Genomic DNA, 115,343 nt, shown 5'->3' with positions numbered 1-115,343 from the left:
CCGTCTGCGCGCCCAGGCGTTTGGCCTGCACGGCGATGTCGATGGCGGTGTTGCCGGCGCCGATCACTACCGCGTGTCTGGGCACCGCCAGGGCGTTCAGTTCGCCACTCTGACGCAGCACCTTGATGAAGTCGGTGGCTGCCATCAGTCCGCTGGCATCCTCGCCGGTCAGGCCGAGGGCATGGCTGGTGCCAAGGCCGAGGCCCAGGAAGACGCTGTCGAATTCGCGTGTCAGAGAGGCCAGTGTCAGGTTGTCGCCGAGGCGCTGACCATGGCGGATCTCGATGCCGCCGATCTCGAGCAGGAATTCGACTTCGCGGGCGGCGAAGTCATCGGTCAGCTTGTAGCGGGCGATGCCGTATTCGTTGAGGCCGCCAGCCTTTTCCTCGGCCTCGAAGATCACCACGTCGTGGCCGAAACGCGCCAGGCGATGGGCGCAGGAAAGCCCGGCTGGCCCGGCGCCGACCACCGCGATACGCCGGCCGGTGCTGGCGCCACGCGTGAACGGATGGGCCTCGAACTGGGCGTTGTCCAGTGCATGGCGCTGCAGCAGGCCGATCAGCACCGGCTGGCACTCATCGCCCTGATTGCGCACGCAGGACTGCTCACAGAGGATCTCGGTGGGGCAGACGCGGGCGCAGCTGCCACCGAGGATGTTGGCATCGAGAATCTCGCTGGCGGCGCCTTCGAGATTGTCGTCGTGGATACGGCGAATGAAGGTCGGGATATCGATGCTGGTCGGACAGGCCTTGATGCAGGGCGCGTCAAAGCAATACAGACAGCGAGAGCTCTCGATGAAGGCCTGGCGCTTGGTGAGCGCCGGATGCAGATCAGTGAAGCGCGCAATCAGCGCCTCTTCCGCGAGCCCGCTCGGGGCCCAGTGGGAAGGTGTGGAGGATGTGGTCACGGTGTGGCTCCTGCCCGCGCTCAGGCGCGGGATCGTTGTTGTTGGTCTTGCAGGCGAGTCAGATCGTCATGCGCTAGCAGCGGCCTGGTTTGCAGTGCCAAGGGACCGGCAGCGCGTCAGGTGCGCCGCCAGGCCGTCGGTCAGTCGTGTCGTTCAGTCGTGTCGGTCTTGTCTTGTTCGAGTCGTTCGTCTGCCGTCAGCTGCGATCCACGGCGCTGACGACATTGCTCTCGGCGCGGGCCTTGAGCTGGTCGAAGACACTGGGGTAGGGCGGGCGCTCGACGTACTGGCCGTGGCCGCGCCTGGCATGCAGTTCGCCATCGCGCCATGCCCAGTCGCCGCGGCTGATGGTGTGGCGCGGGATACCCTTGACGGTGCGGCCTTCGAAGATGTTGAAGTCGATGTTCTGGTGGTGGGTCCTGGCCGAGATGGTGCGCTCGGCGTTGGGGTCCCAGACCACGATGTCGGCGTCGCTGCCGACGCGGATCGCGCCCTTGCGCGGATAGAGATTGAAGATCTTTGCCGCATTGGTGGAGGTCAGGCCGACGAAGTCCTCGGCGGAGAAGCGTCCGGTGTTGACGCCCTCGTGCCACAGCATCGCCATGCGATCCTCGACCCCGGCGGTGCCGTTGGGAATCTTCGAGAAGTCGTCCTTGCCCATCTCCTTCTGCTCGGCGCAGAAGCAGCAGTGGTCGGTAGCGGTGGTCTGCAGGTCTCCGGACTGGATGCCACCCCACAGTGCCTGGCGGTGCTCCAGCGAGCGGAACGGCGGGCTCATCACGTGGCCGGCCGCGAATTCCCAGCTCTTGTTCTGATAGACCTCTTCATCGATCAGCAGATGGCCTGCCAGCACCTCGCCGTAGACCGGCTGACCGTGCTCGCGGGCGTAGCGGATCTCCTCCAGCGCATCGGCGGTGGAGACATGGACCAGATACACCGGCGTGCCCAGGGTGCCGGCGATGCGGATGGCACGGCTGGCGGCTTCGCCCTCGACCTGCGGCGGGCGCGACAGCGGGTGCGCCTCCGGCCCGGTGATGCCGTCGGCCAGCAGCTTCTGCTGCAGGTGGTAGACCAGCTCGCCGTTCTCGGCATGCACGGTGGGAATCGCGCCCAGCTCCAGACAGCGCGCGAAGCTCGAGACGAGGGTGTCGTCCGGCGCCATGATGGCGTTCTTGTAGGCCATGAAGTGCTTGAAGCTGTTGACGCCGTAGTCGGAAACCAGCGTCTGCATGTCCTGGCTGACGCTCTCGTCCCACCAGGTGACCGCCACGTGGAAGCTGTAATCACAGCAGGACTTCTCGGCCCATTCGCGCCAGGTGTGATAGGCCTCCATCAGCGGTTGCTGCGGGGAGGGGATCACGAAATCGATGATCATGGTGGTGCCACCGGCCAGCGCCGCGGCGGTGCCGGTCTGGAAGTCTTCGCTGGCCACGGTGCCCATGAAGGGCAGCTGCATGTGGGTGTGCGGGTCGATGCCGCCGGGCATCACCAGACAGCCGCTGGCGTCGATCACCTCGCAGTCGTCCGGCACGTCCAGGTCGGTGCCGATGGCGGTGATGGTCTCGCCGTCACACAGCACATCGGCGGTGTAGCGCTCTTCGTGGGTCTGGATGCTGCCGCCCTTGATCAGGATTGCCATGAATCTCTCCCGGCCGCATCGCGCGGCCTTGTCCGGCATTGAGTGTCAGGTCGTCTTGTTGTCGTCGTGCGGGTCGTCTTGTTGTTGTCGTACGGGTCGTCAGTCCGTCACTCGCCATCGGTGAGACGGGTATAGGCGTCCGGGCGACGGTCGCGGAAGAACTGCCAGTTGTTGCGCACCTCGCGCACCATCGACATGTCGAGGTCGTGGATCAGCAGCTCATCCTCGGTGGCGCTGGCCTGGGCTTCGATCTGACCGCGTGGATTCACGAAGTAGGAGGAGCCGTAGAACTCGCCGATATCCCACGGCTGTTCATGGCCGACGCGGTTGATGGCGGCGATGTAGCAGCCATTGGCGGCGGCGGAGGCGGGTTGTTCCAGCTCCCACAGATATTGGGAAAGGCCCGCGACGGTGGCGGAGGGATTGAAGATGATCTCGGCGCCGTTGAGCGCCAATGCTCGCCAGCCTTCCGGGAAGTGGCGGTCGTAGCAGATGTAGACGCCGATGCGCCCGTAGGCGGTGTCGAAGACCGGCCAGTCAGACTTGCCCGGCTTGAAGAAGAACTTCTCCCAGAAGCCCGCCACCTGCGGGATGTGGGTCTTGTGATACTTGCCCAGATAGCTGCCGTCGGCATCTATGACGGCGGCGGTGTTGTAGTACACCCCCGGCTGCACTTCCTCGTAGAGGGGCACGATGATCACCATCTGATGCTTCTTCGCATACTGCTGCATCAGGGTGACGGTGGGGCCGTCGGGCACGCGCTCGGCGGCGGCATACCACTTGGCATCCTGGCTCGGGCAGAAATAGGGCTGATTGAAGACTTCCTGGAAGCACAGGATCTTGACGCCTGCCTCACCGGCCTGGTCGATCAGCGGCAGGTGGGCCTCGTTCATGGCATCGCGGATCTGCGCGGGATCGAGCTCGGTGGAGACGTTGAGTCCCATCTGGATGACGGCACAACGCAGCTTGCCGGCATCCTCGGTATAGGAGATGCGGGAATCGTTCGACATGTCTTCCTCATCGGGCGCCTGGCGCCGGTTGTTGTTGTCTTCAATGAGTGCTGGTGGGCTGAGCGGGTGAGCAGGGATAGCGCGAAATGGCCCCAGGAAAAAAACGCTGCCTGCCTGGCTAATCTGGATGCCGATGGCAGGTGTCGTGGGTCAGGAAAGGCCCGATTTAAATCCTGTCTCATCAGTCAGCTTAATGAACATTAGACAGTGTTCCCGCGTTCGGCAAGATGAAGTGTCAAATAAAGTCTTGTGGATTCATCTTGTTGTTATCAAAGAGTTTTTATCCCGAAAAAGACCCTATTTCACCATCGTGGTGCCTGGAGAATCAGCGTGGTTCACGCGAGTTTCAAGGGAAAACTCGATGCACAACAGTGGCTTGTGATCGTTTGCAGGGGCATTGCGCAAGACCGCCTTGCACCAGCTTGGAACCTGACCATACTGACAGTTGGCGCGAACACGGCTTGTCGCCACCTGTCAGGCGTAATGCGGGAAAATACGCCCCATTGAATCTCAAGTTGTCTTGCGAGACAGGTTTGATTTGTCGGCAATAATCCGACCGGCGGCATGTGGTTTGCCACAGGGTTTTGCACATGAACTACGCAAGGTATCTCTACACGACCTGCCATAGAACTTTCTGCATCAGAATCTTCTGTATACAGTGCCGAATGAAGTGTGCCTGGTGAAGTATGCCGAACGGGGAGGAGCGAGGAGGAGTCAGGAAAGAGAAGACGAGAAAGGCAAGAAACGACAAGTGACACAAGGCAAGCGCAGTGCATCACCCTCAACAATAACAACAGCTGAACAGGTGAGGACTCATGGCCCCGACACAGACGCGCTCGCACATGGTGCGCAGCAATGAGGAAATGATCGAGCTGGTGGTGGCACAGGATGTCGCCCGCAGCCCGCGTTACAACGAGGATATCGCGCCGACCAAGAGTGCCGAACGCACCTGGTCGCGCTGGAATATCGCCGCACTGTGGGTCGGCATGTCGATCTGCGTGCCGACCTACACCCTGGGTGGCGTCCTGACCGCCTACTTCGGCCTGAGCGTCGGCGAGGCGCTGTTCACGATTCTGGTCGCCAACCTGGTGGTGCTGATTCCGCTGACCCTCAACGCCTTCCCCGGCACGCGCTTCGGGGTCCCCTTCCCGGTGGTGCTGCGTTCCTCCTTCGGCATCATCGGCTCCAACGTGCCATGCATGATTCGCGCGGTGGTGGCCTGTGGCTGGTTCGGTATCCAGACGATGTTCGGCGGGCTGGCGATCCATCTGCTGCTGTCGAGCCTCTCGGCCGACTGGAAGGCGCTGGGCGGGGTAGGCGAGGTCATCGGCTTCTTCGTGTTCTGGGCGCTCAACCTGTTCGTGGTGATTCGCGGCGCGGAATCCATCAAATGGCTGGAGACGCTCTCCGCGCCCTTGCTGCTGGCGGTGGGTGTCGGCCTGATGGTGTGGGCGCTGCCGCATACCTCGATCAGCGAGCTGCTGGCCCAGCCGCCGAATCGTCCCGAGGGCGATGGCGTGGCCAGCTACTTCATGGCGGGTCTGACCGCGATGGTCGGCTTCTGGGCGACGCTGTCCCTGAACATTCCTGACTTCAGCCGTTACGCGAAGAGCCAGAAGGACCAGATCGTCGGTCAGATCATCGGCCTGCCGCTGACGATGTTCTTCTTCGCGGCGCTCGGCGTTGTGCTGACGGCCGCTTCCAGCTCGCTGGTGGGCGAGACCATCTCCGATCCGGTCAACCTGATCGGGCGCATCGACAGCCCCGGCTGGGTCGCCATCGCCATGGTGCTGATCATCATCGCGACCCTCTCCACCAATACCGCGGCCAACATCGTCTCGCCGACCAATGACTTCCAGAACATCGCACCGAAGTTGATCAACCAGACGCGCGGCGTATTGCTGACCGGGCTGGTCGGGGTGCTGCTGATGGGCTTCGAGCTGATCAAGAAGATGGGCTGGATCGTCTCGGACGTCAGTCTCGAGAGCCTCTATTCCAACTGGCTGCTGGGCTATTCGAGTCTGCTGGGGCCGATCGCGGGGATCATGATCGTCGACTACTTCGTGATCCGTCGTCAGTCCTTCGATCTACCGGCACTCTATCTGGATGGCAGCACCTATCCGGCCTTCAATCCGGCGGGCTTCATCGCCTTCTTCGTGCCGGTGGGACTGACGGTGATCAGCTTCTCGCAACCCGGGCTTTCCTGGTTCTACGACTACGGCTGGTTCACCGGCTCGCTGCTCGGGGCGCTGGTCTACTTCGTGGCCAGCAAGCTGCTGGTCAAGGCACCGCCGGTGCATCTGCCCGAGGCAGTACCGGGCAGCGGGGCGCAGCGCGCCTGACGCCATTGGCGGCCAGGCGGCTGATGAACATGGTGAGTGCAACGACAGACGGGCTGCCGATCGGCAGCCCGTCTGTCATTCGTCGGCTTCTCCATTCATCCGCCCATCGACTCATCCGCTCATCAACTTGTCCGCTCATCAATTTGGCAGCTCATCCGCAGCGGCGCGTCATTCGCCAAGGCTGGGGATGCCATCTTCGAAGCGTTCGACCATGAAGTCGACGAACTGGCGCACCTTGGGTGAGAGATGGCGGTGGCGGGGGTAGACGATCCATACCCCGGTATCGCGCACCTGGTACTCGTCCAGCACCGAGATCAGCTTGCCGCTGGCCAGGTGGGGCGCGACGTAATAGTCGGGAATCTGGGCAAGGCCAAGGCCCTTGAGCGTGGCGTCCAACAGCGCCGGGCCGGAGTTGGCCTGCCAGCTGCCGGTGATGCGCACCTCGCGGCGCTGACCCTCGACCTCGAACAGCCACTCGCGCTTGGAACCGGCCAGACAGCGGTGGCTGGAGAGCTCGGCCAGCGTGTGCGGGCGCGGCGCCTGTTGGAAGTAGTCATGCGAGGCGACGACGAATTCGCGGCGGTCCACCAGTCGCCTTGCGATCAGCGAGGAGTCCTTGAGTACGCCCATGCGGATGGCGACGTCGAAGCCCTCGTCGATCAGTTCCACCGGACGGTTGGTGAAGTGCATCTGCACTTCCAGTTGCGGGTGCAGTAGCTGGAAGTCGTTGACCAGCGGCGCGACATAGCGCTCACCGAAGGTGGTGGCGCTGGTCAGCTTGAGCACGCCGCTGGGGCGAGCGTGGAAATCACCGATGGCCTGTTCGGCGGCGCGGAAGCCATCGAAGAGGTGATGGCAGTGCTCGAAATACACCTGTCCGGCATCGGTGAGACGCGTCTGACGGGTGGTGCGATAAAGCAATTGGGTATCGAGCTGGGCTTCCAGCTGACTGATCAGACGGCTGACATGTGAGCTGGACACCCCGAGATGACGGGCGGCACCGGAAAATGAGCCGATTCTGACGACTTCCACGAAGGCTTCGATACGGTCCCAGCGCTGCATGCTGGCTCCTCTTTCATTGTTGTTGAGTGGCAATAATCATCTGAGTGTCGACGGCTTAATCCCACCCGCATGACTGCGTAGACTGTGCCACATGCCAAGCCCGCAAGGATGAACCGCCAGGTCGGGCCCAGTGCCTGTCGCGTGGGTAGCCCCTCGGGCAACTCATCCCTGCGTCATGTCAGGTGCTGCTACCTTTCAGGGTGGCCTCCGTGGTGACCGTTACCACGCCAGGGGGCATGAGATTGGCAGCCAGTTTACCGCTATTGATGCTCACTAGGAGAGATTCATGAAATCACGTGCTGCGATTGCGCTGGAAGCCGGCAAGCCGCTGGAACTGGTCGAGATCGATGTCGAAGGGCCGAAGGCCGGTGAGGTGCTGGTACGTATCGTCAATACCGCCGTCTGTCACACCGATGCGTACACACTGTCCGGCGCAGACCCGGAAGGCCTGTTCCCGTCCGTGCTGGGCCACGAAGGCGCCGGTATCGTCGAGGAAGTGGGCGAAGGCGTGACTGGCCTGGTGCCGGGCGACCACGTCATTCCGCTCTACACCGCGGAATGTGGCAAGTGCAAGTTCTGCCTCTCCGGCAAGACCAACCTGTGCAGCGCCGTGCGTGCCACCCAGGGCCGCGGCCTGATGCCGGACGGCACCTCGCGCTTCTCCCTCGATGGCAAGATGCTGCACCACTACATGGGTACCTCCACCTTCTCCGAGTACACCGTGGTGCCGGAAGTCTCGCTGGCCAAGGTGTCCAAGGAGGCCCCGCTGGACAAGATCTGCCTGCTGGGCTGTGGCGTCACCACCGGTATCGGCGCGGTGATGAACACCGCCAAGGTCGAGCCGGGGGCTACCGTCGCCATCTTCGGCCTCGGTGCCATCGGTCTGGCCGCCATCCAGGGTGCGGTGATGGCCAAGGCGTCGCGCATCATCGCCATCGACATCAATGAGGACAAGTTCGACCTGGCCCGCAAGTTCGGCGCCACCGACTTCGTCAACCCGAGCAAGCTGTCCGTGCCGGTCCAGGAAGCCATCGTCGACATGACCGACGGCGGCGTCGACTACTCCTTCGAGTGCATCGGCAACGTTAATGTCATGCGTGCGGCGCTTGAGTGCGCGCACAAGGGCTGGGGTGAATCCATCATCATCGGCGTCGCCGGCGCCGGTGAAGAGATCTCCACCCGTCCGTTCCAGCTGGTGACCGGGCGCGTCTGGAAAGGCTCCGCCTTCGGTGGCGTCAAGGGTCGTACCGAACTGCCGGGCTACGTCGAACGTTACATGGACGGCGCGATCAATCTGGACGACTTCATCACTCACCAGATGCCGTTCGAGAAGATCAACGAATCCTTCGATCTGCTGCACGAAGGAAAGTCGATCCGTACCGTGCTGAGCTTCTGATCCAGGGCTGAGCTGCCGCCGGGCAACACGAAAAAGCGTGTTGCCCGGTGATGCCAGGCGCGCGAAACGGCGTCGGCTTGCCGACGCCGTTTTCATGGGCGATATCACAAGGGAGAGCATGATGACCGCGACCGAACAACTCGAGCTGGTCAGCGCCAACAAGGTGCATGGCGGCTGGCTCAAGCGTTACCGTCACCGCAGCGGCAGCCTGGATTGCGACATGGTGTTCGCCATCTATCTGCCGCCACAGGCCGAACAGGGCCCGGTGCCGATGCTGTGGTGGCTGTCGGGGCTGACCTGCACCGACGAGAACTTCATGCAGAAGGCCGGCGCGCAGAAGAAGGCGGCGGAACTGGGCATCGCCCTGATCTGCCCGGACACCAGTCCGCGCGGCGTCAATCTGGACGGCGAAGACGACAGCTACGACTTCGGCAGTGGCGCAGGCTTCTATCTCAATGCCACCCGCGAGCCGTGGGCGCGTCATTACCGCATGTATGACTACGTCACCGAGGAGCTGCCGGCGCTCGTCAAGCGTCACTTCCCGGTGGACGGCGAGCGCGAGTCCATCTCCGGTCACTCCATGGGCGGCCATGGCGCCCTGATCTGCGCGCTGAAGAATCCGGGCCGCTATCGTTCGGTCTCGGCCTTCGCGCCGATCGTCAATCCGATGTCCTGCCCGTGGGGCGAGAAAGCCTTCAGCGGCTATCTCGGCGATGACCGCGCCCAGTGGGCGCAGTGGGACGCCTGTGAGCTGGTCAAGCAGGTTGGAGAGAACGGCGCCGCGCGTCAGGAGCTGTTCGTCGAGCAGGGCGAGAGTGATCAGTTCCTCGAGGAGCAGCTCAAGCCGGAGCGTCTGGAGGCAGTCTGCGCCGAGCTGGATCACCCGCTTGTCCTGCGTCGTCAGCCCGGCTACGACCATAGCTACTTCTTCATGGCCAGTTTCATCGATGAGCATTTGACCTACCACGCGAAACACCTTTTTTGAGGTGTGAGTGTGGTAGCCAGTAGAAATGAAAAGGCACGCGAAACACCTGCTTTAAGGTGTGAGTGTGGTAGCTGGTAGAAATGAAAAGGCACGCGAAACACCTGCTTTGAGGTGTGAGTGTGGTAGCCGGTAGACATGAAAAGGCACGCGAAACACCTGTTCTGAGGTGTGAAGGTGCCAATCGCAGGTGATCGCTCGCCGAGCAGAGATACTGCGTGAAAGATAGAAACGACAGTCCCGCTATCGATTGATGGATAGCGGGACTGGCGTTTTTTCGTCATGAGAAGCGGGGTCTTTCAGAACCTCAAGGCATGAAAGCCTGTTCTGGTGATGTTTGCTTATGCTGCGTCGGTGGCAGCCAACTCAGGCGTTATTCTGTGTCGTATGGCAACGATGATTTGCTGCACAGCGGCGATAAAGTCACTGCGCCAGGCAGGCGCGATGGTTTACTGTCGAGACGTGGACAACGCACGACGTCCAGGCAGTGAATCACGACATCCCTGACGCTATCGGAATTGCAGAGGTCGCTTGTTGGCCTCCCCCCTGATGGGGCCGATCGCCGATGTCGTCGCTGCTGGAGCCGGCCCCTCAAGGTTCGCTCCCTGCTGAGACCCAATAACGATAATACTGCGGACCCCCGCCAGCCTCATCAGGCTACGGGAGAGGGCACCACGAGGCCCCGGTCTGCCACTCAAGCAGATATGAAGAAGGACTTCTCTCATGGCATTGACCAGTGGCCGTTTCGCCCGCCCGTACGAAGCTCACTCATCCGCTGCAGGTATGGCCGGCGAAACGCGTCAGCCGCAGACCATCGGCTTCCTGCTGCTCGACAGCTTCACGCTCATCTCGCTGGCCTCGGCAGTGGAACCGTTGCGCATGGCCAATCAGCTGGCCGGACGCGAGCTGTACCGCTGGTATACCGTGACGCTTGAAGGCACCCCCGTGCGTGCCAGCGATGGCCTGCAGGTCACGCCCGATACCTCCGCCGAGGCGTGCCCGCCACTGGATATCGTCATCGTGTGTGGCGGCGTCGGCATCCAGCGCTCCGTGCATCGTCCGCATGTCAGCTGGCTGCAGGCGCAGGCACGTGCCGGTCGCAAGCTGGGTGCCGTCTGTACTGGCAGCTGGGCGCTGGCCCAGGCGGGGTTGCTCGAAGGCCACGAGACCAGCATCCACTGGGAGTGTCTGGCCGCGATGCAGGAGGCCTTCCCGCGCGTACCGCTGACCACACGACTGTTTTCCATCGATCAGGACCGCGCCACGGCCTCCGGCGGTACCGCGCCGATGGACATGATGCTGACCATGATCGGTCGCGAGCATGGCCGCGAGCTGGCGGCGGGCATCTCCGAGATGTTCATCTGCGATCGCGTGCGTGGCGAGCAGGACCAGCAGCGCGTGCCGCTCAAGCATGTGCTGGGCACCACCCAGCCGAAGCTGCTGGAAATCGTCGCGCTGATGGAGGCCAATCTGGAAGAGCCCATCGGCCTGGACGAGCTGGCGCACTATGTCGATGTCTCGCGCCGTCAGCTGGAGCGGCTGTTCCAGCGCTATCTGCACTGCTCGCCGTCACGCTACTACCTCAAGCTGCGCCTGACCCGCGCACGTCAGCTACTCAAGCAGACGGCGCTGTCGATCATCGAGGTGGCCTCGGCCTGTGGCTTCGTCTCCACGCCGCACTTCTCCAAGTGCTACCGCGAGTACTTCGGCATACCGCCACGTGACGAGCGCATCGGTGGCGAGCGCAGTGTCAGCGTGCTCGAGGTACCATGTCGCGCCGATGGCGATCACCAGCTGACCGGTGTCGCCAGCCTGGAAGGGCTGCTGCACCAGTCGATCGGCCAGAGCATGGTCGGCAATGCGCCCCTGCAACCGGCCAGCGAGTCCCCCGTTTCCTCGGCGATTCTGGCACTGGCCAATGCGCGCGGTGAGCCGACCTACGCCAGCGTGCGTCTGCAGGGCTGACACCTGCCGACTGGCCAGCTTCCCGCAACGTCCAGCGCCTCTGTCTCTGTGGCAGGGGCGTTGTCGTTTTCACCGGAGCCACCGGCACGCTCTGGTACACTCGAAGGCGCTATGCAGCAGTAGCTGACAAAACAATGGCTCGGCGGCAGGATTGACGCGCCACGACAAGCACGACAGGGGACAGCAAGGGATGGCACGAGGACAGCAACGCAGGCAGGAAGGCACGGAGCGTGTGGCGGGTGTGCGGCGCGGGGCGACACGCCGCCCGGCGCCGCGTGCCGGCATGCGCCCGATGGAGCGTCTGCGCTGGCTGGCGGTGTTGGCATTCAAGGTCGTTGCCTGCTGGATGGTGGCCTGTGTCGGCCTGGTGGTGTTGCTGCGCTTCGTGCCGCTGCCGGTGTCGATGGTGATGCTGGAGAAGTGGGGCCATGGCCTGATCACCGGCGATCCGATGGCGCTGCAGCATGACTGGGTGCCGATGGAGCAGATTTCCAACAATGCCCGTCTGGCGGTGATCGCCTCGGAAGACCAGAAATTCCCCGATCACTACGGCTTCGATGTCGACCAGATCGTCAAGGCCATCGATGCACGGCTGGCCGGTGAACGCCTGCGCGGCGCCAGTACCATCAGCCAGCAGACCGCCAAGAATGTCTTCCTGTGGAACGGGCGCAGCTGGGTGCGCAAGGGGCTGGAGGTCTGGTTCACCATCCTGATCGAGATGATCTGGCCCAAGGAGCGCATTCTCGAGGTCTACCTGAACGTCGCCGAATGGGGGCCGGGCATCTTCGGTGTCGAGGCCGCGGCCGAACATCACTTCAATACCGATGCCGCCAGCCTTTCCGCCTATCAGGCCAGTCTGCTGGCGGCGGTACTGCCCAACCCGATCCGCTTCAATGCCGGCAAGCCCTCGGCCTATATCCAGCGCCGCGCCAGCTGGACACGTCGCCAGATGAACAACCTCGGCATGGGCTACCTGAAGCGTCTGGAACAACCCCGTGGCTGGCTGAGCTGGGACCTGCTGCCTTCGCTGAAGGAGCTGTCCCCCGCGCATTGAGCGGCGTGACGCTACACCCTCGGCTGTCCCACGACGCCCCGGCTTTCTCGAGTCGGGGCGTCGTCGTTTCAGAAACGACAGCCCTGACGCGATTCGATAGCCACGGGTCGCATCTGGCGTCAGAGGGGCAAGAGGGCAGGACTATGCTGGCACAGCCTGCTGGAGATCGTGCTCCGACAGGCCCTGTCCGCCGGGTACGGGCAGTGACCTGACTTCCAGAGCCGCCTGCCCAGCGCCGGAGCGACATGATGTCCGAATTCTCCTCCTCCTTCGGTGGGTCCGATGCGGCCCGCGCCCTGCACGATGACAGCATCGTCATCGATGGTCTGGTGATCGCCAAGTGGCAGCGCGAGCTGTTCGAGGACATGCGCAAGGGCGGTCTGACCGCCGCCAACTGCACTGTCTCGGTGTGGGAAGGCTTCCAGGCGACCGTCAACAACATCGTCAAGAGCAACCAGCTGATCGCCGAGAGCAGTGACCTGGTCTGCGTGGCGCGCACGGCCGCCGACATCCGCGCCGCCAAGGCCGCCGGCAAGACCGGCATCATCTACGGCTTCCAGAATGCCAACGCCTATGAAGACCAGATCGGCTATGTCGATGTCTTCAAGCAGCTCGGCGTGGGCATCGTGCAGATGTGCTACAACACCCAGAATCTGGTCGGCACCGGCTGCTACGAGCGCGATGGCGGCCTGTCCGGCTTCGGCCGCGAGATGGTCGCCGAGATGAACCGCGTCGGCGTGATGTGTGATCTCTCCCACGTCGGTTCGAAGACCTCCGAGGAAGTCATCCTCGAATCGAAGGTGCCTGTCTGCTATTCCCACTGCGCGCCGGCCGGTCTCAAGGACCACCCGCGTAACAAGTCCGATGCCGAGCTGCGCTTCATCGCCGAACACGGCGGCTTCGTCGGCGTCACCATGTTCACTCCCTTCCTCAAGGCCGGCGTCAACGCCACCGTCGATGACTACGTCGAGGCCATCGAATACGTGATGAACCTGGTCGGCGAGGATGCCATCGGCATCGGTACCGACTTCACCCAGGGCCACGGTCAGGACTTCTTCGAGTGGCTGACCCACGACAAGGGCTACGCCCGTCGTCTCACCAACTTCGGCAAGATCGTCAATCCGGAAGGCATCCGCACCATCGGCGAGTTCCCCAATCTGACCGAGGCGCTGCTGCGTCGCGGCATGAGCGAGCATCAGGTGCGCAAGATCATGGGCGAGAACTGGTTGCGCACGCTGGAAAACGTCTGGGGCGGCTGAGTCTGTCTGCCCAGGCCTTTTCTGGTTCGCCCTTTCTTGATCGCACTTTCCTGATCTCTTTTGCATTGCCCTTTCAGCCCCCCTTTGGAGGACACCGACATGAGCAAGCTGGCCCCTGAACTGCCGATCGAAGTGGATAGCGAGACCGGCGTCTGGACGTCCGATGCGCTGCCGATGCTGTACGTGCCGCGTCATTTCTTCATCAACAACCATGTCGCGGTGGAAGAGGCGCTGGGCGTGGAGAAATACGCCGAGATTCTCTATCACGCCGGCTACAAGAGCGCCTGGCACTGGTGTGAGAAGGAAGCCGAGCTGCATGGCCTGGTCGGCGTGGAAGTCTTCGAGCACTACATGAAGCGTCTGTCGCAGCGCGGCTGGGGCCTGTTCATCACCGAGGAGATCGATCTGGAGCGCGGTACCTGCAAGGTGCGTCTGGAACACTCCTGCTTCGTCTATCAGCAGGGCAAGACCGGCACCAAGCTCGAGTACATGTTCACCGGCTGGTTCGCCGGCGCGATGGACCAGATTCTGGCCGCGCGTGGCAGCGAGCTGCGCACCGTCGCCGTCCAGACCCAGAGCGGCGGTGAGGAAGGCTGTGACGTGGGGTATTTCGAGGTCGCTCCCGGAACAGTGTGACGTTTTCGGATCCGCCACTCTCTATTCCATGGTTCGGGCCCAGATCCGGCCCAGGCAATAGGCAACAGCACACGCTGGCCGCTCGATCATCTCTCTGTCACGACACTCATCACCCACAACAACGACAACGCAACGCCTGAGCGCCGCCTTTCCTGACATGCAAGACGCCTGACGCCAACCCCGCCGCCATCAGCCACGACTCGTGGCGGCGGGCAGGCCAGGCCAGCGTGACGAGGCGGCGCTCTCCCCGGCGAGGAGCTCTCACCATGGCATTCGACGCACTCTTCCAGCCGATCGAGATCGGCAAGCTGACCATCCGCAACCGCGTCGTCAGTACCGCCCACGCCGAGGTGTATGCCACCGATGGCGGCATGACCACCGAGCGCTACGTGCGCTACTACGAAGAGAAGGCCAAGGGCGGGTGTGGCCTGTGCATCTGTGGTGGCTCCTCGGTGGTCTCCATCGACAGCCCGCAGGGCTGGTGGAGCTCCGTCAATCTGTCGACCGACCGCATCATTCCGCATTTCCAGAATCTGGCCGATGCCGTGCACAAGCATGGCGGCAAGATCATGATCCAGATTACCCACATGGGCCGTCGCTCGCGCTGGGACGGCTTCGACTGGACCTCGCTGATGTCGCCGTCCGGCATCCGCGAGCCGGTGCACCGCTCCACCTGCAAGACCATCGAGGTGGAAGAGATCCAGCGTATCATCGCCGATTTCGCCCAGGCGGCGCGGCGTGCCAAGGAAGGCGGCCTGGACGGCGTCGAGCTGTCCGCCGTGCACCAGCATCTGATCGACCAGTTCTGGAGCCCGCGCGTCAACAAGCGCACCGACGAATGGGGTGGCAGCTTCGAAGGCCGCATGAAGTTCGGTCTCGAGGTGCTCAAGGCAGTGCGCGCCGAGGTCGGTGACGACTTCGTGGTCGGCATGCGCATCTGTGGCGATGAATTCCATCCCGATGGCCTGTCGCATGACGACATGAAGCAGATCGCGGCCTATTACGACGCCACCGGCCTGCTCGACTTCTTCGGCGTGATCGGCTCGGGCTGTGATACCCACAACAGCCTCGCCAACGTCATTCCCAACATGTCCTACCCGCCGGAACCCTTCCTGCATCTGGCCTCCGGCATCAAGGAAGTCGTCTCGATTCCGGTGATCCACGCCCAGAACATCAAGGACCCCAACCAGGCCGAGCGCATTCTGGAAGGCGGCTATGTCGACATGGTCGGCATGACCCGCGCCCACATCGCCGACCCGCACATCATCGCCAAGATCAAGATGGGCCAGCTCGACCAGATCAAGCAGTGCGTCGGTGCCAACTACTGCATCGACCGTCAGTATCAGGGCCTCGACGTGCTGTGCATCCAGAATGCCGCCACATCGCGCGAATACATGGGGCTGCCGCATCAGATCGAGAAGACCAGCGGCCCGGTGCGCAAGGTCGTCATCGTCGGCGGTGGTCCGGCCGGCATGGAGGCAGCCCGCGTGTGCGCCGAACGCGGCCACGACGTGACGCTGTTCGAGGCCCGTGACGAGCTTGGCGGCCAGATCACCATCGCCGCCAAGGCACCGCAGCGCGATCAGATCGCCGGCATCACGCGCTGGTATCAGCTGGAACTGGCGCGCCTGAAGGTCGACCTGCGCCTGGGCACGCGGGCCGATGAGGCCACCATCCGTGACCTGCGTGGCGATGTGGTGATCCTCGCGGTGGGTGGCCGTCCGTTCATGGAGCAGTTCGAATCCTGGGGCTACGACGAAGACCCGGCCAGGAGCCTGATCGTCTCTTCCTGGGACGTGCTGGACGGGCGCGTCGCACCGGGCAGCAACGTGCTGATCTACGACAGCATCTGCGAGTTCTCCGGGGTCTCGGTGGCCGACTATCTGGCCGACAAGGGCGCCCGGGTCGAGATCGTCACCGATGACATCAAGCCCGGCGCGGCGGTCGGTGGCACCACCTTCCCGACCTATTACCGCAGCCTGTATGCCAAGGAAGTCGTGATGACCTCCGACATGGTGCTGCATGAGGTCTACCGCGAAGGCGAAGGCCTGGTGGCGGTGCTCGAGAACGAGTACACCGGCACGCTGGAAGAGCGCGTCGTCGATCAGATCGTGGTCGAGAACGGCGTACGCCCGGATGAGGCGCTCTACTACGCCTTAAAGGACGGCTCGCTCAACAGGGGCCAGATCGACGTCGAGTCGCTCTACGCCATCAAGCCGCAGCTGTGCCTGAGTCAGGCCACCGACGGGGATGATTACCTGCTGTTCCGCCTCGGTGACTGCAACGCACCGCGCAACACCCACGCCGCCATCTATGACGCCCTGCGCCTGTGCAAGGATTTCTGATCGCGCCTGACACATAGGTGGGAGGTTTGGCTATGAACGAAACAGTGTTGTCGGTATTGATCTTCGCCGCGCTGGCGCTGGCCGCCATCGGTGCAGTCAAGCGCATCGGCCTTTGGCGCCAGGGGCGGGCGGACGCCACGTCCATGAGCATGGGAGAGCTGATCGCGAGCCTTGCCAAGGTACCGCGCCGCTACGGGGTGGACCTGCACCACGTGGTCGCGCGGGACCGCTACATGGCCAACACCCACGTCGCCACCGGCGGTGGCTTCGTGGCCGCGGCGCTGCTGATGGTGGTGGTCTACGGCTTCGGCTTCGACTCCGCCTGGCTGGGCGTCTTGCTGCTGCTGGCCAGTGGCGCGATGTTCGGTGGCGCGCTGTTCGTGCGTCGTCGTCGCCTCGACCCGCCGGCGTGCCTGTCGCGTGGTCCGTGGATGCGTCTGCCCAGGAGCCTGCTGGTGTTCTCCGCCAGCCTGTTCGTGATGAGTCTGTCACTGGTGCTGCCGGAAGGCGTCGGCGGCATGATCTCCGGCGGTATTCTCGGGTTGGTGCTGGTGGCGGGCATCGCCTGGGGGCTGCTCGAGATGATTGTCGGCATGACCGGCGGCGGCTCGCGCATCACCGGGCCGATGAAGCATGCCTTCGCCGGCGCGCTGCATCTGGCCTTCCATCGACGTCCGGAACGTTTCAGCACTCGTGACAGTGCCGGCATCCGCGACAGCGCATTGCTGCCGCTGGACCTGACCAACCCCGAAGCACCGCTGGGCGTCGGCAAGCCTGCCGACTTCAATTGGCGTCAGCTGCTGGGCTTCGATGCCTGCGTGCAGTGCGGGCGCTGTGAAGCGGTGTGCCCGGCGTTCGCGGCCGGTCAGCCGCTCAATCCCAAGAAGCTGATCCAGGACATGGTGGTGGGCATGGCGGGGGGCAGTGATGCCGCCTATGCCGGTTCACCCTATCCGGGCGATGAGCCCGGGCGCGCGCCCGGCCAGCATGGCGGCGGCCCGCAGCAGGCCATCGTCGGGGCTTCTCCGCATGCTCGCCCGGCAGCTCAGGCCGTTGACTCTGATAGCCAGACCGTTGCCTCTGGACCGATCCAGATCAAGGCGGCACCGAGCGCTGCGGGTGAAGCGACAGATGGCGACAAGCTGATCCACGAATTCAAGGTACTGGTCGAGCCGGAAACCCTGTGGGCCTGCACCACCTGTCGCGCCTGCGTCGAGGAATGCCCGATGATGATCGAGCACGTCGATGCCATCGTCGACATGCGCCGTCACATGACGCTGGAGCAGGGCGCGACGCCGGGCAAGGGCGTCGAGGTGCTCGACAACCTGATCGCCACCGACAATCCGGGCGGCTTCGCGCTCGAGGCGCGACTGCATTGGGCGGCGGACCTCGACCTGCCATGCATCGCCGAGCTGCAGGCCGCCCGCGAGGCAGCGCGTGATCCGCGTCCGGTGGAAGCGCTGCTGTGGCTGGGCGATGGCGCCTTCGACATGCGCAACCAGCGCACGCTGCGCGCCTTCGTGCAGGTGCTGCGCGCCGCCAGGGTCGATTTCGCCATCCTCGGTGCGGAAGAGCGTGACAGTGGCGACGTGGCGCGTCGTCTGGGGGATGAGGCGACCTTCCAGTCGCTGGCCACCCGCAATATCGCCACCCTGTCGAAGTATCGCTTCGCGCGCATCATCACCTGCGATCCGCACAGCTTCCATGTGCTGGGGCGCGAATATGCCGCCTTCGGTGGCGACTACCTCGTCAACCACCACACCAGCTACATGAACGAGCTGCTGGCGGCCGGTCGTCTGAGCCTCGATACCACCCGACTGGCGACGCTCGGTTCGGTCACCTGGCATGACCCCTGCTATCTGGGGCGCTACAACGGGGAATTCGAGGCACCGCGTACCCTGCTGGCGACGCTGGGACTGGAAGTGCGCGAGATGCAGCGCTCCGGTTTCCGCTCGCGCTGTTGCGGCGGCGGCGGCGGCGCGCCGGTGACGGACATCCCCGGCAAGCAGCGTATCCCCGACATGCGCATGGGCGATGTGCGCGAGACCGGCGCCGAGGTAGTGGCGGTCGGCTGCCCGCAGTGCACCGCGATGCTGGAAGGCGTGGTGGCACCGGCCGGGGAAGCCGAACCCCAGGTGCTGGATCTGGCGGAACTGATGGCGCGGGCGCTGGTAACGGATGCGTCCACGCAGGGCTTGTCCACGCAAGGCTTGGCGACGTCGACCACGCAGCCTACTGACGCGGAGGTGGCGGCATGACGATTTCCGGCGATCCAAAAGCAACCGAGCATCCACACCCATCAGGGCATCCACAAGCATCCGAGCGCGAGCCGCTGCCACGCCGTGACCCGCGCCTGGAGCAGCAGGCACGCAATCGGCTGCACCCTGAGCATCTCATCGCGCTGCAGGCGCTGGGCCGTAGCGCGGCAGCCCCTCAGGAACGCTGGATGGGCCCGAAGGGTGTGATGCGTCGCGATCCGCATGTCGGGCACTTCATCGCCGCCAATGGCCGCAAACGCATCGATCGCAGTGGCCGCTCCGGGCCTGCCGCGGCGGGTGCTGGCCAGCCCGCTGTCACGGCCAAGGCGCGCGTGCTGCCGCTGGTCGAGATCGCATCACCCGCCTTCCTGATCGCGGTGGTGCCGGACATGACCGGCGGGCGACTCTCGAGTCATGACCGCGATGTGCTGGGGCTGGCGCGTCAGATCGCCGATGCCGACCCCGCCCATCAGGGTGCGGTACTGGCCGTCACCTTCGGTACCTTGCGTGAGGATGGTGACGCTGCCGACAGCGCCGGGCTCGGTGCGGCGGGTGCCGATCGCTGGCTGCACTTTGCCGATACCCTTCACGATGGCTATGCGCCGCTGGCCCAGCTGGCGGAGCTCGAGGCCATCGATGGCAAGCTGGCACCACGGCTGTGGTTGCTGCCGGAATCCCGCACTGGCGGTGGTGAACGCGGCCGACGTCTCGGTGCGCGTCTGCTGTGCCAGGGCGATGCGCTGGCGCGGCCCAGCGGCAATGCCTATCAGCTCGACGGTGAGCTTGCCGCCATCGGGCGTGGTGAGCTTGCCGAGGTGAACGTCACCGGGCGCAGCGGCAATGGTCAGCAGGACCTGACCCGCCCGCTGACCCGTATCGTGCTGTGCGAGGCGGAGTGCGCCGAGCCGGTGGAAGATGTGCGCCACGCCGCGCTGCCGCTCGAGTGGGAGACGGCCAGTACCGTGCGCGCCGTGCCAGACGTGATCGAAGATCTTGGCCCGGTGGCCGTCGATCCCTCCGCGATCGCGCTGGGCGAGGCGGAATTCATTCTCTCGGCGGGCAATGGTATCCGCGATTGGGATGGCTTCCACCGCGCCGCCAGCCTGCTGGGGGCTACCGAAGGCGCCTCGCGGGTGGCGGTGGATGACGGCTTCATGCCGCGTGCCCGTCAGGTCGGCGCCACCGGTACCTGGGTGACGGCGCGGGTCTATGTCGCGGTGGGCATCTCGGGGGCCATCCAGCATCTGCAGGGCATCCAACGCTGCGACAAGGTGGTGGCCATCAACACCGATGGTGGCTGTGACATGGTCAAGCGTGCCGATCTTGCGGTGATCGGTGACGCCGGGGCGATTCTCGCCAGTCTCTGTCAGCAGCTCGAGGCCGAACGCAGTGTCGGCGGTGATGCCTCGGCGGTGGGACAGTCGCCTGCCGCGCCCTCGACATCATCCAGCACGTCATCCGCCACGCTTGCCGCCGACGCGGCCTGAGCTCGCGCCTGCGACAGGGGAAAGGAGAAGGACATGAAGGCAGATCGTTCATCCGTTGCACGGCAGGCCATGGCACCGCTTGAGGTGGTGAGTCTGGTGTCGCTGGGGCAGCACCCGGTTTCGGGGCGTCTGCGGCGCGCCGAGCAGGACGCCCGCGCCCTGGAGCTGTGTCTGGCGCTGGAGCGCCAGTCCGCGCCCGGTGCCGTCAGCCTCAGCGCCTGGCACGCCAGTGACAGCGAGATCGCGCCCGGTAGCGAGCAGGATCAGGCGCTGCGCGGTTATCTGGGCATGGGGCTGGAGTTATTGACACTGGTGACGCCGGATTCTCTTCAAGCTGAACCGCTCAAGGCTGCTGATTCGCTCAAGGCTGCTGATCCGCAGGCGGCTGCTATTGATCAACCGGTCATCGATGTCTGGCCGCTGCTGGTCACGCGCCTCAAGCAGGCGGCACCGCAGCTGGTGGTGTGTGGCGGCCAGGGCGAGACCGGTGAGGGCAGTGGCCTGCTGCCGCATCTGCTGGCGGAGAGTCTCGGCTGGCCGTTGGTGGAGGGTATCGTCGCGATCGAGAGTTGCGATGGCGTGCATCTCACCGCCTTGCAGGCGCTGCCGCGTGGCCAGCGGCGACGACTGCGCGTAAAACTGCCGGCACTTGTCAGCGTCGATTCCGCGGCGCCGGCGGCGCGTCAGTCGGCCTTCGCGCAGGCGCGGCGCGGTGAGCTTTCCTCACTGCCCAGCGGCGAGCTTGTGCATGATGCGCAGGCCGGGGCCTTCGGCGTGGCCCCGGCTCGCAAGCGTCCCAAGCGCTTGAAGCGAATCAAGGCGACCAGCGCGCGGGACCGTTTCAAGGCCGCGGCCGCCAAGGCGGAAGGGGGGGGGGGCAAGCGGCTGGAAGGCGTGAGCGCCGAGGAGGGCGCGGCGGAAATCCTCAAGCTGCTGCGTGAGGAAGGCGTGCTGCGCTGAAGTCATGCAGAGAGAGGTAAAAAGCCCCTGTCAGCAGAGCTGACAGGGGCTTTTTCATGCATCACAGAAGGCCGCTCCTTACAGAAAGATCACTCCTCCCACTGCCAGTCCTCATCGCTCAAGGGGTCGGGCGAGGTGTGCTCGTCGGTGCCCTGGGGGGCCTTGCGCGCTGCCTGACTGGCTTCGCGCTGGCGCATCGGCATGTTGTCGATCACCTGATAGATCTGGTCGGGGGAGACGAAGCCTTCCTGCTGCATCTTCTTGCCGCCGTCCTTGCCCATCAGGATGACGGTGAAGGGCGCGCCCTCGCGCAATTGCATGGCATCGCGCAGGGCACGCACCTCCTCGAAGCTCATCGGCACGCCATCGTGGATGCCGCGCGTGCCCATCAATGTATAGAGCGTCATGTCGCGCTGTTGCATCTCGCCACGCGTGGCGCGCAGTTCCTCGCGCTGACGCTCGAGGTCCCGGTCCTGCTCATCCGGCGCGATCAGCACCAGCGAGCGTCGGTTCCAGGTCTCGCCCAGCAGCGGGTTGGCGGCGGGGTCGACATTGGCGGCGGTCATGGTGGTCTCCGCGGTGTCCGGTGAGGTCGGGGGTGGCGGCGCGCCCGAGGATGTCTCGGAGGGCGCGTTCAGGTTGGCATCCGAATCCAGCAGGCTGATGGCATGCACCGGCGAGCTCAACAGCAGTGCCAGCAGAATGAGGCTCATCAGGCTCGACGCCAGCCTGTGATGCGAGAACAGTCGAGGCGGCGCGGACAGTACCTGTGTGGACAGTACCTGTGTGGAAAGTCTCTGCGCGGACGGTATGTACGTGGACATGGCAGTCCTCCGGCGGCAATGATATGAGCTGGGCCAGCCAGCCTGGGCTGTAGAAACAGGTTGCACGGAAGAATGGCACACCCCGGATGACAGCCTCTCCTTCAAGATTAAGACAGTCACCGAGAGTTTGCTGCCCGTTGGCGCGCGATTTATGTGGTACTTCATGACATGCCACCCTCATTCAGCCTGTGGAAAGACCCATGGCGACATGCCGCTAGCGGTGGCAACAGGTGGCGTGACCTCCTTGTGTAAAGCGCATGCCGCGTAGTGGTGGGCAGACTTCACGCGGCGTGCTGCAGATATTTTCACAATCGTGGCGCAAGCTGTATGCGCGTCCAGCCGTCATGACGCCCGCCATGCGCGGCCCCGAGGTTTTCACGTTGCTGATCTGCGACTCATGTAACTGTGTCGATACACAATGTTTTCAAAGAGTTGCATGAAAAAATGAACATCCTGTCGTCAGGCTCGTCTGAGTTAGGGCAAACACTTATTGATCACTGCTGGAGGCTGCAATGAAACGGATGACTGCATACATGACGGCTGCCCTGATTTCCGCGGGCATGATGTCGGCGCCGGCGTTCGCTGCTGATGCACCGGCCCAGGGTCAGTCTACTGCCCAGGCGGCACAGGCTCAGGCTGGCGATTTCACCGACGCTCAGCTGGAACAGTTCGCTGCGGCCTCTCAGGACATCGCACGCATCTCACAGGAATTCGCCGGCAAGCTGCAGAAGGCCGACGACGAGACTGCCAAGCAGAGCGTGCGTCAGGAAGCCAATGACGAGATGGTCAGCGCTGTCGAGGACTCCGGTCTGGAAGTCGCGACCTTCAACTCCATCGGTCAAGCGGTCCAGAACGACCCGGACCTGATGAAGAAGGTGCAGAAGCTGGCTCAGGAAAACTCCTGATCTCGCCTGGATGACGTTCGTGTCATCCAATGACAACGCCGCCCCCGGTTGCCGGGGGCGGCGTTTTTTTGTGCCCATGTCCTGCGACCTGTCAGTCAGCGCAGCATTGGGCAGTAAAGCTCTGGTCAGCGCGGCATGTCAGGCACCGGCAGCCGGACGAATGAGCATGTCCTGTGCCTTCTTTTCCTGCATCAAGCCACGGAACAGGGAATAGCACATCACCAGCAGCACCAGCGTGAACGGCAGTCCCGTGGCGATGGCGCCCGCCTGCAGCGAGCCCAGTGCAGCGCTACCCCCGCCATAGAGCAGGGCGCCGGCGATCAGACCTTCCATCGCTGCCCAGAACATGCGCTGGCTGACCGGGGCGTCGATCTTGCCACCGGCAGTGATCGAGTCGATCACCAGCGAGCCCGAGTCGGACGAGGTCACGAAGAACACCAGCACCAGCACGATGGCGATGAAGGATGCCACGCCGGACAGCGGCAGGTTGTCGAGCATCTGGAACATGGCCAGTGACACGGAATCGATGCCATTGGCCAGCGCGCCCACGCCATTGATGGCCTGTTCCAGGGCGGTGCCGCCGAAGACGGACATCCACACGATGGTGACCAGGGTCGGCACCAACAGCACGGCGGTGACGAATTCGCGTACGGTGCGGCCGCGCGAGACACGCGCGATGAACATGCCGACGAACGGTGACCAGGAAATCCACCACGCCCAGTAGAAGACGGTCCAGCCGTGGAACCAGCTTTCATCGGGGCGGCCGATCCAGTTGGACAGCGGCAGCAGATATTCCACATAGCTGAGGGTAGTGGTGCCCAGGCCCATGAGAATGGCGAGAGTCGGCCCGAAGATGAGGATGAAGATGATCAGGACGGCGGCGATGATCATGTTGATGTTGGAAAGCAGCTTCACGCCGCCATCCAGACCACGACTGACCGAGTAGATGGCCACCAACGTCACCAGGATGATGATCGCGATCTGGGTCGGCAAGCCATCGCCGACGCCGAACAGGTAGTCCAGACCCGATGCTGCCTGAGCGGAACCCAGCCCCAGCGAAGTCGCCAGGCCGAAGATGGTCGCCAGCACGGCGAGGATGTCGACGATATGCCCCATCCAGCCCCAGGTGCGCTCACCGAGTATCGGGTAGAACGCCGAGCGGATGGTCAGCGGCAGGCCCTTGTTGTAGGTGAAGAACGCCAGCGACAGCCCGACCACGGCGTAGATGGCCCAGGGATGCAGGCCCCAGTGATACATGGTGGCGCCCAGCGCGGCGCGTGCCCCTTCCAGCGTTCCGGCAGGCGCGTTCAGTGGCGTGCCGTACCAGTCGGTGTAATAGGCCACCGGCTCGGCGACGCTCCAGAACATCAGGCCGATGCCCATGCCGGCGGCGAACAGCATCGCGAACCAGGAGCGTGTCGAGAACTCCGGCTTCGCCTTCTGGCCGCCCAGGCGCAGCTTGCCCACCGGATGCACGATCAGCAGCAGGCAGAACAGCACGAAGAGGTTGCCGGCCAGCATGAACAGCCAATCGCCATGTGCGATGGACCAGGCCTTGGCGCCGCCCAGGGCACTTTCCGCGCCCGCAGGGAAGACGATGGCAAACAGGATGAAGCTGACGATCAGCACGGCGCTGATCGCGAAGACGGGGTTGTGAACATCGAGACCCATGACCTGGACATTGTCCTGGCCGATCTCGTAGTCCGTGTCATACGGATTCGATGACATGTGATGACCTCATGTTGTTATTGGTGTCGCCAGCCGGACAGGGCGGCTGGCGCGAAGCGAGGTGTTGTCGTGGTTGTCTCCCGGGGCTGCGATGTGGGAAGGGGGTGGAATGGCGATCCAGAGCGCGGTGGCGGGTCTGACTGCGGGGCAGGCCGCCGCCGGACCTTGGTGATTGTGTGAGGGCGGGACGAGGGCGAGTTAGCTGGATACGACGCCGACATGTGCGTGGCTGACACGCGAGTCGATTCGGTGGGGGAGGCGGTTGTCGCGGCTCTGCCCGCTTTGTAGATTGCGATCTACAGTGAAGGAACCTGCCTGGCTTGTCGGGCTTGCCTGACTTCGGACACCTATACATGGCCGCGTCCACGGCCCAGCCAGGCCGTTGACTCGACAGAACGATCCGCCAGTTCATAACGATAACAATGTGGTGCCGCCATGACGCCTGAGACCCTGACCGAGCCGACACCTGTCGCTCGCCGCCGTTCGCGCAGCCAGTTGCGCGGTCGTCCGCTGGATGCCGAGGCCTGGGCCGAGGTACAGCGCCTGCTGGGCGATGCCCCGGCGCAGCGCGACCTTCTGCTCGAATATCTGCATGTGCTCAATGATGAGGTCGGCTACCTGACGCTGGCTCATCTGCGCGCGCTGGCCGAGTGGATGCGCCTGCCGATGGCCGAGGTCTACGAGACGGCCACCTTCTATGCCCACTTCACCGTGGTTCGCGATGGCGAGACACCGCCCGCGGCGCTGACCGTGCGCGTCTGTGATTCGCTGTCCTGCCAGCTGGCCGGCTCCGAGGCCTTGCGCGCCGGCCTCGCCTCGGGGCTGGACCCCGAACAGGTGCGCGTGCTGCGTGCGCCTTGCATGGGGCGCTGCGACAGTGCGCCGGTGGCGGAGGTCGGACATTGCCATCTGGGCCACGCCAGCGTGGAAGGCGTCACGGCGGCGATTGCCGAAGGCCAGGTGCATGCCGCGCCGGCTGCGAGTCTTGCCTATCCGCGGCTGACGCAATATCGCGCCAGTGGCGGCTATGGGCTGCTTGCCGCGCTGGATGGCGGTGAGGTCAGCATCGAGGACCTGGCGCAGATGATCGAGCAGGCCGGTCTGCGTGGCCTGGGCGGGGCGGGCTTCCCGACGTTTCGCAAATGGGGCTTCGTGCGTGCCGAGGCCGGGCCGCGCTATTGCGTGATCAACGCCGATGAAGGTGAACCTGGCACCTTCAAGGACCGCTGCTATCTGGAGCGTGAGCCGCACACCTTCCTCGAGGGCGCGCTGGCCAGTGCGCATGCCATCGAGGCCGAGGCGCTCTATATTTATCTGCGCGACGAATACCCGACCCTGAATGAGGTGCTGCGTGAGTGCATCGCGGAGCTGGAAGCCGCAGGCCTCGTCGCGCCAGGCTATATCCAGCTGCGGCGTGGCGCCGGCGCCTATATCTGTGGCGAGGAATCGGCGCTGATCGAGTCGCTGGAAGGCAAGCCCGGCAAGCCGCGTCAGCGTCCGCCCTTCGTGGCCCAGTGCGGTCTGTTCGGTCGCCCGACCCTGGTCAACAACGTCGAGACGGTCTACTGGATCGCGCGGCTCCATCGCGAAGGCCATGACCACTACGTCGCGGCCGGGCGTCAGGGGCGGCAGGGGCTGCGCAGCTTCTCGCTTTCCGGGCGCGTCAGACGCCCGGGCATGTATCTGGCACCGGCCGGCATCACGCTCAGCGAACTGGTCGAGGAATATGGCGGCGGCATGGCCGACGGCCATCGTCTGCGTGCCTATCTGCCCGGCGGGGCCTCCGGCGGCATCCTGCCGGCCAGCAAGGCGGACCTGCCGCTGGATTTTGACACCCTGCAGGCCCACGGCTGCTTCATCGGCTCGGCCGCGGTGGTGGTGCTGTCGGATAAGGACGATCTGGCGGCGGTGGCGCGCAATCTGATGAGCTTCTTCATGGACGAGTCCTGCGGCCAGTGCACGCCGTGTCGTGTCGGCACGCGCCAGATGCTGGCGGCGCTCAGCAGCGATGAGTGGGATGAGACGCTGCTGACGCGCTTGTCGCAGGTGATGATGGACGCCTCGATCTGCGGGCTTGGTCAGGCCGCGCCCAATCCGGTGCTCGGCCTGCTCAAGGACTTTCGGGAGACCCTCGCCAGCAGCGGGGTGCGCTTGATCGCCACAAGCCATGCGGCTGACGCCACGGGAGGTGAGGCATGAATGCGCTGACAGGGTTGGGCAGCTCGTCCTCGGATGATCAGCCGCTGCACGAGGATGGTTTCACCATCACGCTGGATGGCGCCGAGGTGACGGCCTATCCCGGCGAGACGCTATGGAAGATCGCCAAGCGTGCCGGCGAGACGATTCCTCATCTCTGCTACAGCGAAACGCCGGATTATCGTGGCGATGGCAACTGTCGCGCCTGCATGGTCGAGATCGATGGCGAGCGCACCCTCGCCGCCAGCTGCATCCGCGAGGCGCGGGCGGGCATGGTGGTACGCAGTGCCAGTTCACGGCGTGCCGGCGAGGCGCGCGCGATGGTGGTGGAACTGCTCGCCGCCGACATGCCCGCCGAGGCGCACAACCCCGATGTCAGCAGCCACTTCATGGCGATGGCCGAGCTGCTGGCGGTGGATGTCGGGCGTGCTCGCGAGACCCTGGGCGGTGCCCGCGAGACGGTCCGCGAGTGGCTGGGGGAGACCGTGGAGGAGTGGTTGCCTACGCAGGCCAGCGCTCTCGATCACTCCCACACCGCGATGGCGGTCAATCATGATGCCTGCATCAGCTGTGGCCTGTGCGTGCGCGCCTGTCGCGAAGTGCAGGTCAATGACGTGATCGGGTTGGCGGGGCGCGGCAGCAATACGCGCATCGTGTTCGATCTCGAGGACCCGATGGGCGACAGCACCTGCGTCGCCTGTGGCGAGTGTGTGCAGGCCTGCCCGACCGGCGCCTTGATGCCCGCCGCCCAGGTGGATGAGCAGGGCTTCGGCGACAGCGCCGCCGTCGATGAGCGCGTCGCCTCCATCTGCCCGTACTGCGGCGTGGGCTGTCAGCTGGAGTATCAGGTCAGCCGTGGCAGCGGCGAGGCGTTGAGTGTCGAGGGTCAGCCGGTCGCGACCCTGGCGGATGCCCAGCAGGGCATGGCGGGCGCTAGCTCCCATAAGGCTGACAAGCGTCGGCAGCGCGTCGTGGATACACGGCTGGACAACATCATCGCGGTCAGTGGGCGCGATGGGCCGTCCAACCATGGCCGGCTGTGCGTGAAAGGGCGCTTCGGCTTCGATTATCCGCGTCATCCGGAGCGTCTGATCCGCCCTCTGATCCGCCGTGACGGCGTGGCCAAGGGGCTGGATGTGAACTTTGACCCCGCCCATCCGCTGACCCACTTCCGCGAGGCTAGCTGGGACGAGGCCCTCGAGGTCGCGGCCCAGGGGCTCATGCGCCTCAAGCGCGCGCATGGCTCCGACAGCCTGGCGGGCTTCGGCAGCGCCAAATGCACCAACGAGGAGGCGTGGCTGTTCCAGAAGCTGGTGCGCACCGGCTTCGGCTCCAACCATGTCGATCATTGCACGCGCCTGTGTCATGCAAGCTCGGTGGCGGCGCTGATGGAGGGCGTGGGCTCGGGCGGCGTGAGCGCCTCCTTCATGCAGGCCGAGCAGTCTGATCTGATCGTGCTGACCGGCTGCAACCCGGGCGTCAATCATCCGGTGGCGGCGACCTTCTTCAAGCGCGCCGCCAAGCGTGGCACACGCATCGTCGTGATCGACCCGCGTGCGCTGGCGCTGCGTCGTCAGGCACATCGCTCGATCCAGTTCACGCCGGGGGCGGACGTGGCGCTGTTCAATGCCATGCTCAATGTCATCATTACCGAGGGGCTGGCCAATCAGGCCTATATCGCGTCGCATACCGAGGACTTCGCCGCGCTGGCAGAGCATGTCGCGGCGTTGACGCCGGAGGCGATGTCGCCGCTGTGTGGCGTGGCGGCAGAAGAGATTCGCGCCGTGGCCCGTGAGTACGCGACCGCCAGGCGCGCGATGATCTTCTGGGGCATGGGCATCTCGCAGCACACCCACGGCACCGACAACGCGCGCTGTCTGATCGCGCTGGCGCTGGTGTGTGGTCACGTCGGGCGTGAAGGCACCGGCCTGCACCCGCTGCGCGGCCAGAACAACGTCCAGGGCGCCTCGGATGCCGGGATGATTCCGATGGTGTTCCCCGACTACCAGCCGGTGGGGGACACGGCGGCGCGCGAGCGACTGGAAGCGCTGTGGCAGACCCCGCTCTCGGCGACGCCGGGCCTGACGGTGGTGGAGATCATGCACGCCATCCACGCCGATCAGATCCGCGGCATGTACATTCTCGGCGAGAATCCGGCGATGTCGGACCCGGATCTCGAGCATGCGCGCAGCGCGCTGGCGCATCTGGAGCACCTGGTGGTGCAGGACATCTTCGTCACCGAGACGGCACAGTTCGCCGATGTGGTGCTGCCCTCGTACGCCTGGCCGGAGAAGGACGGCAGCGTCACCAATACCAACCGGCAGGTGCAGCGCGGGCGAGCGGCACTGCGCGCCCCGGGCGAGGCGAAGCCGGACTGGTGGATCACCCAGCAGCTGGCGCGGCGCATGGGGCTTGGCTGGGATTACGCCGGTCCGGAGGACATCTACGCCGAGATGCAACAGGGCATGGATTCCCTCGACAACATCGACTGGGCGCGGCTGTCCGAGGAGAACTCGGTGACCTATCCGTGCCTGACGCCGGGAGGCGAGGGTGAGGATGTGGTGTTCGGCGAGGGCTTTCCGCGCGCCAGCGGCCGTGCCCGCTTCGTGCCGACCTGGCCCACGCCGCCGGATGAGACGCTGGATGACGACTACCCGACGGTGTTGACCACCGGTCGTCAGCTGGAGCACTGGCATACCGGCTCGATGACGCGCCGCGCGGAGGTGCTCGACAATCTCGAACCGGCCGCCGTGGCCACGCTCAATCCGGTGGAGCTGGAGCGCCTGGGCATCACGCCGGGCGAGCCGCTCTCGATCACCACGCGGCGTGGCCAGATCACTCTTGCCACCCGCGCCGATCCGCTGACGCCGGCCGGCATGGTCTTCGTGCCATTCTGCTACGCCGAGGCTGCCGCCAACCTGTTGACCAATCCGGCGCTCGATCCGGTGGGCAAGATTCCCGAGTTCAAGTACGCCGCCTGCCGTCTGGCCAGAGCCGAACCCGCCGAGGTGGGTGTGGAGAGTTGAAGCGGACACGTGAGGCGGACATGTGAGGCGGACGTGGACAGCAGGCTTGAGGGGCGAGCTCTCGAGTGGATAGCCCGACGCAATAGCTCGCAGCCTGGCGCAGATGCGCCTGACGCAAATGCCTACGCCAGTGGCGTGGGCAGGCACGCAGAGGGCGCCCCGGTCTGACCAGAATGTCGGAGACAGCCCGTCGTGCATTTCGGCTATCCTCACAAGGGCGATGCTCAGAACAGAGTGGGTCAATACCAATGACAATGCCCGCCGTCAGCGAGCAAGGAGAATGACGATGATGATCGTGGAGCTGATTGATCACGAAGACTTTCGTGAGCGGCTGGTGGCGCTGGGCGTGCAGATTTCCGAGCATGCCTGCGCGGACACCTGCGCGCGCATGGCACTCAGAAAGCATGCCGAGGTGGGCGTGCCGGGCCTGCAGGAACTGGTGCGCGAACTGGTGATGCACTCTGATATCCTGCTGCCCTCGGTGCGCCAGGCATTGGACAAGTATCTGCTGCCGGGACTGCGCTAGACGCGTACTTCATAGAGATTGCGCGCCGCGCACTGACACCGTCTGCCAGATGAACAAAAGGGCCTGTCGACTGACAGGCCCTTTTGCGTGAGTGCTCTTCGCGCTCTTTTCACTGCCCGCAGTGGCTCAGGTCGCTGTGTTGGCGCGGTCGTACTCGCGCTTCTCCCAGCGCAGACCGCGGAACAGCGAGAAACACATCACCAGCAGTACCACCGTGAAGGGCAGTCCCGTGGAGATGGCGCCCGCCTGCAGTGCACTCAGTGCGGTGCTGCCGCCGCCATACAGCAGGGCACAGGCGATCAGGCCGCCGGCCGCTGCCCAGAAGATGCGCTGGCGCGTCGGAGCATCCTGCTTGCCACCGGCGGTGATGGAATCGATCACCAGCGAGCCGGAGTCGGAGGAGGTCACGAAGAACACCAGCACCAGCACGATGGCGACGCAGGAGGTGATGGAGGACAGCGGCAGGCTGTCGAACATCTGGAACATGGCCATCGAGGGAGTATCGATGCCCTGGGCCAGCTCGCTGCCGGCGGCTCGCGCCTCTTCCAGTGCGGTGCCACCGAAGACGGTCATCCACACGATGGTGACCAGGGTCGGTACCACCAGCACGGCGGTGACGAATTCGCGCACGCTGCGTCCGCGGGAGATACGCGCGATGAACATGCCGACGAACGGTGACCAGGAAATCCACCAGGCCCAGTAGAAGATGGTCCAGCTATGGAACCAGCCTTCGTCGGGGCGATCGATCCAGTTGGAGAGCGGCAGCAGATATTCCAGATAGCTGACGCTGGTGGTGCCGAGCCCCGTGATGATGTCCCTGGTCGGGCCGACGATGAACAGGAAGACCACCAGCAGCGCGGCCAGCATCATGTTGAGGTTGGAGAGGCGCTTGACGCCGCCATCCAGGCCGCGACTCACCGAGTAGATGGCCGCGAGCGTGACCGCCACGATCACGGCGACCTGGCTGACCAGCCCATCGCCGATGCCGAACAGATGATCAAGCCCCGAGGCTGCCTGTGCCGCGCCCAGCCCCAGAGAGGTGGCAAGGCCGAACAGGGTGGCCAGCACCGCGACGATATCGATGATATGGCCGCTCCAGCCCCATACACGCTCACCCAGCAAGGGGTAGAACACCGAGCGCAGCGTCAGCGGCAGGCCCTTGTTGTAGGCGAAGAAGGCCAGCGACAGGCCGATCACGGCATACATGGCCCACGGGTGAAGCCCGTAGTGGAAGACGGTGGCCGAGAGTGCCGCTGTTGCGCCTTCCGGCGTACGCGGTGGTGCGTTCAGTGGTGTGCCTGACCAGTCGGTGTAGTACGCCACTGGCTCGGCGACCCCCCAGAACATCAGGCCGGTGCCCATGCCGGCAGCGAACAGCATCGCGAACCAGGCCATCCGGCTGAATTCCGGCTTGGCGTCGCGCCCGCCCAGACGCAGGCGGCTGACCGGGTGCAGGACCAGCAGCAGGCAGAACAGGATGAAGAAGTTGCTGGAGAGCATGAACAGCCAATCACCATGGGTGATGGACCATGCCTTGGCGCCGCCCAGCGCCGACTCTGCCGACTCGGGCATCAGCAGCGTGAACAGGATGAAGCCTACGATCAGCAGCGCACTGATGGTGAAGACCGGTTTGTGGACATCCAGCCCGAGTCGCTGAACATTGTCCTGACCGATCCGGTAATCCGTCACGTACGGATTCGATGACATGAAGTTACCTCGTATATTTTCTTTCGATAGCCGCTCCTGTGGGCATCTCGAGTCAGAATGTGGGACCTTGTCCCGCTCGGTGGAAGCGTTCAGACCTTGGTCTGATGCCTCGTGCAACATGCGTCTTTCTGCCAGTTGCAGATGGCGGCGTCAAACCTTGGGCAATCCATGTTGTACGCTGAAAGGCATTGATTGTATTGAAGTTTATGAGTTTCTTGCCTGTGCCGGAACGTCATTCGGGACGCTCCAGGCTGAACAGGCTATCCGTGCGTGCATAGTCACTGCCGGCCATGCGGCCGATGGCACGCAGTACCGCATTGTCGACATGCCGCCCATCCCAGACCGCTTCATCGGCATGCACCACCACTACCTCGGCCAGCACCAGTGAACCGGCCAGCGGTTGATCACCGAACGAGATGATGTCGCGCAGTCGGCAGCCGAAGGCGAACGGGGCGCCCTCCACGCGCGGAACCGCAAGCGGCGGCATGGCCACCTTGTTCAGGCCGGCATGGGTGAACTCATCCTCGTCGGCCGCGAGGCTGGCGCTGGTGAGGTTGAGCGCTTCGCTCATCGCCTCGCCACCGATGTGAATGACGCACTCCGCGACCTGCCCGAGGTTGTTGAGGGTGTCCTTGGTCTTGCCTTCGCCATTGCGCAGCGGGCTGAAGGCGAGCACCGGCGGATTGATGCTGGCGATGTTGAAGAACGAGAAGGGCGCGAGATTGGTGTTGCCTGCCGCATCGATGGTCGATACCCAGGCGATCGGTCGAGGCGCGATGCTGCCCGAGAACAGGCGATAGAGGGTACCCGCGGGAAGCTGGTCGGCGGCGATGAGGGGATGCGTGGTCGAGGAGGCAGTCATGGTGAGGGTCTCGTTGCAGGGCTCTGGTGGTAGAGCCGATGTCATAGAGCTGTCATTGCAGGGCTGTTGTTATAGAACTGTCATGGCAGAGCCTGCGTCGCAGGGCATGGCACTCGACCCGCTCAGGCAGCATCTCGCACGGCGCCTGACATTCGAGAGAGTGAGAGCCTGGCAGGCCAGGCGCCCGGCAAGCCAGGTGCCCGCTGGACCAAGAGCTCGCGAGTCTGGCCGTCTCGGCTAGCGGGGGCCGCGAATCATCGCTGATGCGGCACGCGAGTCGTCCCTGGCCACAGGCCGGTGGTGCTGGTGAAGAGTGGCCTGTCTGGCCGCCGGGCGTGGAAAAGGTCTCGGGAAATTCTCCCAGATCATCGTCAGTATTTTTGGTGTGGTCAATTGTCGCAGGTCTTGACCTTTTTCGAGGATGTTGTTCCTGACGCCTCGGTCGAGTTCATTCCTTGTCTGACTCAAGTCACACAATGGGGGCGAGAAACCGGATTTTTGTGCACTATTGGTAACCAGAAGGTTTCTGAAGTGTGTTTATTTGTATATTTTTTATGATGTCGAGCCGGGCGTCATCTGGCAGAAAGGTGGTGAGTAAGCGTAAATGGATGACGGAAAATGACAGCCATCAAGCCATTTGGTTCGGCATTGATCATGAGAATGGCATGCCAAGGTTGCGAAAAAGCGTCCCCTGTTGATCGAGGGTGTCAGCATCATGCGAGACGTATCATGGTGTATTTAGCTGTCAGGTCATGATCGATAATGATGCATGTTTCTCATCAATGAATGCCGACGTCACGCGAGTATCATGTCGGGAAAATGCCTCTCGCGCCCGGGTTGGGAGAGTACTTAAGACACTTTTGGAAGGCTAAAGGGCAGTTTTTTTGGTATTTAATGTCGGTATTCGGCTTTTTTCTGGTTTTTAATTGCGCAACATCGTGTGGCAGCAGTGATTGCTTCGATATCGCGTAATGCGCCGATGTTCAGGACATCTGCGGTGATGCACTGAATTGTGGCGCGACAAGGTCGTGATTCTCTCGGGCATCACCAGGCAGGGCAGGGGGGGTGGCATGGTGGAGAAGGCTGGCGATTGACAAGCTGTCTGGCCCTGCAAGGCATGCACTGTCGCCTCATCATCGTCGTGAGTGTCCGCTTTGCTACCTGATCCAGCTGCCTTAACCTTCCCTGAGCGTGAGAGAACTCATGCCGCCCAAGGCATGATTGGCACGCATCGGATGAGCGAAGTCATCCGCATGTGGCCCCTGGTGCGTCATCCTGCCCCGTAGTCAGCCCCCCTGTCTTTTCTCTATCCTGTGCCCGCCTGCGGGAAATCTTCTGATTTCGTTCGAAAGATCGACGGCTTCCTGTTGGTCATTTCTTCGAACGCTGTGTTCCACATGTGGGCTCGTCATGACGCCATGGCGTGTTCCAACGAGGTCGTGAGATGAGAAAAAGCCTAATGCGGGGGGCTCTGCGGGGACTCCCTATCCTCGCGGGATTATTGATGCTGTCCGGCTGTGACGCCGTACTCTTCGATCCCAAGGGGCCTATCGGTGAATCCGAAAAGTCGCTGATCCTGACTGCTACCTATCTGATGCTCGTGGTTGTTATCCCGGTCATCTTCATGACGCTGTGGTTCGCCTGGCGCTATCGCGATACCAAGCAGAGCAAGGCGACCTACACGCCCAACTGGGCGCATTCCACCAAGATCGAGATCGTGGTCTGGGGCATTCCGTGCCTGATCATCCTCGCTCTGGGCATCCTGACCTGGAAGAGCACGCATGAGCTGGACCCGCGTGTCGAGATCGTCGACGGCGGTGAGCCGATCGAGGTGCAGGTCGTGTCCATGGACTGGAAGTGGTTGTTCATCTATCCGGAGCAGGGCATCGCGACGATCAATGAACTGGCCATGCCGGTGGATCGTCAGGTGCGCTTCCACATCACATCCGACACGGTGATGAACTCGTTCTTCGTCCCGCAGCTCGGTAGCCAGATCTATGCAATGGCGGGGATGGAAAACCGTCTGCACCTGATCGGCAATGAAGTGGGCACCTACGACGGTATCTCTGCCAGCTACAGCGGCGCCGGCTTCGCGGACATGCACTTCAAGGCGCATGTGATGAGCGAAGGCGACTTCGATGCCTGGATCGAGAAGGCTCGCGGCAGCAGCAAGGTGCTGGATGATGCTGGCTTCGCTGCTCTCCAGGAGCCGAGCGAGGATGTTGCTCCGACCTTCTATGGTCAGGTCAAACCGCACCTGTATCAGCAGATCATGGCGCCCTACATGGATGGCATGGAGCTGGGCATGAGCGATGAGCAGATGGAGCACATGAAGATGGGCAGCAAGCACAACGGTGCCGCTCACGACATGTCTGGCCACCAGGCTTCCGGTCACGCTGAACCTGCGATGGCAACCGAGGAATAAGCAATGCTTGGAAAACTCACGTTAGAGGCGATTCCGTATCACGACCCGATCATTCTGGTCGTGCTCGTGGCGGTAATCCTCGGTGGTGCAGGCCTCGTTGGTCTCATCACCTATATGGGCAAGTGGAAATATCTGTGGACCGAATGGTTCACCACCGTCGATCACAAGAAGATCGGCATGATGTACATCATCGTCGCGCTGGTGATGCTGATCCGTGGTTTCTCCGATGCGATCATGATGCGTTCCCAGCAGATGCTGGCTTCCACCGGCGGGCACGGCTATCTGCCGCCTGAGCACTACGACCAGATCTTCACCGCCCACGGCGTGATCATGATCTTCTTCGTGGCGATGCCGCTGGTCATCGGCCTGATTAACGTCGTCGTGCCGCTGCAGATCGGTGCGCGTGACGTGGCCTTCCCGTTCCTGAACTCCTTCAGTTTCTGGATGACGGGTGTCGGCGTGATCCTGGTCAACATCTCTCTGGGTCTGGGCGAGTTCGCCAAGACCGGTTGGCTGGCCTACCCGCCATTGTCCGGACTGCAGTACAGTCCCGGGGTCGGTGTGGACTACTGGATCTGGGCATTGCAGCTCTCCGGTATCGGTACCCTGCTGACAGGTGTCAACTTCGTCGCCACCATCCTCAAGATGCGTGCGCCGGGCATGACCCTGATGAAGATGCCGGTCTTCACCTGGACCGCACTGTGCGCCAACGTGCTGATCATCGCGGCCTTCCCGATCCTGACCGTCACCATTGCCATGCTGACGCTCGATCGCTACCTCGACTTCCACTTCTTCACCAATGAACTTGGTGGAAACATGATGATGTACGTCAACCTCATCTGGGCCTGGGGCCATCCTGAGGTGTACATCCTGGTGCTGCCGGTCTTCGGTGTGTTCTCCGAAGTCATCTCCACCTTCTCCAAGAAGAAGCTGTTCGGTTACACCTCGCTGGTGTGGGCGACCGTCGTCATCACGATCCTGTCGTTCATCGTCTGGCTGCACCACTTCTTCACCATGGGTGCCGGCGCTGACGTGAACGCCTTCTTCGGTATCGCGACGATGATCATCTCGATCCCGACAGGTGTGAAGATCTTCAACTGGCTGTTCACCATGTACCGCGGTCGTGTCGAGATGACCTCTCCGGTGCTGTGGACCCTGGGCTTCATCGTCACCTTCACCATCGGTGGCATGACCGGCGTTCTGCTGGCCGTTCCGGGCGCCAACTACGTACTGCATAACTCGCTGTTCCTGATCGCTCACTTCCACAACGTCATCATCGGCGGCGTGGTCTTCGGTGCGATGGCCGGTATCACCTACTGGTTCCCGAAAGCGACCGGCTTCATGCTGGACGAGAAGTGGGGCAAGCGTTCCTTCTGGTTCTGGATCGTCGGCTTCTACCTCGCCTTCATGCCGCTGTACATCCTCGGCTTCATGGGCATGACCCGTCGTCTGCAGCACGTCGACAACCCGCTGTGGGTGCCGTACCTGGTCGTTGCCTTCGTCGGCGCCTGCCTGATCATGATCGGTATCGCGTGCACCGTGATCCAGATCTACGTCAGCATCAAGAACCGCAAGCAGCTTCAGGACACCACCGGCGACATCTGGGGCGGTCGTACCCTGGAGTGGAGCACCACTTCACCGGCTCCGTTCTACAACTTTGCCCACACCCCGCACGTTTCCGAGCTCGATGAGTTCTGGGAAATGAAGGAGCGTGGCATCGAGCAGGAAGCCAAGAAGCCTTATGCGCCGATCCACATGCCGCGCAATGCAGCGGCGGGCGTATTCATCTCCACCTTTGCTGCTATCTTCGGCTTCGCGATGATCTGGCACATCTGGTGGCTGGCCATCATTGGCTTCGTCGGCTCGATCGTCAGCTTCATCGTGCGTTCCTTCAACTACGACATCGACTACTACGTGTCCGTCGAGGAAGTCGAGCGCGTTGAGCGTGAGGGCCGCGAGCGTCGTGCCCTGCCCAGCGCCCGTACACCTAACGACACAGTGGTTCAGGGGTAATCATGGCGAATAATGCAATGACATCTCATGATGGGGCGCAGCACGATGCCCATGACGATCACGAGCATCACGATGCCAATGACATCAAGGTCTTCGGTTTCTGGCTCTACCTGCTGAGTGACTGCATCCTGTTCGCGATGCTGTTCGCGGGCTACGTGGTACTGAGTCAGGCGTATGCCGGTGGTCCGACGGGCGCCGAGATCTTCGAGCTGGACTTCGTGCTGGTCGAGACCGCGCTGCTGCTGGCGTCGAGCTTCACCTACGGCCTGGCGATGCTGGGCATGAACCGCGGAGACAGCTCCGCGGTGAACAAGTGGCTGATGATCACCTTCGCCTTCGGTGCAGGCTTCATCGCGATGGAAATCTATGAGTTCCATCACTTGATCGCGAACGGCCATGGTCCGGACAAGTCCGCGTTCCTGTCAGCCTTCTTCACCCTGGTCGGCACCCACGGTCTGCACGTGACCTTCGGTCTGATCTGGATGGCGGTACTGATCATCCAGATCAAGCAGAAAGGCCTGACGGAAGTCCATCGTGGTCGTCTGATGATGCTCAGCCTGTTCTGGCACTTCCTGGACGTCATCTGGATCTGTGTCTTTACCGTTGTCTACCTCACGGGAGTGATGCTATGAGCCATTCCAACAACGATCACAACGACAATCACGGCAGCCACGGCAGTATCAAGCAGTACGTGACCGGCCTGATTCTCTCCATCATCCTGACCATCATCCCGTTCGGGATGGTGATGATGATGGACGATCCGGGTGTCGGGGTGATCTGGGCCATCTTCGGTTTCGCCATTGCTCAGGTCTTCGTGCAGCTGTACTTCTTCCTGCACCTGGACGGCTCCAAGGAGCAGAGCTGGAATGTCATGGCCCTGCTGTTCACCCTGGTGATCGTGGCTATCGTCGTCGGTGGTTCCATGTGGATCATGGTCGAGCTGAATCAGAACATGATGCCCATCTGATAGCGTGAGCCTGATGATCAAGGACTACCTGCGTACCACCAAGCCGGGCATTATCTTCGGCAACCTGATCACCGTCAGCGGCGGCTTCTTTCTCGCTTCCGGTGGTGAGGTGGATTGGGCGCTGTTCATCGCCACCCTGGTCGGGGTGGCGTTGATCGTGGCCTCAGGCTGTGTGTTCAACAACTGCATCGATCGCGATATCGACCGCCACATGGCGCGTACCCAGGGCCGTGCTCTGGTGCAGGGCGATATCTCGCTGAAGGGGGCTTTCGTCTTCGGCAGCGTGCTGGGCCTTGCAGGCTTCTGGCTTCTGGCCATGATGACCAACCTCATGGCGATGATCGCCGTGGGACTGGGCTTCGTGATCTACGTCGGGGCCTACAGCATGTGGCTCAAGCGTGGCTCGGTGTATGGCACCCTCATCGGCTCACTGTCCGGCGCTGCGCCGCCAGTGGTCGGCTACCTGGCCGTTACCGGCCAGGCGGACATGGGGGCGCTGCTGCTGTTGATCATCTTCAGCATGTGGCAGATGCCGCATTCCTATGCGATTGCCATGTTTCGTGTCGATGACTATCGGGCCGCCAATATTCCGGTACTCCCGGTAGCGCGAGGCATGGAGCATGCCAAGCGTGTAGTGACGGGGTACATTGCCGGTTTCATCCCGGTGTCGCTGTTGCTGACACTGTGGGGGTATACCGGCATCTGGTATCTGGTAGTCGCGACCGTCACGGGCGGCTGGTGGCTGTATCTGGCCGCCTGGCGCCTCAAGGATCAGCCTGATGCCTCCTGGGCACGCAAGCTGTTCGGCTTCTCCATCATCATCGTCATGGCGCTCAGCCTGATGATGAGCATGGACACGCAGCTGTAATCCAGCCGTAGTACCTCTCGGGTGACCCGCCTTCGGCGTGTTGCCCGGATGAAAGCCAAAAAACCCGCCACCGGCTTGCCGGTGGCGGGTTTTTTCTTGTCTGTCTTTCAGGAGAAGCTCACACGCCCTCAGGCCAGCTGCAGGTGCGGCTCCCGCTGTTCCTTGAGCGCTTCCTGCATGCGCTCGGCATACCAGTCGACGAAATCGACGACGCCGAACTCGAAGGTCGCCGAGTAGGGGCCGGGCTGATAGGCGCTGGAGTTGACGCCGCGCTGGTTCTCTTCCACCAGCTGACGGTCCTGATCATTGGTGGCGTCCCACACCTTGCGCAGCTTCGCCAGGTCATAGTCGACACCTTCCACCGCGTCCTTGTGCACCAGCCATTTGGTGGTCACGCGGGTCTTGAGGGGGCCGATCGGGTCGACCTGGAAGACCACGGCGTGATCGCCCATGAAGTGGTTCCAGGAGTTGGGCAGGTTGAGAATGCGCAGCGAGCCCATGTCGGGGCTTTGCAGGCGACCCAACAGCTTCTGGCACGCCGGAGTGCCGTCCGCGGTCATCGAGACGGTGCCTTCCAGCAGCGGCGTGCGCGTCATGCGATTGCGGCGACCGAAGCGCACCAGCTGATAGGGCACCTTCTCGGCATCCCAGTCGGCCTGCTTTTTGGCGACCAGCGCCTTGTAGGCCTCGGTGGCACGCGGGTCATCGGTGTCATCGAATTCCTGCAGGGTATTGAGCAGCTCCGGGTGGGAGCCATCGCAGTGATAGCACTCGCGATTGTTCTCGATCACCAGCTTCCAGTTGCCTTCCTCGATGATGGAAGAGCTGGCCGCGACCTTGACGTTCTCCATGTCGTAGGGCTTGAGGTAGAACTCCAGCGTCTTGAAGAACGGCTCGCAGTTCTCGGGTTGCTCGGCGAGGTTGATGAACAGCATGCCGCCGGCTGAGCGCACGTGGACGGGGTGCAGGCCGTATTCACTGGTGTCGAAGGTGGTGCCCATGTCGGAACCGGCGAACAGCAGACGGCCATCTAGCTCGTAGGTCCACTTGTGATAGCCACACACCAGCTTGGCGACCTTGCCGCGCTCGGTGCTGCACAGGCGGGACCCGCGATGACGACAGACATTATGGAAGGCATGGATGGCCCCGTTGTCACCGCGCACGATGATGATCGGGCTGTTGCCCACGTCCATGGTCATGAAGTTGCCCTTGAGCGGGATCTCGCTGCTGAGACCGGCAAACAGCCACTCGCGCTCGAAGATCTCCTTCATGTCGAGATCGAACAGGCGCTGATCATTGTAGAAGGGCTGGGGCAGGGTGTAGCCGGGACTGCGGGCCTGTAGAAGCCGCGCGGCGGCCTCGCGTACCGCCTGACGCTGCTGATCCTGAGCGTGTTCCAGTAAGTCGCTCATCGCGGTGTCCTCGCACGGTCGGTAGGCGCCGGGAGCAGGGTCGCCTTGGGTTGAGTGAGTGTGCTGTTCATTGTTGTTGTGAAGCCGGGACAGAGAGAACGAGTGAACAGACCATTGCCGGGCAGCACTGCAGACGACATCAGCGCACCTATGAGTCAGCGCACACATGAGTGAGCGCACCTATGAGTGAGTGCCGATGCATCGCGCGGTGCGTCGTCCCGTCCTGGTCGGTTCGGGTGTCGCGGGCGGCGCATGCCAGGAGGCCGCTCGTTCAACAGGATGGTCAGCGTGGAAGTTCAGGCGGCCCGCATGAGGCCTGAATGGCATTGCCACGCATGGAGCGCAGTGTGGCTGAGCTCAAGTCGCGACCTATGTCTGATGGCGACGCTCAATGATGTATTTCCGACGCCGGTTGGCTGCGCAGGACCTTCGAGGCACAGGCAGGCGCAGCGGCGAGGCGTGGGCAGGGGACTGCGGGGCGTGATTGGAGGGATCGGGCATGTTTCTGTCGTGCACGGATAAATGCCTGCCGAGCGCTGACTCGACAATCCTGAGCATGTCCCACCGTTGGCCGCGCACGCAGCGCAGGGTGGTCTGACACTGTCTCTTCACGAACATGTCTCCAAGAACAACATGCCCAGCGAGGCCTTCATGAGCACCACTCTCAGCAACTTCAATCCGGTTACGACGCAGACCTGGACCAACGGTCGACATAGCGTGCGCTGCGTGAAGGTCATTCAGGAAACCTGGGACGTGCGCACCTTCTGTTTCATGGCCGAACAGCCGGTGATGTTCTTCTTCAAGCCGGGGCAGTTCGTGACCCTGGAGCTCGAGATCGATGCCAAGCAGATCATGCGTTCCTACACCATCTCCAGCTCACCGTCGGTGCCCTACAGCTTCTCGATCACCGTCAAGCGCGTGCCGGGCGGGCTGGTATCCAACTGGCTGCACGACAACCTCAACGAAGGCGACGTGCTGGCGGTGCATGGCCCGGTCGGCAACTTCAACTGCATCGACTACCCGGCCGAGCGCATTCTGATGCTGTCCGGTGGCGTGGGCATCACGCCCTTGATGTCGATGGCGCGCTGGTATTTCGATACCAACGCCAATGTGGACATCTCGTTTGTGCACAGTGCGCGCAGCCCGCGCGACATCATCTTCTGGCGTCAGCTCGAGTTCATGGATTCCCGCGTGCCGGAGTTCAACATGCACGTCATCTGCGAGCGCTTCGAGACCGGCCAGACCTGGTCCGGCTATCGCGGCTACCTCACCGACGCGATGCTCGAGATGATCGCGCCGGACTTCATGGAACGCGAGATCTTCTGCTGTGGGCCCACGCCCTACATGAATGCGATCAAGCACCTGCTGCGCAGCCACGGCTTCGACATGAGCCGCTACCACGAGGAATCCTTCGGTGCCACGCCGGTCGATGTCGAGGAAGAAGCCATCGAGCAGGCCGAACAGGCCGAGGTGCTGGCCGATGAACTGGACCGCTCCGATCTCACGCGGGTCGAGTTCTCCGCCACCGGCAAGTCGGTGCAGATCGCCCCGGGCGAGACCGTCCACGCTGCTGCCGCCAAGCTGGGTCTGCATATTCCCAAGGCCTGCGGCATGGGCATCTGCGGCACCTGCCGAGTGCAGAAGGTCTCGGGCGAGGTCGCGATGGAGCACAACGGCGGCATTACCGACGAAGACGTCGCCGAAGGCTTCATCCTGTCCTGCTGCAGCGTACCCAACGGCGATGTGGTGATCGATTACTGATCCACAGCCTGATCTCTCGCCCTGCTGGCCTTCGCGAGCGATATTCACGGGCGGGAGCATACGCTGGATAAATGCGCTGGATAAATGAGAGGACATGTCGCATTCGCGCGGTTGGATGACGCAGTCAGTCAGCCGCGGCTCCCCGGGTCCCATTAGCGTTGGGGGTACAAAAAGTACAACTAACCAATGGAGCAAGACATGACTCGGGACGTGAAGACCCCACTCCGGCCATCGCTCAAGATGGCCTGCCTGCCTATCGTGGCCACCCTGGCCGTTCTTGCGTTGCAACTGTTCGTGTTCGGCGAATTCACCCCGCATGTGCCGCTGGTATGCGGTGTCGCCATCACGGCGCTGATCGGCTGGAAGCTGGGCCACGGCTGGTCGGCGATGGAAGAGGGCATGATGCGCATCGTGCGTGTCGGCCTGCCCTCCATCGCGATCCTGATTCTGGTCGGCATGACGGTCGGGGTGTGGATCGCCTCCGGCAGCGTGCCGATGATCATCTACTACGGACTCAAGCTGGTCTCGCCGGAATACTTCCTGGCAGCGGCCATGCTGCTGTGCGCGGTGGTCTCGGTGGCGCTGGGTACCAGCTGGGGCACCGTGGGCACGGTGGGGCTTGCGCTGATGGGTATCGGGGCCGGCTTCGGCATTCCGCCGTGGTGGACCGCCGGTGCGGTGGTATCCGGCGCCTTCTTCGGTGACAAGGTCTCGCCGCTGTCGGATACCACCAATCTGGCGCCGGCGGTGACGGGCGTGAATCTGTTCGCGCATATCCGCAACATGATGCCGACCACCATTCCCGCCATGCTGATCGCGCTGATGGTCTACCTGATCGCCGGCAACCTGCTCGCCGCCGGTCAGGTGCTGGATCTCGAGCGCATCACTGCCATCACAGAAGGGCTGGCCGGGCACTTCACCTTCAATCTGTGGGTACTGATGCCGCCGCTGCTGGTGATGACGCTGGCCGTTGCGCGCATGCCGGCACTGCCGGCGCTGTTCGTCGGGGTACTGGCCGGGGCGGTCGTGGCATTCGGCGTACAGGGCGAGGCGGTCAAGGCGCTGTTCGGTTACATGCAGGGTGGCTACGTCTTGAGCACCGGTGTGAGCGAGATCGACAGCCTGCTCAATCGTGGCGGCATCATGTCGATGGCCTGGGTCATCCTGCTGGTGATGATCGCACTGGCCTTCGGGGGCTTGCTGGAAATCATCGGCTGTCTGGAGACGCTGTGTGCCGCGGTGCTGGTCAAGGTACGCGGTATCTTCGGTCTGCAGGTCGCGGCCAGTTCCACGGCGGCGCTGACCAATGTCATCGCGGGCGATCCCTACCTTTCCATCGCCCTGCCGGGGCGCATGTACGCGCCGGTATTCCGCGGAGAAGGCTACTCGACGCTCAACCTGTCACGCTCACTGGAAGAGGGCGGCACGCTGATCTCGCCGCTGATACCCTGGAATGCCGGCGGTGCGGTGGTCGTCAGTTCACTGGGGCTGATGGCCGGTGGCGTGGGCATGGAGGGGCTGCTTTACATACCGCTGGCCTTCGCCTGCTGGTTGTCACCGTTGCTGGGACTGCTCTACACCCTGCTTGGACGCTTCATCATCCGGGCCGACGATGCCGATCGCGCCGAATGGCAAGCCAGGGGGCACGCCGTGACAACGCTGGCCCAGCTGCGTCAGCAGCAGGCCGAGGGCCTGGCGGGATTGCAAGCCGCCACGCCCGAGGTGCGCTGACAGTCTGCTCAGTATGAGTACTCTACGACTTCATGCTCAGGTTCATGAGCAAGTCGACTCGCGCAGGAAGACGGCACAAACCATCTGGAGGTGCAGACGACTTCGGGACTACCCTTCAATTGTTGCCACGTGAATGAGCGCATGCAGTGCAGGGAGCTCTGCGGGAAGTCCCGCCAGGCCATGCCAGGTATCGCCCTGGTGCCCTAAGCACAAGGCCCCGTTGGACTGCATGCCATCTTCAGCTGCGGGTCGAGAGCGGAGAACGTTCACGTCAGGTCCACGACTGCCACTCCAGTCACGGGTTTGGTCAAAAGGGCAATGATGACACAGGGGAACGGTGCGCCATCTCCAGGCCGGGAGCGGGTGCCAGCAGGACTACAAGGCTGATCGTCGCAACAGGAAGCGCCGTGCTGCTCAATATCGGGATGGTGCAATACCGTCTTCTTCACGGCACGGCAGTTTCCGCAGGAAGGTGTCACACGACCACGCAAGCCTCAGGCTCGCGTGGTTTTTTTGTGTCTGTCATTCAAAGCGAGGGCTAAAGCAGTTTCGGTCGTATCAGCCCAGTGTCGCCCCCATCGCCGCCAGCAGCATGGGCAGGTAGAGGAAGGCGGCGAGCGTCGAGCAGAACACCAGTGTGGCCACGTACTCCGGCTCGCGCCCTGCCTTCTGGGCGAACATGTAGTTGTAGACTGCCACCGGCATGGCCATCTGCATGGTCAACACATGTAGCGCCAACGGGGGCAGGTCCAGCAGGGTGCCGATGCCCCAGGCACACAGGGCGGCAAAGGGAATGCGCAGGACACTGAAGCCCACGCCTGCCGCCAGATTCTTGACGCGGATGCTGGCCAGCGACACCCCCAGGGTGATCAGCATCAGCGGTACGGTGAAGCCGGAAATCAGCTCCAGGCTATTGGCGACGAAGCGCGGCATGTGTACATCGCAGAGCAGCATGAGGGTGGCGACGATGCTGGCCCAGATGGTCGGCGAGCGCATCACGCTGCGTAGCGGGTTGCCGCTGGTGCTGGCAAGCCAGGCACCGAGGGTGAACTGCAGCAGTGACATGGTGACCATGATGGTGATGGCGTAGGCGAAGCCGGCCTGGCCGAAGGCGTAGAGCGAGACGGGCAGGCCCATGTTGCCGACGTTGGAGAACAGCAATGGCGCCACCGCCACCTTCCAGGGCTTGCCGATCAGGCGCGCGAAGGGCCAGCTCAGCGCCAGCAGCAGAGCCATCACGGAGAGCGTCGCCAGGCCCGTACGCAAAAAGCTCGAGTTGTCGATCTCGGCGCTGCCCAGCGCATTGAGGATCAGCGCCGGTGTGCCGATGTAGAGCACCAGTCGGGTGACGAAGGCCATCGGGTAGTCATTGCCAAGCCTGATCCAGAAGAAGCCGATGGCGGCGCCACACAGTACCGGTGCCATCACCGCCAGCAATTCCATCAGCATATTCTCAACTCCCTTCCCCAGGCGCGCACTTGCATGGATCAGTCGTCATCCGGCGCCTGATCGCATGATATCGGTGTCTAGCATACCTGCCCGATGGGGCGTCGGTGTAGCGCCAGTGGCGGGCAGCCACCATTCGCAGTACCTCTGTGCGGGCCGACGGGATGTCGCTTTTGCCTGCCGATGTCGCATTCGCGCTGCGGTGTGACGCTGACAAGCAGTTTGCCGCAGGGGGGCAGGGCTAGTATCGGGTCAAGACAGCCACCCAAGGCCTTGGCGCCGGGCTGAATCGACAGGACCTGAGCAAACAGACGATCACTGATCATCTTTCATCGACCCACTCCAACAACAACGATCCGCTTACCGGAGGCGCGCAATGTCTCAGCAACATGGCTACACCCGTGATGACCGACTGGCCAGACTCGACCCTGCACTGGCCGAGGCCATCCTCGAAGAGACAGCGCGTCAGGAAGCGCATATCGAGCTGATCGCCTCCGAGAACTATGCAAGCCCGCTGGTGATGGAAGCCCAGGGCAGCCAGCTGACCAACAAGTACGCCGAAGGCTATCCGGGCAAGCGCTACTACGGCGGCTGCGAATTCGTCGACAAGGTCGAGACGCTGGCCATCGAGCGCGCCTGTGCGCTGTTCGGCTGTGACTACGCCAACGTGCAGCCGCATTCCGGCGCCCAGGCCAATGCGGCCGTGTTCATGGCGCTCGTCTCGCCGGGCGACACCATCCTCGGCATGAGTCTGGCGCATGGCGGTCACCTGACCCACGGCGCGGCCCCCAATTTCTCCGGCAAGCACTACAACGCCATCCAATACGGTCTGACCGAAAGCGGCGAGCTGGACTACGAGGAAATGGAGCGTCTGGCGCGCGAGCACAAGCCGAAGATGATCATCGCCGGCTTCTCCGCCTACTCGCGCGTGGTCAACTGGCGTCGCTTCCGCGATATCGCCGATGAGATCGGTGCCTGGCTGATGGTCGACATGGCCCATGTGGCCGGTCTGGTCGCGGCGGGTCACTACCCGAGCCCGCTGCCTTACGCCCATGTCGTCACCACTACCACCCACAAGACGCTGCGCGGCCCGCGCGGTGGCCTGATTCTCTCCGCCACCGGTGATGAAGCGCTGCACAAGAAGCTCAATGGCGCCGTCTTCCCCGGCCAGCAGGGCGGCCCGCTGATGCACGTCATCGCCGCCAAGGCCGCGGCTTTCAAGGAGGCGATGAGCCAGGACTTCGTCAGCTATCAGGCCCGCGTGATCGCCAATGCCCGCGTGATGGCCGAGGTCTTCATGGCGCGCGGCTATGACGTGGTCTCCGGCGGCACCGATGACCATCTGTTCCTCGTCTCGCTGATCCGCCAGGGCGTGACCGGCAAGGACGCGGATGCCTCACTGGGCCGCGCCCACATCACCGTCAACAAGAACAGCGTACCGAATGACCCGCAGAGCCCCTTCGTGACATCCGGGCTGCGCATCGGCACTCCGGCCGCCACCACGCGCGGCTTCGGCGAGGCGGAATGCGAGGCACTGGCCGGCTGGATCTGTGATCTGCTCGACGCGCTGTCCACCGGCGAGAGCGCCAAGGTGGAAGCCGAGGTGCGCGGCAAGGTCGAGGAAGTCTGCGCACGCTTCCCGGTCTATGCATCCAACAGCGTGACCGACCCCGCCGCGCTTGCCTGAACAAGGCGCTGGCGAGAGACAACGATAACAACGACACATGCCGCAAGCGCCGAGCAGTGCTCGGGGGAGAGCACCGGGCAGCGCTTGCGGTGGCAAAGATGTGAGGAGGGTGGCAAATGCAGCGTTACTCGGGATTCGGGCTGGTCAAGCATGCGCTCAGCCACCATGAGAACTGGCAGAAGGTCTGGCGTAGCCCAGAACCCAAGAAGGAATACGACGTCATCATCGTCGGTGGCGGCGGGCATGGTCTGGCCACGGCCTACTACCTGGCCAAGGAGCACGGCATCACCAATGTCGCGGTGATCGAGAAGGGCTGGCTGGGCGGCGGCAACACCGCGCGCAACACCACCCTGGTGCGCTCCAACTATCTGTGGGATGAGGCGGCGGCGCTCTACGAGCACTCCATGAAGCTGTGGGAAGGCCTGTCCCAGGACCTGAACTACAACGTGATGTTCTCCCAGCGTGGCGTGCTCAACCTGGGCCACACCCTGCAGGACATGCGTGACATCCAGCGCCGCGTGAATGCCAATCGGCTACAAGGTATCGATGGCGAGGTGCTGGACGCCCAGCAGGTGCAGGAATTGGTACCTGCACTGGACTGCTCGAGCCGGGCACGCTATCCGGTCCTCGGTGCCTCCTGGCAGCCGCGCGGCGGCGTGGCGCGTCACGACGCCGTGGCATGGGGCTTCGCGCGCGGTGCTGACAGCCTGGGTGTCGATCTGATCCAGCAGACCGAGGTCACCGGCTTCCGCAAGCAGGATGGCGCCATCGTCGGGGTGGAGACCTCGCGCGGCTTCATCGGTGCCAAGCGTGTCGGCGTGGTCACCGCCGGCAACTCCGGGGTGATGGCCGAGAAGGCTGGTTTCCGCCTGCCGCTGGAATCCCATCCGTTGCAGGCACTGGTGTCCGAGCCGCTCAAGCCGATTCTCGACACCGTGGTGATGTCCAATCACGTCCACGGCTATATCAGCCAATCCGACAAGGGGGATCTGGTCATCGGAGCCGGCATTGATGGCTATGTGGGCTATGGCCAGCGTGGTAGTTACCCCACCGTTGAGCACACCCTGCAGGCCATCGTCGAGATGTTCCCGATATTCTCGCGGGTACGCATGAATCGTCAGTGGGGCGGCATCGTCGATACCTGTCCGGACGCCTGCCCGATCATTTCCAAGACGCCCGTGAAGGGGCTCTATTTCAACTGCGGCTGGGGCACCGGTGGCTTCAAGGCCACGCCGGGGTCCGGCAACGTCTTTGCCTGGACACTGGCCAAGGGGCGCACCCATCCGCTGGCGGAGCCCTTCTCCTATGACCGTTTCAATACGGGCAAGCTGATCGACGAACACGGCGCCGCTGGCGTCGCGCACTGAACCTGCCGTCAGGAGACGACCGACCATGATGCATATCTTCTGTCCCTACTGCGGCGAGCTGCGCGAGGAAGAGGAATTCCACGTCAAGGGCCAGGCGCATATCGAGCGCCCGAAGGACCCCGAAGCCTGCTCCGATGCCGAGTGGGGGGATTATCTGTTCTTCCGCAACAACCCGCGTGGCGTCCATCACGAGCTGTGGATTCACGCCGTGGGCTGTCGCAAGTATTTCAACATCACCCGCCATACCGTGACCTACGAGATTCTCGAGACCTATCGCATGGGCGAGCAGCCCAGCATCACCGGTGAGACGAAAGCCGATCCGACCACGCAAGCCAAGGGGGTGAGCGCATGAGCCAGCAAGACCACCAGACCGCCGCTGCCCCGCGCCGTCTTGCCTCGGGTGGACGCATCGACCGCGCCACGCCGCTGACCTTCACCTTCAATGGCAAGCGCTATCAGGGCCTGGCAGGCGATACCCTCGCCTCGGCACTGATGGCCAACGGCCTCGACGTGCTCAACGCCAGCTTCAAGTATGCGCGTCCGCGCGGTCTGGTCGCCGCCGGTGCCGAAGAGCCCAACGCCATCCTGCAGCTGGGCAGCACCGAAGCCGGCCAAGTGCCCAACGTGCGCGCCACCCAGCAGGCGCTTTACGACGGCCTGGAGGCCCACGCCGTCAGCGGTTGGGTGAAGGCCCAGAAGGACCTGATGAGCCGCTTCCTGTCGCAGGTCGGCAAGCTGGGCGGCAAGTTCATGCCGCCGGGCTTCTACTACAAGACTTTCATGGCGCCGGCCTCGCTGTGGATGACCTACGAGAAGTACATCCGCAAGGCTGCCGGTCTCGGGCGTTCTCCGCTCGAGGAGGACCCGGACATCTATGATCACCTGCATCAGCACACCGATGTGCTGGTGATCGGCTCCGGCCCGGCGGGCCTGATGGCGGCGCTGGTCGCGGCCCGCAGCGGCGCGCGCGTCATCCTGTGTGACGAGCAGGAAGAGCTGGGTGGCTCGCTGCTTTCCATGTCGGCGGACTGTCTCGATCAGACCCTGGACGGCAAGCCTGCCATCGAATGGCGTGACGCGGTGCTGGCGGAACTCGAAGCCTGCGAGGATGTGCAGCTGCTGCCGCGCACCACCGCCAATGGCTACCACGATCATAACTTCGTGACCCTGCACGAGCGCCGTACCGAGCATCAGGCCGATCTCGCGCCGCGCAATGCCCGTGGCGCGCGTCAGGCACGCTCACGCCTGCACCGCGTGCGTGCCCACCGCGTCATCATGGCCACCGGCGCCCACGAGCGGCCACTGGTCTACAGCCACAACGATGTGCCGGGCAACCTGCTGGCCGGTGCCGTCACCACCTATCTGACCCGTTACGGCGTCGCCGCCGGTGACAAACTGGTGCTGTCGGTCAACAACGACCACGCCTATCGCGCGGCGCTGGCCTGGAAGGCGGCCGGTCGTGAAGTGGTCGCGATCGCCGATGCGCGTCCGGCCCCTTCCGGCGTGATGATCGAGGCGGCGCGTGCCGCGGGTATCCGCATCATCGCCGGCTCCGCCGTGATCGAGGCCAAGGGCGAGCGTCGCGTGACAGGCGCGCGCATCGCGGCCATCGATATCGATGCCTTCAGCGTGACGGGGGCGGTGGAAGAGCTCGCCTGCGACACCATCGCAAGCTCCGGCGGCTACAGCCCGGTGGTTCACCTGGCGGCGCACACCGGCGCACGTCCGGTGTGGAGCGACGAGATCCACGGCTTCCTGCCGGCGCTGGGCGCACCGATGCTCAAGGGCTTCGATGCCTGCGGCGCCGCCAATGGCAGCTTCGCGCTGGAGGATGTGCTGGTCGCGGCCTACGCCAGCGGTGTCGCCGCGGTGGAAGCCTGCGAGTTCGAGACCGCCCAGGCTGAGGTGCCTGCGGTCTCAGAGCTGACAGAAACGCCGATGCTGCCGCTCTATCAGGTACCGCATGACAAGCCCACCGCGCGCGCGCCCAAGCAGTTCGTCGACCTGCAGAACGACGTCACCGCCGCCGGGATCGAGCTCGCCACCCGCGAAGGCTTCGAGTCCATCGAGCACGTCAAGCGCTACACCGCGATGGGCTTCGGCACCGATCAGGGCAAGCTGGGGAATATCAACGGCATGGCGGTCGCCGCGCGCTGTCTGGGGCAGTCCATCCCCGACACCGGCACCACCGTGTTCCGCCCCAACTACACGCCGGTGACCTTCGGTGCCATCGTCGGCCGTCACTGCGGCGAGCTGTTCGACCCGATCCGCTACACCGCGATGCATGAATGGCACGTGGCGCAGGGGGCGAAGTTCGAGGATGTCGGCCAGTGGAAGCGCCCCTGGTACTACCCGCAAGGCAATGAGGACATGCATGCCGCGGTCGAGCGCGAGTGTCTGGCGGTACGCGAGAAGGTCGGCGTGCTGGATGCCTCGACCCTGGGCAAGATCGACATCACCGGTCGCGATGCGCGTGAATTCCTCAATCGCATCTACACCAACGCCTGGGCCAAGCTGGGCGTCGGCAAGGCGCGCTACGGCCTGATGTGTCACGACGATGGCATGGTGATGGACGACGGTGTCACCACCTGTCTGGCCGAAGACCACTTCCTGATGACCACCACCACCGGTGGCGCGGCCTCGATCCTGGAATGGCTGGAACTGTGGCATCAGACCGAATGGCCGGAACTGGACGTGCAGATGACCAGCGTCACCGATCACTGGGCGACCCTGACCGTCACCGGCCCCGAAGCGCGTGCGCTGGTCGGCGAGCTGACCGACATCGATCTCGACCGTGACAGCTTCAAGTTCATGGAAGTGCGTGAAGGACTGATCGCCGACATTCCCGGGCGCATCTTCCGCATCTCCTTCACCGGCGAGCTGTCCTACGAACTCAACGTGCCGGCCAACTACGGACTGCATGTCTGGAAGCGCCTGTTCGAATGCGGCAAGAAGTACGGCCTCACGCCCTACGGCACCGAGACCATGCACGTGCTGCGCGCCGAGAAGGGCTTCATCATCGTCGGTCAGGACACCGATGGCTCGATCACCCCGGAAGACCTCGGCATGCAGTGGTGCGTCGGCTACAACAAGCCGTATTCCTGGATCGGCAAGCGTGCGCTGTCGCGTCCGGATACCCGACGCGACGACCGCAAGCAGATGGTCGGTCTGATTCCGACGCGCAAGAAGGCCGGCGATGAGCGCATCGTGCTGCCGGAAGGCTCGCAGATCGTCTTCGACCCCGAGCACGCCATCCCGATGCCGATGGTCGGCCACGTGACCTCCAGCTACTACAGCCCGACACTGGGACATGGTTTCGCGCTGGCGGTAGTCAAGGGCGGCGCCAAGCGCATCGGCGAGACGGTGTTCCTGCCGCAGGCCGATGGCACGACGCTGGAAGCCGAAATCACCTCACCGGTGTTCTACGACAAGAAAGGGGAGCGCCAGCATGTCTGATGCCACCACACTCGACCCGCAAGCGGGCGCCGCCGTCGAGGCGCAGCCGCAGGACATGACAAGTTCCCGGACATCGGTGATCGACCAGCGCCCGACGCCCGAGGTTCACGCGCAGTGCGCCCGTTCGCCGCTGGCGCATCTGTTCACGGCCCGCGATGATGGCGATGCCGGCGTCGTGCTTGAGGAGAAGGCGTTTCTCGGTCACCTGACGCTGCGCGGTGACCCCGCGCAGCCGGGCTTCGCCGAGGGTGTCGAGGCGGCGCTGGGTCTGGCGCTGCCGTTGACGCCGGCGACGCTCCACCAGAACGAGGGCGGCCGCTCGATCCAGTGGCTGTCACCGGATGAGTGGCTGATCCTGGTGCCCGGCGAGGAAGCCTTCACTGTCGAGAAGGCGCTGCATGAGGCGTTGGCCGGTCGCTATCAGGTGGTCAACGTCAGCGGTGGTCAGACCGTCATCTCGCTGAGCGGTGTCCAGGCGCGGCAGGTGCTGATGAAGTCGACGCCCACCGATGTGCACCCGCGTGCCTTCCCGGTCGGGCGGGGCGTGCCGGCGGTGTTCGCCAAGGCGACACTGGTGCTGCGCCGCGTCAGCGAGAGCGAATTCGAGCTGGTGGTGCGCAGAAGCTTCGCCGACTATCTCGGCCGCTGGCTGCTGGATGCCAGCGAGGAATTCGGGGTCTGCATCAAGGCCTGAGGTCCGTGTCTGGAAAGGTCTGTGTCTGGAGAGGTCAGTGCCTGGAGAGAGCTCTGTCGCAGGCGCACACCATGACCTGAATCAACTGCCAGGGGCCATGCCCGGGCCAGGAGGCGGGCTTCAGAAATACTGAAGCCCGCCTCAATAATATTGGTTTGTCGCGCAGGGCCTCGGATGCAACCCTGACGTTGCTGCTTCCAACAATAGATAATCCTTACATGACAGGCACCTACGTATGCGTGATACCTGGATTCTGACCGCCCAATGTCCCAGCCGCATCGGCACGGTGGACGTCGTGACACGCTACCTGCGCGAGCAGGGCTGCTATATCACCGAGCTCAATTCCTTCGATGACCGCCTGTCGGGGCGCTTCTTCATCCGGGCCGAATTTCGTCCGCAGACCGAGAGCGGTGCCCTTGATGACGGCTTCGATGCCGCGAGTTTCGAGCAGGGCCTGGGCACGCGTGCCGCCGACTTCGAGATGGACGTCAGCCTGAGTGCGCCGGATGAGCGCATGAAAGTGGTCATCATGGTCTCCCGCTCGGACCATTGCCTGAACGACCTGCTCTATCGGCATCGCATCGGCCAGCTGCCGATGGACATTACCGCCGTCATCTCCAACCATCCGGACATGGCGCCGTTGGCCGAGTGGCATGGTCTGCCCTATCACCACCTGCCGATCACCGCCGAGACCAAGGCCGAGCAGGAAGCGCAGGTGTGGCAGATCGTGCAGGACACCGGCGCCGAGCTGGTGATTCTGGCGCGCTACATGCAGGTGCTGTCGAGCGACATGTGCGAGAAGCTCTCGGGGCGGGCCATCAACATCCACCACTCGCTGCTGCCGGGCTTCAAGGGCGCGCGCCCCTATCACCAGGCCTACGAGAAGGGCGTCAAGCTGGTCGGTGCCACCGCGCACTACATCAATGATGATCTCGATGAAGGGCCGATCATCACCCAGGGCGTCGAGACGGTGGATCATGCCCACTATCCCGAAGACCTGATCGCCAAGGGCCGTGATATCGAGTGCCTGACGCTGTCGCGAGGCGTGCGTTATCACCTCGAGCGTCGCGTCTTCCTGCATGACAAGCGCACGGTGGTGTTCGGCAACTGAGTCTGGGCTTCACCGCCAGTTCACTCAGTACACGCGCTCCACAACGCCCACCAACGACGAAGCCCGCGACCTTTCGGTAGCGGGCTTCGTCGTTCATGCACATGCGCGTCAGCTTCTGTGCAGGCTCCACAGGAAGTAGCTGCCGCCGATCAGCGAGGCCATCAGGCCGGCGGGGATCTCGTAGGGCGACAGCAGCTGGCGGCCCAGCCAGTCGGCCAGCACCATCAGCAGAGCGCCGCACAGCACCGCGCCGAGCATGTGCTCGCGAGCGCGGCTCAGCCCCAGCAGGCGCGCCAGATGCGGGGCCAGCAGGCCGACGAAGGACAGCGGGCCGACGATCAGGGTCGCCAGCGCGGTGAGCACCGCCACCGCGCCCAGCAGCACCAGGCGGGCGCGGGTCACGCCGATGCCCAGCGCACTGGCGCTCGCCATGCCCAGCGGCAGGATATCCAGCCAGCGCGCCAGCGGACGCACCAGCAGCACCGCGATGATCGCCAGCGCGAGCACGCCGACCGCCGCGGAGAGGCCTACGTAATAGGTAGAGCCGGACAGCCAGGCCAGAATCTGCTGACCGCGTGGATCCCCATCGGCAAGGATGATGCCGCGCACCGCATCGTAGAGCGCCGTGATCGCCACCCCGCACAGCAGTACGCGTTCAGGGATGAAACCGCTGCGATGATTGAGCACCACCAGCAGCGCCAGACAGGCCAGCGCCCCGCAGATGCCTGCGCCCAGCAGGGTCAGCTGCCCCGGTGACGGGACCAGCAGCAGCGTCAGCATCAGGGCGATGGCGGTGCCGCCGCTGATGCCGAGAATCTCGGGGCTGGCCATCGGGTTGCTGGTCAGACGCTGCAACAGAGTGCCGGCCAGGGCCAGCAGTACACCGGCGCCTGCCGCCGCCAGTACCCGTGGCAGGCGGAAGTCCAGCACGCTGGTCTGGCCGGCCAGCAACTGCTGGAGCATGTCACTGCCCAAGGTCCAGCCATCGTCGCCATTGCCGACCAGCAGAGCCAGCAACAGGGCCACGCAGACCCCGGCCAGCAGCCAGCCGAGCAGGAGGTCGGGGCGGGGGTGACGATGCGTCAGTGACATGCCGTGATGACTGGCGGGGCCGGCCCCCTGGGCCATCTTGAGGCGCGGAATCAGCCACAGCAGCAGCGGCGCGCCGAGGGCCGCCGTCATCGCGCCGGTCGGAATCAGGTTGGGCAGCAGGCCATCGAGACTGGCGACCACCTGGTCCGTCACCGCCAGCAGCAGTGCCCCGAACAAGGGTGCCCACAGCAGGCGCTGGCCCAGGCGGCGCGCGCCCATCAGACGTACGCAGGCCGGTGCGGCCAGGCCGATGAAACCGATGATGCCCAATACGCTGACCACGCAGGCACTCAGAAATACCGCCAGCCCCAGACTCATCAGGCGCAGCTTGCGCAGCGAGACGCCCAGGCTTCTGGCATTGGCCTCGTCGAGATCCAGCACCGCCAGCGGACGCATCAGCACCAGCGCCAGCAACATGCCCGGCAGCAGGCGGGTGAGCAGCGTGATCACGCCATTCCAGCTGTTCTGGGCCAGCGAGCCTGCGCCCCATACCAGGGTGCCGTGCAGGGCTTCCTGATTGAACAGCAACAGCACCATGCCCAGCGCGCCGATGTAGAGATTGACCACCAGCCCCGCCAGTACGACCACGGTCGGCGACATGCCACGCGCCCAGGCCAGCGCGAACACAAGCCCCATGGCGGCAAGGCCACCAGCCAGCGCGACCCATTCACGGCCCAGCTGGAATCCATCACCTCCAAGACCCGTGCCGGCCATCAGTGCCGGGGCGAACAGCGTCGCCATCATCATCGCCAGACTCGCGCCACTGGCGACGCCGAGGGTAGTGGGCGCGGCCAGTGGATTGCGCAGTACCTGCTGCATCAGCACGCCCGCCATGCCCAGCGCGCCCCCGGCCAGCAGCGCGCAGACCAGTCGCGGCCACCAGCTGACATGCGCCACCAGCTGCGCAGAAAGCAGCGCGCTGTCTGACTGGCCGAGACTGGCCGCATCACTGAAGTCGGGCGATGCCCACAGTGCGGTCAGGCCCTGCATCAGACTCAGGCCTTCACGATTGAGCGCGAGGCTGCCCAGTACCACAAGGGCCAGGGCCAACAGGCTGCAGGCCCGGCCCGGGGTGAGGTGCAGCGGGTGTCGGTTTGATGCGGGGCGAGTGCTCATGGCCTGCTCAGTGGTTGCCATCGGTGGTCTCCCCCTCAGGTGCCGTCTCGCCGTCAATCAGATGGCTGGCGAGCAGTTCAGCGAAACGATTGGCCGAGGGCAGGGCGCCGAAGCTCCAGACCGGGGGCAGGAACAGCGGCGCCGCGGCCTGACTGTTCTCGCGCACGCCGGGCATGGCCTGCCACAGGCCATTGCGTGCCAGGGCCTCGCGTCCGCCCGGCGGCAGCGGTTCCACCACCACCATGCGGCCCTCCAGCGTCACCAGCTTCTCGAGACTGACGGTGGCGAAGCCCCAGGCGTTGGTGTCGCCTTGCCAGGCATTGTCGATGCCCATGCGCTCGATCACGGCCTGGAACAGGCTGTTGTCACCGAAGATGCGCACATGGCGGTCATCCATGAATTGCACCATCAACAGCGGCAGCGGCGTCTTGCCATCGTGTGCCGACTGCTGGCGCAGTGCGGCGTTGTAACCGGCCAGGCGAGCGGTGCTCAGGCGAATCAGCTGTTCGGCCTGTGGCTCGCGCTGCGTCAGCTTGCCCAGCTGGCGCGTCGCCTTGACCAGTGTCTGCCAGGTGTCGGCATCCGGGGTATAGATGGCAATGCTGGTGACCGGCGCGATGGCCGACAGGCGCGGTGCGAGGCTTGCCAGCATCGGGCTGATCAGGATGTCGTTCGGGGCGAGAGCGGCCAGCTGCTCCAGGTTCGGCTGGGTACGCAGGCCAAGATCCCGCGTGCCCTGCGGCAGCGCCGGTTGATCTACCCAGCTGGCGTAGGTTTCCACCTGCCCTACGCCCATGGCGCGTACCCCGATGCCGGTCAGGGTCTCGGCCAGCGTCCAGTCCAGCGCCACGATGGGGCGATCGACGAAGCCGGCCGGTGCCCGGGCTGTCTGTTTCATCGCAGTCACGGCCGCCGCTGCCTCGTCCGTCGTGGCGGCGGCGGGGCCCACCGTCAGCAGACTCAGACTGATCAGTGCCAACAGCCACTTCATAGCGGCACCGCGATCTGCTGCCGGCTCTGCGGCGGGGTGATCACCTGCATCTCGACACCGTAGATATCCTTGAGCGTGGCGGGGTTCATCATCTCGTCGGGCGCGCCTTCGGCCAGCACCTTGCCGCCGTGCAGCGCCACCAGGCGATCGCAGTAACGTGCTGCCAGATTGATGTCGTGCAGCACGATGATGATGCCCAGCCCCAGGGTGTGGCTCAGGTGCGAGACCAGCTCCATCACCTCGATCTGATGGGCGATATCCAACGCCGCCAGCGGTTCATCCAGCAGCAGATAGCGACTGCCCTGGGCCAGCAGCATGGCCAGCCACACACGCTGACGTTCGCCACCGGAGAGGGTGTCGACCTGCTGTTCGGCGAAGGCCTCGGTGTGGGTCAGCGCGATGGCACGCTCGATGGCTTCTTCATCCTTGGGGCCGGGACGGCCGAGCAGGCCGTGCCACGGATAACGGCCGAAGGCGACCAGTTCGCGGCCGGTCAGCGCTTCGGCCGCCGGCAGGTGCTGGGGCAGGTAGGCCACCGCCCGCGCGAATTCCCGACTGCCGAACTGCGAGAGTGGGCGGTCGTCCAGCGCCAGCTTGCCACTGGTCGGCGTGTTCTGGCGCGCCAGCAGCTTGAGCAGTGTCGACTTGCCGGAGCCATTGTGGCCGATCAGGCCATGCACCTGGCCGGGGGCGAAATCGAGAGACTGCGTCTTGAGCAGGCAGCGCTCGCCGAGGTCAAAGCGCAGGTGGTCGAGAGTGAACATGAAAGCATCGTCATCCGTGGTCAGGGCGTCAGGCTAAGGGCGATTCATTCTGGGCGACATGACACGGAGACGTTCGCCCATCCGTGCTCCGCGGGGCCATCAGTGCTGATCGGCTCTTGCTGTCGGGGTGTCATCACGCCGGCGTCGTCGTCGCGCCTTGCCGGGCGACGCGGCTGACATGCGCTGCGCGGCTGGCGGCGAGTCCGCGGCGCCCTGTTGGCAGGCGGCGCAGTCGCGACTGACTTCATTGCGATAACAGCTCGCCGCGGCCAAACGCTTTTCGCAGTGTTGCTGCGCCTGGGTGACGTAGCGACCCGCCATGCGCTCGGACACGCCTAGACGCTCGCCGATCTCGCGCTTGGTCAGCCCTTCGAGGCGATACCAGGTCAGGGCGAGGCGAAAATGGCCCGCCAGCTCGGAGAGTGCCGCATCGACGACCTGCAGCTTCTGGCGGCGCGCCAGGCTCTTCTCCGGGTCCAGGTGGGCGGCCGCCACACGCTCATCGGCCTCGGACACCGATTCGAATTCCGGTGCACGGGACTGGTGACGGTGGTGATCGATGATCAGGTTGCGTGCGATGCGAAACAGCCAGGCGCGCGGGTTGGCGGGCCACTCTCCGGTCAGGCGCAGGCGCAGATAGACCTCATGACTGATGTCTTCCGCCAGCTCATGCGAGCCCAGCTGGCGCACCAGAAAGCCGGTCAGTTCGTGACGATGCTCGGCAAACAGCTGGTCCAGCGATTGGCGGTAGCGCTGTGCAGCACAAGCCTGCAGCTCAGCGGGCGTTTCATCATCTGGCCCGTGTGCGTCAGGCGTTCGCTCATCCGTGTCGCGATGAGGCCGAACTGGGGGCTTGGCGTGAGAGGACATCCACGGCTCGCAATGAGATCTGTCGTGATGGGGGAGTCATGGTATTGTTGTTACGAATCATTATCAATGATTGAGTATCAGACACGCCAAGGACCACCCCCGTGCATGACGAGGGCGGTCCCGGTGCTGCTTGGTCGCTCTTGACCGGTCGTGGCTAACGGGTCATCGCGACCTGATGATCGTCAGGTGTGTCACCCCCTAGCGTCGGGCGAAGGCCGCGATGGGGTTATCCAGCTCGCCCTTGAGCTGCAGGGCGCCGGACGGATCGGTGAGATCGACCATCTGCTGGTTGTTGCGCAGCTGCAGGCGGTTGAGGCACGACAGCGTGAAGCGCGGTGCGAACAGGTCATGGCGCGCGAACTTGTCGGCCATCTCCGGGTGGGCATCCTGGTAGTCATGGATGCAGGCCGCGACGCGAGACCAGAAGGCCTCCTCCGTCATCACCTGCTCGCGCACCAGCAGCGGTACCGCGAAGCGGAAGATGCAGTCGAAGACATCGGTGAGCAGTGACAGGATGCGGATCGGTTCCGGCACTTCGACCACCAGACGCTCGACTCCTTCCGGCAGTTCGAGAGCACGGGTCTTCTCGGTGGCGAACAGCGCCGCTTCCTCGGCGATGTCCTTCATCAGCACACCGCACGGCACGCCATCGCGCAGACGCATGATCAGGTTCTCGCCGTGCGGCATGAACACCAGGTCGTGCTTGAAGTAGCAGTGCAGCAGTGGCGTCATGTAAGCCGTCAGCCACTTGTCGATCCACGCTTCGGCGCCGATGCCGGAACGCTCGATCAGCGCTGGCAGCAAGGCCTTCTCATCGTTGTCGACATGCAGCAGCGCGGCCATGGTCATCAGGCGCTCGCCTTCATCCTTGACGTCTTCAGGGCTCTCGCGCCACAGGCTGGCCAGCATCTTGCGATAGCCGACGGCCGCCGGGTCCGCGTCTTCCAGCACGTCATCGCGATAGCCGATGGCCGCGACTTCACGCAGCAGGCGGAAGCCCCACTTCTCGAAGGACGGATCCGAATCGATCAGGCCCTTAAGCCACTGATTGATGATCGGAGTGGCACGCATGTAATAGGGCGACAGGCCACGCATGAAGCCCATGTTGAGGATCGACAGCGCCACCTTCACATAGCGGCGGTTCGGCTGATTGCGGTTGTAGAGCGTTCGGATCGACTGCTGCGCCTGATAGCGGTCCTCCCCCAGCCCGAGACAGACGATATGCTGACTGGCGATCTCGGCGGCGAAGGTGATCGCCAGCTTGTGGCTCCACTGCCACGGGTGCACCGGCATCATCAGGTAGTCGGAGGGCGCAAGGCCCTTCTCGGTCAGCTGCTGTTCCAGGCGGGCCAGCTCGGCTTCGCCGAGCTCTTCCTCGAGCAGACGGCGCGGATCGAGACCATCCACCGCCGAGTAATGGGCATTGTCGCGATGTACGGCGATCCACACCAGCGAGAACGGCTGCGCGGCTTCCGGCGCGTAGGCGCGATAGTCCAGCGCATCGAAGCCCATGCGGCCATTGTTGGCGACGAAGCACGGGTGGCCTTCGCTCATTGCCGATTCCAGGGTCTGGAAGGAGGCACCTGCCAGCACGCGGGCGGACTGATTCTCGCGCACGGCGCGCTGCATCTTCCAGGCGCTGGAGGCGAGCGTGGCGCTGACCTCCTCGAGATAGATCGGCAGCAGACGCGGCGGAATCTCCAGCACATCGTTGAGTTCCAGAATCAGCTCACGCGCGTCCAGCGGCAGGGGATTGCCGTCGGCATCCAGACGCTGGATGGAGGCGGCATCGATCAGCCAGTGATCGAGCTGGAAGCGGCGCGCCACGAAGCGATATTCCACCGCGCGGCGGCTGACCGGCGGCGTGTCGCTGACCTGCGCGGCCAGCGGCAGGCGGAAGTGATGCCAGTTGTCATGGCTCTGGCAGGCGGTGCGGGAGCCGCAGTCATCGGCGCATTGCGGGTGGATCAGACGCTCGTGGCTGAATTCGGCCAGCGCCTTGCGCACCAGCAGGCGATTGGCCTGCTGCCAGTCCGGCCCGGTGAGGTGCTGGCTGGCCACGGCCGGGTTGGCGGTTACGCCGCTGTCCAGACGCGGGCTGCGAGTGGCCAGAGCGGCGCGGAAGTCCTGCGGGGTGCAGAAACACAGCCGGGCCGGCTTGCCGTCGAGATCCAGCGGGCCATGATCGACGAAGCCCACCGCGGCATTCAGCGGATGAATGGCGCGATTGCGGCTGTCCGGCTCCACCACCACACGGGTCACGGGACGTACTGCGTCTTTCTCTCCATCGGCATGCTCATCGCGGAACTGGCCGGCGAAGATCATCGCCATGATCGATTCGATCACCGCACGCGAGAAGCCGCTGATGGGGGCCTGGCCCTCGCTGCGCGGCGCGACGAGGAAGTGCATGCCGAAGTCGCCGGGCTGCACACTGTAATGCTTGCCGAGCGTGTCGTGTGCCGGGTCATAGAGTTCGACCAGAAACGCTGGCTGGTCGTTGTAGAGACCGACCCAGCCCTGGGCATGCTGGCTGTCTTCCAGGCCCTGGTAGAAGTCGTACTTGGTGGTGATGAGGTCATCACTCATGCCCCAGAAGCTGGCGCGTTCGCCGCTGGTCCACTCATCCACCATCGCCATGTCGGCGGCGAGGTCCAGCGGACGCAGCGCGAATTCGGCGCGCTCGCTCGTGCTGCCGTCCTGCGGCTTGCGCTGGCGTGCCTGGGCTTGCTCCAGCTCCACTGCGCGGCGGGTGAAGCGCGTTCCCGGCGCCGGGCTGAGCAGGTTGATCGTTGCGGGCACGGCGAGCGATGTCGTCCCGAATACCTGCTGTGACGGTGTCGCTGCACTGTGTGAACCTGCCGCGCTGCTGGACTGTTCGGCGCTTGCGGCGCTGGTGATGTCGACTGGCATGTTCATGCGGTGGTCTCCCGGTGTTGCGGTGCAGCGGTGTGAGTCGTGTCGGCCTGGGTATCGGCAGAGTCGGTGCCGGCTGAAGAGCTGTCGACAGACGAGCTGTCGGTAGAGGCGGTACCGGCTGAAGAGCTGTCGGCAGAGGATAGGCCGGTAGAAGAGGTGCCGGCGTGAATATCCGTCTCGCCGTAGGGCAGGTGTGCGGCGGGCAGCGGTGTGAAGCCATTGCCACAGCCCTTTTCAGAGCCGGGCGCGCCGAAGCTCTGGAAGGCGATGCGGCGCTCGATGGTATAGACCTCGCGGCCGGTGATGGCGCGCAGGATGCAGCTGTTGCGATAGCAGGCCATGCCCAGGTCCGGCGCGGCCAGCGAGTGGGTATGCAGCTCGGCATTCTGGACGAAGATTTCGCCGGCGAACGGCGATTGATCGCCCTCGTTGCCGTCGGCATCTGCGGTGCTTTGCGTGTCGACGGCGTAGAAGCGACCGACGGCGTAGCGGCCTTCCTCGTCACGACGAATGCGCGACTCGATGCTGCGCAGGAAGGGCGGTGCCACGTACTGATAGCCCGTGGCCAGTACCACGGCGCTGGTGTCATGACGCCAGGCCTGCTGCTGTTCGCGCTGATAGAGCCCCAGCGTGAAGTCGCCGTCGGCTCCTTCCTTGTTCAGCGAGGTCAGTTCGGTATTGGTCATCAGGGTGGTGGGCACCACGCCTTGCAGCTGCTTGGCGTAGAGGGTGTCGTAGATCTCGTCGATCAGCTCGAGATTGATGCCCTTGTAGAGCCCCTTCTGGGTCGCCAGCAGGGTGTTGCGCTGTTCACGCGGCAGGGCGTGGAAGTAATCGATGTAATCCGGCGAGGTCATCTCAAGCGTCAGCTTGCCGTACTCCAGCGGGAAGAAGCGCGGTGAGCGCGTGATCCAGTTGAGCTGGTAGCTGTGGTGGTCGATCTCGCGCAGCAGGTCGAGATAGATCTCGGCGGCGCTCTGGCCGGAGCCGATGATGGTGATGGCCGGCTGGGAGGTCAGCTCCTCCTTGCGCGCCAGATAGTGGGCGTTGTGGCACACGCGGCTGCCCGCGACCGGCACGACGTCACGCACGGCATCGGCGGCTTTCGGCAGGTAGGGCTGGGTACCGGTGCCCAGCACCAGTTTGCGTGCGCGATAGGCGAAGGCTTCGCCGGTGCTGGGGCGAGTGCCGCGCACGACATAGATGTCGCCGACATGCTGGATGTCCTGGACGTCGTGATCGAAGCGCAGGCTGGTCAGCTCGCGCGCCGCCCACTGGCAGTACTGGTTGTACTCGCGGCGCAGCAGGAAGAAGTCTTCCCGGATGTAGAAGTTGTAGAGCTTGTCATGCAGCTTCAGATAGTTGAGGAAGCTGAAGTGGCTGGTCGGGTCGGCCAGCGAGACCATGTCCGCCATGAAGGGCGTCTGCATGCTGGCATCTTCCAGCAACATGCCCGGGTGCCAGTCGAACCCTGCCTTGCGCTCGAGGAAGACGCCGTTCACGTCTTCCAGCGGCTCGCTCAGACAGGCAAGGCTCAGGTTGAAGGGGCCGATGCCGATGGCGACGAAGTCCAGCACCTCATTACGCGTTTCAACTGTGTCGGTGACGTGAGGAGTCGAGGTGTCATGCATGACGGCTTTCCTTGGCTTCTGTGGTGTGGCTGCGACGTTTGGCGGCCGGGGTATCGACCAGGGCATCGGTCAGTGCTGCGGCGTGGCTTGCCTGGGCCGTGGTGCTGACAGCCAGATGATGCGCCTTGACCAGCGCCTGGCCGTGCTGGCGGATCAGTTCGACCACCGCGGCGATGTCGTCACGGGTGGTTTCCGGGTTGAGCAGGGTGAACTTCAGGTACTGGCGGCCGGAGACCTTGGTGGCGGCGACGATGGCCTCACCGCTGCGTGACAGGCGCTTGCGGATCTCGCGGTTCAAGGCGTCCCACTGCTCGGCGCTGAGGGTCTCTTCACTGGTGTCATGGAAGCGGAACACCAGGGTGCTGAGCTCCGGAGCCTGGACGACATCGATGTCCGGCGCCGTCTCGAGCAGCTGATGGCCCTCGCGGGTGAGGTCGATCACGCAATCGAGCATGTCGCCCAGCGCATCGGCGCCCATCAGACGCAGGGTCAGCCACAGCTTGAGTGCATCGAAACGACGCGTGGTCTGCAGACTCTTGTTGACCTGATCCGGCGTGCCTTCACGGGCCTGAAGTTCCGGGTTGAGGTAGTCGGCGTGATAGGTGACGTGGCGCAGCTGGGTGCGGTCACGCACCACGCAGGCGCTGCAGCTGACCGGCTGGAAGAAGGTCTTGTGGTAATCGATGGTGACGGAATCCGCCATCTCGGTGCCCTTGAGCCAGTGTCCGTGACGACGTGAGGTGATCAGGCCGCCGCCGTAGGCGCCATCGACATGGAACCAGATGCCACGTGCATGGCATTCGCGGCCGATGGCCTCCAGCGGGTCGATGCTGCCGAAGTCGGTGGTGCCTGCGGTGGCGACGACGGCCATCGGGATCAGGCCTTCGGCGCGGGCCTTGTCCAGCGCTTCCCGCAGGGCATCGGGGTCCATGCGGCGACGCTCATCCACGGCGACCGGGACGACGGCGCTATGGCCGAGGCCGAGCAGGGCACAGGCCTTCTGCAGACTGAAATGGCTGATGCCGGAGGCGAAGATGCGCAGACGTCCGGCTTCCGGCGGCAGGCCGTGGGTCTGGTTGCCGGGGTGGTTGGGCAGCTTCTCGCAGACCGCATCACGGGCCAGCAGCAGCGCCATCAGGTTGGATTGGGTGCCGCCGCTGGTGAAGATGCCATCGGCGGTCGGACCCAGCCCCAGGCGCTCGGTGGTCCAGTCGATCAGGCGCTGCTCGATCAGGGTGCCGCCTGCGCTCTGGTCCCAGGTGTCGAGGGAGGAGTTGATCGCGCCCAGCAGGCTCTCGGCCCAGACACCGGGCAGAACGACCGGGCAGTTGAGGTGCGCGATGTAGCGGGGATGATGGAAATAGACGGCATCCTTCAGGTAGAGCGACTTGAGCTCCTCCAGACCGGCTTCGAGGTTCTCGAGGGGCGTCTCGAGATCGAGGTCGGCGAAGGCCGGACGCAGAGCTTCCGGGGTGATGCCACTGAACGGTTGCTGGACACTGTCGAGCTGTTCAGCCACCAGGGTGCTGATGCGCTGCATGCCGGTCTGCCAGGCATCCATGTTGGCAGGCGAGAACAGGGCGGCGCTGGGCGAGCGGGACAGGGAGCCCGCACAGGCGTCGGTCTGGGTGTCAGACGCGGAGGATCCTGCGGCAGCGCCGTAGGTGGCGGCGGAATCTTGAAGGCTGTGCATTACATAACCTTATGCGAATGTTCGCAGATAAAGACTTGGAAGAGACTCGCAGCCAGCTGGGACAGATGGCTCAGGTGCGAGGACCAGTCAGGACATTCATCAAGTGCCGCGTTTGCGGTCGTTGTTGTTGGCGATGTAGTCGTCACGTCAATCACGCGAGCCGTGGGCATCGGTATCACGTGATTCGACATCGTAAGCGCAGAGTGCGAGTGCGATGTCAGAGGTTCCTGCATGCCAGATGTTTCAGACGATGAGTGGTTCAGGACGATGGTGCCGGCGACATCCTTGCCGCCGGCGGGTCTTGCGGGTCGATTCAGAATCGACGGACTGCGCAGGTGTCGGGGTCAGAAATCATAGGTCAGGGTCGCGGTCATGCTGCGCTCGGCACCGTAGTAGCAGAAGCTGGTGTTGTAGCAGGACGCGATGTATTCCTTGTCGAACAGATTGCTGACGTTGAGCTGCACGCTGGTGCCGCTCCAGCCGATCTGGCTCAGGTCGTAGCCGACCAGGGCATCGACCAGTGCGTAGTTCGGCACCTTCTCGGTGTTCTCGGAATCCGCCCACATGTCGGCGTAGTAGCGCACGCCGAGGCCGGCATTCAGACCCGTGAGCGGGCCTTCATTGAAGGCGTAGTCACCCCAGACGCTGACCTGGTGCTTGGGCACCTGGTTGGCATCGTTGCCTTCGGTGCCATCTTCCGCCTTGGCATAGGTCACGTCGGTGTAGCTGTAACCGGCCTGCAGCGCGAAGTCGCGGGTCACCTGGGTACGGGCTTCCAGCTCCAGGCCCTGGGACTCGATCTCACCGTAGGCGGTGTAGTAGCTGTCTTCCGGGTCCTTGGAGGCGACGTTTTCCTGATTGATGCGGAACAGCGAGATGCTGTACTGATCACGCGTACCGTTGGGCTGGTATTTCATGCCGACTTCGACCTGCTTGCCGGTGGTCGGGTCGAGCAGGTCGCCGTCTTCATCGGTGTAGGAGTTCGGCGAGAAGGACGTGGAGTAGCTGACATAGGGCGAGATGCCGTTGTCGAAGCCGTAGATCAGGCCGATGCGGCCGCTCATCTCGTTGTCGTTCAGCTCGCTGGTGGTGTTGTAGTCACGATCGGTGTTCTTGATGTTGACCCAGTCCTGACGCAGACCGGCGGCCAGGTTCCAGCGACCCCAGCTGATCTGGTCCTGCAGGTAGACACCGGTCTGGTCCAGTTCACGCTTCTGGTTCTCGGTGGCATAGATGGAGACATCGGCATCGCTGCTGCCGGAGACATCCAGCGTGCTGGCGGTGCCGTATTCCCAGTCCACGTCATTGGTGCGGGTCTGATAGTCGGCGCCGAACAGCAGGGTGTGATCGAAGGCGCCGGTGGAGAAGCGGCTTTCCAGCTGGTTGTCGACGGTCCAGGCGCGCAGGCTTTCCTCGCCGCCGGAGTAGTAGCGGGTCAGCTCGGTGTCCGAGGCCCAGCCGTAGGCGTAGACCTGCTCGAGGTCCACATCGGAGCGCAGATAGCGGAATTTCTGGCGTGCGGTGACAGCGTCATTGAAGCGGTGCTCGAAGTCGTAACCGAGCATGCGTTCGGTGCGATCAAACTCTTCGTAGTCTTCGTCACCTTCGTAGAAGTCGTTGCCGAGCTTGGTGCCGTTGTAGCTGACCACCGTGCCTTCGTAGGGCAGGCCTGAGTGGTAACCGCCTTCCGGGTCCTTCTGGAAGTAGCCCATCAGGGTGACGGTGGTGTCGTCGGTGACGTCCATGGTGATCTGCGGCGAGAAGGCGTAACGCTCTTCCTCGACGGAGTCGACCTGGGTGTCCTCGGCGCTGGCGAGGCCGGTCAGGCGGTAGGCGATACGCTGCTCGTCATCCAGCGGGCCGGTGAGGTCGAAGGCCGCGCTGCGTTCGTTGTCGTCGCCGACGGTGAAGCGGACCTGGCCGGAGTCCTGAAACTCGGGGCGCTTGGACTGCATCGCGACGAGGCCACCCGGCGAGGAGCGACCGTAGAGGACGGAAGACGGCCCTTTCACCACCTCGATGCTGTCGAGGAAGTAGGGGTCGATGGTCATCGAGCTGTAGGAGCCCGAGTCGCCCATCAGCTTCAGGCCATCCAGGAAGGTGTTGCTGACACTGCCATCGGAGAAGCCACGCAGTACCAGATAGTCATAGCGGTTGGAGGCACCGATCTGGTTGGTGAAGACGCCCGGCGTGTAGTCCGCGGCACGCTGTACCGTCTCGACGGCGCGCTTGTCGATATCGTCGCGCGTGATGATGGAGACGGCCTGGGGGGTTTCCAGATAGCCGGTATCGGTCTTGGTGGCCGCTGTGGTGGTCACCGTCATGGTGTCGAGGGTCTCGTCCTGAGACTCACGGTGGTCGGCCGCCATGGCCTGACCGGATAAGGGCAGGCCAAGGCCAATCGCCAGTGCCAGAGGGCGCCTGGGCAGGGTCATCAGCAGGGAGCGAGTGGCTTTATGTGCGGCGGAGTCTTTCATGAGCGCGGTGTTCCATCCGGAATGATTTATATAGGAATGATTCTTGTTCGTCGTTCTCTCCTGTGGGTAGACGTTCAGATGACGGCTTTCTGAACCATGAATGAGAATTATTTTTATCATTTTCTTGTGGCGCATCTTGTGCCCTGGTGTCATGAGGGCTGGCCAACCCCGTCATGCGTGCCCTCACTGGCCGGCGCTGGCCGTCATCTTCGGCTGATACCGGCACAAAAAAACCGCCCCGTGGGGCGGTTCTGATGACGCGATGCTCGGGCTCGCGACGCTATCGCGCTTGCCTGACGGCGTCGCGCTGCGCTGAAGATTACTGGTCGACCATCTCGCCCTGCAGCGTGACGGGAATGTCGCCTACCAGCTTGCCGTAGCCCAGCAGGTTGAGCAGAGTGCTGCCGATCTGATTTCTGGCGACTTCTGCACTGTCCAGAGAGATTGGGTCGGCGTTGATGAAGGTCAGGTGGGTGGCATCCTGACGGGTGACCCTCAGCGGCAGGGTCTCGCGGTGGGTACGGTTGCCATCGGTGGCCGAGAAGGGCACCTGCATGCGTGTCGTCTGGCCGGGTTCCAGCGCCGCGATGGCCAGCGGGTCAAGATTCAGAGTCAGCGTAGCCAGGCGCATCTGGCTGACGCCGGACAGCCACGGCGGTAGCTCGCCGACCTTGTCGAGCAGGTCGGTCTGTCCGACGCTCAATGGAATGCTCATCTTGCCATCATCTCCCACGGTGCCGCTCAGGCCATTGAGGTGATGCACGTGCTCCACGTTGCCCTGGCTGCCCTGCGCGGTCAGCGTCGCGGTGGCGCCGCTGCTGTCGGGTACCAGCTGCCAGGCGGCCTGGGTCGGCAGGCTGACACCGATACCACTCATGGCGAAGGCCAGTGCAGCGGCCTTGATCGGGGCGCTGAAGCGGCCTCCGTTGGTCGTGACGGTGAGTCGGCTGGCGGGTTTGCGCAGCAAGCCAGTCGAGCGACGCGCAAGCGTGCGGCTCATGGCGCGGGTCCAGCGAGAGAAAGGCAATGACATGTCATGACTCCTGATGGCCAGGGGCTTGATCGGGCGAGGCCCGCCATGAGCGCCTGGAAAAGATTCGATGCTGCAATGGCACCTTGGACAGGCGGCGGCTCCAAGGGTTCTCGACACTCGCCGCAGCCAAAGGCTGATGGGGGAGGATCAACGCACATCTCGCGCCGCAGATGAGAGGAAGAATCGCTATGTCGTTGAGTTTTCGGGCTTTCCCGAGGCTCATGCTTTCGCTATCATATGCGCGCTGCATGGGCCCATAGCTCAGTTGGTTAGAGCACTCGACTCATAATCGATTGGTCGCAGGTTCAAGTCCTGCTGGGCCCACCATGCACGCCTTCCAGCGGGGGCATTCAGCAGGCGCTCAAAAGCTCCAGAGCCCCGACAAGTCGCCAATGGCGGCTTTTTTTGTGCCTGTCATTCCGGCCTATCTTGTGGTTCGTCATTTCTCTTCTTTCCCCGCCAGTGCATCAATGGCGTGATTTCTGGTGGTCCTGAACCACAAACGCCCCATGCCTAAGGCATGAGGCGTTTTCCTCTGCATTGCCGCGGATCACCCGATTCGGGTGATCTCTGGCAGGGGCGCTATCACTGAGTCTTTTCTTCCATTTCCTGCTCAGTATCATTGGCGGCACTGCTGATGGCATTGCCGGCGGTGGTCAGCGCATTGGCGGTCGCTTGACGAGTGTCCTGCCAGGCGCTGGCAGCGGTGTTCTTGGTTTCATCCCAGGCCGCTGCGGCGCTCTTGCGCGTGTCCTGCCACCAGTCGGTGGTGTAGTTCGGCTGCTGCTCGAACTCGCTCACATCCATGTCGAGGTGGATGCGGTACTCCAGGGCGTCCAGATCATCGCCCTGTTCGGTCTCGAGGGTGAACTTGCCCGTTTCCACGACGTACTGGTTCTCGTCCAGCCCCATGGAGTCATCGCTTTCGACGACCAGAGCGGCGACCTGCATGTTGTCGTCGAGCAGGATGTCCTCGACTTCACCGATCACGTTGTTGTCATCGTTCTGCAGGTAGACATCGGCATCCATCAGCTCATCTGCGGAGTAGAGCCCCTGCGGATTGGCCATGGCCATGCTGGCAGTGGACAGCAGCGTGGTCGCGGTGATCGCACCCAGAATCTGTTTGCGGTTCATATTGCTCATGCCGTACTCCTTGAGTGTTGAATCGGTACTTCTGGTCCGGTCCATCAAGCGCTTCCTTCTCGCTCGTGGCGCAAATGATTCGCCAGAACCATGACCCTACCCACTGAGATCCTGACGAGACCGACAAGTTTCAAGGGGATGAAAGAAAAACTTGTACGAAAATTTCTCTGTCTGTCATATGCAAGGTGTAGAGGAGCAATGTCGTCGTGCCAGGGAAGTGAAGTTTCTGGTGCCCCGTACCTGTCGCGAACAGGCCGCCCGCAAGCGCTCTGTCAGCAGGGCCTCAAGGTAGGATTCGAGTTGGGAGGGCGAGCAGAGAGGCGAGGTGCTGAAGGGAGCTTGCACGCCAAGGCCTGCTTCTTTCAAGGCAACAAGTCGAGGAAATGCACGTGGATATGCCGCTATCAGTGCGCATTCAGGGCTTTTTCTGCTCTCTGGTTGGGTGCCTGACGAGTGGGGCAAGCTGTTTTTGCACGTCACAAGAGGCTTTTTTTGTAGCGAAGTGTTACATGGGGCTGGCGGGGCGCTCTTCTGCCATTGCGGGCGCATGGGGGGAGGTAAACGCTTGATCAGCGCACACGAAAACGCCTGCCAATGGGTCTACATTAGCTATACAGATACGTTCTGATACGCGTTAAAACTTGTACACGGTTTTGGAAGTGTCTAACTTTGCAACTGTCGAAGCACGGCGGGGCAGGCAGGAGATCACCTGATACAACATTGATGGAGTCGCAGAGCCGCTTTTTCAATCCCTTGTCAGGTTGCAGCAAGTTTCCACATCGTCATGCCGCCCGCTCCACCGGTTTCGAGCACAAGGTTTTCATCATGGATCCAATGGAGGGCATCGAGATGAACACAGTACGCAAGGTTCCCATGGAGTGTTCACGCTGTGGCAGCAACCGGGTTCACCTCGAAGATTCCCCGGCAGATGATGACATCGTCAGTTGTGCAGAATGTGATGAGTTTCTGGGTGTCTGGTTCATGTTGCGTGATCGCCTTGAAGTCAGCGCCCGCAAGCGAGCTGCAATTGACCCGGCCCTGATGGCGCAGAAGGTGGTCCAGCAGCTGGACGCCTCGGCCTGAGTCAGGCGCCTGCAAGGGCCAATGTTCGCCAGTGTGTGTGAGAGCGCACAAGAATCTTTGCCTCAGTGCCAGTCGGATTCGCTGTTTCGCCCTGGTCCAGGATTTGTTGCCCAGGGCAAGCGCAACTGAGTGCCTGGTGTTGCAGGTAAAGTCGAGATTTCCGTGATACCGCTGACGACTGTTCAGCGTCCTGGTCGACCTGCGGCGAGCCGCTTGCTTCCGCGATAGGTCCTGTTCTGCCTGAGAGTGTTTTCCCGGCCTTTGGTCGGGATTTTTTTGGCTTCAAGACTTTGGCTTCAAGACCATGAATACCCGTCTGACGCCCGCCTGAAGAATGGTGCGGCGGACGCACCCCGGATCTGACATGCGTTTGATCTGCGTCATTCGCAAGGTGTTATCAGACTGTAAGATAGTGCTGTCAGACTCTTGCCGGTCGCGCTGCCATGAAGTGTGTTCCGCGCTCTGTGCGCGACCTTCCACAGCCATGGGTACAGAGACTGACCAGCGATAAAATTGTGGCATCTAACCGAAAGTGCAATGGAGTCTGTCGCTATCTGTCTCCATCATGCGCACGCAAACTGAGCCACGTCTTGATGTTTTCCGTACTGAGAATCTGGTCATGACATCGTCATCTTTTGCGTCGAAAAGGAGTTCGCGCATGTTTACCCCATCAGTCCCGACCCGTAATGGCCCTCAGTGTCCCGAATGCAACGAAGCGCTGGATTGGCCTGCCCGTGATCTGCCGGATGATCACATCCTCAAGTGCCCCAACGGCCATGCGTTGTGTTCGATGGGCGATTTTCGCCTGGCGGCACGTGAGATGGCGCTGCAGGAAGAGTTCCGCCTGACGCGCGATGGCGCCAGGTCACATGGCCAGAATCGTGTGCCGGAGCGGCCCGCCACGCGCATGGCCAACACCGCAAGCCACGGCTCCAGTCATGAGTCGCTTGCCGGCAGCATCAGCGCCGCGTGACATCTGTCTGTTCGCGCCTGCCCCTCAAGCCCCGGCCAACGCGCCGGGGCTTTGCGTCTGAGCGCAGTGCCTGGATGTGCCTGGGTGAGGTGGCTCGAGCCGAATGACGAGCGACTCCCCGCCAGCGGGGTTGCATGCCGTGTGAGTGGCCCCATGTCTTGGGGAGACGCCAATTGCCCAGCCTCAAGGCGAGCGGCCTAGTCACCGAACAGGAGAATGCTTCATGTCAGATCTTTCCGAGGAACTGCGTATTCCCAAGCCATGCCCGGACTGTGGCAGCCAGCGAGTCCGTGTCTCGCAGGTCCACAACCCCGACGACAAGGTGTTCTGTGCATCCTGCGGCACCTATGTCTGTCTGTATGCCGATGTGGCCAAGATGCGAGAGGAGGGCGCGAGCAGTGAAGCGGAAGAGCTGCTGGAGCAGGCGTCCAACAAGGGCATGAAGAAGTGATCTGATCGCTGGCATGAGACACCGACCAAAGAAAAGGCCCCCCACCGTGAGGTGGGGGGCCTTTTCTTTGGTCGGGCACATTTCATGTCAGGCGCAGGCATCGTGCTTGCGGGTTCGCGCCTAGCTCTCGTCTCCCTGGTTCGGGGTAGAGGCCTTGGCGATGGCGCCAGTGTTGTCTGCGGCTTCCAGCTTGGCCAGCATGTTCTCTGACTGACGCTTGAAGTTGGCGAGCGCCTTGCCGGATAGTGACTTGTTGTTCGGCAGCTGAACGCGCATGGCATCGACCTGGCGGTTGTTGACCATCACCTCATAGTGCAGGTGCGGGCCGGTGGAGCGGCCGGTATTGCCTGACAGGGCGATCTTCTCGCCCATGGTCACGCGCTCGCCTTTCTTGACCAGCGGACGTGACAGATGCAGATAGCGGGTCTTGTAACCATTGTCCATGCGCAGCACCAGATAGCGACCGGCCAGCGGGTGGTTGCCGACCAGCTCGACGACGCCATCCGCGGTGGAAAGCACCGGCGTGCCGACACGCACCGCGAAGTCAGTGCCCTTGTGCGGGCTGATGCGCCCGGTCACCGGATGGCGACGGCTGAGGTTGAACGGCGAGCTGATGCGCGCCTTGTGCGCCAGCGGATAGCGATTGAAGGCCGGGTCGAGCCCCTTGCCGTCGGGGGTGTAGTAGCGGCCATCGCTGCTGTTGCGCACCACGGTCAGTGACTTGCGAGAACCTTCATAGCGTGCGGCGAGGATGCGGGAGTCCATGCTGGTACCGTCGATCATGTCGGACTCGACCAGCACCTGAAACTTGTCACCCTTGCGCGTATCGCGACGGAAATCGATCTTCTTGCCCAGCACCTGGGTCAGCTGGCTGACTTCCGCGACGCCCAGGCCAGTGGCTTCCGCAGACAGGGAGAAGCTGCCACTGACCGTACCGGCGAACAAGCGCTGAGTGGCCTGGGTCGCCTTTTCGATCTTGGCGACATTGAAGCTTTCACCGCCGGCCTCACGCTTGACCATGAAGCCGCGACGCGCGTCCTTCATGATGCGCAATGCCAGCAGGTTGCCATCTTCATCCAGCTTGTAATCGAAGCTGTCGCCGATGCGCCAATGGGTCAACACGCGCTTGTCAGGCAGCGCCTTGAGGATGCGCGTGGTTTCGCTGTAGCCCAGGCCCAGCGAGCGCTCCGCCATCACGGCGAAGGTATCACCGGCCTGCACGGTATAGGTCTGCCACTCGGGTACATAGACTTCCTCGGCTGCCAGCTCGGTCTGCAGCGTCGGGCTTTCACCGAGCTCGACCGGATCGACGGAGAGGTCGTCATAGGAGGTGCCGCCGGCCTGTTCGTCGGTCGCGGTACCGATGACGGCTTCTGCGGTCTTCACTGCCGCCGGCGCCAGTGCCACGATCGGGCCTGCCGTCTGGCTGTCGGGGGGATAGTTGTCATCCGTCAGCAGCGTCGGCATATCGAAATCGATGGCAACGATCTCGCTGGGCGTCAGCGCTGCCAGCGGAATGTCACCGGAGGACGAGCTGGCCGCTGTCTGATTGGCGAGCTGCGCCGGGCTCAGGGGAGACTGAGTGTCATCGGCGGCAGCAATCGCCAGTGGCAGTTTGGCCGGTGTGCTGGAATTCGCACTGGCCAGGTCGATGGCGATGGACTGTGAGGCCGTAGAGACATCAGGAGCATCGAATGTTTCGAGAAGCTTGTGAGCACCCAGCACGGTAACCATGGTGGCAACAGGTAAAAGAAGATACTTGTGCGCGCGAGGGAGCGAATGAAGGATTCGCAGCATATGTGACCGATAAAGTTATGTGAAATGAAAAGATGGCAACAATGAGGCATTCGAACCTTAACCAAGGTTCCCGTCGTTCGATAGGCTGGACGCATGTCCAGTATGAGTAATTCAACCCTGTTTAGATCATTGACGGCGCAATTGGCGGTACCGGCAACATGAGGACTGGCGAAAATAGCGCCATTTTTGCTTAGGAAACGCTGTTCAGGCAGTAAATCCTGCTTGGTGTTAAATTTTGTAAAGTTACGCAAAATAGCGTGTTTGACCTCCTGGATTCAGAGGATGCCGTCTTGATGTCCGAGGTTTGCGACCAGATGCCGGGAGTCTGACAGCACAGAATGCTCTTTTGCTCCCGTCGGGGCGCAGTATCAGGTGTCTGATTTTTTGCGTATGGCATGTCAGGATTGCTCCGAGCATTCCCGTACACCCCGCAAGAGGAATCCCGATGTCGTCACGCGTGACACTGGCTCAGTGGCAGATGCTGGCTGCCGTGGTGGACCACGGCAGCTTTGCGCGCGCGGCAGCCGCGATCCACAAGAGTCCCTCGACCCTGAATCACGCCGTGCATCGTCTCGAGGCCTTGCTGGGCGTGCAGGTGCTGGAGCCGGTCGGGCGCAATGTCCGGCTGACCGAGGCGGGTGAATTGCTGCTGCGCCGGGCGCGTCAGCTGATCGAGAATGCGCGGGCACTCGAGGATGTGGCCGATGCGCTGTCGGCAGGCATGGAGAGCGAGATCGCCATCGCGGTGGACCAGCTGTTTCCACCGGAGGTGCTGGCACGGGCGCTGGAAGCCTTCTCGACCGCCTACCCTCAGGTGCGTGTCCAGCTGCACGAGGCCACGCTGACCGGTGGGCGCGAGCTGTTCGAGGAGAAGGAAGTGGACCTGCTGATCAGCGGCCTGATGCTGGATGGCCATCTCGGCACCCCGTTGCTGCGTGAAACCTTCATCGCCGTGGCAGCGCCGGGGCACCCGCTGCATGCCCTCGGGCGTCCGCTGGATCTCCGTGACCTCGTGCCGTATCGCCAGCTGGTGGTACGCGACAGCAGCCGTTCCAGCGGTATGGATGCCGGCTGGCTCAAGGCCGAGGCGCGCTGGACGGTGAGCCACCTGGCCACGTCAGTCGATCTTGCCGAACGCGGACTGGGCTTCGCCTGGTTGCCCCGTACCCGCGTGAGCGAGGCTCTGGCCCGGGGGCGGCTGCTGCCACTGCCGCTGGGCAATGGCGGCGAGCGCGAAGTGGCGTTGATGCTCTATCTGCCGGACGATGATCGCGCGGGCCCTGCCGTCCGGGCGATGAAGGCGCAGCTCCACGCTGCCGTCGAGCAGGATGCAGGCGAACGGCGCTCCTGAAAGCGTATAAAGCCTGAAAGAAAAGAGTGAGGACTCGAGAAGGGCAGAGAGATCGCATGGCGCGATCGTTCGAGAAATTCGATCGTTGCCGTGCAGGGAATTCGCTTGCGCTGTCGCGCTTGGCTCTTAGGCTGGTGGCATCCTCTCAATCCATATAAGGAGCGTGCAAGATGGGCTTACTTGTCGACGGCAAGTGGCAGGATCGCTGGTATGACACCGACAGCACCGGCGGCGAATTCAAGCGCGAGAGCGCGCGGCTCAGGGATTGGGTCGTGGCGCCCGATGCCCCGCTCGAGGGGCCGCAGGGACAAGCGGCCGTGCCCGCCAGCGCAGACCGCTTCCACCTCTATGTCTCGCTGGCCTGCCCGTGGGCGCACCGCGCGCTGATCATGCGTTCTCTCAAGGGGCTCAAGCCGCTGGTCGGCATGTCCTGGACCAGCCCGCTGATGCTTGAACATGGCTGGAGCTACCTCGAGGAAGAAGGCTCCAGCGGTGACCCGATCAATGGCGTGCGCTATCACCACCAGCTCTACACCCTGACCGACCCGCACTACACCGGCCGTGTCACCGTGCCGGCGCTGTGGGACAAGCAGGCCGGTCGCATCGTCAACAACGAGTCGGCGGAACTGGTGCGCATCTTCAATGACGCCTTCGATTCGCTGACCGGCAATGATCTGGACTTCTATCCAGAGGACCTGCGCGGAGAGATCGATGCCATCAATGCCGAGGTCTATGACAAGGTCAACAATGGCGTCTACAAGACCGGCTTCGCCACGCGGCAGGAGGTCTACGAGCGTCACTTCACGGCGCTGTTCGAGTGCCTGGATTCACTGGAGCGTCGGCTGGCCGACTCGCGCTACCTCACCGGTGAGTGGCTGACCGAAGCGGACATCCGGCTCTTCACCAGCCTGGTGCGCTTCGACGTCGTCTATCACGGTCACTTCAAGTGCAACCAGCGCCGCATCAGCGACTATCCCAATCTCGCCAACTACCTGCGTGAACTCTACCAGTGGCCGGGTATCGCCGAGACCTGCCACTTCGATCACATCAAGACCCACTACTACGGCAGCCAGTTGGCCGTGAATCCGACCGGCATCGTGCCCATCGGCCCGGCGCTGGACCTTGAGGCACCCCATGATCGTGAGCGCCTGACGGGACAGGGCATCCGCCGTCACGTCTGACGGAAGTCTCCCGGATTCCTGCCGTTGCCTCCGGCGCGGGTCAGGCGCCCGGTCTCGGACGTCTGGCCTTCGCCAGCCAGCGATCCAGAGCGTTGCCGAAGTCGCGCTGCTCGCGCTGGCCATAGGCGGACGGGCCGCCGGTATGCTCACCGCTGGAGCGCATGCTCTCCATGAAGTCGCGCATCTGGACCTTGGCGCGGATGTTGTTGGCATCCAGTGTCTCACCGCGACTCGTCATCACCAGCGCTCCCTTCTCGATCGCCTCCAGCGCCAGCGGCAGGTCGGAGGTGATCACCATGTCGCCGGGGCGGGCGCGCTCGACGATCAACTGATCGGCCGCGTCCGCGCCTGCCGGCACCGACAGCGCCTTGACGTGCATCGAGCGCGGCAGCGGCACCTGATGATTGGCGACGAACCAGGTGGGGGTCGCGGTGCGTTCCGCCGCGCGCACCAGAATGTCGCGCGCGGCGCGCGGACAGGCATCGGCGTCGACCCACAGCGTGGTGACATGCTCGGCGGGGGGTTCCGGGGAGGGGGCGTCATGGTCTTGCGCGTCAGTCATTCAGGCTCCTGTCAGGTGGCTGTGTCGCGGGTCGTGATGGCGGGGGGCTTGCCTGCCCGAGGGCGGCCGGCCTGCGACCAAGGTCAAAAGAAAGGATGCAGAATGCGTCAGAGGCTGCTAGAATGCCAGCTCCTCGCATGTAGTGACCCACCATCCTGAGTAGCCGAGCCCGACGTGATCGCCGTTTCTTGTGGCCATCAGCCGGTATTTCGCGCCTCCCGGACCGCGTGGCGTAGCTTGCCCCAGCCATCCGTGACCCCTCGACTCGATCGATGTCCGGCCGCCGCGATGCAAGACCCGTCCCTGTCCACAGTGTGCATGATGGAGCGCCCCGAGACTCTAGAGTAGAAGAGCCTCTGGTTGCTGTACGGTCGCCGCAGCGTTGTGCCTGAAAGTGGAATTGCGTCCACCTTCAGAGCAACCCGGGCCCGTCCATGCCAAGACGTCCAGCACTCGTACGTTTTTTCTGATGATGCCAGCGCCTCGTGCCTGACTGCATCGCCAGACGGAGCCCTTACGCTTCGTGTCGGTTCAACCCGACCCATTCTTCAGCTGCAAGCCTTACTTGTAGCCATTTAGGTGTGAGATATACATGACCACGACTTCCGTCGTCGATCGCTTCAGCGATCTTGCCCTGCTGCCTGCCGTCCTGACTTCTCTCGAGAAGCTGGGCTACGAAACTCCGTCCCCGATCCAGGCCCAGACCATCCCGAGTCTGCTCGAAGGCCGTGACATGATCGGCCAGGCACAGACGGGTACCGGCAAGACCGCTGCCTTTGCACTCCCGCTGTTGACCCGTCTGGACCTCGACCGCCGTGAACCGCAGGTTCTCGTGTTGGCCCCGACCCGTGAGCTGGCCCAACAGGTCGCCGTCAACTTCACACGTTACGGTCAGTTCATGCGTGGCCTGGAAGTGGCCACTCTCTGCGGCGGTCAGGACTACCGCGAGCAGATGCGCAGCCTCAAGAGCGGCGCGCAGATCGTCGTCGGCACCCCGGGTCGTGTCATCGACCACCTGGACCGCAAGAGCCTGAAGCTCGACGGCCTGAAAGCCCTCGTGCTGGATGAAGCCGATGAGATGCTGCGCATGGGCTTCATCGACGACGTCAAGCGCGTCGTCGCCGATACCCCGAAGGAAGCGCAGCGCGTCTTCTTCTCCGCGACTCTGCCGACCGAGATCGAGCGTATCGTCAACCGTTACCTGGTTGATCCGGTCAAGGTGACGATCAAGTCCGAATCGCGTACCGCTTCCACCATCGAACAGATGATGGTGCGTGTCGAAGGCGGCGCCAAGCTGGAAGCGCTGTCCCGCCTGCTGGAAGTCGAGACCGTCGATGCGGCCATCGTCTTCGTGCGCACTCGTGCCGCCTGTACCACTGTCGTCGAACAGCTGATCGCTCGCGGTATCTCCGCGGCAGCGCTGTCCGGGGATCTGGACCAGTCCCTGCGCGAGCGCACCGTGACTCGCCTGAAGCGTGGCAAGGTCGACGTGCTGGTCGCGACCGACGTCGCCGCTCGTGGTCTGGACGTGGCGCGTATCACCCACGTCTTCAACTACGACCTGCCGGGTGACAGCGAATCCTTCGTACACCGTACTGGCCGTACTGGCCGTGCCGGTCGTGAAGGTCGCGCCATCACCTTCGTCAGCGGTCGCGAAATGCGCAAGGTTCGCTGGATGGAGCAGGCCCTGGGCCAGCGCATCACCGAACGCCAGCTGCCGAGCGAAGAAGAGATCCGTGGCCACCGTGACGCGGCCTTCCGTGCGCGCGTCGTCGAAGCCCTGGGCAGCAGCTCCAACGGTCACCGCGCTCTGGTCCAGAGCCTGATCGAAGAAGGTCACGATCCGGTCGAGCTGGCCGCTGTCTTCGTCAAGATGGCTCGTGCCGAAGAGACGCCGATCCAGTCTCTGCCGAAGCCGGGCGCGCGTCGCAACGAGCGTTCCGAGCGCGGTGAGCGTCCGGAACGTGGTGAGCGTCGCAACTCCGCGCCGGTCGCGCGTGAAGGCATGAAGCTCTACCGTGTGGCCGTCGGCCACCGTGACGGCGTCAAGCCGGGGCAGCTGGTTGGTGCTCTCGCCAACGAAGGTGGCATCGAAGGTTCGCGCATCGGTCGTATCGACATCCGCAACACGCACAGTGTCGTGGAACTGCCGAGCGGTCTGCCGACCAGCATCGTGTCGAAGATGGCGCGTGCCCGCGTCGCTGGCCGTCCGCTGGAACTGTCAGAAGACGGTGCAGGCGCTCGTCCGCAGCGTCGTGAAGGTGGCAACGACGACCGTCGTCGCGCCTGATCAGGCCTGAGTCGGGCCGCCACTGATCACAGTGCTGGCCACGGCGACTGAAAAGACCGGTACCTCTCACTAGGTGCCGGTTTTTTTGTGCCTGGACGAAAGGCGCCACAGGGGCTGGTATCCTGTGCTGGCGTAGGTCCACCGCTCATCATAGGTCCATCGCTCATCATAGCTCCACCGCCCATCATTTCCCGAGGATGCCCACATGAACTCTTCACTCGATGCCTTGCGCCGTGGCCTGCCCGCCACGGCTGTCCGCCAGCTGTTGCTGTGCGCTCTGCTGACGACCCCCTGGCTGTCACTGGGTGCGGCCCACGCCGAATCCGGGATGTCCGCCAGCAGCGCCACGCCGGAGATTCGCGTCCCGCTGGTCTCGCTGGAGGCGCTACGTCTGGCGCCGGTGGTTTCACCACAGGGCGAGGCCTTGGGCAAGGTCGAGGATGTGCTCAGTGATACGCGTGGTCAGATCCATCGCCTGCTGATTCGCCCTGATGGCGGCGACAAGGCGGCCAGCATCGACTTCGCGCGCTTCACTCGTGAGGCGGTCAGTGACCCGCTGGCGGCCGAGGCGCCCGGCGACATCCGCTACCGACTGGTGCTCGAGATGACGCCGGAGCAGCTGACGGCACGTGCGGACCAGCCGCTTTCCAATCGCCTGTCACGCCAGCTGGAACGCAGCATGGGGGAGGTCGGCAACGGGCTGGACACCTTCCGCAATCAGGCGGCAGAGGTGCTGCGTTCACTGGGCAAGCAGCTTGAAGGTGACAGCGATCGATAGCATCTGAGGGAGAGAGACCCGCAACCGACGTGAGGGAATGCATGAGTGAGTGGATGACAGCACTGCACGATTGGAATCTCGATCCTGCCGCCGCCGTTGCCAAGCAACGCGAAATGGCCACTCGACTGACGCTGACACCGCCCTGGGGAGCAAGCCCCGGCGAGTGGCCAGCGACCATCACTGGGGTCGATATCGGCTTCGAGGATGGGGGCGAGGTGACACGCGCGGCGGTGGTGACGCTGGATCTGACGACGCTGGAGCCCCTCGAGCAGCAGCTGGTCCGTCAGCCGACACGCATGCCGTATATTCCGGGCCTGCTGTCGTTTCGGGAGCTGCCCGCCGCCATCGCCGCCCTCGAATCGCTGGAGCGTCCGCCCGAATGCCTGATGGTGGACGGCCACGGCATCGCACACCCGCGCCGCCTGGGCGTGGCGGCGCATCTCGGCCTGTGGTGTGACCTGCCATCCTTCGGCGTGGCCAAGAAGCGTCTGTGCGGCAAGCATGGTGAACCGGGCGATGCGCGTGGTGACTGGGTCGCACTGACCGATCGCGTACGTGAGGCGGATGGTGAGCTCGGCATCATCGAGAATACCGAGCTGCCCAAACGTGAACAGCGCAGCCAGCTGGGTGCTGTGCTGCGCTCACGCGCGAAGGTCAAGCCGGTATTCGTCTCGCCGGGTCAGCGCATGAATCTGGACACGGCGCTGGCGATGACCCTGCACTGTCTGGGCAAGACCAAGCTGCCCGAGCCGACCCGACTGGCGGACCAGCTCGCCAGCCGCCGCCTCAAGCGGCTTCGCGATGCCTAGCTGCCTCAAGCGGCTACGCTGAACCTGGCTTCGTGACGCCTTACCGCCGCTAGCCTTCGATCTCCAGTCGGCTCTGGCCGTTGCCCGAGGGGCGCACCGCGATACGCACCGGAATGCGTTCATGCATCTCGGCCACGTGCGAGATGACCCCGACGCGACGGCCGCTGGCCTGCAGGCCATCCAACGCCTCCATCGCCAGGGCCAGCGAATCCGGGTCGAGGCTGCCGAAGCCTTCGTCGATGAACAGCGATTCGATGCGCAGCTCACCGGAGGCCATACCCGCCAGGCCCAGCGCCAGCGCCAGCGAGACCAGAAAAGTCTCGCCGCCGGACAGCGAGTGCACGCTGCGCAGCTCGTCGCCCATCTCGGTGTCCACCACCACCAGTCCCAGCGGACTGGCGCCGCGCGCCAGACGGTAGCGGCGCACCAGATTGGCCAGATGCAGATTGGCATGCTCGATCAGACGTTCGAGGTTGAAGGCCTGGGCGATGGTGCGGAACTTGGCACCGCTGGCACTGCCGATCAGCTCCGACAGCGCGCCCCAGCGTTCATGGACTGCGCGGGCACGGGTCAGCTGCTCGCCAAGCTCGGCGCTGCCGCTGCGGCGCTGATCATCATTGAGTATCGCCGCCTGCGCCGATTGATGGGCCTCGCGCACGGCTGTGAGGGGTGTCTTGAGCGCCGCGATCAGAGTGGCCAACGCCTCGCCAAGCTCGTGGGTATCTTCCTCGGGCTGTGGCTGCGCATCCTTTGGCGCATCAGCGGCTTCTTCCTGTGGGGGTTGCGCATGAGCCTGCAAGTGAACATGCAGCGCCAGTGCCTGCTGGGCCTGAGCGCGAATGACGCCCGTCTCTTCCGTTCCCGCCGTGCCTTCTCCAGCGGTACCTGCTTCTGACGTCTCCACGGCGGGCGCTGCCAGCTGTTCGAGTCCTGCCAGCTGCTCGAGTACCGTCTGCCAGCTGGAGGTTCGAGCGGCCTGCCAGTGTTTGAGCTGACGCGCATTGCGCTCCTCACACAGGGCATCCGCGCGTGCGACGCGCTCGTGGGCGCTGCGCAGTTGCTGGCGCAGTGCCTGCAGCTCGTGATCCTCGACCGCCAGCAACTCCGCGATGCGCGCGTCATCCAGAGCAGGGTTCGCTGCCTGCCAATGCGCGCGTTCGCTATCGAGCGTGTCCTGCTCGTCGCGCAGCTCCGTCTGGCGTTGCTGCAGGTTGGTCTGTTGCTGCGTCAGTTGCTGTTGCTGATCGTTCAGCTCCTGCAGTGCCTGCCGCGCATCCTCTTGCTCGTTGCGCATCCGGGTGGTCAGTGACTCGATCCAGTCAGACCAGTCGCTCACGCTGGCATGCTGTCGCTTGGGGTCCGCGCTCAGCTGCTGGGCAAGCGCGCCGCTGAGTTGCTCGATCTCGCGCGCAAGCGAGGTGATCTGCGTCTCGCACCGCTGAAGCTGCGTTTCGCCATGCTGACATTGCGTCGTCAGCGTGGCGTGACGTGTTGCCAGTGCCTGGCGTTGCTCACGCAGCGGCGTCAGCTGACGCAGTGTCGTCACCAGCGTGTTCTGGCGGGCGTCCAGCTCCCCAAGGCGCTGCTCGACCAGTTGCAGTGCGCGGTCAGCAGGCAATTTCGGCAAGGATTCAAGCTGGGGTTGCTCTGACAGCGAGTGCCGGGCCAGAAGGTCGGTCAGGTTCGTCTGGCAGCTCTGCGCCTGCTGCTGCAGGCGTTGCAGCTCCGAGTGCAGTTGGGTCTGTTCCTGCTGAAGATGGCCGAGCTGCTGCTCGAGGCGGGCGTGCTCGTGACTGGCCGTCTCCATGGCTTGCTGCGCGGTGGCCGTGGCCTGGCGGCGATGGTCAAGGCGCTCGCGGGCCTGCTGTTCCAGCTGTGCGATCAGTGCCTCGGCCGGCGCGGCCTTGCCTGCGGCGGGGTGCTCGTGGCTACCGCACACCGGGCACGCCTCGCCCTGGACCAGCCCGCGGCGCAGCGCCAGCACGTTGTCGCTGCGTGCCAGACGCTCCTGCTCCTGCTGGCGGCGCTCGGCCTCTTCCTCGTGGCGCGCCTGGTCACGGGCCTGCAAGGCCTGCGCCTGCTGGCCAGCCACATCCTTCAACGCCTGTTGCTGGCGGGGCAGCTGCTGCTCCAGTTCGACAAGGCGCTGCTGCACCTCATCACGGCGGGCCAGACCACTGATCTGCTCGCTGAGTACGGGCTTGAGCTCCAGCAGTGCATCGCGCTGACGTTGCAGCTGGTCACGATACTCTTCGGCATCGCGCAGCGGCTGGCCAGATTCATCGACCAGCGTTGCCTGCAGCTGCTGGAGTTGCTGCTCCAGCTGCTGACGCTGGCGATCCTGAGTCGCGAGCTCCTGCTGATGTTGGCCGAGCGTGTCGCGCAGGCGTTGCTGTTCGCTCTGCTGGCTGTCGTGTGCTTCGCGTTGTTGTGCCAGACGCGAGGCCAGCTGACGTGCCTCTTCAAGCTTCGGCAGCTGCTCGCCGCGCCAGATCTCGCAGCGCTGCATGCGTTCATCGGCGGTGTGCCTGGCGGCCCGGGCCTGCTCAACCCTGGGCGACAGGGCGGCGAGCTGCTGCTCCAGCCGGGCCAGTTGCGTGACCAGCTGCGCATGCTGCGGCGCGATCGCCTTGAGGCGCAGAAGGGCAGGGCGAATCGGCGCGAGGGCTTCCAGGGCGCTGAGTTGCTCGCGCTGACGGGAAAGTGCATCACTGGCGGCGTGAGCCTCGGTCTGTTCCTGCTGTGCCTGACGCAGGGCCTGTTCGAGCTCGCTCGCCGTGGTGGTCCACTGGTGATAAGCCGTCAGTGCATCATGCTGTGCGCTGAGTCGAGTCATGGCCGTCTGGCGCAGGCGCACCTCCTCCTCGAGCGCCTGGCGTTCCTGCGGGCTGGCCGGCAACTGACCTTCAAGCTTGCGTTCCAGTTCATTGACGGCCTCGCGGGCGGCGCGCTCGCGCTCATGAGCGGCTATCGAGATCTCGGAGTAATGGCCGGTATCGGTCAGTTTCTCCAGCAACTCCGAGCGTTCGTTGTCATTGGCACGCAGGAAGGCGCTGAACTCGCTCTGCGCCAGCAGCACGGCGCGGGTGAACTGTTCGAAATTCAGCCCCAGCCTGTCGATGATCAACGCCTTGGCGTCGTTGTTGGTGGTGTTGAGGGTCTGAGCCGGCTGGGTGTCATCGCCGGTGGGCAGCAACTGGAGATGTTGCCTGGCATTCTGCAGGCGCCCGCCGGGCTTGCCACGCGCGCGGCTGACTGTCCAGCTGGCGCGATAGCGCAGGCCATCGCGGCCGATGAAATCCACCTCGGCCTTGCCTTCGCCACAGCCACGCCGGAGCAGGCTGCGCGGGTCCTTGAGCGTCAGCTGATGTTCGCCGACATCCTCCAGCTGGCCGCCGCTCGGCGTCTGGCGCAGGCGCGGCGTGGTGCCATAGAGCGCCAGACACAGGGCATCGAGCAGCGTGCTCTTGCCGGCCCCGGTGGGGCCGGTGATGGCGAACAGGCCGGCATCGGACAGCGGCGCCTTCTCGAAGTCGATCTCATGTGCGCCGGCAAGCGACGCCAGGTTGTCGAGACGCAGGGCGAGAATCTTCATGCCTGACCTCCCTTGGCCTTGTCTACCGAGGCTGTCTTGTCTATCGAAGCCGCCTTGTCGGCCTTGCGAGCGGGCCGGGTGGTCGGCTCGCCTGCGAGACGCGTTTCGCGCGCGGCCTCGACCTCCTCGAGCAGCAGGGCGAAATCCTCGATCAGCGTCGGGTCCGGCTCACTGTCATAGGTGACGCGATAATGACGCTCGAACAGTCCCATCGGCCCCAGTTCATCTAGCTTCACGCCCTTCGGCGCGCGATGCTCGGCACTGGGGGTCGGGTAGCGGGTGACCAGCTTGATCAGACGCAGCGGCGCGCCTTCCAGCAGTGCCTCGATGCGGGCGCGAAGGTCGATCAGCGGGGCTTCCAGCTGCACGGTCACTTCCAGCCACGGCCAGCGTGTCGGCTCGAGATCCGCTTGCGCCTCGGCGACCAGTGTCGTGAGCCGAGAGGTGATCTCGGCCAGGGGCGCAGGCCCGACGCGCGTGAGCGCGACATGACAGGGCACGCGATGCTCCTCGACCTTCTCCAGGCTTTCATTGTTGAGCGTGACATCGAGGATGCGGTGACCGTAGTCGACCTCGGAGAAGTCCATCGCCAGCGGCGTGCCGCAGTAGCGGACGCGCTCCTCGCCGCCTACGCGTTGCGGGCGATGCAGGTGCCCCAGCGCCACATAGGCGATGTCGTCGGGGAACAGGCTGGTCGAGAGCGCTTCTTCGCCGCCCATCAGGATCGGGCGCTCACTGTTCTCGGACACCTCGCCGTCACGCATGTGGGCATGGCCCATGGCGATCAGCGCCTCGCCGGGTTGGCGGGCGGCACGCGCAGCACTGACCAGCTGCTGGTGCACGCGGGCCACACCGTCGCGGTAGGCCTCGCTGCGGGTGCGTTCGCCCTTGCCTGCTTCCCCTTGCTGCTCGGCCGGCTCGCCGCTGCTCAGGCCGGTGACCTCGGCCGGGCGCAGAAAGGGCACTGCCAGACACAGGGCGCGGCGCTTGCCGTCACGATCATGCAGGGGCACCAGCAGATGCTGGCAATCGAGGCTGTGGGTATCGCCGCCGTCGGCGGAGTCATCCACCCAGCGCACGCGTCCCAGCGCATGGGTCTTGAGGCGTGCCAGCAGCGCGGCCGGCAGCTCGATGCGGGAGCCGGAATCGTGATTGCCGGCGATCATCACGATCTCCAGCGCCGCGTCCTGCTCGTGGGCGTGCACGATGAATCTGTAGAGCAGCTCCTGGGCGGCCAGGCTCGGGTTGACCACATCGAACAGGTCTCCGGCGATCAGCAGTGCGTCCGGCGCCAGAGTCTTGAGCTGGCCGAGCAGCCAGTCGAGAAAGGCAGCATGCTCGACGTGTCGGCTCTGGCCGTGAAAGCTCTGGCCGAGATGCCAGTCGGAAGTGTGCAGGAAGCGGAAGCTCACGATGGGGTCCTTGCGAAGTCGTCTGGCCAGCGGCTGGGGCTGCGCCAAGCCGGGCCGGGTGAAATGCTGTCCAGTGTACGGTCTGGCTTCGCTGGGGCGGAAGAGGGCACGGCCTCAAGCCGCACAAGGTGCGGCGCATTATCAGGCAGATGATCTGGATCAAGGCCCTCCACAGGCAAAATCGACAAAAGTCGCTACGCTGAAAGTCGAGGCCCTTGTCATTCACCGACAAGCCCACGCGATGGCAGCGTGTTGGAGTCGCCTCAAGCGAATCACATCAGCGGAGCAGCCCGCACGGGGCTTTCTTGCGCGCAGTCTTCTCAAGGACTTCGCAAAGTCTTCAAGCTGACTTGGATAACAATCAGGCTGGTGACAGAGGATGCTGTTACCGACGCCCAGAGATGACAGGAAGGATTCGAAATGCGCCAAGGTCTTTTTGCTTCACCTCGTCCAGACAATCTCGGCCTGCATGATGGCATGCTGGCTCCGGCCCCCAGCACCCCCAACGGGGTCAGCTCCCAGGCCACTGACAGCAAGCATTATGTCGCGCCACTCCCGATGCCGCAGGATTGCTGCGTCAGTGCGATGGAGAAGTTGCACGGCATCATAGAATCCATGGGCCATGCTGAAATCATCAGCGAAGATGGCGGCTATCTGCACGCCGAGTTCCACACCCCCGTGCTGGGCTTCGTCGATGATGTGGAAATCGTCTGCAATGAAGAGGAGGGGGTCTGCCATGTGCGCAGCGTCTCACGCAGAGGGCATTCCGATCTCGGCAAGAACCGTCAGCGGGTCGAGGACATTCGCCAACGCCTGGAAGGCTGGGGCTACTGCAGCTGACGCTTGTCGATGAACCTGAGCTTGAATCCAGGACTCGTGCGTCGCCCGGCAGGGGAGGGAAGGTGACCCACTGCAGGACGCCCATCACACTACCTCCCTCATTGCTTGAACTAGACAGAAAGACGTCCCCCACCCCGGTTCGCCTTGTCGAGGCACCGGGGTCTTTCATGCCAACGCCTTGCAAGGCCGGCGTGATTTCCCGCAAGCCCCCTGTCGGACAGTGAGCGAACGCTACCCAGCCAAGGTCGCCTTTGCTACTCTGGGCGCGATACATGAAACGCATGACTGCATCGACCTGTATTGTGTTTTATGCAATGCAGTGATGCGTCGTACGCTGGCAGGATTCCGCATGATCGCCACGCCTCCGGGGCAACCCCGGTGCTTTCAGTCATCATCAGCACGACTTCCGCTCCGAGATCAGTGATGTCTCTCGATTCGAAGATGTCACTCGACGGGACGAAGTCTCTCCGACTGAAAGCCTCCAAGACAAGATGCGCGACGCGTGAATCACCCTTGACCATCGCTGGACACCAGCCCCCGCTAAACAGAGATCCATGAACGATTCCATCCCCGCAGCGGGCTCCGCCTCCGCTGCTCATGTTTTGCCCAACGAAAATTCGCTCAAGCGTGGTGACATCAAGGTGCTCGGTCTGTCCGCCCTCGGCGGCGCCCTCGAGTTCTATGACTTCGTCATCTTCGTGTTCTTCGCCACCGTCGTCGGCCAGCTGTTCTTCCCGCCCGACATTCCCGAGTGGCTGCGTCAGGTGCAGACCTTCGGCATCTTCGCCGCCGGTTATCTGGCGCGCCCGCTGGGTGGCATCATCATGGCTCACTTCGGCGATACGCTGGGCCGCAAGAAGATGTTCACGCTGTCCATCTTCATGATGTCGCTGCCGACCCTGCTGATGGGCATGCTGCCGACCTACGCCGTCATCGGCATGTGGGCGCCGCTGCTGCTGATCATCCTGCGTCTGTTCCAGGGCGCCGCGGTCGGTGGTGAGGTGCCGGGCGCCTGGGTGTTCGTCAGCGAGCACGTCGCACCGCGTCACAACGGCCTGGCCTGCGGCACGCTCTCGATGGGGCTGGTGGGGGGCATCCTGCTCGGCTCGCTGATGGCCAGCGCCATCAACAGTGTCTACACCCCGGAAGAAGTCAGTGATTTCGCCTGGCGGATACCGTTCATCATCGGCGGCGTGTTCGGGCTGTTCTCGGTCTATCTGCGTCGCTGGTTGCACGAGACGCCGGTATTCGCCGAGATGCAGCAGAAGAAGGCGCTGGCCGCCGAGCTGCCCTTGAAGATGATCCTGCGTGAACAGCGCCCGGCGATTGCCGTGGCGATGGCGGTCACCTGGATTCTGACCGCTGCCATCGTGGTCGTGATCCTGATGACGCCGAGCCTGATCGCGGAGCTCGAGGGCCTGAGCCGCGCCGCGGCCTTCTCCGCCAACAGTCTGGCGATCGTGGCGGTCTGCATCGGCTGCATCGTCTCCGGTTACATGGTCGATCGCATCGGCGCCGGCGTCACCTTGGTGCTGTGGAGCGCCTTGTTGGGCATTACCTACTGGGTCTTTCTCGCCACCATGCACTCAGACCCCAGCCTGCTGGTGCCGCTCTACTGCCTGACCGGCTTCAGCGTCGGCATCGTCGGCGCGGTGCCGAGCATCGCGATCCGTGGCTTCCCGCCGGCGGTACGCTTCACCGGTCTGTCGTTCTCCTACAATGTCGCCTATGCCATCTTCGGTGGCTTCACGCCGATTCTGGTCTCGCTGATGATGACCGTCTCGCCGCTGTCGCCCACCTGGTACGTGGCGGCGCTGTCGCTGATGGGCGTGGTGCTCGGTCTGTGGCTGGCGATCAGCCCGCGCGGCCGAGAACTGATGCGCATCGTCTGATCAGCGTGTCTGGCAGCGCAGGATGCGGGTCAGGCCCTTGTGGCCTGCCTCTGCCTGAAAACGCGCATCACCCTCTGGGTGGTGCGCGTTTTTCGTTTGGGCCGGCGCCACGGCGACGCTAGGATAGAGCCATTCATTGTCTCTTCCGCGCAGCGGCTTGCCACGGCCACGATGGCCGGGTTGTCACTCCCAGCAGGATGCCCGCATGTTTACCGTTCTTCACGCCAATCACCTCGAGGACCTGCGCGATCTGGCCCTCAAGGTGATCAAGGCCGCGCCTCAGCCTCCGCTGGTGCCGGAAACCTTCCTCGTCCAGTCCAACGGCATGGCCCAGTGGCTGAGATTGTCATTGGCCGAGGCCGATGGCATCGCCGCCTCGGTGGATTTTCCACTGCCCTCGAGCTTCGTGTGGCGTGCCTATCGCGGGGTGTTGGGTGGCGTGCTGGGCGACGAGATTCCTGAGCTGTCGCCCTTCGACAAGGGGCCGCTTGCCTGGCGTCTGCTGCGCCTGCTGCCGGGGCTGCTGGCCGATGAATCCCAGGCGGAATGCTATGCGCCGCTCAGGGATTACCTGTGTCGCGACGAGCGTGGTCAGTTGATCGAGGCGGTCGGCGAGGACGCATTGCCAGCGCTGCCCGAAGGCCCCGAGGCCGAACGCCAGCAGTGGCAGCTGGCCTGCCAGCTGGCGGACCTGTTCGATCAGTACCTCAACTATCGCCCCGAGTGGGTACGCAGTTGGGAGAGCGGGCTTGAAGACGATGACTTCCGGGATGCCTTCGCGCGCCAGCAGGCCGCAAGCGAGCTGCCGGCCAATCTGCTGCCCGACAACCTGCCGGACAGCCAGCAGTGGCAGCCGGCACTATGGCGAGCGGTGCTGGCCGATGCGCCGTCCAGCAGCCGTCAGCATCACCGCGCCGCCCTGCATGGTCGCTTCGTCGCGGCGGCGCGCGCGCTGGAGACATTGCCCTCGACCCGCCGTCACCCGCTGCCGCCACGCCTGTTCGTGTTCGGTATCTCGGCGTTGCCCGGCCAGACGCTGGATGCGCTGCATGCGCTGTCCGGGGTGATGGACATATACCTGATGATCACCAATCCCTGCCGCCATTACTGGGGCGATATCGTCTCCGACCGCGAAGCCGTACGGCGCAGTTCGCGAGCTGACAGCCAGCGCATGGACAGCGAGCGCCTCTCGCAACAGCGTGCCCGTCACCCCGAGGCGCCTGCGCTGATCGGGCTGGCGGAGGAGGAGTTGCACCTCAAGGCCAACCCGCTGCTGGCAGGGCTTGGTGCGCAGGGGCGTGACTTCATCGTCAGCCTGTATGAATTCGAGAGCGCGCTGTCGGGGCGCGACAGCGGCTTCGATCTCGAGCTGGACGTCTTCGTGCCGCGCATCAGCGAGGACACGCCGCCCGAGCAGGCGCCGCTGCTGCTGCAGATCCAGGACGAGATACTCGAGCTGGTCCACCCCGGCGAGCGTGCGCTGGCCGAGGGGAGTCCGCGGGTACTCGTGGCCGATGACGACTCAATCAGTCTGGTCAGCGCCCACTCGGCGCTGCGCGAGGTCGAGATTCTCCACGACCGCCTGCTGGCGGCCTTCGAGCGGGCCCATGACGCCGAGAAACGTGGCGAGGGCGAGCCGTTGCGGCCGCGTGACATCCTGGTGATGGTGCCGGATATCGACCGATATGCTCCCTATATCGAGGCGGTGTTCGGCCAGCTGCCGCCGGGCAATCCGCGCCATATCCCCTTCACCATCGCCGATCGCGTGGCCAGCCAGGCCAATCCGCTGCTCGGGCTGGTCTTGATGCTGCTGGAGCTGCCGGAGCGCCGCCTCGGCGTCAGCGAGGTGCTGGATGCGCTGGATGTCGCCGCCTTCCGGCGTCGTTTCGCCATCGAGGAGGGTGAGCTCGAGCGTCTGCGGCGCTGGCTGGCCGACAGCGGCGTGCGCTGGGGACTCTCCGGCGAGCACCGTGAGCAGCTCGGCTTCATGCCCCTCGACGAGAACAGCTGGCGCTTCGGGCTCGAGCGCATGCTGCTGGGCTACGCCACCGGGGCCCCGGCGCAAGGGGAACTTGGGGATGAGCGGAATGGCGCTCCGATTGACGATCTGATGGACGGTCTTGTCGACATGAACGGCCTGAGTTTCGATGGCGTGGTGCCGTTCGATGAAGTGGCCGGTCTCGAGGCCGAGCTGGCAGGCAAGGTCGGCGAGCTGATCGAGAGTCTGGATCGCTGGCGCCGCTGGCTGGACACCTCGCGTACGCCAGCGGACTGGGCCACCACGCTGCAGCGGCTGTGGGAGGAGAGCCTCAGCCCGGACAGCGCCGAGGAATTCGACATTCTGGCGCGCCTGCAGGCGGCGCTCTCACGCCTCGACAAGGGCTGGCAGCAGGCCGGTTTCGAGGGCTGCCTGTCGCTCAAGGTGGTACGCGAGGCACTGCGCGGCGAGCTGGACAGCGGCGGTCTCGCCCAGCGCTTCCTCGCCGGGCGCGTCAACTTCGCCACCCTGATGCCGATGCGTGCGATTCCCTTCCGCGAAGTGCACCTGCTGGGCATGAACGATGGCGACTACCCGCGGGTGCGCATGCCGCAGGATTTCGACCTGATGGCCAGCCGGCCGCAGGCGGGGGACCGTTCGCGGCGCGACGATGATCGCTACCTGTTCCTGGAGGCGCTGCTGGCGGCGCGGGATCGCCTGTCGATCTCGTGGGTCGGCCGCGACCAGCGCGACAACGGCGAGCGGCCGCCCTCGGTGCTGGTCGGTGAATTGCTCGACTACATCGAACTGGGCTGGGAGCCCGAGCAGCAGCACTCCGCCAAGCGCTCGCGGGAGGCGGCACTGCGTGAACGCCTGATAACCGAACACCCGCTGCAGCCGTTCTCGCGGCGCTATTTCCATGCCTGCCAGGCGGCGGTCGTCGATCTGTTCAGCTATGACGCCAGCTGGTCGAGCCTGTATCGAGCGGCAGATCAGGCTCAAGTGATTGAAAAAGATCAGGAAAAGCCAAGCGAGACCAAGGCGGGCTCGGCGGCAACGACTGCCTTGAAGCAGCTGGTGGAGCAGGCGCCGGAGTCCCACCTGCGCCTCGGTGCCGATTCGCTGGCGCGCTTCCTGCGCCGCCCCTGGCAGCTGGGGCTGGACCGTGTCGGCGTGCGCTTCCGCGATGCCGAGGTACCGGATGAAGACAACGAACCCTTCGCCCCCGACGGGCTGGAGAACTTCACCCTGACCCGCGAGCTGCTGGAAGCCGCACTTGCCGGGCAGTCACTGCCGCTGGCCGCCGAACGTCTGCGCCGGGCCGGGCGGTTGCCGGCGCTGGGCTTTGCCGATGCCTTGATCGAGCCGCGCCTCAGGCGTCTCGACCAGCAGCTGGCCAGCTGGCGTGACCAGCTCAGCGATGCCATCTCGCTGCCGCCGCGCACCCTCGAGGTACCGCTGATCATGCAGGGTGAGGGCAGCGAGATGCTGCGCGTGACCCTTACCACGCGTCTGATCAGTCGCCAGCAGCTGCGCGATGACGCCGAGGGCGAGAGCCGCCTGCTGGCCACGCTGGAGGCGACCCACTTCGGCACCCTCAAGCCCGGCAAGGAAGGGCGCTACAAGAAGCTTGGCAAGCCGCATCGTCTGCTGGCCGGCTACCTCGACTGGCTGATGGCCAATGCGCGCCCCGGCCTAGGGGAGCTGGTGGGCGATCAGGGCGCAAGTCGTGAAGGTTATCAGTGGCTTGCGGTGTTCGAGGACCGCTGGCTGCTGTTCCCTGCGCTGCGCATCGAGCAGGCCGAGGCCGCGCTGCGCCATCTCGTCAAGGCGTATGCCCAGGGCTGGCAGGCGCCGCTGGCGGCCGCGCTGGAACTGGCGACCACCCTCTGGGAGGTGGTCGGCGAGGAGGATCGCAATGCCCTGTTCGGCGCGCTCAAGGCGCAGGACGCTGACGGCAGCGCAAACCTTGAGACGGCGCTGGCCGCCATTCACAAGCCCTGGCTTGCCGACAGCCTGATGCGCGCCATGGAAGCCCGCTTCAGCGAAGACATCTTCAAGGGCCCCCAGGCGCTCAGGCGTCAGGAAGGCGCGCTGGGCGAGCTGTGGCCGGAGTTCGACGCCTTTGCACAGGCCGGCGGGGTGCTCAACAGCGTGCAGCTCTATCAGCCACTGATCGAGAGCATGATCGGTGTGCGTCAGGGCATTCTCGGCGAACGCGCGGTGGAGCTTGCCACCGGGAAGGCGACGCCATGAGCGATACCAGAGTGGAAGACATGCGCGGTGTGGAGAGTGGCGTGAGGAGTGGCATCGCTCAGGAGAAGGAAGCGGCAATGTGTGACGAGATAGCTCAGAGCCAGCAGGGTCAGGCCCTCGATATTCCGACGCTGCCCCTGCTCGGTCAGCATCTGATCGAGGCGAGTGCCGGCACCGGCAAGACCTTCACACTCGCCGCGCTCTACGTGCGGCTGGTGCTCGGGCCCTTGCCCGGCCAGGACGCGGGCGTCTGCTATCCGCGCCCACTGACGCCGCCGGAGATTCTGGTGGTGACCTTCACCGAAGCCGCCACCGCCGAGCTTAGAGACCGCATTCGCGCGCGCCTCAAGCAGGCACGAGAGGCGCTGCTGGAGCGTGCCAGTCCTGATCCGGTGCTGGCCGAGTTGCTCGCGCCGCTGCTGACATCCTCATCTGCCGAGGACGCATCGCGTCTCAAGGCCGCGGCGGCACGGCGCCTCGACCAGGCCGCGCGCCTGATGGATGACGCCGCCATCTTCACCATCCACGGCTTCTGCCAGCGCATGCTCAGCCGACATGCCTTCGATGCCGGTGGACGCTTCGGCGCCGAGCTGTTGCAGGACGGCCAGTCGCTGCTGGCGCGCTGCGTCGAGGATTACTGGCGCTGCGAGTTCTATCCGCTGGCCCGCGAGTGGCAGGCCTTGATTCGTGGCCGCTGGGCCGGCCCCGACGCCTTGGGAGAGGAGCTGCGCGGCCTGCTGCGTGACGGCACGCCACGCCCGCTGTACCGCGACGGTGAATGTCTTGAGGCCCCGGATGACCTGAGCGAGCTGCTCGGCAATGCCGAACAGTGGCGTCAGCAGCAGGAGGCCGCGCGGCGCGCCGTCGAGGAAAGCTTCGATGAGCCGGCCATCCGCGCGGTAATGGGCGAGGCCTTCGCCAGCAAGGCCCTCAACGGCAACAGCTACAAGGAGGCCGAACTCGAGCCCCGTCTGGCGGCGACGGCTGCCTGGCTGGCCAGCGGCGAGCACGACTTCGCCGCCGACATGCTCGACAGCAAGAAGCTGTGCTGGCTGAGTCAGGCCAAGCTCGAGAAGGGCACCAAGAAGAACTGCCAGACGCCGCGTCATCCCTTCTTCGAGGCGCTGGACATGCTGGCCGAGGTGCCCGCACCGGACGCCGTGCTGCTGGATCAGGTCGCCGTGCATGCGCGTGACAGCGTCGCCCGCGCCCTGATCTGCGAGAAGCGCCGCCTCGGGCTGTGGGAATTCTCGGACCTGCTCAATGATCTCGATCACGCGCTGGACCCGTCGCTCAATGGCGAGGCCAGCCAGCGTCTGGCGCGCCAGATCCGTCAGGAACTGCCGGTGGCGATGATCGACGAATTCCAGGATACCGACCCGGTCCAGTACCGCATCTTCCGGCGCATCTATCCGCAGACGGCGGGCGATGGCCCGACCGACGACGATGCCTTCAGCAGTGATGTCGGCAACGATGCCGGCGAGGCGCCAAGCACGCTGTTGATGATCGGTGACCCCAAGCAGGCCATCTATGCCTTCCGTGGCGCCGATATCGACACCTATCTGGCGGCGCGCAAGGTCACCTCCTCGCGCTTTACCCTGCCGCGCAACTTCCGCTCCAGCGCCGCGATGGTGTCCGCGGTGAATGCCCTGTTCGCCCAGCATCCCGCGCCCTTCGGCAGTGAGGACATTCCCTTCCAGCCGGTCGAGGCCCAGGGCACGCGCACCCGGCTGGTACAGCGTCATCCGGATGGCCGCGAAGAGGCCGCCTGCGCGCTGAATCTGTGGTGGGCCAGCGGTGAGCGTCTGAGCGCCGATGACCACCGCCGCGCCATGAGTGAGGCCTGTCGCGCCCAGATCCAGGCCCTGCTGGAAGGACAGCAGCGTCTGGCGGCGGGCGAGCCGGGGCTGGTGTTCATGGCCGAAGGGGATGCGACGCCACGTGGCGTGGCCGCCAGCGATATCGCCGTGCTGGTGCGCAATGGCCGTGAGGCCGCAGCGGTGCGTGGCGCGCTGGCCGACGGCGGCATCCGCAGCGTCTATCTGAGCGAGAAGAGCTCGGTATTCGACACGCCGGAGGCCTTCGAGCTGCTGCAGCTGTTCGAGGCCGTGGCCCATCCGCGTGACGACCGCCGCCTGCGCGCGGCGCTGGCGACGCGCCTGCTGGCGGATGACCTCTCGCTGGTTGAACGCCTCGCGGTCGATGAGCTTGCCTGGGAGCGTGAAGTCGAGCGCTTCGATGGCTACCACCGCGACTGGCAACGGCGTGGCGTGCTGCCGATGCTGCGCGGCGTGATGCGCGACTTCCGGGTCGGTGAGCGGTTGGCGGCGCGCGCCGGGGGCGAGCGCGCCCTGACGGACGTGCTGCACCTTGGCGAGCTGGCCCAGAATGCCGCCCAGCGTCTCGATGGCGAGCAGGCGTTGCTGCGCTGGTGGCATCAGGCGCTGGAATCCGGCCATGAAGCGCTGGACAGCGACAGCCTCAGCCAGCGGCTGGAAAGTGATGAGGGGCTGGTGCGCGTCGTCACCATCCACAAGTCCAAGGGGCTTGAATATCCCATCGTGCTGCTGCCGTTCATGGCCAGCTTCCGTGCGGCCGAGCCGGACAGGAATTTCGGCCTGCTGACGCTCAAGCAGCGCTGGCTGGCTTCGGCTGACGTGGGAGATGATGACCAGGAAGGTGATGACGAGGAAGTGCCTGCTCGGAGAGCCGATCAGAAGGATGACGCGCTCGATGACAGCATCCTGGTCAAGAAGCCCTCGAAGGAGGCCATCGCGGCGGCCGACCATGCACGTCTGATGGAGGACGTGCGTCTGCTCTACGTGGCGCTGACACGACCCAAGTTCGCCTGCTGGCTGGGATTGGCGCCCATTGGCAAGGGCGGTTTCAGCAAGCAGTTGAGCCTGCCGTTTACCGCCGTCGGGTATCTGCTCGGCTTGAGTGACACCCCGGACATCGAGTCCAGCGCCATCGAGGCCGCGCTGCACGGTTGGTGTGATCAGCAGTCTGGCCTGCTGGCGCGCGTTTCCGGCCTGCCGGAGCTTCCCGGTCATGACTACCAGCCACCGGCGGAACGCGATCAGCACTTCCACGGCGCGCGCCACTTCGCGGGCGGCATCGAGGATGACTGGTGGATCGCCTCCTACACCGCCTTGCTCACCGATGCCCGTCAGATGACGGCGGCGCTGGAAGACACCGCCGATGCCGCGGATGACCGCGTGCCCGAGGGCGCCACCGAAATCGCGCTGGAAGAGGGCGAGCAGGGCCTGACGCGTCCGGACCGCGAGGTGGCAGGGCAGTCCGGTCCGCTGCTGGCCGGCGGCCTGCCGATGACGGTGGGCGAGATCCATCTGCATGATTTCCCGCGCGGGCCGCGTCCGGGGACCTTCCTGCACGGCCTGCTGGAGGCGGTGGATCTCGATCGCCTCGGCGCGGATGACTACCGCGGCGAGCTTGAGCGGCTGGTGGGCTCGCGGCTGCATTTCGGTGGCTTCGATGCCAGCTGGCAGCCGCGCCTCACCGACTGGTTGGAGCAGGCGCTGACCCGTCCGCTGCAGGGCTTCGAGGGGGAGCCTATTCTGCTCAACCGGCTGGAGGCCTGGCTGCCGGAGCTGGAGTTCTGGCTGCCAGCCGTACATGCGCGCAGTCTGCCGCTGGATGCCGTGGTCACCGCGCTGGAACCGTTGCCACGCTCGCGGCCCAGACTCGCCCCACGCCGCATGCACGGCATGCTAAAGGGCTTCATCGATCTGACCTTCCAGTCCGGCGGGCGCTGGTATGTGCTGGACTGGAAATCCAACTATCTGGGCGAGCGCCCCGAGGATTATCTTGGGGAATCGCTGGCGCGCGCGATGGTCGAGCACCGCTACGACCTGCAATACGTGCTCTACACCCTCGCGCTGCACCGTCTGCTCAAGGCGCGCCTCGGTGAGGACTACGATTACGAGCGCTGCATGGGCGGGGTGCTGTATGTCTTCCTGCGCGGCCTGGATGCCGGCGCTGACTCACCCGCGCTTGTGGTGGATGAGGCACATGATCTGGGCAATATGGCGACGCCCGGCGTGGCGACGCCCGGCGTGGCGACGCCCGGCGTCTTCCAGCGCAGGCCATCACAGGCGCTGATCGAGGCGCTGGATCTCTGGCTGAGCGGCGACAGCTCCGCCCTGGATAGCCTGCTCCTCAACACCGCCGACACCTCGCCACTCACGCAAAGCGGCCAGCAGGGGGCCTTCGATGTCTGACACCATGTCCGTGCCAACGCAGCAGCTCAGCGCTGCCCCTGACGCCCCGACTGCCGACACTCTGCTCGCGACACTCGGCCTGTGGGTGGAGCTGGGCTGGCTCAGGCGAGTCGATGCCCATCTGGTGCGCTTCATGGCGCGTCATGTGCCGGAAGCCCCGGCCAGCGTGCTGCTGGCGGCCGCGCTGGCCAGCCACCAGCTGGGGCGCGGGCATGTGTGCCTGTCGCTGTCGCGGGCGCTGGCCGAGCCACGCGCGACCCTGTCGCTGCCGCCGCTGGAGCAGTCCGAGGCGCATCTGGCCGAGGTCAATGTAGCCCTGCCGGAGGCCTTTCTGGCGAATCTCGATGCCGGTCGCTGGGCCGAGCAGCTGGCGGCATCGCGGCTGGTCAGCGTGCTGGCGCAGGCCGATTCTCCGGCGGGTCATCTGCCGCTGCGTCCGCTGGTGCTGGTGGGCGAGCGTCTCTATCTACGCCGTTACTGGCAGGCCGAGCGTGAAGTCGCGGCGGGGCTGCGTGCGCGGATGGGGCCAAGCGAGGAGGGTGAGACGCGGGTCAGTGATGCGCTGGGTGAGCGTCTGCGCGAGCTGTTTGCCAGCAATCAGCCAGACCCGCATGGCGAGCCGGACTGGCAGAAGCTGGCCTGCGCTCTGGCGTTGCGTCAGCGTCTGACGGTGATCTCCGGCGGCCCCGGTACCGGCAAGACCACCACCGTCACGCGCCTGTTGGCGCTGTTGCAGTCGCAGGCGCTGGCGGGTGGCGCTGTCGGTGTAGAGGGCGAGGTGGAAGGCGATGAGCCAGCTCAACCGCATGAGCGGCGGGCGCTGGATATCCGCCTGGTCGCCCCGACCGGCAAGGCGGCGGCGCGGCTGTCGGAGTCGATCCGCGGGGCGGTGGCGAAGCTCGAGGTACCAGATGCGGTACGCGCCGCCATCCCGCGCGAGGCAAGCACCGTGCACCGCCTGCTGGGCGCGCGTCCGGATTCCCGCCACTTCCGCCATCACGCCGGCAATCCGCTGGCATTGGACCTGCTGGTGGTGGATGAGGCCTCGATGGTCGATCTCGATCTGATGGCCGCACTGCTCGGCGCGCTGCCCGCCCATGCCCGCCTGATCCTGCTCGGCGACAAGGACCAGCTGGCCTCGGTGGAAGCCGGTGCCGTGCTGGGCGATCTCTGCGAGCATGCGCTGCCGCCGCGCTACTCACCGGCGCTGTGTGAAGATCTCACCCGCCTGACCGGCGAAAGGCTGGAACAGGCCATCGCCGAGCCTGATGGACAGAACTCGGAGGAGACATCAGCGACCCGTGGCCGCCTTGCCGATCACGTGGTGGTGCTGCAGAAAAGTTATCGCTTCTCCGCCGACAGCGGCATCGGCGCCCTGGCACGCGCCAGCAACGCCGGGGATCGCCAGGCGCTGCGCGCCGCCTGGAAGACCGGCTACAGCGATATCGCCTGGCTCAAGCTCAGTGGCCCGGAGGACCGTGATCTGGAAAAGCTGGTGGTCAATGGCTACCGTCCGGCGCTGGAGGCCGTGCGTGGGCGGCGCCCGGCGCGTGAGGTGATCGACCTGCTGCTCGAGTTCCAGCTGCTGTGCGCGCTGCGTCGTGGCCCCTACGGCGTCGATGGCCTCAACCAGCGCGTGGCGCGGGTGCTGATGCGACGCGGCCTGATCGCCGACGAGCGTGGCTGGTACGCCGGGCGTCCGGTGATGGTGACGCGCAATGACCGCGCGCTGGGGCTCTACAACGGCGATGTCGGCATCACCCTGCCGGACCCCGCCGCCGGGGGGCGTTTGCGCGTGTTCTTTCCGGTCGAGGAGGAGGTGGCGTCAGACGGCGAGCGTGACGGGCAGGATAGCGACATCCAGCGCTTCCACCGTGGCGTGCGCGCGGTATTGCCGTCTCGTCTCGAGGCGGTGGAGACGGTCTTCGCGATGACGGTCCACAAGTCGCAGGGTTCCGAGTTCCGCCATGTGGTATTCGTGTTGCCTGAGGGCGCCAACCCGATTCTGACCCGCGAGCTGGTCTACACCGGCATCACACGGGCCAAATCGCGGGTCACGCTGGCGGGCACCCGCCGTGAGACGCTGGAAGGTGCCATTGAACGACGCGTGGTGAGAGCCAGCGGGCTGGTGCTCTAGGCCGGACGCCGATGGATGATCGTCATCTCCGGCTCCGCCACGCTCGACGGGAGGAGGGGACATGGCGGATGTCAGCAGTCGCGTGAAGGAAAGGGCGCAGCCGGAGGGCGAGATGAATGCCGTGCCATTGGCCACGGCGGCCAGCCAGCTCAAGGAGCCGCAGGCGGCGGTGGCCGAGCTGGCTCGACAGCTTGATCTGGCGCTGGATGATCGTGAGCGGCTGGGCGGGGTGCTGTTCTTCTGCTCGGCGGATTATCCGCTGGCGGCACTGGGCCAGGCGCTGGCCGCCACTTTCGGCGAGGTGCCGGTGAGTGGTTGCACCACTGCCGGCGAGATCACGCCCGAGGGCTATGCACGCGGCTCCATCACCGCCATCGGCTTGGCGCGCAGTGACTTCGCGCTGGCACAGGTGCTGATCGATGATCTGAGCGGCTTCGATCTTCCGCGTGCCCAGGCACTGAGTGATGAGCTGCTGGCGCGCTGTCGCGAACAGGCCGTGGCGCCGGTGATGGGCAACAGCTTCGCGCTGACGCTGCTCGATGGGCTCTCGAGCAGCGAGGAGCAGGTACTGGCGACGCTGGATGCGGCGCTGGGCAGCATTCCCGCCTTCGGTGGCTCCGCCGGGGATGACAATCGCCTGTCGCACACCTATGTCTACGCCGACGGCGTCTTTCATGATCAGGCGGCGGTCGTGGTGGTGATCAACACGCGGCTGCCGTTCGAGGTCATCAGCACCCATCACCTCACGCCGCTGGTCGACAAGCTCGTGGTGACGGCAGTGGACCGTGATTCGCGCCGTGTGCTGGAGCTGAATGCCGAGCCCGCCGCCGAGGAGTACGCCAGGCTGGCCGGCGTCGCGCCCGAAGTGCTGGAGGAGGCGGTCTTCGCGCGTTGCCCGCTGGCGGTGCGCATCGGCGAGGCGCATTACGTGCGCTCCATCCAGCGTGTGAATGACGATGCCAGCCTGAGTTTCTACTGTGCGGTGGAGACCGGCATCGTGCTTACCGCCATGCAGGCCGCGCCGATTCTCGAGCAGCTCGAGCAGCGATTGGCCGAGGTGGAGGCGCGCCTGGGGCCGCCCGCGCTGACCATCGGCTGCGACTGCTTCCTGCGACGCATGGAGATCGAGGCGCTGGCGCTGGAGGATGAGGCCTCACGGATGCTCAGGCGGCATCGGGTGATCGGCTTCAATACCTATGGTGAGCAGTATCACGGCATGCACATCAACCAGACCTTCACCGGCGTGGTGATCGGCCAGCGCCGGTCGGTTGCCGACGTCATGGGAGGAGAGGATGTCGCCTGATACGCCGCTGACCGAGACGGACGCTCAAGGCGCCGAACTCGTCGCCCTCAAGGCGCGCAATCGCCAGCTGGAGAAGATCAACGCCGCGCTGATCGAGCGGGTCGAATCCAGCAGCCCTTCACCGAGCGCGCCCTACGCCGCCTTCGAGCATGCGGTACTGCTGGCGGATCAGGTGCGCGAGCGTACCGATGCCCTGCATCGCACCCTCGATGAGCTGGGAGCGCTCAATCGACGCCTCACCGCCGCCAAGGCCGCCGCCGAGGCGGCCAATCACTCCAAGACCCGCTTTCTCGCCGCCATCAGCCATGACCTGCTGCAACCCCTGAATGCCGCCCGGTTGTTCACAAGCACCCTGGAAGAGCAACTGGTGAGGCTGGAGATGAATCAATCCCTGCAGAGCGACGCCACGCCGGGCGACGCTTTGCTGGGCGACGCTTCGCTGGGCGACGCTTCGCTGGGCGACACTTCGCCGGGCGTCTCTACGCCCGTCGAGCTGGTGGCGCGGCTGGGGCGCTCGCTGTCAGATGTCGAAAGTCTGCTGGGCACGCTGGTCGATATCTCGCGGCTGGATGCCGGCGTGCTGACGGCGGATGTCGCCGTCTTCCCAGTGCGTGAGCTTCTGGATGTGCTCGCCGAGGAATATCGCCAGCTGGGTGCCGCCCGTGGGCTCGAGCTGCATTACGTGGCCAGCCATCTGAGTATCGCGTCGGACCTGCAGCTGCTGGCACGAGTGGTGCGCAACTTCCTGAGCAACGCGCTGCGCCATGTACCGGATGGCCGGGCACGCGGGCGTGTGCTGCTGGGATGTCGTCGCCGTGGTGACTGGCTGGAGATCACCGTGGCCGACAACGGCCCCGGCATCGCCGAGCATCAGCGCGAGGTGGTCTTTCAGGAATTCCGGCGTCTGGCGCCGCGCCAGGACAACGAGCAGCGCGGCCTCGGGCTGGGGCTGGCGATCGTCAAGCGCATCACCGGCCTGCTGGAGCATCCCTTGTCGCTGACCAGCACACCGGGGCGCGGCGCTGTCTTCGCGGTCCGCGTGCCGATCCGTCAGTCTGCCAGTATGGTGGGGTCAGCGGCTGATGCCTCTTCTCCCGGCCAGCCTTGTGTGTCACCGCTCGCGCAGCCGCTGCTCGATACCGTTATCTGGGTGGTCGAGGATGATCGAGAGGTATGCGCCGGCATGCAGTCTTTGCTCGGGGGCTGGGGCGCGAGTGTCCACTGCGCCGATGATGCCGAGGTGCTGTTGCAGCAGGCCATGGCCGCGCCGCAGATCTTGATCGTCGATCATCAGCTCGGCGAAGGGCAGCCTGATGGCCTCAAGCAGGCGCAACGCCTGCGACAACGCTGGCCGGGGTTGCCGGTGGTGGTGATCAGCGCGGACCACTCGGCACCGCTCAAGGCCAGGGCGCGCGCGCTCGGTTTCGGCTTTCTGCTCAAGCCGGTCAAGCCGCTGCGTCTGCGCCAGTTGCTGGTCAATTGTCGCTAGCCGCTCACGGAAGTGCTGGAAGAAGTGCTGCAAGAGATGCTGTAAAGGGGGAGGCAAGAGAGCGCTGGAAAGAGATTAAGGGGGCACAAGAAGGGGCTGGGAGGGAGCGCTGAGAAAGACAATGGCAAATAGGCGTCCGTCACAGGGGCGATTGACGGTGCCTATCGGACATCACGCTTGTTTTTAATGAGAATCAATGGCGTTTGGCGTGTATGCTTGTCACATAGCCTCCCGCATATTTCCTTATCTGTTCGCGGGTCATTGATCTGGCAGGTTTTCCCCCCATGCTGAATGTCATGTCCGATAAATCCGTACGTCATGCCGCAAGCGTGTCACTGGGCAGCGAAGGCGAAGCCTCTGCTGCCGGTGGTGTGCGCACAGCTCCCCCTGTCCGTGTCGCTGGCCGCCTGCGCCGCGCCTTGCCTTTCCTCGGCCCGGCGATGATCGCTGCCGTCGCCTATATCGACCCGGGCAACTTCGCGACCAACATCGAGGCCGGTTCCCGTTATGGCTACGCCCTGTTGTGGGTGGTGCTGTGGGCCAATCTGATGGCGATGTTGATCCAGACCCTGTCCGCACGGCTGGGGCTGGCGACCGGCAAGAATCTGGCCGAGGTCATCCGTGAACGCTTCCCGCGTCCGGTGGTATGGGCCTTCTGGGTGCAGGCGGAGATCGTCGCCATCGCGACCGATCTGGCTGAATTCCTGGGGGCGGCGCTGGCCTTCAATCTGCTGTTCGGGCTCAGCATGCTGGAAGGGGCGCTGCTGACCGGCGCCATCACCTATGCGGTGCTGGTGATGCAGCGTTTCGGCTTCCGCATGATGGAAATGATCATCGGCGCGATGATACTGGCGGTCTCGGCGGGCTTCCTGCTCGAGATCATCCTCAGCCGTCCGCCGGTGGAGCCGATCATCTATGGCTTGCTGTCGCCGAGCTTCCCGGATAGCCACGCCATCTTCCTGGCGGCCGGCATCCTCGGTGCCACCGTGATGCCCCATGTCATCTACCTGCATTCCGCGCTGTCCCAGAATCGCATCCGGGTGCGTGACAGCGGGCAGCGTCGTCGCGTGATGGGCTACTACCGTCTGGATGTCATCATCGGCATGGCGCTGGCTGGCTTGATCAACATGGCGATGCTGGTGCTGGCCGCCAAGGTCTTCCACGGCAACGGCGAGACCGGCGTGGCTTCCATCACCGAGAGCTACAAGCTGCTGTCACCGTTGATGGGGCAGGATGCGGCGAGCCTTATCTTCGGCTTCACGCTGCTGCTGGCGGGGCTGTCCTCCTCCATCGTCGGCACCCTGTCCGGTCAGGTGGTGATGCAGGGCTTCGTCAACTTCCGCATACCGATGTGGCTGCGCCGCGTGATCACCATGGCGCCGGCCATCGCCATCATCCTGATGGAGTTGCCGGAGCAGCAGGTGCTGGTCGCAAGCCAGGTGGTACTCAGCTTCGGGATTCCCTTCGCGCTGGTGCCGCTGTTGATGTTCACCGCCAATCGCCGCCTGATGGGAGACCTGGTCAACCGTCACTGGGTGACGGCCATCGGGGTGCTGGTCGCGGCGATCATCATCCTGCTCAATGGCTATGTGCTGGTCGGCGAGCTGATGTAAGGCCTATGTTCCAGGGTCTATGTTCCAGGCTCTATGTCCCAAGCCCTATGTCCCAGTGTCTGTGCCCTTGTGAGAGGCAAGAGTCCTGTGGGTAGCAGGCCCATGAAACGCCCCGCTGTGCGCCTCACTCATTAGCGCCTCGGCGGGGCGTTGCGCGTTGTGGAGTGGGTGCGCTCGCGTCAGATACGGCAGGCAGGGCGTGGCTGGCCAGCAGGATCGCCTGTACCCGGCTGGCGACCCCCAGCTTGTGCAGAATGGCGGAGACATGCGATTTGACGGTGGTCTCGGCCACGCCCAGCTGCCAGGCGATCATCTTGTTGGATTCACCCAGCACCATGCGCTCCAGCACGCCGCGCTGCTTGGTGGTGAGGGTCTGCCAGCGCTGCGCGAATTCCGCTTCACTGAGGCTCGGCGCGAGTTGAGGCGGTGGCACTGGCGCTGAGGCCGAAGCTGAGGTTGATGAGGGTAAGAAAGCCGACTGACTCGCCTGTGCCGGCCGCGGGGCGGTGCGCATCAGGCGGGCAGGCACATGGACCTCTCCGGCCAGCATGCGCGCGAGCGCCTCGCGCAATACCTCCGCCGAGCTCGACTTGGAGAGGTAGCCCACCGCGCCGAGTGACAAGGCCTCCAGCACCGTCTCGCGTGCCTCGTGGGCGGAGAGAATCGCCACCGGCAGCCAGTCTGCCTCCTGGCGCAATCGCCTCAAGCCTTCCAGACCGTGGCTGTCGGGCAGGTCGAGATCCAGCAGCAGCAGGTCGAGGTTATCGGCGTGCACATCGATGAGGCTGAGCGTTTCGGCGAGACTGGCGGCCTGCAGCAGCTCGTAGGGCGACGCCGAGGCGTCAGCGACGCTCAGACTCAGGGTACGACTGATGGCATCACGGAACAGCGGATGGTCATCCGCGATCAACAGACGGTACATGGTGGCTCCTGGCCGGTAACGGGCGAAATCTTGAGCATGACGATCCTCATCATGACTTTCCTGATCATGACCTTGCTGATAACAGCTACCCTGAGCATAACGTCACGGCGTGGTGTCGTGCCTTGCGGCCTTCGCGGTATGGCGGGCGGGCCAGCCTGATTTCCTTCCGGCGCTCTTTTCGCTTTCCCCTTTCCCTTTTCTCTTCTCTACTCTCTTTCCTCTCTTCGTTCGTGTCTCCTCGCTTTTCTCCTCCCAAGGGATGAGACGGTCTCCACCCATGGGGGCATGTCGCGATCGGCGTCGGTGGTCAAGACTGTGAGAGTCACCTGATCAAGAACCGCTTGTTGGATCGGGAAGCGGGTCAGCTCCAACGGGGCCACTGCAGAAGGGCCAACACAGGCGTTTCGCTGACACGACAACGACTTCTCGACAACGACAACGGATTTTTCAGCAACGACAACGACCTTGCAGCAACGACAACAACAACGGATTTTTCAGCAACGACAACGACCTTGCAGCAACGACAACAACAGGCCGTCGATCACGAGCGCCACTCGTGAATCGGGCCAACAGGAGTTCGCCATGATCTACGCCTCCCCGGGCAGCGCCGATGCGCTGGTCACGTTCAAGGATATCTACGGCAACTATATCGGCGGTCGCTTCGTCGAGCCGGTGAAGGGTGAGTACTTCGACAATGTCAGCCCGGTGACGGGCGAGGCCTTCTGCCGTATCCCGCGTTCGAGTGCGGAGGATATCGATCTCGCGCTGGACGCGGCCCACAAGGCAGCCGCTGCCTGGGGCAAGACCTCGGTGCAGGAGCGCTCCAACATCCTGCTCAAGATCGCGGATCGCATCGAGCAGAACCTCGAGATGCTGGCTGTCGCCGAGACCTGGGACAACGGCAAGGCGGTGCGCGAGACGCTCAACGCCGATATTCCGCTGGCGGCGGACCACTTCCGTTACTTCGCTGGTTGCCTGCGCTCCCAGGAAGGTACCGCGGCGGACATCGATGCCAATACCGTCTCCTATCATTTCCATGAGCCGCTGGGCGTGGTCGGGCAGATCATCCCGTGGAACTTCCCGATCCTGATGGCGGCCTGGAAGCTCGGCCCGGCGCTGGCGGCCGGCAACTGCGTGGTGCTCAAGCCGGCGGAACAGACTCCGGCCTCGATTCTGGTGCTCGCGGAGCTGGTCGGTGACCTGCTGCCGGCGGGCGTGCTCAATATCGTCAACGGCTATGGCGCCGAGGCCGGTCAGGCACTGGCGACCAGCAAGCGCATCGCCAAGATCGCCTTCACCGGCTCCACCCCGGTGGGCTCGCACATTCTCAAGTGCGCCGCCGACAGCATCATCCCCTCCACGGTGGAGCTGGGCGGCAAGTCGCCCAACATCTACTTCGCCGACATCATGAATGCCGAACCCGAGTTCATCGACAAGGCCGCCGAAGGCCTGGTGCTGGCGTTCTTCAATCAGGGCGAGGTGTGTACCTGCCCATCACGCGCCCTGATCCAGGAAAGCATCTACGACGACTTCATGGCCCGGGTGATGGAGCGCGTGAAGACCATCAAGCGCGGCAACCCGTTGGACACCGACGTGCAGGTCGGCGCCCAGGCCTCCCGCGAGCAGTTCGACAAGATCATGTCCTACATGGATGTCGCCCGCGAGGAAGGTGCCGAGGTGCTCACCGGTGGCAGCAGCGAGCAGCTGGAGAACGAGCTGGCCAACGGCTATTACATCCAGCCGACCCTGCTCAAGGGCAACAACTCGATGCGTGTCTTCCAGGAGGAGATCTTCGGGCCGGTGGTGGCCGTCACCACCTTCCGTGACGAGGCCGAGGCGTTGGCCATCGCCAATGACACCGAATTCGGTCTCGGCGCCGGCGTCTGGAGTCGCGACATGAACGTCGCCTTCCGCATGGGCCGTGGCATCCAGGCCGGTCGCGTGTGGACCAACTGCTACCACCAGTATCCCGCCCATGCCGCCTTCGGTGGCTACAAGAAATCCGGTGTCGGTCGCGAGACCCACAAGATGGCACTGGAGCACTACCAGCAGACCAAGAACCTGCTGGTCAGCTACGACATCAATCCGCTCGGCTTCTTCTAGGCCTGGCTGGCAGTGCCACCGCCACTGGTAGCGCTGCACGCCTCCCGCGATTCCTGATTGAGAAAATGACATCGATGCCCGCGCCAGATCCGATTGCTTGATCTGGCGCAGGGCAGGAAGCGCTGCGTCTGGTTTCAATGGAAAGGCAAGCTTCGCGCTGGTCTGAGTGCAGGCATAGGCGCTGGCGCATGCAGGCGCCAGCCCACACTCACCGGCGCAACTCTCCGCCGCAACTTTGCTGGTTCGTCTGTCTTGAATATCCGTCAGTCTTGAATATCCGTCAGTCTTCAATGGATGAGGAGTACGTCATGGATAGCAGCATGAAAGCCGCCGTGGTACGTGAATTCGGTGCACCGCTGGTGATCGAGGAGGTCGCGGTACCGCGACCGGGGCGTGGCGAGATTCTGGTCGAGGTCGCCGCCTCCGGGGTCTGTCATACCGACCTGCACGCCGCGCATGGCGACTGGCCGGTGAAACCCAATCCACCGTTCATTCCCGGCCATGAGGGCGTCGGCACCATCGCGGCGGTGGGCGAGGGCGTCACCCACGTCAAGGAAGGCGATCGTGTCGGAGTGCCCTGGCTCTACTCGGCCTGCGGCCACTGCGAGCATTGCCTGGGCGGCTGGGAGACGCTGTGCGAGAGCCAGCAGAACACCGGCTACTCGGTGAATGGCGGCTTCGCCCAGTTCACGCTGGCGGACGCCGGCTACGTCGGCCGACTGCCGGACAGCGTGGGCTTCGTGGAGGTCGCGCCGGTGCTGTGTGCCGGGGTCACGGTCTACAAGGGCCTCAAGATGACCGACACCCGCCCCGGCCAGTGGGTGGTAATCTCGGGCATCGGCGGGCTGGGACACATGGCGGTGCAGTATGCACGCGCCATGGGCCTGAACGTGGCGGCGGTGGATGTGGATGATGCCAAGCTGGGGCTGGCCCGCCGACTGGGCGCTACCGTGACCGTCAATGCCATGAAGGAAGACCCGGCAGCCGTCATCAAGCGCGACATCGGTGGCGCGCATGGGGCGCTGGTAACGGCGGTGTCGCCCAAGGCCTTCGATCAGGCCCAGAACATGCTGCGCCGTGGCGGCACCCTGGTGCTCAACGGCCTGCCGCCGGGGGACTTCCCGCTGCCGATCTTCTCCACCGTGCTCAATGGCATCACGGTGCGTGGCTCCATCGTCGGCACGCGTCAGGACCTGCAGGAGGCGCTGGACTTCGCCGCGGAAGGCAAGGTCGCCGCCACCGTGCAGACCGGCAAGCTCGAGGACATCAATGACATCTTCGGGCGCATGATCGACGGCAAGATCGAGGGGCGCATCGTGCTCGACATGAAGGCCTGAGGCGTTCGCTGACCCGAATCCTCACCACCGACGCCAGGCCTGCTGGAAACGGCAGGCTGCCAGACACGACAACGCCAGCCCGAGGGCTGGCGTTGTCGTGTCTGGCATGGCCGTGTGCGTGAAGCCTCACGCGGGCACTGCAAAGCGCTCTCTATGAAGAGCTCTCCATGACGGGCTCGGGCTTCTGCTTACACCGTGCCGAATTTCTCGTTCTCGCCCATGTTCGGGGTGTGGTCCCTGTCGAGGTTGGCGCGCGCCACCTCGTAGAGCTGATAGGCCTTGCTCTCCTTGGCCTTCCAGTGCTCGCCGGATTGCACCGAGATCTCCAGCAGGGTGACGTCGGGGTCATCCTTGCCTTCCGGGAACCAGGCGGCCACGAACGGATTCCAGAACTTGTCGATCAGGCCCTGATCGCGGTGCAGGTTGGCATGACCGCTCAGCGATACGTAGACGCCATCATCCTGATCGGAAAAGCTCAGGCAGACCTCGCTGTCCTTTTTGGCCTCAAACACCTTCTCGGCGCTGGCGCGAGTGAAGAACCACAGGGTGCCGTCGTAGTCATCCTGCACCAGATGCATCGGGCGGGCGTGGGGCATGCCATCGCCTTGCGTCACCAACATGCCGACCTTCACATCCTTGATCAGCTTCCAGATCTTCTGCTTGTGCTCCGGGCTCGACATCGTGTGTCACTCCTTTGCGTCATGCGAATGAAAATCCGGCTGGCTAGCCGTTGCACAAGACCTTGGAGCGACACCCCACAACTTCAAGGGATGATGGTGAAGCTTTCGCTTGATGAGTCAGCACTTGATCAATCGGCGCTTGATTCAGGCGCCGAGGTGACTCACTGCGCTGCCGGTGCCTGCCAGGCGTCGCTGCCCCACAGCGGCACGCTGCTCAGCGCATGCTTGAAGCTGCCGCTGGTTTCCTTGGTGCTGTAGGCGATATAGAGCAGGCTCTGGGAGTCGCGATCCAGGATACGGCGAATCTTGAGGCTCTTGAGCAGCTCGCTCTTGGACTTGCGATAGACCTCCTCGCCACTCTTGGAGGTGTCGATGTCGGCGATCATCTCCGCGGTGATCGGGCCGGTCTGGCGGCAGGCGATGCTCATGTCGGAGGGATCGGAGAAGTCGAGGTCCGCCTCGATGTTGCTCAGGTGGCAGGTCACGCCCGGCACCTTGGGGTCGATCAGGCTCTCGATCTTGATGTCCTTGGTGGTGAACAGGCCCAGTGAGACGTCCCCGACCTCGTTGTCATCACAGCCGGCCAGCAGCAGGCCTGAGGCGATCACACCCAGCAGGGCAGCACGAGAGGAAAGGCGGCGCAGTCGAGTCATGGGGTCTTCCTTGAGTCAGTGGGTAAGGCGAAGGCGGCAAGGCGATGATAGCGTGTCAGGTCATGAACGGGCGTCAATCATTGTCGAAGGCTGCCAGATTCAGCGTATGCGAGTTGCCCAGCCACATGACGCCCTGGGTGTGATCGAAGCGGTCGTCGCCGGTGCCGACGTGCACGAAGATGTCCAGCGAGCCACGATTGAGCGCCAGCCACGGGACGATGCGGCCGAATTCTTCCGGGGCAAATGACAGCTGGCAGCTCCACAGTGGGTGCGGGCCCACCTGCTTCTCGTGGAAGCGACCGACCCGCAGCGGAAACTGCCGTTCGGCCTGGCCCGCCAGCTCGCGAGCGGCGGCCAGGCCCTGCTCATCGGTGTAGTAGAGATGTGCATGGTAGTAGCTGATGCGGCTTGTCATGGAGTCGCTCATGGCGTTGTCTCGATCGTTCTCATGGGGCATTCCAGTACTCGGCCTCAAGGGCCGTACCGAGAGTTTTCAAAGGCTGGCGGCAATGGTCGTCAGGGCGTGATGGGCCTTGCGGCCCTCAGCCCCAGGCCTTGTAGATCAGCTGCACGCCCACCAGCGCCATCGCGATGATGATCAGGCGAAAGAACAGCTTCTCATTGACGCGGGATTGCAGCCACAGGCCGCTTCTGACACCTGCCCAAGCCACTGGTACCAGCAGCAGCGAGGTGGAAAGGCTGGTGAGGTTGATCTCGCCCAGCGCCACGTAGGGGCCCAGTTTCATCAGGTTCATGCCAGCGAAGATGATCACCGTGGTGGCGATGAAGGTCTCCTTGGGGTGCTGGCGCGGAATCATGTACAGGTTGTAGGGCGGGGCGCCGGCGTGGGCGAAGAAGCTGGTGAAGCCGGCAGTGGCCCCGGCAGGAATGGCCAGCCAGCGTGGCAGCGGTTTCCTGGCTGTCGGCTTGAACAGCATATAGGCGGCGAACAGCAGCGAGATGACGCCCAGCAGGCCGCGAATCATGTTCTCGTCCAGCTCATCGAACAGTACCACCCCCACCGCGATGCCGATGGCGGCGCTGGGCAGGATGATGCGCACCTCCGGCCACAGCTGCTTGCCCCACCAGGCGCGGGAGCTAAGGAAGTCCATCACCAGCAACAACGGCAGCAGGATACCGGCGGCTTCCAGCGGCCCGATGGCCAGCGCCATCAGCGGCACCGAGAGTGAGCCGAAGCCACCGGCGAAGCCGCCCTTGGAGATACCGGTCAGGTAGGTCGAGAAGATGATCGCGCTCCAGGCCAGCGCAGAGTAATCGGGCAGTGTCAGCAGGGCATCGAGAGAATCGGTCACGGGCATCTCATGTCGAGAGGGCGGGCAAGGTGAGTCGTGAAGGCCCATTGTTGAACAATTCTGCCCGCGCTTCACCCCGACACGCTGCAATGATGTCTTTCCCTTGACGCACCAATGCGCTAAAAGGCGCATGTCGCACAGTGTTTTCTTTCGAGACACTGAGCGAATAGCCTGATCTGGTGGGCATGTCGCAGTGCCTGTCGCTCGTTGGTCGAACAATCTCTGAGGTGGCGATGTCACGCGCTCCATTTGAAATCAGCGGTACCCGCATCGCGCCGGGAACGCGGGCCCAGGTCGATGTGCCTGTCGCCAAGCTCTACACCCATGCGCCGCTGCACATCCCCGTCGAGGTGGTGCATGGTCGCCAGCCCGGCCCGGTGCTGCTGGTGTGCGGTGCCATCCACGGTGACGAGATCAACGGCGTCGAGATCGTGCGGCGGCTGCTCAAGAGTTCCAGCCTCGCACGGCTGCGCGGCACCCTGATCGCGGTGCCCATCGTCAACGTCTTCGGCTTCGTGCAGCACACGCGCTATCTGCCGGACCGCCGCGACCTCAACCGCTGCTTCCCGGGTAGCGAGAGCGGCTCGCTGGGCTCGCGGGTGGCGGCGCTGTTCCGTGAGCAGATCGCCGATCAGGCCACCCACATCATCGACCTGCACACCGGCGCGATCCACCGCACCAACCTGCCGCAGATCCGCGCCACCATGACGGGCAGTGATGCCACGCGTCAGATGGCGGATGCCTTCGGCGCACCGGTGCTGCTGAATGCCGAACTGCGCGAGGGCAGTCTGCGTGCCTATGCCAGCGAGCGCGGCGTGCCGGTCATCACCTATGAGGCCGGTGAGGCGCTGCGCTTCGATGAGTGGGCGATTCGCCCGGGCGTCAGCGGTGTGAAGCGCGTGATGCGCTCCATCGGCATGCTGGCCAAGGACCGCGACCGCAAGCCCAGCTCGCGTGCGGTGGAGATGTCCAACGGCTCCAGCTGGGCGCGGGCCTCCATCGATGGCATCGTCCAGAGCCGCGTGGGCCTGGGGGACCGCGTCGAGAAGCATCAGGTGCTGGGCATCGTCGCCGACCCCTTCGGCAACAGCGAAAGCGAGGTGCTGTCACCCGCGGATGGCATCATCATCGGCATGGCCAACCTGCCGCTGGCCAACGAGGGCGAGGCGCTCTACCACGTGGCGCGTTTCCATGCGATCGACGATGCCGAGAGCGCCGTCGACAACTTTCAGCAGCTGTTCGTGCCGGACTCCATCTAGGCGCTTCACGCCCCTTTTCGCCCTGGTTCCTGGCAGTGACAACGCAAACGCCCCGCTCGATGAGCGGGGCGTTTGCGTTGCAGCAGTCTGTGATGTCGTCGCAGCAAGATGACGACGAGTACGAGATCAGCCGTGGCTGCTCTGGGTCTCGAGCGGGCCGTCGTGACCCGCTTCCGCGCCGTGCATCCAGTCCACCAGCTTGCCGGCGAACACCAGCAACAGCAGGCCGCCGAGTACGCCGGTGATGGCGATACCGCCGAACACGCTCATTGCACCGGCTTCGCCGACCAGCGAGCCGATCATTCCCGCCAGGTAGTTGGCCAGTGCCACGAAGGCGAACCAGGCGCCCATCATCAGCGCACCCATGCGCACCGGTGACAGCTTGGTGACCATCGACAGCCCCACCGGTGACAGGCACAGCTCGCCGAGAGTGTGGAAGAAGAAGGCGCCGACCAGCCAGATCATCGAGGCGCTGCCTGCGGCTTTCTGCTCCAGCACCGCGCCGATCATGCACACGAAGCCGATGCCGAGGGCGATCAGGCCGAAGGCGAACTTGACCGGCGAGCTGGGCTCGCGGTTGTCCATGCGGGTCCACAGGCCTGCCAGCAGCGGCGAGAGCAGGATGATGAACAGCGGGTTGAGCGACTGGAACCAGGCCGCCGGCACTTCAAAGCCCATCAGCATGCGGTCGGTGTAGTCCTGCGCATACAGCGCCATCAGGCCGCCCCCCTGCTCGAAACCGGCCCAGAACAGGATGGTGAACAGGCCCAGCACCAGGATGACCTTGATGCGGTCACGCTCTTCGCGGCTCAGCGGTGTCTTGCGATTGTTGCTCTTGCTCAGGCGTGCCTCGCGGCGGGCGCTGGGTTCGACCCCCAGGTCACCCAGATGGCGCGGCGCGAAGATGAGCTGGATGGCGACTGCCAGCAGCATGCCGATACCGGCCACCAGGAAGCCGGCGTTCCAGCCATAGCCTTCGGCCATGGAGCCCGCGACGATACCCGACAGCAGCGCACCGATGTTGATGCCCATGTAGAAGATGGTGAAGGCGCCATCACGGCGGTGGTCGCCCTGTTGATAGAGGTCGCCGACCATCGTGGAGATGTTGGGCTTGAACAGGCCGTTGCCGACGATCAGCAGGCCGAGGCCGATATACAGCAGCATCTCGGGGTTGAGGCCGCTCATGGCCGGCGGCACGGCGAGCACGAATTGCCCGGCCGCCATGATCAGCCCCCCGATCAGGATCGCACGGCGGGCACCCAACCAGTTGTCGGCCAGTGCTCCGCCGAACATCGGCGTGATGTACACCAGGCCCGTGAAGATGCCATACAGCTGCAGGGCGTCGCCCTGATCCCAGCCCAGACCGCCACTGGTGACGGCATCGGTGAGATAGAGCACCAGCAGGGCACGCATGGCGTAATAGGAGAAACGTTCCCACAGTTCCGTGGAGAACAGCAGATAGAGTCCGGCCGGATGCCCGAACAGCTCACGGCTGTTGGCTCCGGTAGAGGAGTGTGTGGACATGGAACCTCGAAGGAAGTGTCAGCAGAAGCAGCGCAGCCCGGATGACGGGACTGCATGAACCGGCCCACAGGGCTGCAGAGGAGGACTGTGGAGGAATGGCCGATGACGGAGCAGTTGTGTGGCTGACATCACGCAAGCATGGCGTGACGATGTCGAGACCTGTTGTTGTCCGTATGGTCAGTCATTCTGCGCGAGATGTCTTTGTCAGACAATCAAACGAAAGTCATGCATGTTGTTGGTATTCAAGGGGTTATTAGCTTAGATGGCGACGCAGAGTTGCGTCAGGAGCCACGCCTGACAGTGCAGTGTCGTCACTTTGCTGACTGCTGAGACGACGACACCCGGCGCGAGGGCCAGGTGTCGGGGACTGTCTTTTGTCAGCGCTGCTCTCAAGAGAGGGCAGAAGAGAGAGCAAGAAAGGACAGAAGAGAGCAGAAGCGGCGCGAACAGGCCAGCTCGATCAGGCTTGCTCGACCTGTGCCTCGGGCCGCTGTTCCGGCACGCGCGCCATGGCGTCATCGATGACCTCGATGCCCGCGCCTGGCTTGTGGGCGTTCTCGGAGACGTGGCGGCGGAACTGGCGACCGCCCGGCTGGCCCTGGAACAGTCCCAGCAGATGGCGGCTGATGTGGTTGAGGCGCACGCCCTCGGCGAGACGCTTCTCGATATAGGGGCGGAAGGCACGCAGCGCATCGTGGCGGCTGGTGTGCGGATTCTCGGCCTCACCGTACAGCTCGCTGTCCACCGTCGCCAGCAACCAGGGGTTGTGGTACGCCTCACGGCCGACCATCACGCTGTCGACGTGCTCCAGCTGCTCGTGCAGCTCATCCATCAGCTTCAGACCGCCATTGATGCCGATATGCAAGGACGGGTGCGCCTGCTTGAGGCGGTGCACGCGGCCGTAGTTCAGCGGGGGAATATCGCGGTTCTCCTTGGGCGACAGGCCCTGCAGCCACGCCTTGCGCGCATGCACGCTGAAGGTGTCGCAGCCGGCGTCGGCCACGGTGGTGATGAAGCGCTCGAGATCGGCGTCCTCATCCTGATCATCGATCCCGATGCGACACTTCACCGTCACCGGAATCTTCACCTGCGCCTGCATCGCCGCCACGCATTTGGCCACCAGCTCCGGATGGCCCATCAGACAGGCACCGATCATGTTGTTCTGCACGCGATCGCTCGGGCAGCCCACATTCAGGTTCACCTCGTCATAGCCCCAGGTCTCGGCGATCGCCGCACACTCGGCCAGCGCCTGCGGATCGCTGCCACCCAGCTGCAACGCCAGCGGATGCTCCGTCTCGTCGTGACCGAGGAAGCGCTCGCGGTCCGGATTGAACAGCAATGCCCCGGTGGTCACCATCTCCGTGTACAGCAGCGTACGACGGCTCAACACGCGCGCGAAGGCGCGGTAGTCACGGGTCGTCCATTCCATCATCGGCGCGACGGAGAAGGTGCGGTCAATCGGTGTCATCGGCATGGCAGTCATATCGGCTGGTGTGGGAGCAGGATCGGAGCAACAGGCGCTATCGAGGCAAGCGGGCGGTGATTCTAGCAGCTTGTGAGGCGAAGCGCCGAGTCAGATTACTGTGGGTTACTCACGGCCCTGTGTAAGGCCATGCCTGAAGGGTAGTCGAACCGAAGCGCGCGAGAATGGTAATGTTTAAGCAGGTTATTGTGTAAGTTGGCTATGATGAGTAAGACAGGGCGGATGCAGGCTCTGAGTGCAACACCCTATTGAATTGAGGGTGGTGCTTCATTGTGCTTTGCCATCAGTTCATTCATCA

The 115,343-nt window shown here is 64.0% G+C and carries 78 protein-coding genes and 1 tRNA gene (1 of these 79 running past the window's edge); 48 read left to right on the top strand and 31 right to left on the bottom strand.

All coding sequences use genetic code 11. The features are described 5' to 3' along the window. The 3 genes from QQF40_RS03785 to QQF40_RS03775 form a co-directional block, all read right to left on the bottom strand. A protein-coding gene (locus QQF40_RS03785) for an NAD(P)-dependent oxidoreductase (protein WP_285460492.1) crosses the window boundary here: on the bottom strand, positions 1-907 show its 5' portion. 494 nt of this gene lie to the left of the window's left edge; 907 of the gene's 1,401 nt are visible here — the first part of the coding sequence; the start codon lies at positions 905-907; its stop codon lies off the left edge, out of view. Positions 908-1,103: 196 nt separating this feature from the next. After that, positions 1,104-2,546: a dihydropyrimidinase gene (gene hydA / locus QQF40_RS03780; RefSeq protein WP_285460491.1), complete on the bottom strand. Its 1,443-nt coding sequence runs from the start codon at positions 2,544-2,546 to the stop codon at positions 1,104-1,106. A 107-nt stretch (positions 2,547-2,653) separates the two neighbouring features. After that, complete coding sequence (locus tag QQF40_RS03775; protein WP_285460490.1) at positions 2,654-3,556, bottom strand: nitrilase-related carbon-nitrogen hydrolase; 903 nt, start codon at positions 3,554-3,556, stop codon at positions 2,654-2,656. A gap of 815 nt (positions 3,557-4,371) precedes the next feature. On the opposite strand from QQF40_RS03775, the gene QQF40_RS03770 reads away from it, so the two are divergent. Beyond that, positions 4,372-5,898, top strand: coding sequence for an NCS1 family nucleobase:cation symporter-1 (locus QQF40_RS03770; protein ID WP_439329790.1), 1,527 nt, complete (start codon positions 4,372-4,374; stop codon positions 5,896-5,898). 168 nt (positions 5,899-6,066) lie between these two features. On the opposite strand, the gene QQF40_RS03765 is transcribed toward QQF40_RS03770, so the two are convergent. Beyond that, the gene (locus QQF40_RS03765; RefSeq protein WP_253063055.1) at positions 6,067-6,960 is read right to left on the bottom strand and encodes a LysR family transcriptional regulator; all 894 of its coding nucleotides are present in this window, start codon (positions 6,958-6,960) and stop codon (positions 6,067-6,069) included. 286 nt (positions 6,961-7,246) lie between these two features. Between QQF40_RS03765 and QQF40_RS03760 the strand changes: the two genes are divergently transcribed. The 10 genes from QQF40_RS03760 (at position 7,247) to QQF40_RS03715 (ending at position 21,302) form a co-directional block, all read left to right on the top strand. Beyond that, positions 7,247-8,356, top strand: coding sequence for an S-(hydroxymethyl)glutathione dehydrogenase/class III alcohol dehydrogenase (locus QQF40_RS03760; protein ID WP_285460489.1), 1,110 nt, complete (start codon positions 7,247-7,249; stop codon positions 8,354-8,356). Between the two features lie 121 nt (positions 8,357-8,477). Then, complete coding sequence (gene fghA, locus QQF40_RS03755) at positions 8,478-9,341, top strand: S-formylglutathione hydrolase (RefSeq protein ID WP_285460488.1); 864 nt, start codon at positions 8,478-8,480, stop codon at positions 9,339-9,341. A 780-nt stretch (positions 9,342-10,121) separates the two neighbouring features. Continuing rightward, on the top strand, positions 10,122-11,303 hold the full coding sequence (gene gbdR / locus QQF40_RS03750) for a choline metabolism transcriptional regulator GbdR (protein WP_285460610.1): 1,182 nt from the start codon (positions 10,122-10,124) through the stop codon (positions 11,301-11,303). 292 nt (positions 11,304-11,595) lie between these two features. Next, complete coding sequence (mtgA, locus tag QQF40_RS03745) at positions 11,596-12,357, top strand: monofunctional biosynthetic peptidoglycan transglycosylase (protein WP_285460609.1); 762 nt, start codon at positions 11,596-11,598, stop codon at positions 12,355-12,357. Between the two features lie 248 nt (positions 12,358-12,605). After that, a complete protein-coding gene (locus QQF40_RS03740; RefSeq protein WP_052384560.1) occupies positions 12,606-13,616 on the top strand; it encodes a dipeptidase in 1,011 nt (336 codons plus the stop codon). Between the two features lie 99 nt (positions 13,617-13,715). Beyond that, complete coding sequence (locus QQF40_RS03735) at positions 13,716-14,252, top strand: DUF5943 domain-containing protein (protein ID WP_285460487.1); 537 nt, start codon at positions 13,716-13,718, stop codon at positions 14,250-14,252. A gap of 266 nt (positions 14,253-14,518) precedes the next feature. Next, positions 14,519-16,597 carry a dimethylglycine demethylation protein DgcA gene (dgcA, locus tag QQF40_RS03730; RefSeq protein ID WP_285460486.1) on the top strand — a complete coding sequence of 693 codons (2,079 nt, stop codon included), beginning with the start codon at positions 14,519-14,521 and terminating at the stop codon, positions 16,595-16,597. A gap of 32 nt (positions 16,598-16,629) precedes the next feature. Continuing rightward, entirely contained in the window at positions 16,630-18,855 is a 2,226-nt protein-coding gene (locus QQF40_RS03725) for a (Fe-S)-binding protein (protein ID WP_285460485.1), read from the top strand. Further along, a complete protein-coding gene (locus QQF40_RS03720) occupies positions 18,852-20,342 on the top strand; it encodes an electron transfer flavoprotein subunit alpha/FixB family protein (protein WP_285460484.1) in 1,491 nt (496 codons plus the stop codon). Before QQF40_RS03725 ends, QQF40_RS03720 begins: the two co-directional genes overlap by 4 nt. A gap of 33 nt (positions 20,343-20,375) precedes the next feature. After that, on the top strand, positions 20,376-21,302 hold the full coding sequence (locus QQF40_RS03715; RefSeq protein ID WP_285460483.1) for an electron transfer flavoprotein subunit beta: 927 nt from the start codon (positions 20,376-20,378) through the stop codon (positions 21,300-21,302). Positions 21,303-21,391: 89 nt separating this feature from the next. On the opposite strand, the gene QQF40_RS03710 is transcribed toward QQF40_RS03715, so the two are convergent. Further along, a complete protein-coding gene (locus QQF40_RS03710; RefSeq protein ID WP_285460482.1) occupies positions 21,392-22,015 on the bottom strand; it encodes a DUF4174 domain-containing protein in 624 nt (207 codons plus the stop codon). A gap of 623 nt (positions 22,016-22,638) precedes the next feature. Between QQF40_RS03710 and QQF40_RS03705 the strand changes: the two genes are divergently transcribed. Next, positions 22,639-23,031 carry a DUF4168 domain-containing protein gene (locus QQF40_RS03705; RefSeq protein WP_043333741.1) on the top strand — a complete coding sequence of 131 codons (393 nt, stop codon included), beginning with the start codon at positions 22,639-22,641 and terminating at the stop codon, positions 23,029-23,031. Positions 23,032-23,169: 138 nt separating this feature from the next. Here the strand turns inward: QQF40_RS03705 and QQF40_RS03700 are convergent, their stop codons facing one another. Further along, positions 23,170-24,759 (bottom strand): BCCT family transporter, encoded by a 1,590-nt coding sequence (locus QQF40_RS03700; RefSeq protein ID WP_285460481.1) that lies wholly within the window; start codon positions 24,757-24,759, stop codon positions 23,170-23,172. A 435-nt stretch (positions 24,760-25,194) separates the two neighbouring features. Between QQF40_RS03700 and QQF40_RS03695 the strand changes: the two genes are divergently transcribed. From QQF40_RS03695 to QQF40_RS03685, 3 genes are all read left to right on the top strand, one after another. Beyond that, the gene (locus tag QQF40_RS03695) at positions 25,195-26,958 is read left to right on the top strand and encodes an NADH-ubiquinone oxidoreductase-F iron-sulfur binding region domain-containing protein (RefSeq protein WP_285460480.1); all 1,764 of its coding nucleotides are present in this window, start codon (positions 25,195-25,197) and stop codon (positions 26,956-26,958) included. Next, on the top strand, positions 26,955-29,981 hold the full coding sequence (locus QQF40_RS03690) for a molybdopterin-dependent oxidoreductase (protein ID WP_285460479.1): 3,027 nt from the start codon (positions 26,955-26,957) through the stop codon (positions 29,979-29,981). Before QQF40_RS03695 ends, QQF40_RS03690 begins: the two co-directional genes overlap by 4 nt. A gap of 286 nt (positions 29,982-30,267) precedes the next feature. Continuing rightward, positions 30,268-30,507 (top strand): hypothetical protein, encoded by a 240-nt coding sequence (locus QQF40_RS03685; protein WP_043333148.1) that lies wholly within the window; start codon positions 30,268-30,270, stop codon positions 30,505-30,507. Positions 30,508-30,633: 126 nt separating this feature from the next. Here the strand turns inward: QQF40_RS03685 and QQF40_RS03680 are convergent, their stop codons facing one another. Beyond that, on the bottom strand, positions 30,634-32,214 hold the full coding sequence (locus tag QQF40_RS03680) for a BCCT family transporter (protein ID WP_285460478.1): 1,581 nt from the start codon (positions 32,212-32,214) through the stop codon (positions 30,634-30,636). A 232-nt stretch (positions 32,215-32,446) separates the two neighbouring features. Further along, a complete protein-coding gene (locus QQF40_RS03675) occupies positions 32,447-33,076 on the bottom strand; it encodes a flavin reductase family protein (RefSeq protein ID WP_285460477.1) in 630 nt (209 codons plus the stop codon). A 1,444-nt stretch (positions 33,077-34,520) separates the two neighbouring features. Between QQF40_RS03675 and cyoA the strand changes: the two genes are divergently transcribed. The 5 genes from cyoA to cyoE are packed head-to-tail and all read left to right on the top strand — an operon-like array spanning position 34,521 to position 39,349. Next, positions 34,521-35,501 (top strand): ubiquinol oxidase subunit II, encoded by a 981-nt coding sequence (gene cyoA, locus QQF40_RS03670; protein ID WP_285460476.1) that lies wholly within the window; start codon positions 34,521-34,523, stop codon positions 35,499-35,501. A gap of 3 nt (positions 35,502-35,504) precedes the next feature. Continuing rightward, the gene (gene cyoB / locus QQF40_RS03665) at positions 35,505-37,514 is read left to right on the top strand and encodes a cytochrome o ubiquinol oxidase subunit I (RefSeq protein WP_285460475.1); all 2,010 of its coding nucleotides are present in this window, start codon (positions 35,505-35,507) and stop codon (positions 37,512-37,514) included. A gap of 2 nt (positions 37,515-37,516) precedes the next feature. Then, positions 37,517-38,146, top strand: coding sequence for a cytochrome o ubiquinol oxidase subunit III (gene cyoC / locus QQF40_RS03660; RefSeq protein WP_285460474.1), 630 nt, complete (start codon positions 37,517-37,519; stop codon positions 38,144-38,146). Next, the gene (gene cyoD, locus QQF40_RS03655; protein WP_285460473.1) at positions 38,143-38,481 is read left to right on the top strand and encodes a cytochrome o ubiquinol oxidase subunit IV; all 339 of its coding nucleotides are present in this window, start codon (positions 38,143-38,145) and stop codon (positions 38,479-38,481) included. The genes cyoC and cyoD overlap by 4 nt, the downstream gene beginning before the upstream one ends. A 13-nt stretch (positions 38,482-38,494) precedes the next feature. Next, positions 38,495-39,349, top strand: a complete 855-nt coding sequence (gene cyoE / locus QQF40_RS03650) for a heme o synthase (RefSeq protein WP_285460472.1) — start codon at positions 38,495-38,497, stop codon at positions 39,347-39,349. A 128-nt stretch (positions 39,350-39,477) separates the two neighbouring features. On the opposite strand, the gene gbca is transcribed toward cyoE, so the two are convergent. Next, positions 39,478-40,761 (bottom strand): glycine betaine monooxygenase oxygenase subunit, encoded by a 1,284-nt coding sequence (gbca, locus tag QQF40_RS03645; RefSeq protein ID WP_285460471.1) that lies wholly within the window; start codon positions 40,759-40,761, stop codon positions 39,478-39,480. 651 nt (positions 40,762-41,412) lie between these two features. Here gbca and gbcB point away from each other — a divergent pair. Continuing rightward, positions 41,413-42,522 (top strand): glycine betaine monooxygenase reductase subunit, encoded by a 1,110-nt coding sequence (gbcB, locus tag QQF40_RS03640; RefSeq protein ID WP_285460470.1) that lies wholly within the window; start codon positions 41,413-41,415, stop codon positions 42,520-42,522. Positions 42,523-42,720: 198 nt separating this feature from the next. Next, positions 42,721-44,253, top strand: a complete 1,533-nt coding sequence (gene nhaC / locus QQF40_RS03635; protein ID WP_285460469.1) for a Na+/H+ antiporter NhaC — start codon at positions 42,721-42,723, stop codon at positions 44,251-44,253. A gap of 558 nt (positions 44,254-44,811) precedes the next feature. Here the strand turns inward: nhaC and QQF40_RS03630 are convergent. Beyond that, the gene (locus QQF40_RS03630; RefSeq protein WP_285460468.1) at positions 44,812-45,702 is read right to left on the bottom strand and encodes an AEC family transporter; all 891 of its coding nucleotides are present in this window, start codon (positions 45,700-45,702) and stop codon (positions 44,812-44,814) included. A gap of 373 nt (positions 45,703-46,075) precedes the next feature. Between QQF40_RS03630 and glyA the strand changes: the two genes are divergently transcribed. The 6 genes from glyA (at position 46,076) to purU (ending at position 54,014) form a co-directional block, all read left to right on the top strand. Continuing rightward, complete coding sequence (gene glyA / locus QQF40_RS03625; RefSeq protein ID WP_043333140.1) at positions 46,076-47,386, top strand: serine hydroxymethyltransferase; 1,311 nt, start codon at positions 46,076-46,078, stop codon at positions 47,384-47,386. A gap of 116 nt (positions 47,387-47,502) precedes the next feature. Then, positions 47,503-48,753 (top strand): sarcosine oxidase subunit beta family protein, encoded by a 1,251-nt coding sequence (locus QQF40_RS03620; protein ID WP_285460467.1) that lies wholly within the window; start codon positions 47,503-47,505, stop codon positions 48,751-48,753. 25 nt (positions 48,754-48,778) lie between these two features. Beyond that, on the top strand, positions 48,779-49,105 hold the full coding sequence (locus tag QQF40_RS03615) for a sarcosine oxidase subunit delta (RefSeq protein WP_176676123.1): 327 nt from the start codon (positions 48,779-48,781) through the stop codon (positions 49,103-49,105). Further along, positions 49,102-52,209, top strand: coding sequence for a sarcosine oxidase subunit alpha family protein (locus QQF40_RS03610; protein WP_285460466.1), 3,108 nt, complete (start codon positions 49,102-49,104; stop codon positions 52,207-52,209). The genes QQF40_RS03615 and QQF40_RS03610 overlap by 4 nt, the downstream gene beginning before the upstream one ends. Further along, positions 52,202-52,903 carry a sarcosine oxidase subunit gamma gene (locus tag QQF40_RS03605; RefSeq protein WP_285460465.1) on the top strand — a complete coding sequence of 234 codons (702 nt, stop codon included), beginning with the start codon at positions 52,202-52,204 and terminating at the stop codon, positions 52,901-52,903. Before QQF40_RS03610 ends, QQF40_RS03605 begins: the two co-directional genes overlap by 8 nt. Before the next feature lie 235 nt (positions 52,904-53,138). Further along, positions 53,139-54,014: a formyltetrahydrofolate deformylase gene (purU, locus tag QQF40_RS03600; RefSeq protein ID WP_285460464.1), complete on the top strand. Its 876-nt coding sequence runs from the start codon at positions 53,139-53,141 to the stop codon at positions 54,012-54,014. 108 nt (positions 54,015-54,122) lie between these two features. On the opposite strand, the gene fhuB is transcribed toward purU, so the two are convergent. From fhuB to QQF40_RS03555, 9 genes are all read right to left on the bottom strand, one after another. Next, entirely contained in the window at positions 54,123-56,222 is a 2,100-nt protein-coding gene (gene fhuB / locus QQF40_RS03595; RefSeq protein WP_285460463.1) for a Fe(3+)-hydroxamate ABC transporter permease FhuB, read from the bottom strand. Positions 56,223-56,229: 7 nt separating this feature from the next. Beyond that, positions 56,230-57,201 carry an ABC transporter substrate-binding protein gene (locus QQF40_RS03590; protein WP_285460462.1) on the bottom strand — a complete coding sequence of 324 codons (972 nt, stop codon included), beginning with the start codon at positions 57,199-57,201 and terminating at the stop codon, positions 56,230-56,232. 8 nt (positions 57,202-57,209) lie between these two features. Continuing rightward, positions 57,210-57,977: an ABC transporter ATP-binding protein gene (locus tag QQF40_RS03585; RefSeq protein WP_285460461.1), complete on the bottom strand. Its 768-nt coding sequence runs from the start codon at positions 57,975-57,977 to the stop codon at positions 57,210-57,212. 99 nt (positions 57,978-58,076) lie between these two features. Then, positions 58,077-58,847: an RNA polymerase sigma factor gene (locus QQF40_RS03580; RefSeq protein WP_285460460.1), complete on the bottom strand. Its 771-nt coding sequence runs from the start codon at positions 58,845-58,847 to the stop codon at positions 58,077-58,079. Positions 58,848-59,045: 198 nt separating this feature from the next. Beyond that, positions 59,046-61,763 (bottom strand): GNAT family N-acetyltransferase, encoded by a 2,718-nt coding sequence (locus QQF40_RS03575; RefSeq protein WP_285460459.1) that lies wholly within the window; start codon positions 61,761-61,763, stop codon positions 59,046-59,048. Further along, complete coding sequence (locus QQF40_RS03570; RefSeq protein WP_285460458.1) at positions 61,760-63,394, bottom strand: lysine N(6)-hydroxylase/L-ornithine N(5)-oxygenase family protein; 1,635 nt, start codon at positions 63,392-63,394, stop codon at positions 61,760-61,762. Before QQF40_RS03570 ends, QQF40_RS03575 begins: the two co-directional genes overlap by 4 nt. Then, positions 63,387-65,087, bottom strand: coding sequence for a pyridoxal phosphate-dependent decarboxylase family protein (locus tag QQF40_RS03565; protein ID WP_285460457.1), 1,701 nt, complete (start codon positions 65,085-65,087; stop codon positions 63,387-63,389). Before QQF40_RS03565 ends, QQF40_RS03570 begins: the two co-directional genes overlap by 8 nt. Positions 65,088-65,431: 344 nt before the next feature. Continuing rightward, complete coding sequence (locus tag QQF40_RS03560; protein WP_285460456.1) at positions 65,432-67,564, bottom strand: TonB-dependent siderophore receptor; 2,133 nt, start codon at positions 67,562-67,564, stop codon at positions 65,432-65,434. 319 nt (positions 67,565-67,883) lie between these two features. After that, positions 67,884-68,597, bottom strand: coding sequence for a hypothetical protein (locus QQF40_RS03555; protein ID WP_285460455.1), 714 nt, complete (start codon positions 68,595-68,597; stop codon positions 67,884-67,886). 250 nt (positions 68,598-68,847) lie between these two features. Between QQF40_RS03555 and QQF40_RS03550 the strand changes: the two genes are divergently transcribed. Beyond that, positions 68,848-68,924, top strand: a tRNA-Ile gene (locus QQF40_RS03550). 258 nt (positions 68,925-69,182) lie between these two features. On the opposite strand, the gene QQF40_RS03545 is transcribed toward QQF40_RS03550, so the two are convergent. Then, complete coding sequence (locus tag QQF40_RS03545; RefSeq protein WP_285460454.1) at positions 69,183-69,740, bottom strand: PRC-barrel domain-containing protein; 558 nt, start codon at positions 69,738-69,740, stop codon at positions 69,183-69,185. A gap of 669 nt (positions 69,741-70,409) precedes the next feature. Here QQF40_RS03545 and QQF40_RS03540 point away from each other — a divergent pair. The 3 genes from QQF40_RS03540 (at position 70,410) to QQF40_RS03530 (ending at position 72,247) form a co-directional block, all read left to right on the top strand. After that, positions 70,410-70,823, top strand: a complete 414-nt coding sequence (locus QQF40_RS03540; protein WP_285460453.1) for a hypothetical protein — start codon at positions 70,410-70,412, stop codon at positions 70,821-70,823. 658 nt (positions 70,824-71,481) lie between these two features. Continuing rightward, a complete protein-coding gene (locus QQF40_RS03535) occupies positions 71,482-71,796 on the top strand; it encodes a hypothetical protein (protein ID WP_285460452.1) in 315 nt (104 codons plus the stop codon). Positions 71,797-72,019: 223 nt separating this feature from the next. After that, positions 72,020-72,247, top strand: coding sequence for a hypothetical protein (locus QQF40_RS03530; RefSeq protein WP_054555349.1), 228 nt, complete (start codon positions 72,020-72,022; stop codon positions 72,245-72,247). A 120-nt stretch (positions 72,248-72,367) separates the two neighbouring features. On the opposite strand, the gene QQF40_RS03525 is transcribed toward QQF40_RS03530, so the two are convergent. Then, the gene (locus QQF40_RS03525) at positions 72,368-73,981 is read right to left on the bottom strand and encodes a peptidoglycan DD-metalloendopeptidase family protein (RefSeq protein WP_285460451.1); all 1,614 of its coding nucleotides are present in this window, start codon (positions 73,979-73,981) and stop codon (positions 72,368-72,370) included. A gap of 508 nt (positions 73,982-74,489) precedes the next feature. Between QQF40_RS03525 and QQF40_RS03520 the strand changes: the two genes are divergently transcribed. Both QQF40_RS03520 and QQF40_RS03515 read left to right on the top strand, forming a co-directional pair. After that, the gene (locus QQF40_RS03520) at positions 74,490-75,395 is read left to right on the top strand and encodes a LysR family transcriptional regulator (RefSeq protein WP_285460450.1); all 906 of its coding nucleotides are present in this window, start codon (positions 74,490-74,492) and stop codon (positions 75,393-75,395) included. Positions 75,396-75,565: 170 nt separating this feature from the next. Next, entirely contained in the window at positions 75,566-76,576 is a 1,011-nt protein-coding gene (locus QQF40_RS03515; RefSeq protein WP_285460449.1) for a glutathione S-transferase family protein, read from the top strand. 40 nt (positions 76,577-76,616) lie between these two features. Here the strand turns inward: QQF40_RS03515 and QQF40_RS03510 are convergent, their stop codons facing one another. Then, positions 76,617-77,138 carry a YaiI/YqxD family protein gene (locus tag QQF40_RS03510; RefSeq protein WP_285460448.1) on the bottom strand — a complete coding sequence of 174 codons (522 nt, stop codon included), beginning with the start codon at positions 77,136-77,138 and terminating at the stop codon, positions 76,617-76,619. A gap of 592 nt (positions 77,139-77,730) precedes the next feature. On the opposite strand from QQF40_RS03510, the gene QQF40_RS03505 reads away from it, so the two are divergent. From QQF40_RS03505 to QQF40_RS03495, 3 genes are all read left to right on the top strand, one after another. After that, positions 77,731-79,428 carry a DEAD/DEAH box helicase gene (locus QQF40_RS03505; protein ID WP_285460447.1) on the top strand — a complete coding sequence of 566 codons (1,698 nt, stop codon included), beginning with the start codon at positions 77,731-77,733 and terminating at the stop codon, positions 79,426-79,428. A 205-nt stretch (positions 79,429-79,633) separates the two neighbouring features. After that, complete coding sequence (locus tag QQF40_RS03500; RefSeq protein ID WP_285460446.1) at positions 79,634-80,206, top strand: hypothetical protein; 573 nt, start codon at positions 79,634-79,636, stop codon at positions 80,204-80,206. 53 nt (positions 80,207-80,259) lie between these two features. After that, complete coding sequence (locus QQF40_RS03495) at positions 80,260-81,015, top strand: endonuclease V (RefSeq protein WP_285460445.1); 756 nt, start codon at positions 80,260-80,262, stop codon at positions 81,013-81,015. A 49-nt stretch (positions 81,016-81,064) separates the two neighbouring features. Here the strand turns inward: QQF40_RS03495 and QQF40_RS03490 are convergent, their stop codons facing one another. Both QQF40_RS03490 and QQF40_RS03485 read right to left on the bottom strand, forming a co-directional pair. Continuing rightward, positions 81,065-84,610: an AAA family ATPase gene (locus QQF40_RS03490; RefSeq protein WP_285460444.1), complete on the bottom strand. Its 3,546-nt coding sequence runs from the start codon at positions 84,608-84,610 to the stop codon at positions 81,065-81,067. Then, a complete protein-coding gene (locus QQF40_RS03485; RefSeq protein WP_285460443.1) occupies positions 84,607-86,022 on the bottom strand; it encodes an exonuclease SbcCD subunit D C-terminal domain-containing protein in 1,416 nt (471 codons plus the stop codon). Before QQF40_RS03485 ends, QQF40_RS03490 begins: the two co-directional genes overlap by 4 nt. A gap of 420 nt (positions 86,023-86,442) precedes the next feature. On the opposite strand from QQF40_RS03485, the gene QQF40_RS03480 reads away from it, so the two are divergent. From QQF40_RS03480 to QQF40_RS03445, 8 genes are all read left to right on the top strand, one after another. Further along, positions 86,443-86,862: a DUF1499 domain-containing protein gene (locus QQF40_RS03480; protein WP_285460442.1), complete on the top strand. Its 420-nt coding sequence runs from the start codon at positions 86,443-86,445 to the stop codon at positions 86,860-86,862. A 554-nt stretch (positions 86,863-87,416) separates the two neighbouring features. After that, positions 87,417-88,754 carry an MFS transporter gene (locus QQF40_RS03475; RefSeq protein ID WP_285460441.1) on the top strand — a complete coding sequence of 446 codons (1,338 nt, stop codon included), beginning with the start codon at positions 87,417-87,419 and terminating at the stop codon, positions 88,752-88,754. A 205-nt stretch (positions 88,755-88,959) separates the two neighbouring features. Further along, a complete protein-coding gene (gene recC, locus QQF40_RS03470; protein ID WP_285460440.1) occupies positions 88,960-92,988 on the top strand; it encodes an exodeoxyribonuclease V subunit gamma in 4,029 nt (1,342 codons plus the stop codon). Continuing rightward, positions 92,985-97,229, top strand: coding sequence for an exodeoxyribonuclease V subunit beta (gene recB, locus QQF40_RS03465; RefSeq protein ID WP_285460439.1), 4,245 nt, complete (start codon positions 92,985-92,987; stop codon positions 97,227-97,229). The genes recC and recB overlap by 4 nt, the downstream gene beginning before the upstream one ends. Continuing rightward, the gene (recD, locus tag QQF40_RS03460; RefSeq protein ID WP_285460438.1) at positions 97,222-99,366 is read left to right on the top strand and encodes an exodeoxyribonuclease V subunit alpha; all 2,145 of its coding nucleotides are present in this window, start codon (positions 97,222-97,224) and stop codon (positions 99,364-99,366) included. The genes recB and recD overlap by 8 nt, the downstream gene beginning before the upstream one ends. A gap of 112 nt (positions 99,367-99,478) precedes the next feature. Further along, entirely contained in the window at positions 99,479-100,669 is a 1,191-nt protein-coding gene (gene nosP / locus QQF40_RS03455; RefSeq protein ID WP_285460608.1) for a nitric oxide-sensing protein NosP, read from the top strand. Next, a complete protein-coding gene (locus tag QQF40_RS03450) occupies positions 100,659-102,158 on the top strand; it encodes an ATP-binding response regulator (RefSeq protein WP_285460437.1) in 1,500 nt (499 codons plus the stop codon). The genes nosP and QQF40_RS03450 overlap by 11 nt, the downstream gene beginning before the upstream one ends. A 296-nt stretch (positions 102,159-102,454) precedes the next feature. Further along, complete coding sequence (locus QQF40_RS03445; protein ID WP_285460436.1) at positions 102,455-103,771, top strand: Nramp family divalent metal transporter; 1,317 nt, start codon at positions 102,455-102,457, stop codon at positions 103,769-103,771. A gap of 124 nt (positions 103,772-103,895) precedes the next feature. Here the strand turns inward: QQF40_RS03445 and QQF40_RS03440 are convergent, their stop codons facing one another. Then, positions 103,896-104,693, bottom strand: a complete 798-nt coding sequence (locus QQF40_RS03440) for a response regulator (protein ID WP_285460435.1) — start codon at positions 104,691-104,693, stop codon at positions 103,896-103,898. Between the two features lie 582 nt (positions 104,694-105,275). Here QQF40_RS03440 and exaC point away from each other — a divergent pair. Then, the gene (gene exaC, locus QQF40_RS03435; RefSeq protein ID WP_054555359.1) at positions 105,276-106,796 is read left to right on the top strand and encodes an acetaldehyde dehydrogenase ExaC; all 1,521 of its coding nucleotides are present in this window, start codon (positions 105,276-105,278) and stop codon (positions 106,794-106,796) included. A gap of 308 nt (positions 106,797-107,104) precedes the next feature. Next, complete coding sequence (gene adhP, locus QQF40_RS03430; protein ID WP_285460434.1) at positions 107,105-108,133, top strand: alcohol dehydrogenase AdhP; 1,029 nt, start codon at positions 107,105-107,107, stop codon at positions 108,131-108,133. 188 nt (positions 108,134-108,321) lie between these two features. Here the strand turns inward: adhP and QQF40_RS03425 are convergent, their stop codons facing one another. The 4 genes from QQF40_RS03425 to QQF40_RS03410 form a co-directional block, all read right to left on the bottom strand. After that, positions 108,322-108,813 carry a pyridoxamine 5'-phosphate oxidase family protein gene (locus QQF40_RS03425; protein ID WP_285460433.1) on the bottom strand — a complete coding sequence of 164 codons (492 nt, stop codon included), beginning with the start codon at positions 108,811-108,813 and terminating at the stop codon, positions 108,322-108,324. 161 nt (positions 108,814-108,974) lie between these two features. After that, on the bottom strand, positions 108,975-109,466 hold the full coding sequence (locus tag QQF40_RS03420; RefSeq protein ID WP_285460432.1) for a CreA family protein: 492 nt from the start codon (positions 109,464-109,466) through the stop codon (positions 108,975-108,977). 73 nt (positions 109,467-109,539) lie between these two features. Beyond that, on the bottom strand, positions 109,540-109,881 hold the full coding sequence (locus tag QQF40_RS03415) for a DOPA 4,5-dioxygenase family protein (protein WP_285460431.1): 342 nt from the start codon (positions 109,879-109,881) through the stop codon (positions 109,540-109,542). A 127-nt stretch (positions 109,882-110,008) separates the two neighbouring features. After that, positions 110,009-110,779: a sulfite exporter TauE/SafE family protein gene (locus QQF40_RS03410; RefSeq protein ID WP_282627942.1), complete on the bottom strand. Its 771-nt coding sequence runs from the start codon at positions 110,777-110,779 to the stop codon at positions 110,009-110,011. Positions 110,780-111,012: 233 nt separating this feature from the next. On the opposite strand from QQF40_RS03410, the gene QQF40_RS03405 reads away from it, so the two are divergent. After that, entirely contained in the window at positions 111,013-112,038 is a 1,026-nt protein-coding gene (locus QQF40_RS03405) for a succinylglutamate desuccinylase/aspartoacylase family protein (protein ID WP_043333116.1), read from the top strand. Between the two features lie 126 nt (positions 112,039-112,164). Here the strand turns inward: QQF40_RS03405 and QQF40_RS03400 are convergent, their stop codons facing one another. Both QQF40_RS03400 and dusA read right to left on the bottom strand, forming a co-directional pair. Further along, entirely contained in the window at positions 112,165-113,562 is a 1,398-nt protein-coding gene (locus QQF40_RS03400) for a peptide MFS transporter (RefSeq protein ID WP_285460430.1), read from the bottom strand. A 460-nt stretch (positions 113,563-114,022) separates the two neighbouring features. After that, positions 114,023-115,030: a tRNA dihydrouridine(20/20a) synthase DusA gene (dusA, locus tag QQF40_RS03395; protein ID WP_285460429.1), complete on the bottom strand. Its 1,008-nt coding sequence runs from the start codon at positions 115,028-115,030 to the stop codon at positions 114,023-114,025. Positions 115,031-115,343: the final 313 nt, after the last annotated feature.

It is taken from the genome of Cobetia sp. LC6, assembly GCF_030264805.1.
Lineage (GTDB): Bacteria > Pseudomonadota > Gammaproteobacteria > Pseudomonadales > Halomonadaceae > Cobetia.
Note: the sequence above shows the minus strand (reverse complement) of the source record. Positions and strands in the feature narration are given on the sequence as shown.

Bases quoted from the DNA above. Each gene is read 5' to 3' on its own strand.
- hydA (WP_285460491.1), bottom strand. From the start codon at position 2,546: ATGGCAATCCTGATCAAGGGCGGCAGCATCCAGACCCACGAAGAGCGC.
- QQF40_RS03775 (WP_285460490.1), bottom strand. From the start codon at position 3,556: ATGTCGAACGATTCCCGCATCTCCTATACCGAGGATGCCGGCAAGCTG.
- QQF40_RS03770 (WP_439329790.1), top strand. From the start codon at position 4,372: ATGGCCCCGACACAGACGCGCTCGCACATGGTGCGCAGCAATGAGGAA.
- QQF40_RS03765 (WP_253063055.1), bottom strand. From the start codon at position 6,960: ATGCAGCGCTGGGACCGTATCGAAGCCTTCGTGGAAGTCGTCAGAATC.
- QQF40_RS03760 (WP_285460489.1), top strand. From the start codon at position 7,247: ATGAAATCACGTGCTGCGATTGCGCTGGAAGCCGGCAAGCCGCTGGAA.
- fghA (WP_285460488.1), top strand. From the start codon at position 8,478: ATGACCGCGACCGAACAACTCGAGCTGGTCAGCGCCAACAAGGTGCAT.
- gbdR (WP_285460610.1), top strand. From the start codon at position 10,122: ATGGCCGGCGAAACGCGTCAGCCGCAGACCATCGGCTTCCTGCTGCTC.
- mtgA (WP_285460609.1), top strand. From the start codon at position 11,596: ATGGAGCGTCTGCGCTGGCTGGCGGTGTTGGCATTCAAGGTCGTTGCC.
- QQF40_RS03740 (WP_052384560.1), top strand. From the start codon at position 12,606: ATGTCCGAATTCTCCTCCTCCTTCGGTGGGTCCGATGCGGCCCGCGCC.
- QQF40_RS03735 (WP_285460487.1), top strand. From the start codon at position 13,716: ATGAGCAAGCTGGCCCCTGAACTGCCGATCGAAGTGGATAGCGAGACC.
- dgcA (WP_285460486.1), top strand. From the start codon at position 14,519: ATGGCATTCGACGCACTCTTCCAGCCGATCGAGATCGGCAAGCTGACC.
- QQF40_RS03725 (WP_285460485.1), top strand. From the start codon at position 16,630: ATGAACGAAACAGTGTTGTCGGTATTGATCTTCGCCGCGCTGGCGCTG.
- QQF40_RS03720 (WP_285460484.1), top strand. From the start codon at position 18,852: ATGACGATTTCCGGCGATCCAAAAGCAACCGAGCATCCACACCCATCA.
- QQF40_RS03715 (WP_285460483.1), top strand. From the start codon at position 20,376: ATGAAGGCAGATCGTTCATCCGTTGCACGGCAGGCCATGGCACCGCTT.
- QQF40_RS03710 (WP_285460482.1), bottom strand. From the start codon at position 22,015: ATGAGCCTCATTCTGCTGGCACTGCTGTTGAGCTCGCCGGTGCATGCC.
- QQF40_RS03705 (WP_043333741.1), top strand. From the start codon at position 22,639: ATGAAACGGATGACTGCATACATGACGGCTGCCCTGATTTCCGCGGGC.
- QQF40_RS03700 (WP_285460481.1), bottom strand. From the start codon at position 24,759: ATGTCATCGAATCCGTATGACACGGACTACGAGATCGGCCAGGACAAT.
- QQF40_RS03695 (WP_285460480.1), top strand. From the start codon at position 25,195: ATGACGCCTGAGACCCTGACCGAGCCGACACCTGTCGCTCGCCGCCGT.
- QQF40_RS03690 (WP_285460479.1), top strand. From the start codon at position 26,955: ATGAATGCGCTGACAGGGTTGGGCAGCTCGTCCTCGGATGATCAGCCG.
- QQF40_RS03685 (WP_043333148.1), top strand. From the start codon at position 30,268: ATGATGATCGTGGAGCTGATTGATCACGAAGACTTTCGTGAGCGGCTG.
- QQF40_RS03680 (WP_285460478.1), bottom strand. From the start codon at position 32,214: ATGTCATCGAATCCGTACGTGACGGATTACCGGATCGGTCAGGACAAT.
- QQF40_RS03675 (WP_285460477.1), bottom strand. From the start codon at position 33,076: ATGACTGCCTCCTCGACCACGCATCCCCTCATCGCCGCCGACCAGCTT.
- cyoA (WP_285460476.1), top strand. From the start codon at position 34,521: ATGAGAAAAAGCCTAATGCGGGGGGCTCTGCGGGGACTCCCTATCCTC.
- cyoB (WP_285460475.1), top strand. From the start codon at position 35,505: ATGCTTGGAAAACTCACGTTAGAGGCGATTCCGTATCACGACCCGATC.
- cyoC (WP_285460474.1), top strand. From the start codon at position 37,517: ATGGCGAATAATGCAATGACATCTCATGATGGGGCGCAGCACGATGCC.
- cyoD (WP_285460473.1), top strand. From the start codon at position 38,143: ATGAGCCATTCCAACAACGATCACAACGACAATCACGGCAGCCACGGC.
- cyoE (WP_285460472.1), top strand. From the start codon at position 38,495: ATGATCAAGGACTACCTGCGTACCACCAAGCCGGGCATTATCTTCGGC.
- gbca (WP_285460471.1), bottom strand. From the start codon at position 40,761: ATGAGCGACTTACTGGAACACGCTCAGGATCAGCAGCGTCAGGCGGTA.
- gbcB (WP_285460470.1), top strand. From the start codon at position 41,413: ATGAGCACCACTCTCAGCAACTTCAATCCGGTTACGACGCAGACCTGG.
- nhaC (WP_285460469.1), top strand. From the start codon at position 42,721: ATGACTCGGGACGTGAAGACCCCACTCCGGCCATCGCTCAAGATGGCC.
- QQF40_RS03630 (WP_285460468.1), bottom strand. From the start codon at position 45,702: ATGCTGATGGAATTGCTGGCGGTGATGGCACCGGTACTGTGTGGCGCC.
- glyA (WP_043333140.1), top strand. From the start codon at position 46,076: ATGTCTCAGCAACATGGCTACACCCGTGATGACCGACTGGCCAGACTC.
- QQF40_RS03620 (WP_285460467.1), top strand. From the start codon at position 47,503: ATGCAGCGTTACTCGGGATTCGGGCTGGTCAAGCATGCGCTCAGCCAC.
- QQF40_RS03615 (WP_176676123.1), top strand. From the start codon at position 48,779: ATGATGCATATCTTCTGTCCCTACTGCGGCGAGCTGCGCGAGGAAGAG.
- QQF40_RS03610 (WP_285460466.1), top strand. From the start codon at position 49,102: ATGAGCCAGCAAGACCACCAGACCGCCGCTGCCCCGCGCCGTCTTGCC.
- QQF40_RS03605 (WP_285460465.1), top strand. From the start codon at position 52,202: ATGTCTGATGCCACCACACTCGACCCGCAAGCGGGCGCCGCCGTCGAG.
- purU (WP_285460464.1), top strand. From the start codon at position 53,139: ATGCGTGATACCTGGATTCTGACCGCCCAATGTCCCAGCCGCATCGGC.
- fhuB (WP_285460463.1), bottom strand. From the start codon at position 56,222: ATGAGCACTCGCCCCGCATCAAACCGACACCCGCTGCACCTCACCCCG.
- QQF40_RS03585 (WP_285460461.1), bottom strand. From the start codon at position 57,977: ATGTTCACTCTCGACCACCTGCGCTTTGACCTCGGCGAGCGCTGCCTG.
- QQF40_RS03580 (WP_285460460.1), bottom strand. From the start codon at position 58,847: ATGTCCTCTCACGCCAAGCCCCCAGTTCGGCCTCATCGCGACACGGAT.
- QQF40_RS03575 (WP_285460459.1), bottom strand. From the start codon at position 61,763: ATGAACATGCCAGTCGACATCACCAGCGCCGCAAGCGCCGAACAGTCC.
- QQF40_RS03570 (WP_285460458.1), bottom strand. From the start codon at position 63,394: ATGCATGACACCTCGACTCCTCACGTCACCGACACAGTTGAAACGCGT.
- QQF40_RS03565 (WP_285460457.1), bottom strand. From the start codon at position 65,087: ATGCACAGCCTTCAAGATTCCGCCGCCACCTACGGCGCTGCCGCAGGA.
- QQF40_RS03560 (WP_285460456.1), bottom strand. From the start codon at position 67,564: ATGAAAGACTCCGCCGCACATAAAGCCACTCGCTCCCTGCTGATGACC.
- QQF40_RS03555 (WP_285460455.1), bottom strand. From the start codon at position 68,597: ATGTCATTGCCTTTCTCTCGCTGGACCCGCGCCATGAGCCGCACGCTT.
- QQF40_RS03545 (WP_285460454.1), bottom strand. From the start codon at position 69,740: ATGAGCAATATGAACCGCAAACAGATTCTGGGTGCGATCACCGCGACC.
- QQF40_RS03535 (WP_285460452.1), top strand. From the start codon at position 71,482: ATGTTTACCCCATCAGTCCCGACCCGTAATGGCCCTCAGTGTCCCGAA.
- QQF40_RS03530 (WP_054555349.1), top strand. From the start codon at position 72,020: ATGTCAGATCTTTCCGAGGAACTGCGTATTCCCAAGCCATGCCCGGAC.
- QQF40_RS03525 (WP_285460451.1), bottom strand. From the start codon at position 73,981: ATGGTTACCGTGCTGGGTGCTCACAAGCTTCTCGAAACATTCGATGCT.
- QQF40_RS03520 (WP_285460450.1), top strand. From the start codon at position 74,490: ATGTCGTCACGCGTGACACTGGCTCAGTGGCAGATGCTGGCTGCCGTG.
- QQF40_RS03515 (WP_285460449.1), top strand. From the start codon at position 75,566: ATGGGCTTACTTGTCGACGGCAAGTGGCAGGATCGCTGGTATGACACC.
- QQF40_RS03510 (WP_285460448.1), bottom strand. From the start codon at position 77,138: ATGACTGACGCGCAAGACCATGACGCCCCCTCCCCGGAACCCCCCGCC.
- QQF40_RS03505 (WP_285460447.1), top strand. From the start codon at position 77,731: ATGACCACGACTTCCGTCGTCGATCGCTTCAGCGATCTTGCCCTGCTG.
- QQF40_RS03500 (WP_285460446.1), top strand. From the start codon at position 79,634: ATGAACTCTTCACTCGATGCCTTGCGCCGTGGCCTGCCCGCCACGGCT.
- QQF40_RS03495 (WP_285460445.1), top strand. From the start codon at position 80,260: ATGACAGCACTGCACGATTGGAATCTCGATCCTGCCGCCGCCGTTGCC.
- QQF40_RS03490 (WP_285460444.1), bottom strand. From the start codon at position 84,610: ATGAAGATTCTCGCCCTGCGTCTCGACAACCTGGCGTCGCTTGCCGGC.
- QQF40_RS03480 (WP_285460442.1), top strand. From the start codon at position 86,443: ATGCGCCAAGGTCTTTTTGCTTCACCTCGTCCAGACAATCTCGGCCTG.
- QQF40_RS03475 (WP_285460441.1), top strand. From the start codon at position 87,417: ATGAACGATTCCATCCCCGCAGCGGGCTCCGCCTCCGCTGCTCATGTT.
- recC (WP_285460440.1), top strand. From the start codon at position 88,960: ATGTTTACCGTTCTTCACGCCAATCACCTCGAGGACCTGCGCGATCTG.
- recB (WP_285460439.1), top strand. From the start codon at position 92,985: ATGAGCGATACCAGAGTGGAAGACATGCGCGGTGTGGAGAGTGGCGTG.
- recD (WP_285460438.1), top strand. From the start codon at position 97,222: ATGTCTGACACCATGTCCGTGCCAACGCAGCAGCTCAGCGCTGCCCCT.
- nosP (WP_285460608.1), top strand. From the start codon at position 99,479: ATGAATGCCGTGCCATTGGCCACGGCGGCCAGCCAGCTCAAGGAGCCG.
- QQF40_RS03450 (WP_285460437.1), top strand. From the start codon at position 100,659: ATGTCGCCTGATACGCCGCTGACCGAGACGGACGCTCAAGGCGCCGAA.
- QQF40_RS03445 (WP_285460436.1), top strand. From the start codon at position 102,455: ATGTCCGATAAATCCGTACGTCATGCCGCAAGCGTGTCACTGGGCAGC.
- QQF40_RS03440 (WP_285460435.1), bottom strand. From the start codon at position 104,693: ATGTACCGTCTGTTGATCGCGGATGACCATCCGCTGTTCCGTGATGCC.
- exaC (WP_054555359.1), top strand. From the start codon at position 105,276: ATGATCTACGCCTCCCCGGGCAGCGCCGATGCGCTGGTCACGTTCAAG.
- adhP (WP_285460434.1), top strand. From the start codon at position 107,105: ATGGATAGCAGCATGAAAGCCGCCGTGGTACGTGAATTCGGTGCACCG.
- QQF40_RS03425 (WP_285460433.1), bottom strand. From the start codon at position 108,813: ATGTCGAGCCCGGAGCACAAGCAGAAGATCTGGAAGCTGATCAAGGAT.
- QQF40_RS03420 (WP_285460432.1), bottom strand. From the start codon at position 109,466: ATGACTCGACTGCGCCGCCTTTCCTCTCGTGCTGCCCTGCTGGGTGTG.
- QQF40_RS03415 (WP_285460431.1), bottom strand. From the start codon at position 109,881: ATGACAAGCCGCATCAGCTACTACCATGCACATCTCTACTACACCGAT.
- QQF40_RS03405 (WP_043333116.1), top strand. From the start codon at position 111,013: ATGTCACGCGCTCCATTTGAAATCAGCGGTACCCGCATCGCGCCGGGA.
- QQF40_RS03400 (WP_285460430.1), bottom strand. From the start codon at position 113,562: ATGTCCACACACTCCTCTACCGGAGCCAACAGCCGTGAGCTGTTCGGG.
- dusA (WP_285460429.1), bottom strand. From the start codon at position 115,030: ATGACACCGATTGACCGCACCTTCTCCGTCGCGCCGATGATGGAATGG.